The following is a 112,987-nucleotide window of genomic DNA, read 5'->3' as shown; positions in this document are numbered from 1 at the left end:
CAACCTTAATGATCTATTTACATTGCCGAGTAATCACGATTGAGCCACAATCTTCGCAGTGACCGTTGTGTTGGAGTAAAATCATGCGTTTGAAACTTGTCATTTTGGCGCTCATGGCCTTTTTTGCGTCGATAGGCCTCGCCTATGCGACCGTCCGCATTCACGTCGATCTTTCCACCCAGACCATGCATGTCGACTCCTCGACGGGCAGCTATACATGGCCGGTGTCGACGGCGCGCGCCGGCTACTCCACGCCGCGCGGCTATTTCGCGCCGACGGGCCTGCAGCGCATGCATTATTCGCGCAAATACCACATGTCGCCGATGCCCTATTCGATCTTTTTCCGCGGCGGCTATGCGATCCACGGCTCCTATGCGACGGGCTCGCTCGGCCGCCCCGCCTCGCATGGCTGCGTGCGTCTTGCGCCCGGCAATGCGGCGACTCTTTATAACATGGTGCAGAACGAAGGCGGCAGCATCTCGATCACCGGAACGCCTCCCGGAGGCGGCGCGCGCTACGCCGCCAGATCGTCGAGCCATCGTCACTACGCGGGCCTGCGCCGCGCGCATCAGAATCGCGCGCTCGCCTACGCCCCGCTGCGCCGCCATCACCACGACAGCACGGTGCGCGGCTGGCAGGCGCATCCCTTCTCGCCGGGCTTCTTTTGAGAGCCGCGACGCAGTGAACCGGTCTGTCGCCCAAACGTAAACGTGACTGTAAGCGCGTTGTTAACCGCTCTTCGCCATAGTCCGAAGCGAGAGCGGAGCCATTGTGGGGCCGCTGGAGAGGAGGGTCCGCGCAACCGCTGCGCGGGTCCGATTTCAGGGCCGACATGGGCGACATTATCGAAACCATCATCATCGGCGCCGGCCCGGCAGGGCTGACTGCGGGTTACACGCTGGCCAAGCATGGCCGGGACGTCCTGGTGCTGGAGCAGGATCCCGTTTACGTCGGCGGCATTTCGCGCACGGCGAGCTACAAGGGGTTCCTCTTCGACATCGGCGGCCACCGCTTCTTCTCCAAGTCGAAGGAGATCGTCGATCTCTGGAACGAGATCCTGCCCGATGATTTTCTCGAGCGGCCGCGCCTGTCGCGCATCTATTACCGCGGCAAGTTCTACGCCTATCCGCTGAAGGCCTTCGAGGCGCTGAGGAATCTCGGTCTTGTCGAAAGCGCGCTGTGCATGGCCTCCTTCGCCTACGCCAAGGCCTTTCCGGTGAAGGAGCCGCGGACCTTCCATCAATGGGTTCGCAACCAGTTCGGCGAACGGCTCTTCGGAATATTCTTCAAGACCTACACCGAGAAAGTGTGGGGCATGGGCTGCGACGAGATTTCCGCCGACTGGGCGGCGCAGCGCATCAAGGGCCTGTCGCTCGGCGCCGCGATCATCGACGGGCTGCGCCGTTCGCTCGGCCTGCGCAAGGGGGAAGCCGGCGCGAAATCGCTGATCGAATCCTTCCGCTATCCGCGCCGCGGTCCGGGCATGATGTGGGAGGCCGCCGCCTTCAGCATGCAGAAAATGGGCGGGCGCCTGCTGATGGGCCGCAGCGTCGACGCGCTGCATTACGACGAAGCGTCGAAGCTCTGGACCGTGCGGGCCACGCGCGAAGACGGCGAAAAGGAAAGCTTCCGCGCCCGCCATGTGATGTCCTCGGCGCCGATGCGCGACCTCATGAACGCCATTGAACCGAAGCCCCTGAGCCTCTTCAACGCGCGCGACCTGAAATATCGCGACTTCCTCACCGTCGTGCTGATCGGCCGGCCGCAGAAGGAGTTGCCGGACAATTGGGTCTATATCCACGATCCCAGCGTGAAGGTCGGCCGCGTGCAGAATTTCCGCAGCTGGTCGCCGGAGATGATCGCCGACGGCGTCTCGACATGCCTCGGACTCGAATATTTCTGCTTCGAGGGCGACGGCCTCTGGTCGTCGTCCGATGAAGACCTCGTCGCGCTCGCGAAGGAAGAGATCGGCAGGATCGGCCTGATGAATCCGGACGATGTGAACGACGCCTGTGTGGTGCGCCAGCCCAAGGCCTATCCGGTCTATGACGACGCCTATGCGGCGAATGTCGAGACGATCCGCCGCGAGATCGCGACGCGTTTTCCGACGCTGCATCCGATCGGCCGCAACGGCATGCACAAATACAACAACCAGGACCACGCGATGATGACGGGCATGCTGACCGCGCTCAACATCATTCGCGGCGAGGAAACCTTCGACGTCTGGCGGGTGAACGAGGACGCGGAATATTCGGAGGCCGGCGTCGAGGGCGCGCATGAGGCGCTGTCGAGCGAACGCCTCACGCCGCGCAAGGTCGCCGCCGCATGAGCATCGCCGACGCCCTGCTCACGCGCGCGCCTGCGCGCCGACTCGTCGTCGACCTGGTGAAATATGGCTTCGCGAGCGCCGCGGCGCTGACGCTCGATTTCGCCACGTTGATGTTTTTATACAAGGCGCTCGGGATCAATCATCTCGTCGCGGCGGCGATCGGCTTTCTCGCCGGCCTCGCGCTCGTCTATGCGTTGAGCGTGCGCTATGTCTTCGTCGACCGGCGCCGCCTCGACGCGAGAGCGGAAATCGCGGGCTTTCTCGTCACCGGCCTTGCCGGGCTCGCGATTACGGAAGGGCTCATGCATCTTCTCGTCGATTACGCCTGCGTCTCCGTGGCGCTCGCCAAGGCTCCCACGGCGGGCTTCGTCTTCCTGTTCAATTTCACGGCGCGCCGCGCGCTGCTGTTCTCGGCGCCGGACAAGGCCGTCCGATGAGCGCATATGCGGCCCGGGGCGGCCTCGCGCATGCGAAGCCACTGAGCGAGCGCGGCGCGTTCATTGCGACGCTGGTCTTCTCGCTTTTCGTCGCGGTCGCGCTCTCCTTCCCGCGCGCGGAAATCGTCTGGCGCACGGGCGCCTTTTTCGATTCCGACGACGCGATGCGCGCGGTTCAGGTGCGCGACTTTCTCGCCGGCCAGAGATGGTTCGATCTTTTCGCGCATCGTCTCGATCCGCCATACGGATTGCCGATGCATTGGTCGCGCGTCGTCGATGTTCCGCTCGCCGGATTGAACCTCTTCTTCATGCATTTCCTTTCGCCGGAATATGCGGAGCGCGCGACGCGTCTCGTCTTTCCCTTCGCGCTTCTCGGCCTCCTGCTCGCGTTGATCGGCTGGCTCGCCTCGATCCTGTCGAACGCCGCCGCGCGCCTGACGGCCGTTTGGCTCGCGCTGCTTTCCGGCGCGATGTTCCTGCAATTTGCGCCGGGACGCATCGACCATCATGCGCCGCAGATCGTGACGCTCGCCGCGACGCTGGGGTTATTCCTGCAGGGACTGGATCCGCGCCGCGCCGCGCGCCTCGCCGTCGCCGCCGCGCTGATGGCGCTTTCGATCTCGATCAGCCTCGAGAATCTGCCCTTCTTCGTCGTGATGATCGCAGCGCTGCCGCTGCTTTTCGTCAGCGACGGCGAGGCGGCGCACGCGCAGCTTCTGTGGTTCTCCGCCGGCGCGCTCGTCGCTTTTCCCTTGCTCTACGCCGCCACCGTGCCGCCCGCCGGCTATTTCACTTCCGCCTGCGACGCTTTTTCCTTCGTGCATCTCGCCGCGACGCTCGTCGGCGTCATTGCGCTGACGGCGCTCGCGCTTTTCGCTTCCCGGCTCGCGACGCGCGCGCGCTTCATCGCTGCCGCCTTCGCCGGCGCCGTGACGCTTGCGAGCGTCAATCTTATCGCGCCGCATTGTCTCGGTGATCCGCTCGGCGGGCTCGATCCCTTGCTGCGCGATCTTTGGCTCTCGCATGTCGTGGAGGCGAAGCCGCTGCTCTCGCTTTACGCGACCGCGCCGGGCGCCGTCTTCGCGACGGCGGTCCCCGTCGGGCTCGGTCTCTTCGCCGCGCTTTTCTTCGCCTTTCGCGCGCAGGGCGTGGCGCGACGCCGCTGGCTGCTCCTCGCGGCCTGCGTCGCGGCGGGCTTCGCGGCGGGTCTGTGGCAGATGCGCATCTTCACTTCGGTGACGCCGCTCGCCATGGCGCCGCTCGCCGCCGCCATCGTCGCCGCGGCGAACCGGCTCTCGGCCGACGTCAGCCCCTCATTGCGCGCGGCGCTCATCGCGTCAGTGACCGCCTTCGTCTCCCCCATCGGCCTCGCGCTCGCGCTGCCGTCGCCGGAAGATCCGGACGCCGGCGCAGAGCGCACCTGTCTTGCGCCGGACGTTCTCGCGCCGCTGGCCGAGCTGCCGGCGTCGCGCGTCGTCGCCTCCTTCGATCTCGGCGCTCATATATTGGCGCATACGCCGCACAGCGTTTTCGCCGCGCCCTATCATCGCGACAATCACGGCAATCGCATCGCGGCCGACGCCTTCCTCGCGCCGCCCGATAAAGCGGAAACGCTGCTGCGCGCTGCGGACGCGCAACTCGTGGTGTGGTGTCCGCGCGCGAAAGCGCCGTCAGCGCTGGCGACGGCGGCGCCCGACGGGCTCGCCGCCATGCTCGCGCGCGGTGAAGCTCCTGCGTGGCTGGAGCCCGTGAAGCTTGGCCATACATCTCTCCTTGTTTTCGCCCTGAGGCCCGTGGAAAAGATGTCGGTCAACTGACGGGCGCCTGCGCGCCGCCACGCGAGGACGGGAATTTTGACAACCACATTCGACCGCCGCCGGTTTCTTCTGGGAGCCGGGGGACTGGCGCTCGCGGCGCCTGCCTTCGCACAGCCGGGCGCGCAGGAATCGAGCGACGAATTGCAAGTGCGCGTCGAGAACAATTCCGTTCCCGAGCTCTGCGCCGAGAAGGACAATATCGAGCTCGACTTCATTTCGCCGCGCGTGCGCCACATGCAGATACAGGCGGTGCATCCTTCCTACATCAACACCATCCAGTCGGACCGATGGGCGCCGGACTGGTCGAGCTGCGATCTCTCTCCCGACCCCAAGTTCTTCTCCCAGTCCAGGCGGCGCACCTTCTGGGAGACGCCAGAATTCTGGCTCACCGGCTACACATTCCCCTCGTTCTGGCGTCCCAACGACGTGCCGGTGCGCGTCGGCGACAAGGTCGAAAAAGGCCTGCACATGATTCAGGTCTGGATGTGGTATCGCGAGCGCGCCGAGGAGATCATGGCGATCTACCCGCCGGACGGCTATTGGCGCGGCCGTCCTCTTCCCTTCGAGGACATGCGCTGGACCGCCTATGGCTCGTCCTTCCTCGTCGGGCCTGTGGAGATGCAGGAGCGCCCGATCGTCGATCTCGACGAACTCGTCTTCGAGCCGGCGACGCGCACATTCGTGCTGAAGTTCCAGCGAGGCGGAGAAGCGCGCATCACGGTGAAGGGCGCGGATCAGGATCGCCTCACGCTCGACGTCTCCTTCAGCGACGCCATGCCGGGCGGGCGGCCCTTCGCGGCGCTTCGCTCGATGTATACGATGGAGACGATGAGCGACGCGGCGATCGTCGGCTGGCGCAACAAGCGCGGCAAGGGGTGGGAGGAGTCGCCGGTGATCGACTTCAAGGGCGCCAGCGCCACCGAATTCTGGGTCGGCCGCCACTTGCCGTCGCGACATAATCTCTCGGCGCCCGACATGGTGTTCAGCAGATTCCGCGGCGAGGCGGCGGCGGAGAAATGAGCGCGCGTCCCCGCTGGGGCGCGCTCGACGCGGCGCGCGGCCTCGCCGTCGTGGCCATGGTCGTCTTTCACCTGATCTGGGATCTGGGGCATTTCGGCCATATCGCCGCGAGCATCCCCTGGTCGGCGCCCGTGAAGGCCTTTGGCCACGCCATCGCCTTCTCGTTTCTGTTCATCGCCGGCGTGTCGCTGGTTCTGGCGAATGAAGGTCACATGCGCTGGCCCGCCTTCTGGCGCCGTTTCGCGATCATCGCCGGCGCTGCGGCGCTGGTGAGCGCGGGGACCTATGCGATCTTTCCCGCCGCCTTCGTGTTTTTCGGCATATTGCATTGCATCGCGGCGGCGAGCCTCGTGGCGCTGCCCTTCTTGCGCGGGCCGTGGTTGCTCGCGGCCGCGGCGGGCGCCTTCTTCTTCGCCGCGCCGCATGTGCTGGCGTCGCCGGTCTTCAATTCAAACTGGCTGCAATGGCTCGGCCTCTCGACCACCGAGCCGCTGACACAGGACTGGCGCCCGCTCTTTCCCTGGGCCGGCGCGCTGCTCCTGGGCGTCGCGGCGGCGAAGGCGCTCCCGCTTCCGGTCCCGGCCGGGGGGCGTGAGGACAGGCTCCCGCGGGCGTCAGCCGCGCTGAAACTCCTCGGCCGCCACAGCCTGCTCATCTATCTCGCGCATCAGCCAATCCTGTTCGCGGTCTTTTCGATGCTCGCCTTCTTCTCGCCGGCGCCGGACGAGACGGCTGATTTCGTCGCCGCCTGCGAAACCTCCTGCCGCGCCGACGGCGCCGGTCAGCAATATTGCCACGACGCCTGCCTCTGCACGGCGCAGGAGGCCTTGCGGACCAAGGCGCTCGCGGGCGCGGCGGATGACGCCGAGCGCGGGCGAAGGCTCAACGCCATCGCCCGACGCTGCATGGGGAATGGAAAAAAGTAGGCCCGGTTTCTATCGCCATCGCGAGCGAAGCTCGCGCGCCGAAATGGCGAAGACGCCCCCGCCCCGGCGCGAGGGGGCTCCGTGCTCACATGCCGCCGAGATGCTCCGCGACGGTAAAAATATCCTTGTCGCCGCGGCCGCACATGTTCATCACCATGATGTGATCCTGCGGCTTCTGCGGCGCGAGCTCGAAGACCTTGGCGAGCGCATGCGAAGGCTCCAGCGCCGGGATAATGCCCTCGAGCTTGGAGCAGAGCTGGAAGGCGTCGAGCGCCTCCCTGTCGGTCGCGCTGATATATTTGACGCGGCCCGACTCGTGCAGCCATGAATGTTCCGGCCCGATGCCCGGATAGTCGAGGCCCGCCGAAATCGAATGGCCTTCGAGAATCTGGCCGTCATCGTCCATCAGCAGATAGGTGCGGTTGCCGTGCAGCACGCCGGGGCGCCCGCCGGTGAGCGAGGCCGCATGGCCGTTGGGCACATTGATGCCGTGACCCGCCGCCTCGACGCCATAAATCTCGACCGAGGGATCGTCGAGGAAGGGGTGGAAGAGGCCGATGGCGTTGGAGCCGCCGCCGATGCAGGCGACGAGCGAATCGGGAAGCCGCCCCTCCATCTCCTGCATCTGCGCCTTCGTCTCATTGCCGATGATGGACTGGAAGTCGCGCACCATGGCCGGATAGGGATGCGGGCCCGCCGCCGTGCCGATGCAGTAGAAGGTGTTCGAGACGTTGGTCACCCAGTCGCGCAGCGCCTCGTTCATCGCGTCCTTCAGCGTGCGGGCGCCGCTTTGCACCGGCACCACCTCGGCGCCGAGCATCTTCATGCGGAAGACATTGGGCTTCTGCCGCTCCACGTCCACAGCGCCCATGTAGACGACGCATTGCAGGCCGAAGCGCGCGCAGGCGGTGGCGGTGGCGACGCCATGCTGGCCGGCGCCCGTCTCGGCGATGATGCGCTTCTTGCCCATGCGGCGGGCGAGCAGGATCTGGCCAAGCACATTGTTGATCTTGTGCGCGCCGGTGTGATTGAGTTCGTCGCGCTTGAAATAGACCTTGGCGCCTTTGCCGGGGTCGGCCTTTTCGCGCACATGCTCGGTGATGCGCTCGGCGAAATAGAGCGGGCTCGGACGGCCGACATAATGCTTGTGAAGACCCGCGAGCTCCTCGTGGAAGGCGGGATCGTTCTTCGCTTCCTGATAGGCCTGTTCGAGATCGAGCACGAGCGGCATGAGCGTCTCGGCGACGAAACGGCCGCCGAAAATGCCGAAACGGCCGTTTTCGTCCGGGCCGGAGCGGAAGGAGTTGGGAAGCGGCTTGGTCAAGGGGGCGTTCCTCTTTGCGAGCCTGCGCCCCCCTCCCAAACCCTCCCCAGCTCACGCGGGAGAGGGAGTCGGGCCGCAGCCTTCATCGACGCTGCTGGTTGCGAGCGTCCCCTCTCCCGCAAGGCGGGGGAGGGACAGGAAGGGGGCGAAAGCGGCTATGCGTCTCTGCGGAAACCTTTAGAACCTTCCGGCCCCAAATCAAAGCGCCCGGACGGCCTGCGTGAAGGCGTGAATCTTTTCGACGTCCTTGACGCCCCTCTCGCGCTCAACGCCCGACGACACGTCGACGGCCGGAGCATTGGTTCGCCGCAGGGCTTCGGCGACGTTTTCCGGGTCGAGCCCGCCCGAGAGCATCCAGTGTTTCCCGCTTATGTTGCGCAGCAAATCCCAGTCGAAAGTCACGCCGGCGCCGCCGGGAACCGCGGCGTCCGGGGCGGGTTTGGCGTCGAAGAGAAGAATGTCGGCTGCGCCCTCATAGGCGCGAGCGGCCTCGACGTCGGCGCCGGTTGCGACGCCAATCGCCTTGATCACGGGCAGGCCGAAGCGCTCCTTCACCGCGCGCACGCGCTGCGGCGACTCGCGCCCGTGCAATTGCAGCATGTCGGGCGCGAGCGCCTCGACGATTTCCGCGAGCGACGCGTCGTCCGCGTCGACGGTCAGCGCCACCTTGCGGATGCGCTCTTGCGCTATCAGCCCGAGTGTGCGGGCCGTTTCCAGATCGATGTTCCGGGGGCTTTTCTCGAAGAAGACGAAGCCCGCCATGTCGGCGCCGGCGGCGATCGCCGCCAGAAGCGTCTCGGGGCTGGAGAGGCCGCAGATTTTGACGAGGATCGGCAATATCAACTCCAGGCTCGCGGGGCCGTCCCGTTTATCCCCGGTTATACACGTCCTCGAAGCGGACGATGTCGTCTTCGCCGAGATAGGAGCCGGTCTGCACCTCGATCAGTTCGAGGTCGATCTTGCCGGGATTGGTGAGACGGTGCTTGCAGCCGATCGGCAGATAGATTGATTCGTTCTCGTGGACGAGATGGATTTCGTCGTCCCGGCCGACCTCCGCCGTGCCGCGCACCACGATCCAGTGCTCGGCGCGGTGGAAATGCTTCTGCAGCGACAGCCGCTCGCCCGGCTTCACGACGATGCGTTTCACCTGATAGCGCTGGCCCTCGTCGATGCCCTGATAATAGCCCCAGGGACGGAAGATGCGCTTGTGCTGTCCGGCCTCGCGGCGGTTCTCGGTCTTGAGCTGGTCGACAAGCTGCTTCACCTGATCGCCGTGCTCGTGACTGAGCACCAACACCGCGTCCTGCGTCGTCACCACGATCACGTCGCTGACGCCGACAACGGTCGTGAGCGTGTCCTCCGAGCGGACATGGACATTGTTGGCGTCCATGACGACGGCGTTGCCGCGCACGGAATTGCCTGCGGCGTCGCGCTCGGAAAGCTCCCAGACCGCGCGCCAGGTGCCGACGTCCGACCAGCCGATGTCGGCCGGGATGAGCGCGGCCTTGTCGGTCTTCTCCATCACCGCATAGTCGATGGATTTTTTCGGCGCGCGGGCGAAGGCCTCGGCGTTGAGCACGAGGAAGCCCAGATCGTTCTTCGCGCCGTCGATCGCCGCCTCCGCCGCTTCGGCGATATAGGGCTCGAAATGCGCGATCTCCGCCTGCATGACGTCGGCGCGGAAGATGAAATTGCCGCTGTTCCAGAAATAGCCGGCGTCTATGTAGCACTGCGCCGTCTCGCGGTCGGGCTTCTCGACGAAGGCGTCGAGCTTGAGCACTTCCCCGTCGGGATGGATCGGCGCGCCGGGGCGCAGATAGCCATAGCCGGTGGCCGGATGGTCCGGCTTCACGCCGAGCGTGACGATATAGCCCTCGGCGGCGGCCTCTCCGGCCTTCTTGCAGAGTTGCACCAGCCCCGCGCGGTCGCGCACGACATGGTCGGCGGCGAGCACCACCACCACCGTGTCCGGCGCGCGGCGCGCGGCGATGCCGGCGGCGACGGCGACGGCGGGACCGGAGTCGCGGCGCGACGGCTCCAGCACGATTTCCGCCTGCGCGCCGATTTCACGCAGCTGATCGGCGATGAGGAAGCGATAGTCGATGTTGGAGATGACGATGGGCTTCTCGAAGGCCGGATCGGCGAGCATCATCATCGTGGTCTGGAAGGTCGAGCGCTCGCCGACAAGCGGGATGAACTGCTTGGGCAAGGTTTCCCGCGATTCGGGCCAGACTCGCGTTCCCGAGCCGCCGCACATGATCACGGGCTGAATTTTTCTCATCAGACACCCTCTCGCGGCCTTCCGCGCGCCGGTCACGCGCACGGCGACGGCCAAAATAGGTCAATCCGCCCGCTTCTTGGCAAGATTTTGGCGAGCGCGGGGCGACCCGCCCCGTCTCAGCTCTTGCCTTTCTTCTCCAGCTCCGCCTTCAGGGCCGCGAGTTTCGCGAAAGGCGAATCCGGATCCGGCTGGCGCTCGCGACGCTCGGGGGCCGCGAAGCCGCCGCCGGGACGGCGGTTGCGATCGTCGCGCGGCGGGCGTTGCTGATCCGGGCGGGGCTTGTCGAATCGCGGCCTGCCGGCGGGCCGGGCGCCCGCCTCCTTGCCGCCTTCGGGACGCGGCCGGTCGCGGCGCGGCTGGCGCTTCTCGCCCTCGGCGCCCTCGCTTGTCCGCGGGCCGCGCTGCGGCGCGCCCTGATGGCGACGCGGGCCGGCGTGGGCGTGCCTCTGCGGCGCCCAGACCTCGATCATGGCCGGCGACTCGGCGGCGGTTTCTTCGGCGGCGACAGGCTCCCCGGCCGCTTCCGCGGCGGACGCCTCTTCGACGGCCGGTTCGGGCGCAGGGGCTTCGGCCGCGGGGGCCGTTTCGGCTTCGGGCGTTTCCGGCGGCGTTTCCGCGGCGGCTTCCTCGCCCGCCGCGGACTCCTCCGCCGGTTTGGCGGCCAGCGGCTCGGTCGAGGCGGCCGGCACCAGCGGGACGGTGATGGCCGGACCCGGGCGCTGCGACGCGGCGTAGCCGAGCGATTTCAGGATGGAGGAAAAAGCGTCGCCCGAACATCCGGTGAGCGAGGTCATCGCCACCGTGACCACGAAACCGTCGCCATCCGCCGCGCCGGCCGGGGGCTCGCCGGCGCTGACGCCGGGGCGATAGGCGATCGCCGGACGGATGAGATCGGCGAGGCGCTCCAGAATGTCCACGCGCACGACCCTGTCACCGCAGACGCGGAAGCCCGCGGCGCGATAGAAGCCCTTGGGGATCGAATGGTCGGCGGGGAAGGAGGTGCGGCCGGAGGCGGCGAGATGCGGGACTTCCTCGAGCCCCTTCACATTGTCGAGTCCGCCGTGATGAAGCGCCCAGAGAAGCGAGGCAAGCGTGCGCGGCGCGGGCTTCAGCAGCAGCGGCAGATAGATGTGATAGGCGCCGAAGCGGACGCCCAGTTTGCGCAGCGCGCCGCGGTCCTCCTGCGAGAAGCCCTTGACCTCCTTGGCGACGCGGGCGCGATCGAGAACGCCGAGCTCTTCGGCGAGCTGGAAGGCGACGCCGCGCGTCACGCCCTCGAGCCCCTCGCCCTTCTCCAGCTGCTCCAGCGGCCCGAGCAGTTTCTTCACATGCTGGGCGAGCCAGAGATTGAGGCGCTGCTGAACCTTCTCCAGCGCCGCGCCCGAAAGCTGCTCGTCGGCGAGGATTCGGGTGGTGGGCGCCAGGATTCCGGCGCCGGCGGCGATTTTCGCGACCGGCTCGCCGAGCCAGCGGATGGTTCCGTCATTGGCCAGCGCGAAGGCGTCGTCCACGGCGTCGAAGACCCGAGTGGCGCGCGCCTCGAACTCTCCCGCCAGAGCCTTCTGCGCCGCGGCGTTCAGGGCCTTGGCGGCTTCGCCCGCCGCGCCCGGGTCGGGCGTGAAGCGAAAACCCTGGAGGCTTCCGACATGCTGGCCCTCGACCAGAACGTCGCCGGCGGCGTTAATTTCGGCTTCTAGCATCGCATTCTCTCTCAGGCGGCGCATCAGCACGCTGGTGCGGCGATCGACGAAACGCTGGGTCAGTCGGTGATGCAGCGCGTCGGACAGGCTGTCCTCTACCCGACGCGCGACGCTCTGCCAATGCTCACTGTCATCGAGCCAACCGGAACGGTTGGCGATGAAGCTCCAGGTGCGAACCTGCGCAAGCCGGTTGGAGAGCGTGTCGATGTCGCCGTCGACGCGGTCCACGGCCGCGATCTGCTTCGCCATCCAGTCGGCGGGAATCCTGCCGCGCCGGGCCGTGAAGCCAAAAATGGTCAGCGCCAGCTCGTAATGCGCTGCGGGAGAAGTCTTGCGGTAATCGGGGATCTGGCAGGCTTCCCACAGCCGGGCGACGTCAGCGGGCGTCTTGGCGTTGCGCCGCGCCGTTTCGTCGCGACTCGCCGCCTCGAGGGCCAGCTGGTCCACGGCGATGGGGGCGCGGGTGAAGCGGGGATGTCCCGGCGCCTGATCGAGCGAGTTGGCGAGGGATTCGATCGAGGAGAAGTCGAGTTCGCTGTTGCGCCACTGAAGAAGCGCCACCGGATCGAAGCGATGATCCTCGAGAGCCTCGATCAGCTCCTCGTCGAAAGGCGGGCAGCGGCCGGTCGCGCCGAACTGGCCGTCGCTCATATGGCGGCCCGCGCGTCCGGCGATCTGGCCGAATTCGGCCGGCGTCAGACGGCGATAACGCCAGCCGTCGAACTTCCGGTCCGACGCGAAGGCCACATAATCCACATCGAGATTGAGCCCCATGCCGATGGCGTCGGTGGCGATGATGTAATCGACGTCGCCGGACTGGAACAGCTCGACCTGAGCGTTGCGCGTGCGGGGCGAGAGCGCGCCGAGCACCACCGCCGCGCCGCCCCTCTGGCGCTTGATCCATTCAGCGATGGCGTAAACCTCCTCCGCAGAAAAGGCGACGATCGCCGTGCGCGGCGGCAGCCGCGAAATCTTCCGGTCGCCCGCGAAAGTGAGCCGCGACAGGCGCGGGCGCGAAAAGATCGGCGCGCCGGGAAAAAGCTCGCCGATCAGCGGCGCCATGGTGTCCGCGCCGATGAGCAGCGTCTCCTGCCGTCCGCGCCAGCGCAGCAGCCGATCGGTGAAGACATGGCCGCGGTCGAGGTCGGCGGCGAGCTGGATCTCGTCGATGGCCAGAAAATCCACCTCTATGTCGCGCGGCATCGCCTCGACGGTGGAAATCCAGTAGGCCGGGGCGCGCGGCTTGATCTTCTCCTCGCCGGTGATGAGCGCGACGGCGTCGCTCCCGACCTTCGCCACGACGCGATTGTAAACTTCGCGCGCGAGCAGCCGCAGCGGCAGACCGATGAGGCCCGTGGGAAAGGAGAGCATTCGCTCGATGGCGTGATGCGTCTTGCCGGTGTTGGTGGGGCCGAGCACCGCCGTCACGCCCGAGGCGCGGGCGGAACGGCTTCCCGGCGGGAGCGGCGCCATGATTCTTATCGTCACTTCACTCTACCGCCCGGACTTCAAAAGCTGCGCCGTCTCATATCGGAACTTCGCCCGGCGCGCGACTTTACCCTTTGAACAGCCGGCGAACGAATCGCGCCCGAATCGCTGACTTGGCGCGAGTCACGCTCTGTTCCGACATCATATGGTGTTTCGCGACGCGAGACACACGATCCATTGCGTTTTGCGGGCTCGATTCGGACATTTGTTCAGCACGAGCGCGCGGACTCCGCCGGCCGCTTCTGTCAATGAGGAAGAATCGCCTCGCCCGAGCGACGCCGTTAACGGTCGGGATCAAGCGCGAACGCAGGGGGCACGAATCAGCGATCGCGCAAGGTTGTCGCCCCGTTCGCGCAGATATTGCGGCTGATCCGAGAAGCGGCCGCAGCATCTGGCGCCCGCTCCGCCCGCGAAATGGAGAAGGGCGCGGCGGCAGTCCGGCGGTCATTAACGAGACGTCCCGATAAGGGACGAAGCCCCCGGGGCGATTGCGCGGCGCGCGAATCGCTTCCCGCGCCTCGAGCCGGCGAAAAACGATCCGAAATGGTTAACGCGCCGGGCGGCCGGCGACGCTCTACCGCCCGCGAAACCGGAAACTTGGCCGCTGATAGCCAACCGTTAACTAGACAATTCGATAATGCGTACATCGGATGACGCGCGATCCGCCGCGCGCTTCTCCCACCCCACAGGCTTTCGCCCGCGCGAACGCCGTCGCGCAAAGAAAAGTCGGAAGATCGACGCCATGAAGGTTGTGGTCCTGACCGGAGGCCTGGGCACGCGTCTCGCGGAAGAAACGTCCGTGCGGCCCAAGCCAATGGTCGAAATCGGCGGCCGGCCGATCCTCTGGCACATCATGAAGATCTATTCGGCGCACGGCTTCAACGAATTCGTGCTGTGCCTCGGATACAAGGGCTATCACATCAAGGAATTCTTCTCGAATTACTTCCTGCACATGTCGGACGTCACCTTCGACATGCGCAAGCGCGAGATGGAGGTGCATCGGGAAACCGCCGAACCATGGCGCGTGACGCTCGTCGACACGGGCGACATGACGCAGACCGGCGGGCGCGTGAAGCGTGTGATCGACTATGTGAAGGACGACGAGGTTTTCGCTCTGACATATGGCGACGGCGTCGCCGACATCGATCTCACGGCCGAACTCGCCTTCCATCGCTCGCACGGCAAGATGGCGACCGTCGCCGCCGTGCGTCCCGAAATGCGCTTCGGCGCGATGACGCTGGAAGGCGACCGCGTCACCACCTTTGCAGAAAAGCCGGTGGCGGAGAGCGCCTTCGTGAACGGCGGCTTCTTCTTCCTTTCCCCGAAGGTCGGCGATCTCATCGAAGGCGACTCGACCATCTGGGAGCATGGCCCGGTGAACTGGCTCGCCGACCACGACGAATTGCGCGCCTATCAGCACAACGGCTTCTGGCGGCCGATGGATACGCTGCGCGACAAGATCTACCTCGAAGATCAATGGAACTCCGGCCAGGCGAAGTGGAAAATCTGGTGATCTCATCCGCATTCTGGCTCGGAAAGCGCGTCTTCGTCACCGGCCACACCGGGTTCAAGGGATCGTGGCTCGCGCTGATGCTCTCGCGCCTCAATGCCCGCGCGACCGGCTACGCGCTTGAGCCGCCCACCAGGCCCAGCCTTTTTACGCTGGCGAATGTCGCCGAACATATCGACGACCTGCGCGGCGACGTGCGCGACCTCGCCTCGCTTCGCGCGGCGATGGAGCTGGCCGCGCCTGAAATCGTTATTCACATGGCGGCGCAGCCTCTGGTGCGCGAATCCTACGCCGATCCCGTCGGCACCTACGCCACCAATGTCATGGGAACGGTGAATGTTCTGGAGGCCGCGCGCAATGTTTCGAGCGTGCGCCTCGTTCTCGTCGTCACCACCGACAAATGCTACGAGAACCGCGACTGGGTGTGGGGCTATCGGGAGACCGACGCGCTCGGCGGCCATGACCCCTATTCGAACAGCAAGGCCTGCGCGGAACTCGTCACCAGCGCCTTTCGTGACAGTTTCTTCGGCGCGAAACAGAGCGTGCGCATCCTTTCAGCGCGGGCGGGCAATGTCATCGGCGGCGGAGATTTCGCGGCCGACCGCATATTGCCGGACGCGCTGCGCGCCTTCGTCGCCGGCCGCGCCTTGAAAGTTCGCAATCCGGACGCCGTGCGTCCCTGGCAGCATGTGCTGGAGCCGCTCACCGGTTATCTGCTCCTCATCGAAAAGGCGATGAGCGCGCCCGAGGCTCGCGCCGCTGAATTCGACGGCGGCTTCAACTTCGGTCCGGGTCCGAACTCGGAGCAGAGCGTCGAGCGGCTTCTCACCCGTTTCATCTCCGCCTGGGGACATGACGCGCATTGGGAACGCGACGGCGCCGATCATCCACATGAAGCGCGCCTGCTGCGTCTCGACACGGCGAAAGCGCGCGAGACGCTTCAATGGACGCCGCTTCTCGATTTCGAACAGACAGCCCAATGGACGGCGCAATGGTATCGCGCCTTTGTCGAGCGCGCCGACATGCCGGAGACGACGCTGAGACAGATCGACCGCTACCTCGGTCAGCGGGTGCGGCTCACTTCGCCCTTTACGCCTGATTCCACGAAGGACATCGAACATGACGAAAGACGCAACGTCGCAGGCTGACGAATTGCGCGCGCAGATCCTCGATCTCGTGGGTCAATATCATCGCGTCGCCAACCCGCCGAAGAGCTTCGCGCCCGGCCAGTCGCCCGTGCCCGTCTCGGGTCGCGTGTTCGATGCGCGCGACATGCAGGCGCTCGTCGATTCGGCGCTCGATTTCTGGCTGACGACGGGCCGCTTCAACGCGCAGTTCGAAGAGCGCCTCGCCGCTTACGTCGGCGCGAAAAAGGCGCTTACCGTAAACTCCGGCTCGTCGGCCAATCTCGTCGCCTTTTCGGCGCTGACCTCGCACACGCTGCGCGACCGCGCGCTTAAGCCGGGCGATGAAGTCATCACCTGCGCCACGGGCTTTCCGACGACGGTCAATCCGATCCTGCTGTGGGGCATGGTTCCCGTTTTCGTCGACGTCGACATCCCGACCTACAATATCGACGTCGCGGCGGTGGAGGCCGCCATCACGCCGAAGACGAAAGCGATCATGGTCGCGCATACGCTCGGCAATCCCTTCGACGTCCGCGCGATCCGCGATCTCTGCGACCGCCACAAGCTCTGGCTGATCGAGGACTGCTGCGACGCGCTCGGCGCGACGGTCGACGGCAAGCATGTCGGCTCCTTCGGCGACATCGGCACGCTGAGCTTCTATCCAGCCCATCACATCACCATGGGCGAGGGCGGCGCCGTCTTCACCAACAATAATCACATTGCAAAGGCGATGGAGTCCTTCCGCGACTGGGGACGCGACTGCTATTGTGAACCCGGCAAGGACAACAGCTGCAACAAGCGTTTTGGCTGGCGCCTCGGCGATCTGCCGAAAGGCTATGACCATAAATACGTCTATTCGCATCTCGGCTTCAATCTGAAGATCACCGACATGCAGGCCGCCGTCGGTCTTGCGCAGATGGATCATCTCGAAAGCTTCATCAGCGCCCGCAATCGCAACTTCGACGCGCTGAAGGCGGGTCTGAAAAGCCTCGAGAATTATTTCATCCTGCCCGAAGCGACCGCGGGAACGCAGCCGTCGTGGTTCGGCTTTCCCGTCACGCTGCGCGACGACGCGCCCTTCACGCGCGACGAACTCGTCATTCATCTCAACGCGCGGAAGATCGGCACGCGCCTCCTCTTCGGCGGCAATCTCGTGCGCCAGCCCTACATGAAGGGACGCAATTTCCGCGTCAGCGGCGAATTGAAAAACGCCGACATCGTCGTAGATCGCACATTCTGGATCGGCGTCTATCCGGAACTCACGCAAGATCATATCGGCTATGTGCTCGACGTGATCGACGACTTCTGCCGACCGGCGCTGAAAGCAGCGGTGTGAGGAAGGGCATGCGAGTCTTCGTCACCGGCGCGACGGGTTTTCTGGGAGGGGAGCTGACTCGCGCGCTCATTGCGCGCGGTCACGAGGTGCTGGCGCTCGCCCGCACGACGGAGGGAATGGCCCGCCACGCCGCCCTTGCGCCGGGCGCCACATTCATCCAGGGCGATCTTTTTTCTCCGCAGGACTGGCGGAGCGGGCTCGCGCGCTTCCGGCCCGACGCGCTCATTCATTGCGGCTGGCGCGGCGTCGTCGGCGCAGAGCGAAACGATCTCGCGCAACTCGAAAACATCGCCGCCTCCGCGAGGCTCGCCGAGGCGGCGATCGAATGTGGCGCGCAAGTCGTCATCGGCGTTGGCTCGCAGGCCGAATATGGCGCGCGCTCGGGCGCCTTCGGCGAGACCGACCCGACCACGCCCGAGACGCTTTACGGCGCCTCGAAACTTGCGACATCGGGGGCGTTCCTGACGCTCGGCGCCATTCACGGCGTTCGCGCCGTATGGGGGCGCGTCTTCTCGCTGTACGGACCGGGGAATGATGGGCCGTGGCTCGTGCCCTCGCTCATCCGCGCTTTGTCGAATGGACAACAGCTCGATCTGACCAGATGCGAGCAGATATGGGAATTCACCCATGTGCGCGACGCCGCACAGGGCTTCGTCGCGCTGCTGGAAACGCCGCAGGCCCACGGGGTGTTCAATGTCGCTTCCGGCGCGCCCGCGCCGCTGCGCGACGCAGTGCTGCTTCTGCGCGACATGATCGACAGGAACGCCCGGCCGAATTTCGGCGCGATTCCCTATCGGCCGGATCAGGTCATGCATCTCGAAGCGAAGATCGACCGCATCCGCGCCGTCACCGGCTGGTCGCCGCGTATCGGACTGATGGAAGGTTTCGAGGAAACGGTGGCGGCCTTCAGGCGTGAGCGGATGGCGGCATGAGCGCCTTTGCCGCAAGACCCGCGCCGGGCCGCGTCCGGCAGTCGATCGCGCGCCTGGCGCGACATCGCTTCGCGCGTTTTCTTGTCGTCGGCGTTATCAACACGATCTTCGGTTACGGCGTTTTCTTCATTCTGCTGCGCATGGGATTGGCGCCGACGGCCGCTCTGGCGGTTTCGACCAGCCTCGGCGTGCTGTTCAATTTTCTCACAACCGGCCGCATCGTCTTCGCAAATTCCGACGCGACGCGCCTTTGGCGTTTCGTCGCCGTCTATGGGCTTGTCTTCATTTTCAACGCCGCCTGTCTCGAAGGCGCTCTCGCCATCGGCGCCGGCGCCGCGCTGGCGCAAGCCCTGCTGCTAGCGCCTTGCGTCGCGCTTTCCTATTTCCTCAATCGGACCCTCGTCTTCAACATCGGACAGAAAGCCCGAAACCCATGAAGACCATCTCCATCGTCACGCCCTGCTACAATGAGGAGATGAACGTCCGCGAATGTTACGCGGCGATCAGGACGCTGTTCGACAATGAGCTGAAAGGCTACGTCCGGGAGCATGTCTTCTGCGACAACGCCTCGACCGATCGCACGGTGGAGATCCTGCGGGAGATCGCGGCGGAAGACAAGAATGTCAGGGTGATCCTCAACGCGCGCAATTTCGGCCCGATGCGCTCGAACTACAATGGCGTGATGGCCGCGACCGGCGACGCCGTGCTGCTGTTCTTCCCCGCCGACATGCAGGACCCGCCGGAGCTCATTCCGCAATTCGTCGAACTCTGGGCGCAGGGCTACGAGGTGGTCTATGGCATTCGCAAAATTCGCGAAGAAAACGCCACGATGCGCGCGCTGCGCCAGCTCTATTACCGGATGCTGACCTCGCTCTCCGAACTGTCGCTGCCGCGCGGCGTCGGCGATTTCCAGCTCGTCGACCGCAAGGTCATCGAAGCCATGCGCATGATCGAGGATTCCTATCCCTTCATGCGCATGATGACTTTCGAATGCGGCTTCAGGTCCGTGGGCGTTTCTTACAAATGGGTCGAGCGCCGGCGCGGCGTGTCGCGCAACTCTCTGCTCAATCTGATCGACCAGGGCATGAACGGGCTCGTCACCAATACGCTCGCGCCGTTACGGCTGCTATTGTTCGGCGGCTTCGTCATCGCGGCGCTGGCGCTCGCCTACGCCTTCTTCAATCTGGTGCTCGGCGTGATCTACTACCGCACGATTGCGCAGCCCGGCATCATGACGATCATCACCGCCGTCTTCTTCTTCGGCGGCGTGCAGCTCTTTTCCATCGGCGTGCTCGCCGAATATGTGCTCGCGATCTATGCGCAGGTGAGGCGCAAGCCTGTGGTGTTCGAACGCGAGCGGATCAATTTCTGAATTCTCTTAATGCAATCGGTGAAAGGGCTTGAATCGATGAAAGCGACGCTTGGGCCGCAAGGGGCCATCGACGCGAGCGGCCGTGAAGAGATGACGGCTTACGCCAATGCGCGGGCTGCGCAGAGGGTCGCAACGAATTTCCATCTCCTTCTTGCGGCGACGCTCGTCTTTCTTCTGCCCAACGCGATCTTCGCGACCGCCCTGCGGCCGGCGCCGGCGGCGCTCGTCCTGATCGGCTGCGGCGCCATCGCGGCCTTTCTCTGGCGACTGCCGCGGGCGGGCGCGTTTCTGTCCGCGCCTCTCGATCCTTCGAGCTTCGGCGCCTGTCTCGCGGCGGGCATCGCGCTTTGTCTCCTCGGCGGCGAAGGACATTTCTTCTACTCGACGCATGACTGGCTAATCCGCGACGCGGTTCTCTCCGATCTCGTCAAAAACGGCTTCACGGTTCTCTATAATTACGAGAGCCAGGACTATCTGCTGCGCGCGCCGCTGGGCATGTATATGATCCCGGCGACGGTCGGCCGCGCCTTCGGGCTTCACGCGGCGCATATCGCGCTGTTGACGCAGAACGCCTTCCTCGTCGGCGCGGTCGCCTATTTCGTGGCCTCTCTCGCCAATGTGCGAAAGACGCCGATGCTGCTGCTGTTCTTTGCTTTCAGCGGCATGGACGTCGTGCCGATACTCGTCGCCGAGGCGATCGAGATCTTTGTGCATAACGGCTTCCTGCCCTTCACCCACATAGAATGGTGGGGCGACTATTACACGACGATCCGCCTCCAGTATTCGAGCCATCTCACGCAGCTCTTCTGGGTGCCGAACCATATGGCGCCCGGCTGGTGGTTTGCCGTCCTCGCGCTGCTCCATGCGCGCGGCGAGGTTGATCTCGGCGCGCTGCTCGTTTCATTCGCGGCGATGCTGCTGTGGTCGCCGTTGGCGATGATGGGCGCGGCGCCGTTCATCGCGCTGTTCGCGCTTCAAGCCGGCGCGCGCGGCCTGTTTTCATCCCGCACGATCATGGCCTGCGCCGCGGGCCTCTGCCTTCTCCCCATCGCGCTTTATCTGACGATGGACGCCGCCGAGGTTCCGCATGAGTGGCTCATCACGCGCGACGGTTTTGCGCTCTACTGGCCGGCGTTCATCGCGATAGAACTTCCGCAGATCGCGATCATCGCCTATGCCTGGAGCAAGGTCGAGGCTGCGGACCGGCGCATCCTGCTTCTCGCAATAGGTATGCTGATCTTCATCCCTATTTGCAGCATGGGGCCGTCCAACGATTTCGTTATGCGGTCGTCTATCGCGCCGCTGTTCTTCATCGCTTTCGCCTTCTCGCGCATCGCGGTGCTGACGCCGCGCGACAATGGACGCTTTGCGACGGCGATTTCCGTCATCGTCATTCTCTCCTTCGCGACGCCGATGCTGGAAATCAAGCAGGCGTTCCGCGGCTCCTATGCGATCAGCGATTGCAACATGCTGACGAGCTGGCACAAGGGCGATATTTCCATTAAGCCGACGAATTACTGGGCGCGCGTGGAAAAAGTCCCGGCCTGGCTGATGTCGGCGGAAGGACCCGCGCCCCTCACGGTCGAGGACCGCAAATGCTGGCCGGATCATTCATATCTCAATGAGGCGATGAAATAGCGCGGGCTTTTCTATCCACGGAATTTTGCGGGCGGGGCTTTTGACTTCGCCCGCCCGCGATGGCTACAAACCTCGTTCCTGAAAATGAATCGAGGCGGCCTATATGAAATCCATCGTCGAGCGGCTGAGCGAGGAACTTGCGGCAAAACCGTGGCAGGTCGAGGCCGCGGTTGGGCTTCTCGACGGCGGCTCCACCGTTCCCTTCATCGCGCGCTACCGCAAGGAGGCGACGGGCCAGCTGGACGATACGCAATTGCGCAAGCTCGAAGAGCGGCTGCGCTATCTGCGCGAGCTCGAGGAGCGCCGCAAGGCGATTCTTGAATCGATCGAGAGCCAGGGCAAGCTCGACGACGCGCTGAAGCGCGTCATCATGGAGGCTGACAACAAGGCGCGCCTCGAAGACATTTACCTGCCCTTCAAGCCCAAGCGCCGCACCAAGGCGCAGATCGCGATCGAAGCCGGACTTGCGCCGCTCGCCGACGCGCTGTTGGCGTCGCCCGACATGGACCCGAGGGTTCGGGCCGAGGCGTTTGTCGACACCGAAAAAAATGTCGCAACCGTCGAAGCGGCGCTCGAGGGCGCGCGCGCGATTCTCGTCGAGCGATTCGCCGAAGACGCCGATCTCATCGGCGCGCTGCGCGAGGTCTATTGGACTCAGGGCGTCATCAAGTCGAAGCCGCGCGAAGGCAAGGAGGCGGCGGGCGCGAAATATTCCGACTATTTCGAATTCTCGCAGCCGATTTCGAAACTGCCTTCGCATCGCATTCTCGCGCTGTTTCGCGGCGAGAAGGAAGAGATGCTCGATCTCGAAATGGCGGCCGAGGCCGAAGCCGGCCTCGGCGGTTACGAAACCCGTATCGCGCGGCGCTACAATATCGAGGATCGTGGCCGCCCGGGCGACAAATGGCTGCTGGAGACGGCGCGATGGGCGTGGCGCACCAAGATCGAACTGCATCTCGCAGTCGACGCGCGCTCGCGCCTGTGGCGATTCGCCGAGGAAGAGGCGATTCGCGTCTTCGCCGAAAATCTGCGCGACCTTCTGCTCGCCGCGCCCGCCGGCGCGCGCGCGACGCTGGGTCTCGATCCCGGTTTCCGCACGGGCGTGAAGGTGGCCGTCATCGACGCGACTGGCAAGATCGTCGCGACGACCGCCATCTATCCGCATGAGCCGCAGCGGCGCTGGGATGAATCGATCGCGACGCTGGCGAGCCTCGCGCGTCAGCACACGATCGAACTGATCGCCATCGGCAACGGCACCGCCTCGCGCGAGACCGACAAGCTCGCCGGCGAGCTGATGTCCAAACATCCCGAACTGAAGCTCACCAAGATCGTCGTGTCGGAAGCCGGCGCCTCGGTCTATTCGGCCTCTGAATACGCCTCGAAGGAATTGCCCGATCTCGACGTGTCGCTGCGCGGCGCCGCTTCAATTGCGCGCCGCCTTCAGGACCCCCTTGCGGAGCTGGTGAAGATCGAACCGAAGTCGATCGGCGTCGGACAATATCAGCACGACGTGTCGGAGCTGAAACTTTCGCGCGCGCTGGACGCCGTGGTCGAGGACTGCGTGAACAAGGTGGGCGTCGACGTCAATACGGCCTCCGCGCCGCTCCTTGCGCGCGTCTCGGGCCTCGGCGACACGCTCGCGGCCAATATCGTCGCGCATCGCGACGCAAACGGCCCCTTCCGCACGCGCGCGGCGCTGAAGAACGTGCCACGCCTCGGACCCAAGGCATTCGAGCAGAGCGCGGGCTTCCTTCGCATCATCGACGGCGACGATCCGCTCGACCGTTCCGGCGTGCACCCCGAAGCCTATCCGCTCGTGCGCCGAATCCTCGACGCGGCGAGGACGGACATCAAGTCGCTCATCGGCAACACCAACGAATTGCGCAAGCTGAAGCCCCAGCAATTCGCCGACGAGACCTTCGGCGTGCCCACTGTCACCGACGTTCTCGCGGAACTCGAAAAGCCCGGCCGCGATCCGCGTCCGGCCTTCAAGACCGCGACCTTCCAGGAAGGCGTCGAGACGCTGAACGATCTCAAGCCGGGCATGACGCTGGAAGGCGTCGTCACCAATGTCGCCGCCTTCGGCGCCTTCGTGGACATCGGCGTGCATCAGGACGGTCTGGTGCATATTTCCGCGCTGTCGAAGGAATTCGTCAAGGACCCGCGCAGCGTGGTGAAGCCCGGCGACATCGTGAAAGTGAAGGTGATGGAGGTCGATGTTCCGCGCAAGCGCATCTCACTCTCCATGCGGCTCGACGATGCGCCGGGGCAGGCCAAGGCCGGGCCGGGACGCGAGCAGAACCGCCCGCGCTTCTCGCAGCCCGCGCCGCGCGGCGCGAAGCCCGCGAATGGCGGCGGAACGGGCGGTCTCGGCGAAGCGCTGCTCGCGGCGATGAAGCAGAAGGGCGGGCGCTGAACGCGCCTCCTTCCCCGACGATCAGCGCGCGCCGTAGATTGCGCGATAGCTTTCGCGCAAGACGTTCTTCTGCACCTTGCCCATCGTGTTGCGCGGCAGGCTTTCGACGAAGATCACGCGCTTGGGCAGTTTGAACTTCGCGAGCCGGCTTTCGAGCGCGCGCAGCACGTCGCTTTCCGTCAGCGTCGCGTCGTCGCGCCGCACGACCACCGCCGTAACGCCCTCGCCGAAATCGGCGTGGGGAACGCCGATGACCGCCGACTCCAGAACGCCCGCAATCGCGTCGATCTCCGTCTCGACTTCCTTGGGATAGACATTGAAGCCGCCGGTGATGACGAGATCCCTGGCGCGGCCGACGATATGGACATAGCCGTCGGAATCGATCTTCCCGAGATCGCCGGTGATGAAGAAACCGTCCGGACGAAACTCTTTCGCGGTCTTTTCCGGCATGCGCCAGTAGCCCCGGAAGACATTTGGACCGCGCACCTCGATCATGCCGACTTCGTTCGGCCCGAGAAGCGCGCCGGTCTCGGGGTCGGCGATGCGCAATTCGACGCCCGGCAGCGGCGGCCCGACCGTTCCGGCGACGCGTTCCCCGTCATAGGGATTCGACGTGTTCATATTGGTCTCGGTCATGCCGTAGCGTTCGAGGATGGCGTGGCCGGTCCGCTCCCGCCATTCGCGATGCGTCTCGGCGAGGAGCGGCGCGGAGCCCGAGATGAAGAGGCGCATCCCCGCGGCGGCGGCGCGATCGAGGCCGGGCTCCCGCAAGAGCCGCGTGTAGAAGGTCGGCACGCCCATCATTGCCGTCGCGCGCGGCATGACCGCGAGAATCTGCTTCGGATCGAAACGGGGCAGAAAGATCACGGAGGCGCCGGAAAGCAGCGCGACATTCGTCGCGACGAAAAGTCCGTGCGTGTGGAAGATCGGCAGCGCGTGAATCAGCACGTCGTCGCTCGTGAAGCGCCAGGCGTCGACGAGCGTCAGGGAATTGGCGGCAAGGTTTTCATGGCTGAGCATCGCGCCCTTGGACCGTCCCGTCGTGCCCGATGTGTAGAGAATTGCGGCAAGGTCGTCCGGCCCCCGCGAGGCGTTGGAGAAGGTCGTGGGCTGCGCCCGCGCGAGATCGACGAGCGAGCCTGCCCCCGCGGCGTCCAGAGTCATGACCACGGGCCCGCCTTCGGTCCGGACCGGGTCGCTGCGGGAAGGGTCGCGGACAAAGAGCTTCGGCCCGGCGTCGTCGAGAAAATAATCGACCTCGGCGGCCGTATAGGCCGTGTTGAGCGGCAGGAAGACGGCCCCGGCGCGCAGGCAGCCGAGATAAAGCATGATGACGTCGATGCTTTTTTCGACCTGAACGGCCACGCGGTCCCCCGGCGCGACCCCAAGGCTCGCCAGCGCATTGGCGTAGCGCGCGGAGCCCGCCTCGATCTCCGCATAGGTGACGCCGCGTCCGTCTCCGAGATCGGCGAATATGCGCCTGCCCTCCGGCGCGCGGGAGCGGATCAGGTCATAAAGGCGGTTCCCCGACAGCGTCATGCGAACTCCGGACGGACGGCGACTGTGTCTGGGAGAAAGTTTCTATTGCAATCGTCACGGCCCAGCGAGCCGCATTGAGCGGCTGGTCCCCGGCGAAATCCGCGAGTCCGAACGAATCAGTCGGACGCGCGGTTCCGAAAGGACGGCTCGAACAATCGCCAAATTGTTGACCGATCTGAATATATCCATCGACGTCGGCGGAAAAGCCGCCGGCAAATCATGGAATTCTGGAGCGGGTGAAGGGAATCGAACCCTCGTATTCAGCTTGGAAGGCTGCTGCTCTACCATTGAGCTACACCCGCGGCCCTTTTTCTATGCCAATCCGCGCGCCGCTTGGCAATGGGCGATTCCGCCTTCCGCACTGCGCGCATTTATCCATTTGACAGCGGGGCGGGAGCCAACTAACCGGAGCGCCCGACAGTAATTCATTCAGGCGGGCGTTCCCCACGCTGCCTCTCCACGAGGATCGACGAACCGTGGCCAAACCCGAACTCGGCGCCAAACGCCAATGCCAGTCCTGCGCGACAAAATTCTACGATCTCAACAAGGACCCGATCCTTTGCCCGAAGTGCGGCGCGGTCTTCCACGTCGCCGCCATTTCCCGCGCCCCGGCGCGGGATGAGGAGGAAGATAGCGAGATCGAGAAGGAGAGCGCCGACACGGTTTCGCTCGACGAGGTCGAGGAGGCCGAGAACGCGGCCGAGGCGATCGACGTCGACGAGGACGTCGAACTCGACGACGACGCCGATGACGACACCTTCCTCGAGGAAGAAGAGGGCGAGGACGATGACGTCGCCGGCCTCATCGACGGCGACATCGAGACCGACGAGGAAAGCTGACGCCGCGCGCGGCGTTGCGCTGCAGGCGAAACGGCCATACATTCGCCGCCGGTTTCCGCATATGTAACGCGGGAGCCTCCGGCGGCGGTGGAGTTATGAATGGCGCAGTCGCTTAACGCCTTTTTCCGGCCTGTAATCTGCGGCGCGCTCGTCATCGGCGCGACAGTCATGGGCGCGCCGGTCGCCAGGGCGCAGATCAATGTGCGTCCCGAAGCGTTGACCAATTATTCCTATTGCATCAGCCACGCCAAGGATCGCGGCGGCGTCTTTCTGCTCGACCGCGGGACGCTCTACCGCTGTGGCGACGACATTGCGGTGTCCTATTTCAATTATCTGGGTCGGCAGCGCGTTCCTGAAAAGCGCGTGACCGAAGCCGAGGGCGTGTTCATCTATCGGCTGATCAATGGCGTCGGCAAATGCTGGAACATGATCCAGGACCCGGCTGGAAACCCGGTTTCGATCTACGGCTGCGACATCTACGTCGAGCTTTAAGCCTCCGCGCCTCGTGTTGCGGCGAAAATCGCCGTCACGTAATATCCACACCTGTCTGGCTTTTGAGCCGGAACCTCGGCTTTGGAGAGGAAATTCAGATGCAGTTTCGTATTGCGCAGACGTCAACCGGCGATGTTTCGAGCGATTCTCCCAAATCGCTCCGGCCGCGCGCGCGATCCCTCACCCGCGCGCAGCGCCGCCGCGCCGGCTTCACCCTGGTCGAGATGCTGGTGGTGCTGGCGATCATCGGCTCGATCGTCGGTCTCGTCGGCCCGCGGGTCCTGAATTATCTCTCCGAATCGAAGGTCAAGACCGCGCAGATCCAGATGGAGAATCTGGCGAGCGCCCTCGACCTCTTCTACCTGGACGCCGGCCGCTATCCGACGAACGAAGAAGGGCTGAGCGCCCTGGTGCAGCGCCCTGCGGGCGTGTCCTCCTGGAGCGGCCCCTATCTCAAGACGGCGGGCGTTCCGAAGGACCCGTGGGGCCACGCCTATCTCTACCGCTCGCCCGGACAGAACGGCCCCTATGACGTCGGTTCGCTCGGACCCGAAGGTCGCGAGGGCGGCTCGGCGGCGATTTCACGCGGCTCGAATACGGCGAAGTGACGCGGTCGAGGCGCCTCCCGCCCGCGCGGGGATTACGCAGGAAAGCTGGCTTCGCGCTACTCGCCGTCATCTGGGGCACGGGCGTCATATCGCTCCTCGTCGTCTCCTTCATGTCGACGGGGCGCCTGCGGCTCCAGACCGCTTCAAATATCGCCGGCGCCACGCAGGCCAGCTACATCGCCGAGGGCGTCATTAACCAGGCGGCCATGACGCTTCTCGGCGAGCGCGATCTGGTGGCGCAGCAGGCCGAGACGACGGTCAGGGATGGCAGGCCCGAGTATTGCGTCCTCGCCGGCGCCGCGGTCGCCTTCTCAATCGAGGATGAGAGCGGCAAGATCGACCTCAACGCCGCGCCGCAACCGCTTCTGCAGGCCATGCTGATGGGTCTCGGCCTCGACAAGAAGACGGCGGACAATGTCGCCAATTCGATCATCGCCTTCCGCACGACTCCCGGCGACGACGTGGCTCAGATGTGGGCGAAGCAGGAGGTCTCGGAAAAGCCGTTCGGCCCCAAGAAGGCCCCGTTCGAGACGATCATGGAGCTCGACCAGGTCAGCGGGATCGACGCGGCGCTGTTTCGGAGCATGCTCCCCTTCGTCACGGTTCAATCGCGCACGCCCGGCGTCGACCCGCTCGCGGCGCCGCCGGGGCTTTTCGCGGCGCTGGCCGGCTTCAAGTTCGATGAAGTGCAAGCGCTGACTGCCGCGCCTTATCCCAACAACCTCGATCGCAAGGATCCGCGTTTTCCTGTGAATTTCCGCCAGCCCAGTGAACGCGCCGCCTACCTCATCCATGCGGAGGCATTGCTTGCGACCGGCCAGACGGCGGCGAAGGACGCGATCGTCGATCTGCGCGGCGGCATCGGGGGCCAGTTGGCGATCAGGGAGTTGCGGCGCGGACAGTCGCGATATCTCGGCAATCTGCGCGACATGATCGCATCCAACGGCGCCGGCGTTCCGGACTGCTGAAATGACCCGCGTATGGGGCCATGAGGCCCACCGGGGCCGGAACTGTCTTTCGCCGCTTTTCGAATGAACCCGGAAAAACTTCCGGCTCTCTCCGCCTTTTTGCCGCGCTTTCTCCGCGCGAAAACGCTTTACCGCGTTTCCTTGTCCTGACGCCAGGGGCTGTGGGACCAGGGATCGAACAGCGTGCGGCGCGCCGACTGCTCGATGTCGTGCGGCCGGCCGATGGCGCGCGTCGAAATGTCGAGCAGCTTGCGCTTGTATTCTTCCGTGATCTCGCGACCCTCGTCCAGCGAGCGCACCACATGCGGCGTGATCATGATGACAAGTTCGGTCTTGTCGACTGCGTCGCCCTTGTCCTTGAACAGATTGCCGAAGACCGGCACGTCGCCGGCCACCGGTATCTGGGTGGCGGCGCGGCCGCGCTGATCCTTGACCAACCCGCCGAGCATCAGGGACTCGGAGTCATTGACGACGACCTGCGTCTTCACCCTTCGCTGCTGGATGGTCGGCGTAATGCTGCCGGGCGGCGTGTTGGGGTCGACGTTCGACACCTCCTGCTCGAGTTCGAGCATGATGCGGCCGCTTTCGCTGATATGCGGGGTGATGGCCAGGATCACGCCGGTGTTGGTGTAGTTCACCGAATTGAATTGGTTGCCGATCGCCGACACGCTGCTCAGCGTCTGGACCGGAATCTGGTCGCCGACCTGCAGCATCGCCTGGCGGTTGTCGAGCACGGTCAGCGAGGGCGTCTGAATGACATTCACCTCGGTGATCGCGTTGAGCGCGTTGAGCGTCACCTGCTGGTTGAACGCCCTGAAGGCGTAGGCGAAGCCGGGGAAATTCGCGCCGACGTTCGCGCCCAGAAGATTCGTGCCGAGCGGCGTATTGGGCAGCGGCCCCGCCGGGTTGGCGGAGGAGCTGAAGCCAAAGAGATTTTGGTGGGTCTGCATGAACCAGCGCACGCCGAAGCGCAGCGTGTCATTGAGCTTCACTTCGGCGATGGTCGCCTCGAGGAACACCTGGTTCGGCATAACGTCCAGCGTCTCGATGACCTGGCGGATGCGGCGATAGTCCTCCGGCGTCGCCATGACGACGAGGGCGTTCTTGGCGTCGTCGACGCCGACCTTGTAGCGGTCGCCTTCGAGACTGACCGCCGGCGTGGGTCCGGCGCCGCCGCCCGGCTGCTGTCCGCCCGGCACGCTCAGGCCGCTCACGCCACTGGGGCCGCCGGAGCCGCCAAATCCTCCGCCGCCGCTGCTGCTGCTCCCGAGACCGCCGCCGCCGAGACCGCCCCCGCCGCCAAGTCCGCCGCCGCCGAGACTGCCCCCACCAAGGCCGCCCCCACCGCCAAGTCCGCCGCTTCCCCCGAGGCCGCCCTGACCGCCCGTCGGGCCCGTCGCCGACAGCGCCCCGAGCGGGTTGGTCTGCCCCGCGCCAGAGCCCGAGGACATCGCGGACTGGCCGAAGCGCGGCGAGACGCCGGCGCCGCCCTTGGAGGCGTCCGCGCCGAAGATGGAGGTCAGCACCACCATCAGCTCCTTGGCCGGGCGATTCTGGACGCGATAGGTGAAGAACTGCTTTTCCGCGTGCTCGGCGCGGGCGTCGAGCCGCTGGATCCAGGCGCGGGCGCGGGTGAGATATTGCGGCTGCGACGAAATCACCAGGATGGAGGCGAGCTTCTTGTTGCCGATGAAGCGGATCATGCCGCTCATCGGCCCTTCCTTCTCGGAGCCGAAGACATTGCGCAGATCCTCAGCGAGCATGTCGGCGTCGCCGCTCTTCACCGGCACGAGCGCGAAAGACATTCCACGCATCGTGTCGATATCGAACATGCCGATCGCATCCACCAGCGTCGCGATGTCCTGCGGCGAGCCGCTCAGCGTCAGCGTGTTGCGCGCGTCGTCGGCGCGCACGATGCTGCCGCGGGCGGCGATCGGCTCGAGGACACGCTTCATTTCCGAGGCGGAGACATAGCGCAGCTGCACGACATGGGCGCCGTCGCCGAGCGGACTGGAATCGGGGGCGACGCCGCCGACCGAGATGTTTTCTCCGGACGTCGCGGCCTGATCGGCCGGAACGATCTTGTAGACGCCGCCGGCCTTCACCACCGCCGCGCCGGAAATACGCAAGGCCGACTGGAACAGTTCGAGCGCCGCCGACTTTCGCACCGGCTGGGCCGTATGCACCGTCACCTTGCCGTCGAGCTTGGGATCCACGACATAATCGGCGCTCATGATGTCGCCGAGGACGATCTTGGCCGCCTGGGGGATCGGTAGATTGACCAGATTGAGGGTGACGCCGTCCTCGCCGGCGGGCTCGGTCGACGTCGCGCGAGAACGGCCCGAGCCGATGAATTTCCCGGTGCCTGTGGCCACCAGCGCGCGCCCCGAAGTGCGCGAGAGCGAGACGCCGTCTGACCGCCGCCCTCCGCTAACCGGTGGGCCCGGCGAGCGATAGACAGGCTCGACGTTCCATTCCGCCACCGGCGGCCCCGCCGCCGGGGATTCACAAGAGGCGAGCCCCCCTGCCGCCACCGTCACTGCAAATGCTGTAAGGACACAACGCACGTCAGGGATAACCTAAGGTTAAAACTCAACGCTCTGGCGGATTTCCGGCAGGCTTAACATGTTTCGGCGGCTTTCGCCATGTGAGACGCCATCGACGAAGCGAGGCTCCACTGTTGATTGCTCGCCTTTCTTTGAGGCAAGATTTAGCCGTTGCGGTTACTTACTAATTGGCGGGCTCTTCCTGTCCGGCGTCCCCCGCCCCTTGCGGCGACGCCCCCGGCGTCTGCGCAGGCGGGGCGTCCGGCTTGTTTGCGGGCGGGGCCTCGGGCTTCATTTCCTGTGGATTGTCCGGCGGTCCCTCGGTCTCATCGGAGTATAGCTTCAGCTTCACCTCTTGCTCCCCGTTCTTCAGCGTCAGCTCCAAAGATGTAATTTCGTCGACAGTCCACGTGTCAATCATGTCGCCGACCTTTTTCCACTCGCCCTCCGGCGCGCCGCTGGAAATGACGAAGGCTTGCGCGGTCCCGCCGCTCTTGACGATGGCGCCGACCGAAAGTCCGGCGGGGACGACGGTCTCCGCATCCTGCGTGACAGGGCGGGCGCCGGCGGTCTTGGGGGCCGGGCGACGGTTTTTCGAGAAGATCGGGCGCGACAACGCCTGCACGTCGGCGCTGGCGGGCTTCGGCGGATCGAGTTCGCCCACGGCCAGGGTCGGCGGTTTCCACTCCGGCGCGGCGGATTGCGAGCCGTCGGTTTGTGGCCACAGGATCGCTAAAGCGGCGTAAAGTCCGGCCGCCGCGGTCGAGGCGAGCAGAGCGACGAGGATTCCCGCCATCAGCGGCGACAGCCGCGCAGAGGCGATGAAGGGAAGGACGTACGGTCTGATCCTGTTGATCATCGCGGGGCGCTCACGGATGGGCTTTCAATGACGGCGCGCCGCCATAGACGTCGAATTGCGCCTCGAGTTCGTCGGGGGCCTCTCCCGGGGAGCCCCACATCATCGATTGTCCGCGCAGCGTCGCCGTGGTCACGATCAGCAGCGGCGGCTCGCCCTCGACCGCTCGCGCCAAAGCGTGAACGGAGTCATGCGTGCCGGCGACGTCGATGCGCGCGCCGACCAGCGTGACGCCCTGGAAGGATCGCGCCGGAAGGACCTGGATCGACCTGACGCTGACTTTGGCTTCCTCGGCGAGCGCCTTCAGCCGCGCCTGCAGATTGGCGTTGACGATGCCCTCGCTGTCTCCGGCGATCAGTTCGCCGCGCGCGTTGATCTCGTCGACCTGCCGGGCGTATTCGTGGATCGCCTCTTCCTGCGCCGCGACAGCCTCGTAACGCGCGAGCGTCAGACGGCGCTGCGCGATCGTGTCGGCGCTCTCGGCGACCATCCGCCGGGCGGGCTCGACGGCGATGAGATAAATGGCGGCGAGAATCAGAATATTGACGGCCGCAAAGGCGGCGCGTCTGCCGATCGGCGTCCGCCGGATGTCGTCCCACTTCATTTCGCCGCCGTCACATTGGGCTGCCGGATCCTGGCCGCCAGCGAGAAGCCTTCTTTTTTCTCATGCGCGTCCGGGGTGATCGCCGCCGTCAAACCGGCGTCCGAGAAAAACGGCGACTTTTCGAACAGCGCCGGAAGTCCGACCGCGGAATCCGCGAAGCCGACGAGTTCGAGCGCGCGCTCATTGGCGCGGGGCTCGGTGATGCGCAGATCGGTGACATAGGCCCCGTCCGGCAGAAGACGCGCGGTTTCCTCCCAGAGATCGGCGAATAGCGGCCCGGTGCGGCGCGCGTTGCGCAGCACGGAGAGCAGCCGGCTTTCCGCCGAGGCGCGATCGGCGATCTGCCGCACCTTCGCGGCGCGCGCCGACATTTCCTGGATTTTCGCGTCGAGCTCCTCGTTCGTCGCGGACTGCCGCCAAAGTGTTGCGCCGACCCCCAGCGCCGCGAGCAAGGCGGTCGCCGCGCAAAGCCCGATCGCCACATTACGGAAAAGGTGCGAGCTCTCGCTTGTCGCCTCCAGAACAATGACGGGCGCCGGGCCCGCCATAGGGCTCAGCCCGCTCGGCCGCACGAACGCCAGATCGGTCATCGCCAGACCCGAATTCTCGATCGCCCGCACAACCATGTCACGACGCAGGATCCAGAGGCTGACGCTCAACTTGTCCGGCGAAACGGGATGTTTGGCCGTCGCATGGCCATAGATCACGTCCGACAGCCGGAAAGGCGTCTTTCTCTCGATATCGGCGATCAGCAGCCGGGGGAGATTCGACGCGGCGACGGCCGGAATGTCGAAGCGTCGGACGAAGAACGCCGACCCGTCGATTTCGAGGCCGATCTTGGCGGTTTTTCGCGTCACGCCGCGCCGCGACAACGCCTCCTCGAGCGAGGACGCCGCGATTTCGTCGACCGAAAGGCTCCAGGCCGGCGCGCCGCGCGCGTCCACGAGCCAGAGTTCGCGCTCCCCCGCGCGAAGAATCAGTTCGCGATCGCCGCGATCGGAGAGCCATGCCGCCGTCTTGGGCGGAAAAAGCGCAAAAAACTCCGAGCGATACCACTCGAAAAAGCGCGCGGCCGCGGCTTTGAGCGACCCTTCGAGAACGTCGCGCGTCCAAAACTCGCTTGCCACGAACCATCACCTTCGACGCGTGAGCCCGCCGCCGAGCCGCGCGGCTTGCGCGATTACATCGACGACATGGCGGATGAAACTCATAGCCTTCGGGCTACTGACTGGCAATGTCGTATGCGAACCCGATTATTCCAGCCCGGCTATTCGATGAACGGCGCGTTTTTGAGCCGGGCGCGCCGCTCCTCCGGCGACTCCTGCGAAGCGAAACTCTGCGCAGCCTCGATGTGCGGCGTATCGCCGAGCGCGCCCAGCGCATAGGCGCTGAAGGTCGCCGCGCCGTCGAAGGGCCGGCGTTTCCTGAACGGCTCGAAATGATCGGCGGGCAGGATCGTGCTGTTGGCGGCTTCTTTTTTCGGCGGCTCCATATCGCGGGCCTCGTAGGCGCGGGCTACAGCGACCTTGGGGAAGAGGCTCGCGGGAGTCTCGACCGCGAGCACCGGCGCGGCCATGACGCCCTTGCCGGTCGCGACCATTTCGACGCCGAGCGCCATCGGAACGAAGCGTCCGGGCTCCTCCTCGGCTGCCGCCGTCTCGCGGTCTTCCTCGGGAGCGACGCGTCGCATTTCGCATAAATGAAAGCGCAACCGGCAGTCCGCGCCCGTCGCGAAACGCGGCGACCGATCCACAAGCTCTGCGCTGGCGTTGGCGAATGCGGCGTCGCATTCACGCTTGAGGAAAACGCCGGAGGCGACGCAGGCGTCGCGCGTGGCGAAAAAATAGGATTTGCCCGGCGTCGCGGCGTCAGCGCCGGCCGCCGGTAGAAAGCCAGAGGCCACGAGGCAAATCACGCGCAATCGGGACCTGAGCGCAGGACGCGCGCTAAACCTCTCTGCAACAAGGGCTTGTGCGTTCGACATCGACAAAAATGCTCGACAGGCGATCGGGTGGATGATCCAATTGACGCGCAATTGTGTCATTCCGGCGTCCGACACACTACATTGAGAATGGCGCAGCGTGTCGATGCGCGAGCTTAACTATTGATTCGGCTTCAGCAAAGGGTGAAGATGCAGGCTCAATCGACTTTCCGGGAAGACGTCGCCGGACATTCAGGCCTGGCCCGGCGGGTGGACCCCCAGAGTCCGGAATTCGCCGAAGCCTTCGGCGACTTTCTCCTTCGCGAGAGAGCGCTCGACGAACTCGCGCTGCAACGCTCGCAGCGCGCCGCGCGTCAAAGCGGCGAACGCTTCGACCATGTGCTGACCAAGCTCGGCCTCATCTCCGAGACGGACCTGTGGGCGCTCCTTGGAAAGTTTCTTCACATCCCCCAGCTGGAGCCGCGCGAAATCCCGGTGGAGGCGCCGCTCGCCGACGCCATTCCGGAGAAATTCATCCGCGCGAACGGCCTGCTTCCGCTCTTTGTCGAGGACGGGCGTCTCACCCTCGCCGTGACGGATCCGCTCGATCTCGAACCCGTGGACGCGCTCGCCTATTCGACCGGCTATGAGATCGCCCTCAAGCTCGCGACGCCGGCGCAGTTCGAGAAGGCCTGGTCGACGCTCTACGGCGCGAAACAGGACGGCGTCGCGTTCGTCGATTCCGACCTTCGCGCCAATGACGCGAGCGAATTCGACCTGCAGCGCCTGCGCGACATCGCAAACGAGGCGCCGGTCGTCCGCCGCGTGAACCAGATCGTCGCCGACGCCATCGAACAGCGCGCCTCCGACATTCATATCGAGCCCTCGCTGGAAGCCGTGCAGGTCCGCTATCGCGTCGACGGCGCCCTGCGCACGGCCGAAACCCTGCCGCCGGGTCTGAAGGCCGCCATCGCCTCGCGCATCAAGATCATGGCGCGGCTCGACATCGCCGAGCGGCGCCTGCCGCAGGACGGACGCATCAAGCTCGCCATCCGCGGCGTCGACATCGACTTCCGCGTCTCGACCCTGCCGACGGCCCATGGCGAGAGCATCGTGCTGCGTATTCTCGACCGCAGCCAGGTCTCGCTCGACTTCCAGACGCTGGGATTCGAGCCCAAAACGACGGGGATACTGCGCAAGACCATGCGCAATCCCAATGGCATCGTGCTCGTCACCGGCCCCACCGGCAGCGGCAAGACCACGACGCTCTACACCGCGCTGAGGGAGTTGACGCAGCCCGACGTGAAAGTCTTCACGGTCGAGGACCCGATCGAATATCAGCTCGCGGGCGTCAATCAGGTGCAGGTGCAGCCGGCGATCGGCCTCGACTTCCCGAGCACGCTGCGCGCCATCCTGCGCCAGGACCCCGACATCATCATGATCGGCGAGATTCGCGACGCGGCGACGGCGAGCATCGCCATTCAGGCGTCGCTCACGGGCCATCTCGTGTTCTCGACGCTGCACACCAACAGCGCGGCGGCGTCGATCACCCGACTGATCGACATGGGCGTGGAAAGCTATCTCATCGCCTCCACGGTGAAGGCGGTCCTTGCGCAGCGCCTCGTGCGCCGCCTCTGCCAGCATTGCGCGACGCCTCTGGAGACGCGCGAGCAATGGCGCAAGCAGCTTGCGACGGAGGAGTTCGCATCGGAGCCCGACCGCCTCTCGGCGCCCAAGGGCTGCCCGCACTGCCGCAACCTCGGCTATTCGGGGCGCTCGACCATCGCCGAGCTGCTGGTTATGAACGAGCGACTCCAGCGCCTCGTCTGCGAGAACGCGCCCGACGCCACGCTGGAGGCGGCGGCGCGCGAAAACGGCATGACGACGATGTATCAGTGCGGCATGGGCAAGGCCTGGCGCGGCGAGACCAGCGTCGACGAAGTCATGCGCGTCACGCGGATGGATTGATAGCAGATGCCGACCTTCAAATACCGCGCCTTCAGCGCCGTCGGCGATCTCCAGGAAGGCGAGATCGAGGCCCGTTCCGCCGCCGAGGCGGAAGACACGCTTTTTCGTCGAGGGCTGACGCCTTTCGAGACGAAGGAGGCCGGCGCGGCCAAGACGAGCATCCTGAACAAGTCCTTCGGCAAGCGCGGTCCGAATGCGGCGCAGATCGCCTCCTTCACGCGCGAATTCGCCACGCTCGAACAGGCGAATGTGCCGCTCGACCAGAGCCTCAGGATTCTCTCCGCGCAGAGCGCCAGCCCCGTGCTGCGCGACCTCGCTCAGGACATATTGACGCAGATCGTCGACGGCGCGTCTCTCTCCGACGCCATGTCGAAACGGCCCGACGTCTTCGGCCGGGAATACATCAACGTCGTGCGCGAGGGCGAAACCGTCGGCAAGGTCGGGGCGGCGATGACCGATCTCGCCGACATGCTGGAGCGCCAGCTCGAATTGCGCGGGCGCATCCAGAGCGCGCTCGTCTATCCGGCGCTGCTCATCACGCTTGCGCTCATCTCGACGGGCGTCGTTCTCGGAACGCTCGTGCCGAGCATCGCCCCGATCTTCGCCGACAATGGCAAGCCCATGCCCTCGGGCCTCCAGTTCATCATCGACACGGAGGCGAACGCCGGCACGATCGGCATCGTTCTCGGCGTCATTGTCGCGACGCTTTTCCTGCTGCGCCGGATGGCGCAGACCCGGCCGGCCTGGCTCATCGCCAAGGACCGTTTCTACCTGCGCCTGCCGGTGGTCGGCCCTCTGCTGGCGCAATTCGCGACGGCGCGATTCGCCCGCACGCTCGGCTCCATGCTGAAGGCCGGCGTGCCGCTGCTTCAGGGCCTCGAGAGCGCGCGCGCCGCGGTGGTGAATCATTATCTCAACGCGGAGCTCGCCGGCGTGATCGAGGCGGTGCGCGGCGGCGCGCATCTCTCCGGTTCGCTCGGGGGCGTCGCCTTCATCCCGCCCGTCGCGCCGCAGATGATTTCGATCGGCGAGGAGACCGGCCAGCTCGACGACATGCTGTTGCGCGTCGCAACCATGTTCGAGCGGCAGACGCAGCGTTCCATCGAACGGGCGATGGGGCTCTTGACGCCCGTGCTCACAATCGCCATCGCCGGCGTCGTCGGCGGGCTGATCATGACCGTGATGGACGCGGTGCTCGGCATCAACGAACTTGCGGGCAAATAATGCCGCAGCTCCATCGCAAGAGAGGCCGCCGGGCGGGCTTCACGCTCATGGAGACGCTCGTCGTGATGGGATTGATCGCGCTTCTCGCCGGCATGGGCTCGCAACTCGTGCGCTCTCCCTCGAGCCGGCTGCGGCTCGAAAGCGCGACGCGCGGGCTCTGCGGGACGCTGCGCGCGACGCGCGCGCGCGCCATCGGGACGAACAGCGAGACCGCCGTCGTCATCGACCTCGAACGCAAGAGCTACACATCCCCCGTCGGCGGCGAAGGGCTGCTGCCGGAGGAGACGACGATCAAGCTTGAGATCGCCAATTCGCAACAGCTAAGCGGGAACAGGGGAGGGTTCACCTTCTTTCCCGATGGAAGCTCCACGGGCGGCGACATCACCATAGAGGCGCCGAATGGGCGAGCGACGATCGGCGTGAACTGGCTGACAGGCGAAATAAGATGCGCCCTCGGTTGAAGCGCCGGCGGGGCTTCTCGCTCATCGAATCGCTGGCCGCCTTCGCGATTCTCGCGCTCGTGCTGTCGCAGCTTCTCAATGGCGTGAGCGGCGGCGTGCGAAACGAATCGCGCGCGGATTTTCTCGTGCGCGCCGCGAGACAGGGAGCCTCGCAACTCGACGCTCTGGGGGCAGACGGGCAAATTCCGACGGGCGAAACGACCGGAACATATAGCGACGGCCTGCTGTGGCGGCTCGTCGTCAGGCCGGGCAAGACCGTGAAAGGAGTGACAGGGGCGCCGATCGGCATGACCTTCCACGCCACGCTCCTCATCGAGCGCGCGTCCGGATATGGGGACAATTTCGTCCTTTCGACCGTCAAACTGGTCACCATGGAGGAGCGCGGCCAATGAAGCTGCGCGCGCGCAATGGCTTCACTCTGCTCGAACTTCTGCTCGCCATCAGCTTGCTGTCCCTGATCACCGCCTCGATCCTCGGGGGCATCCATCTCGGACGCCGGAGCTGGGAGACGACGCGCGCCAGCGAGGCGCTGGACGAAGTCGAGATGGCCTTGCGCAGCGTGACGGGGCTGCTCGCGCGCGGCTACGCCATCACTATCACGACCCAGAGCGCCGAAACGCCACAATCCCAGTTCCAGGGCACGCCCGACTCCTGTCGCTTCATCTCGCTCAGCGAGGGCGGCGGACAATGGGGCGGGCTGCTTCTCACCGAGATTGGCGGCGACGTCGCGAAGGAGGGGCCGCAGCTTGCGGTGTGGACGCAGGTCTTTCGCACGCCGCCGGGTTTCGGGGTCGATCGCAACTCGATGACGAAAACAGTGATTCTGAAAGACGTCGCCTCCTTCGAACTTTCCTATTTCGGCTCGCCGGAGGTGGGAAAGCCCAGCGTATGGACGCCGACCTGGACCAATCGCGCCGGCATGCCGAAGCTGATCAGCGTGAAGATCGGGGCCAATCGCCTCGGCCGCGTGATCGAGGCCTCCGCCACGGTCGCGATTCGCCAGCAATGAACGCCTGACGCTCAACCGAATTCGAGCGGGCCGAGCACCCAGACGAGCCAGAGCCCGAGCGCGAGATGAGGCCCGAAGGGGATGGGCTCGCGCGCGCTTTGAAGCGAGCCCTCACGGATGGAAAGGACGGCGGCGACGAGCGCCGATAGCACCGCAAAGACGAGGCAACTGGGCAGACCGCGAAACCCGAGCCACAGGCCGGCCGCGGCGAAGAGCCGGGCGTCGGCTTCCCCCACTCCGGGAAAACCGCGCAGCCGCTCATAGGCGCGATCGACGATCCACAGGGCCGCATAACCGGTCGCGGCGGCCGCGAGCCGGTCGGGCGTTTCCTCCGGCGCGCCCAGGAGCGTCGTCGCCGCGCCGATCGCAAAAAGAAACCAGAGCGGCCCGTCGGGAATGATGAAATAGCGAATGTCGAACAAGGCGGCGAGGCAAAGCGCGAGAAACAGGGCGACGCCGGGCGCGAGATAGAGGCCGAATTCCGGAGCCCGCGTGAAAAGATAGGCGAGACCGAAAAAAGCCGCCCAGGCGGCTGGCGCGAGCGCTCGTCCCGATCCGCGGGCGAGCGCGATATCGCGCGCGAGAGGCGCTAGCACGCGCCGCCGACGGCCGCAGCTGGGCGACGCCTTGAAGCAAGTGAGCATGGTTCTGGCGCGCATGACGCCCGCTGGATCGAGAGGCTGATCTGCGCATCGCGTCGAAGATGGCGCAGGGGATTAATCAATATCGCATAAAAAATCCCGCCGCTCCCGGGAACGGCGGGCGTTTTTCGACCCGGCGCGACGTTCTTATTTGCCGCGGCGACGGCGCTGCTGGCCGAGCCCCATCTGTTTGGCGAGATTGGAGCGGGCCTTCGCGTAATTGGGGGCGACCATCGGATAGTCCGGGGGCAGGCCCCATTTCTCCCGATATTCTTCCGGCGAGAGACCGTATTGCGTGCGCAGATGGCGCTTGAGCGATTTGAACTTCTTACCGTCCTCGAGGCAGATGATGTAATCGGTGGTCACCGATTTCTTGACGGCGATCGCGGGCTTCGGCGGCTCCGCCGGCGCCGCGGCGACGCTGGAGCCCACGCGCAGCAGCGCGTTGTAGACTTCGCTGATCAGCGCCGGCAAATCCGCGGCGGGAACGGAATTATTGCTCACATACGCCGATACGATGTCCGCCGCGAGTTCGATGTTGTTCGAGACATTCATTGGGTCGCTCATTGCCTTCTCTTGATCTGGAAAGACCGAGCCGTCTTTCGCGAAAGCCGCCGCCGCCCCGTAAAGGCTCACACTAAACCTGTTGCGGGAGTTGGTTCCGTCGAACTGGCGAAGATATGTAATACTTTACCGGATGGTTTTCTTATCGGCAAGAATTATCGGACAATTTTTTCTTTGATCAGAATTCGAATATTGTGAGAGTGTTTCCACCGCCTTCGCGCGCCGAGTTTCCGATTGTATCCTGCGGATTAATCTTTTCGGGGCGGCCATGATCGGCATATTTTGCCGTCTGCCTCGCTTTTGCTTGCAGGATGCAACTCTTCCGCGAATCCTGCGTCGGCAAGAAATTCCTCCCGGGAGCAAGAATTGTCCTCTTTCAGAGCGATCCGGATCGACAAGGACGCAACTTCCAGCACAGCCGCTTATGTCGAGATGAGCGAGAAGGATCTGATGCCGGGCGACGTGGAGCTCGACGTCACCCATTCCGCCATCAACTACAAGGACGGCCTCGCCGTGACCGGCAAGGGACCCGTCGTCAGGCGCTTCCCCATGATTCCCGGAGTCGATCTCGCAGGACGCGTGACCCATTCCGCGCACGGCGACTTCAGGCCGGGCGACATTGTCGTCGCCACCGGCTGCGGCCTCGGCGAATCACATTACGGCGGCTTTGCGCAGAAGGCGCGCGTCAACGGCGACTGGCTGGTCAGGCTGCCTGATTCGCTGACGCCCGCGCGCGCCATGACCATCGGCACCGCGGGACTGACCGCCATGCTCTGCGTGCTGGCGCTGGAGCGTCATGGACTTTCGCCGGCGGACGGACTTTCGGTCGTCACGGGCGCGACGGGCGGCGTCGGCTCCTTCGCGGTCGCGCTCCTCGCCAGCGCCGGCTGGCGCGTCGCCGCCGTCACCGGACATGCGGCGGAAGCGGAGTATCTCCACTCGCTCGGCGCCGGGGAAATCATCCTGCGCGAATCGCTCGCCTCGCCTGGCAAGCCGCTGCAGACGCAACGATTCGCGGCGGGAATCGACACGGTCGGCGGCGTGACGCTCGTCAATCTTCTCGCACAGACGCAATTCGACGGCGCAATCGCCGCCTGCGGAAATGTCGGCGGCATGGATCTGCCGACGACGGTCGCGCCCTTCATCCTGCGCGGCGTGTCGCTGCTCGGCGTCGAAAGCATAAGGCCGCGAATCGCCCTGCGCCGCGCGGCCTGGGCGCGCATCGCCGCCGACATCGATCCGGCGATGATCGATTCGATGATGGAGATCATTCCCTTCGAGCAAGCGCTGGAGCGCGCCAGCACGATCGTGACCGGCAAGATTCGCGGACGCGTCGTGATCGAGATTTCTCATGCTTGATGCGTCGCCGACGATCGGCGACCCTCAACCTGGTTTTGCCTCGCAATATTCAGGAGCGACTCATGTCCCGACCGCCCTTGCCGCCCTTCACGCTGGAGACGGCGACACAGAAAGTGCGTATGGCCGAGGACGCCTGGAACGGCCGCGATCCCGCGCGGGTGGCTCTGGCCTACAGCGAGGACAGCCGATGGCGAAATCGCGCCGAATTTCTGAGCGGGCGCGCCGAGATCGAGGCTTTTCTCACCCGCAAATGGACGCGCGAACTGGACTACCGGCTGATCAAGGAGCTCTGGACATGGCGCGACAACCGCATCGCCGTGCGCTTCGCCTATGAATGGCGCGACGACGCGGGCAACTGGTTTCGGGCCTATGGCAATGAGAATTGGGAGTTCGACGGGCATGGGCTGATGCGGCTGCGCATCGCCAGCATCAACGACCTGCCGATCAGGGAAGACGAGCGCAAATTCCACTGGCCGCAGGGGCCCCGCCCGGCCGATCATCCGGGCCTCTCCGACCTTGGCCTTTGACACCGACGTCGATCAGCGCGAGCGTGAGCGAATTGTCGCATTGGGGGGCGTCATTCTCGACATCGGGGCGCGTCTCGGGTCTAATACCTGCGTCACGGCCCGATCTGGGCCGATCGTTTTTTCCGTCCGCGACGCGACGATTGAAGGTTAACCGCATGAGTTCGGCTTTCACCAAGGAACAGGAAGACGACAATCCCCGGGAGGATCTGCCGGATCGCCCGGTCAGCCCGCATCGCAACCTCGTGACGCCGGAAGGACTGGAGCAGATCGAGCGCGAGCTTCACCGGCTTCACGGCGAAATCGAGAAAGCGACGGCGAACGACGACAATCACGCGCTGGCGCTGGCGCAGCGCGATCTGCGCTACTGGACGGCGCGGCGGGCGAGCGCGGAGGTGATCCGTCCGATCGCCGATCATTCGCATGTGCGCTTCGGCCATCGCGTCGTGGTGGAGCTCGAAGGCGGCGAGCGCCGCGCCTTCCGCCTCGTCGGCGAAGACGAGGCCGATCCGGCGAAAGGGCTCATCCCCTATGTCGCGCCGCTGGCGACCGCGCTGATGGGCAAGACCGTCGGCGACAAGGCGGAGGTGATCCACCACAGCGCCAGGATCGTCGAGATCGGCTGAGGACGGGCGCTGCAAAAAAGCCGCGCGCAACGCCCGCGCGGCTTTTTTTGTTTTTGATTCTCAGGCGGCCTTTTTCGTCGGCTTGCGACTCGCCTTCGCGGTCTCGACGGCTTTTTGCGCTGGCTTCGCCGCGCCGCGTTTCAGGCGGCGCTTGATCGAATTCCAGAGCTCGCGCATCTCCGCCGCGGCGACGCCATGCGGGTTGAATTCGCTGACGCCCTGACCGAGGCGCGCGGCCTCCTGATAATCGACGCGCGCCGAAACGAGCGGCGCGAGCAGCCCGCCCATCGCCTGCAAGGCCTTCGCGCCGAGTTCGACGCGCGCGCTCTGCTGCGACGGCGGACACTGGTTCAGCAGGAAGGCGTAATCGCGGCCCTTGTCCTTCACCTGCGCGCGGGTCGCCTCGCTCGCCCAGAGATCGAAGGCGTTCGGCCGCGCGGGAATGACGCAGAGATCGGCGACGCGCATGGCGGCGGCGGAATATTCGCCGTCCTGGCCCGGCGCATCGATGACGACGAGGCTCACGCCTTTCTTCTCGAGAGCGGCGAGCGCTTTCGTCAGTTTCGATGGCGGCACGTGCTCGACCGCAATGTCGGTCGCCCCGCGCGCGCCCGACCATTTCACGAGCGTCTGCAACGGGTCGAGATCGATGATGAAGACGCGTTCTCCAGCCTCTCGCGCCGCGACCGCGACGCTGCTGGCGAGCGTGCTTTTACCGGCGCCGCCCTTCTGCGTAACGAAAGAGATAATGCGCATGTCGCGTTCCGTCTTGTTGGTTGGTTTCGACGCTTTAAAACTTACGCTCCAAGAAAACCCGGGCCGTGAAAACATGGATCGCGCGATTTACCCGAATCGCAATTCTTGCGGCAGGTTAATCATTGGTTAACGCGGCGTCGAGGTGGTAATCAGCTTTTAATCACAGCGCTCATCACCGCCGTTCCCGGCGTGCATTAGTCGTCCAGGCTTGCCGATGTCTGATCTGTTCCAGGCCGCGAAACTCGAGGAAGGCGCGCCCCGGCCGCTCGCGGACCGGTTGCGCCCGGCGCGGCTCGACGAAGTTGCGGGGCAGGATCATCTCCTCGGCCCCGAGGGCGCGCTGACGCGGCTCATTCGCGCCGGGTCGCTGGGCTCGCTGATCTTCTGGGGGCCGCCCGGCACCGGCAAGACGACGGTCGCGCGGCTTCTCGCACATGAAACGAAGCTCGCCTTCGTTCAGATCTCGGCGATCTTCTCGGGCGTCGCCGACCTCAAGAAAACATTCGACGCCGCGCGCGCGCGCCGCGCCGCGGGACAGGGCACGCTGCTCTTCGTCGACGAGATCCATCGCTTCAATCGCGCCCAACAGGATTCCTTCCTGCCGGTGATGGAGGACGGCACCATCACGCTGATCGGCGCGACGACGGAGAACCCTTCCTTCGAACTCAATGCGGCGTTGCTCTCCCGCGCGCGCGTGATGACATTCAGGTCGCTCGACGAGGCGGCGATCGAGAAGCTTCTCACGCGCGCCGAGGCGGCCGAGGGCAAGACGCTGCCGCTCGACGCCGACGCCCGCGAGGCGCTCGTTGCGATGGCCGACGGCGACGGCCGAGCGGCGCTCACGCTTTGCGAGGAAATCTGGCGCGCCGCGCATGAAGGCGAAATCTTCGACCGCGCCGGCCTGTCGGAGGTCGTGCAGCGGCGCGCGCCCATCTATGACAAGGCGCAGGAGGGCCACTACAATCTCATCAGCGCCCTGCACAAATGCGTGCGCGGCTCGGACCCGGACGCGGCGCTCTATTATTTCGCGCGCATGCTGGACGCGGGCGAAGACCCTCTGTTTCTGGCGCGGCGAATCGTGCGCATGGCCGTCGAGGACATCGGGCTCGCCGACCCGCACGCGCTCGTCGTCGCCAATGCGGCGAAGGACGCCTATGATTTTCTGGGCAGCCCCGAGGGCGAACTCGCGCTCGCGCAGGCGGTGATCTATGTCGCCACCGCGCCCAAATCCAACGCGGGCTATGTCGCCTACAAGAAGGCGCGGCGGCTGGCGGAGGAGAAGGGGTCGCTCATGCCGCCCCGGATCATCCTGAATGCGCCGACGAAGTTGATGCGCGAGGAGGGCTATGGCGAGGGCTACGAATATGACCATGACGCGCCCGACGCCTTCTCGGGACAGAACTACTGGCCTGATTCGCTGAAACGGCAGAAGCTCTATCGGCCGGTCGAGCGCGGATTTGAGCGCGAGCTCGCGAAGCGGCTCGATTATTGGGAGCGCCTGCGCCGCGAGCGGGGCGAGAAATAGCCGCCGGGGGCGCCAATTCTGTTGCCGAATTGTCACGCGCGTCGGCAAACGCAATGCACGCGCCTTGTTCAGTCCGCCTTTTCGTTGACCGTGTCCGAGCTTCGGCCGTAAGTCTTTTCGGGACGGTGGGGATGTCGCTGAAGCGGTGGTCAGCAGGACCGGGCGACGACAACCGCATTAGAAAATTTACACACGAGGGCGTCACAAATGACCAAATTGCCTGTCGCCGCCGGCCTCGCGCTGGCGCTCGTCGCCGGATCGGCTCTCGCCGCCGACCTTCCTTCCCGCAAGGCCCCCCCGGCCTATATCCCGCCGCCGCCCACCTTCACCTGGACCGGCCTCTACGGCGGTGTGAACATCGGCTACAGCTTCAACGCGGGCGGCGCCGGCTGGGGCTATTTCGCGGATCCGCTGCTCCTCAGCGGCGCGACCTGGACGGCCAATCCGAGCGCCCAGGGCGTCATCGGCGGCGGCCAGATCGGCTACAACTATCAGTATTCGCCCTGGCTGGTCATCGGCGCCGAGGCGGACATCCAGGCGGCTGACATCAATTCCCAGCAGAACAACTGGATGCCGAGCAACTGGTTCGGCGGCCTTGCGGCGCTCAACACCAATAAATACGTCGACTGGTTCGGCACGGTTCGCGGCCGCCTCGGCCTCGTGATGCCGTCCTACCCGAACCTCATGGTTTACGGCACGGCCGGCTTCGCCTACGGCTACGTCAGCAACACGGTCAGCGTCGCCAACTATCCCTTCGCGGCCTTCCCCGTGCCCTTCGCGCAGACGGGCCAGACGACGTCCGGCAACACCAACACCGGCTGGACGGCCGGCGGCGGCGTGGAATGGACGCCGATGGCCTTCCCGGCCTGGTCGCTCAAGGTCGAGTATCTCTACACGGATCTCGGCGTGACCAACCAGAGCTTCTTCAGCGTCTTCACCAACACGGGCACGAACTTCACCGCCGCCAACCAGTCCCCCACGCGCTTCCACACGGTTCGCGCCGGCCTGAACTGGCACTTCAACCCGTTCGCCTCGGCCCCGGTTCTGGCGAAATACTGATTTCGCTTCCTCGCAGAAGCGGGAAAAGCCCGGTCCTCGCGGCCGGGCTTTTTCTTTGGCGCCGATGGACCGGACGCGGCGCAGGCGCTAAGAGAATCAAGCAGCTATTCGCGCCGCGCGCGACTGTCCCGGCGGTTATCCCCATCTTCGCGCCGGCTGCGAATGGCTTGAGCGCCGCGTGAGTGATAGCAGTCAGAAAGCGTTCCGGCCGCTGCGTCTTGGAGCCCGACAGCCGACGATGTCCCGCAACGTAACCCTCCTTGTCGCCATTATCGCGAGCCTCGCGGTCGGGGCCGCCTTGCCGGGCGTGTTCGGCCGTCTTCGCGGGACGCCCACGGAGACGGCGAGCGGCGACAAGGCCGCCGGGCCGGAGTCGCCGGAGGGACTCCTGAAGCTCACGCCCGAGCAGATCGAAGCGTCGAAGATCGAAACCGTAAAGGTCGGACCTGGCGTCCTGACCCGCGATCTCATCGTCCCCGCTGCCGTCAAGCCCGACCCCGACCATCTCGCGCGCGTCGCGGCGAAGGTCTCGGGCGTCGTCGCCGAGCTGCGCAAGAAACTCGGCGACATGGTCGCGGCCAATGAGGCGATCGCCGTCATCGATTCGCGCGAAGTCGCCGACGCCAAGAGCGAATATCTCGCGGCCTCGGTGAATTACGAGCTGCAGTCGCATCTGTTTCAGCGCGAAAAGGGGCTGTTCGAGAAGAAGATCACGGCCGAGCAACTCTTCCTGAAGGCGAAGACGACCTTCATGGAAGCGAAACTTCGTCTCGATCTCGCCCGCCAGAAGCTCGCCGCGCTCGATCTCTCCGAATCGGAGATCTCCGCTCTCGCCACGCAACCGATCACACGCCTGCGCCAGAAGGAGATTCGCGCGCCGATCGCCGGCCGGGTGATCCAGCGACTCGTCAATATCGGCCAGCCGGTGACAGCGGAGAGCGAGCTCTACATGCTCGCCGATCTTTCGGTCGTCGAGGTCGATCTTTCCGTCCCGGTCGCCAGTCTTGCGAGCATTCGGGACGGCCAGCCGGTGACGCTGAAGGCGGCGGACGGCCGCAGCTTCCAGGGCAAGGTCACGATCATCAATGCGATGGTCACGCCGGAGACCCGCACCGGCCATGTCGTCGCCAGCTTCAAGAACGCCGACTTTGCCTTGCATCCCGGCATGGTGCTCAACGCTGAAATCGCGCTGGCGCAGACGCCGGTGAAACTGCTCGTCCCGCGCGTCGCGGTGCAGCTCATCCATAATGAGCCGACCGTCTTCGTGCGCGTGGCGGAAGGTTTCGAGAAGCGCCGGATCGAAACCGGCGAGGGCGACGACAACGCCGTCGAAGTGACTAAGGGACTCGCGCCCGGCGAGACGATCGCCGCCGCGAACAGTTTCCTGCTCAAGGCCGAATCCGGCAAGAGCGAAATCCCCGAGGAGTGACGGCGGCCGGCCATGATGCAGCGGATCATCGCCTTTTCGGTCCATAGCCGCTGGCTGGTCGTCTTGCTTGTGGCGCTCGTCGGCGGGTTCGGCGTGTGGGCGCTCGCGCATCTGCCGATCGACGCGGTTCCGGACATCACCAATAATCAGGTGCAGATCAACGCCAGGGCGCCCGCGCTTTCCGCTTTCGAGATAGAAAAGCAGGTCACCTATCCAATCGAGAACGCGCTCGCGGGCATTCCGGGCCTCGAATACACGCGCTCGCTGTCACGCAACGGTTTCGCGCAGGTGACGGCCGTTTTCGCCGACAATATCGACATCTATTTTGCACGCCAGCAGGTCAATGAGCGCATCGGCCAGGCGCGGGAGGATTTTCCGCCGCAGGTCGAATTGCGCATGGGGCCGATTTCGACCGGCCTCTCCGAAATCTATATGTGGACGGTGCGCTTCAGGGAGCCGCGCAAGCTCGCCGCCCATGACGGCGAAGCGGGCTGGCAGAGCGACGGCGCCTATCTCACGCCCGAAGGCATGCTGCTGCGCACGAGCGTCGAGAAGGAGTCATATCTTCGCACGGTGCAGGACTGGATCATCCGGCCGCAGCTGCGCACCGTGCCGGGCGTCGCCGGCGTCGACTCGCTCGGCGGCCATGTGAAACAGTACCATGTGCAGCCGGACCCGGCGAAACTCATGGCGCTGGGCCTCTCCTTCAGCGACCTCGCCGCGACGATCGAGAAGAACAACGTCAGCCGCGGCGCCGGCTATGTCGAGCGCAATGGCGAGGGTCTCGTCGTGCGCAGCGGCGGACGCCTCGAGACCGTGGACGACATCCGCAACGTCGTGGCGACCACCCGCAACGGCGTGCCGGTGCGCACGGGAGAAATCGCCAATATCGCCATCGGGCGCGAATTGCGCATGGGCAGCGCCAGCATGAACGGCGAGGAGGTCGTCATCGGCACGGCGCTGATGCTGATCGGCGCCAACAGCCGCACCGTCTCCGCCGCGGTCGACGCGAAGATGAAAGAGATCGTGAAGTCGCTGCCGCCGGGGATCGAGGTGCGCACGATCCTCAACCGCACGGTGCTCGTCGACGCGACGATCAGGACGGTTGCGAAGAATCTCGCGGAAGGGGCGGCGCTCGTCATCCTCGTTCTGTTCGTGATGCTGAGCGATTTCCGCGCCGCGCTGGTGACGGCGACGGTCATTCCCGTGACCATGCTCTTTCTCGCGATCGGCATGTATCTCGGCAAGATAAGCGCCAATCTGATGAGCCTCGGCGCGCTCGACTTCGGACTCATCGCCGACGGCGCGATCATCGTCGCCGAAAACAGCCTGCGCCATCTCTCCGAGCGCCAGCATGCGCTGGGGCGGCGGCTGACCATGGAGGAGCGGCACGAAACGGTCATCAGCTCCGCCGTCGAGATGCGGCGGCCGACGGTCTACGGGCAATCGATCATCATCCTCGTCTATCTGCCGATCCTCAGCTTCTCGGGCGTCGAGGGCAAGATGTTCCATCCGATGGCGATGACCGTCATCATCGCCCTGCTGTCGGAATTCGTGCTCTCGCTGACCTTCTTTCCCGCAATGATCGCCCTCTTCGTCTCCGGTCATGGCGAGGAGACGGAAAACGCTATCATCCTGGCGCTGAAGCGTATTTACGAGCCGTTGCTGAAATGGGCGATGAACGCGCCTTTGAAAGTGATGGCGATCGGCGTCGGCTCCTTCCTTTTCGCCGCGATTCTCTATGCGAATCTCGGTCAGGAGTTCATTCCGACTCTCGACGAGAAGAATATCGCCTTGCAGGCGAACCGGATTCCGAGCGCCTCGCTCACGCAGTCGCAGGCGATGCAGCTTGATATCGAGAACACGATCCGCGCCTTGCCGCAGGTCGATTACGTGTTCTCCAAAACCGGCACCGCGGAAGTCGCCACGGACCCGATGCCGCCAAATCTGACCGATACATTCGTCATGCTGAAGCCGCAGGAGGAATGGCCCGATCCGCATCTGCCCAAGAACGCATTGATCGACATGATCAGCGAAAGGATCGAGAAGCTTCCCGGCAACGCCTATGAATTTTCGCAACCGATCCAGCTGCGGTTCAACGAGCTGCTCGCTGGCGTGCGCGGCGATATTGCAGTGAAGGTGTTCGGCGAGGATTTCGACGCGATGCTGAAGGCGGCCAATCACATCGCTGCGATCCTGCGCGCAACGCCCGGCGCGACCGATGTAAAGGTCGAACAGGTGACGGGACTGCCGCTTCTCGACATCAAGGTCGACAAGGCGGCGATCGCGCGCTACGGCCTCAGCCTCGCGGCGGTTCAGGATACGATCGGCGCGGCCGTTGGCGGGCAGCAGGCGGGTATAATCTTCGAGGGCGACCGTCGCTTCCCGATCATCGTGCGGCTGCGCGACAATCTGCGCGAAAACGCCGAGGCGCTGGAGACCATTCCAGTGTCGCTGCCGCCCGACGCGCAAGGTCATGTGGCGACGGTGCAACTCAAACAGGTGGCGAGCTTCTCGACTATCGACGGACAGAATCAGGTGTCGCGCGAGAACGGCAAGCGGCGCGTCGTCGTGAGCGCCAATGTGCGCGGGCGCGACATCGCCTCCGTCGTCAACGAGGCGCGCGCCAAGGTGGACGCCAAGGTCGCCGTTCCGCCCGGCTACTGGATCGTGTGGGGCGGGCAGTTCGAAAATCTCGCGGAAGCGCGCAAGCGGTTGATGATCGTGGTGCCGATCTGCTTCTTCATGATCTTTCTGCTGCTCTACTCGGCGCTGGGCTCGGCGCGCGACGCGTTGCTTGTTTTCACCGCCGTGCCGCTCGCTCTTTCGGGCGGCGTTGCGGCGCTCTGGCTGCGCGGCATGCCCATGTCGGTCTCGGCGGCGGTGGGCTTCATCGCGCTTTCCGGCGTCGCCGTGCTCAACGGCCTGGTCATGCGCACCTACATCCACCAGCTGATGACGAGCGGCGTTCCCGAGCGCGAGGCGATTTTCAAGGGCGCCATGACGCGTCTGCGCCCCGTCATCATGACGGCGCTCGTCGCCTCGCTCGGCTTCGTGCCGATGGCGCTCGCGACGTCGACAGGCGCCGAGGTGCAGCGGCCGATCGCCACCGTCGTCATCGGCGGCCTGATCAGCGCGACGCTGCTGACGCTGCTGGTTCTGCCGGCGCTCTACGCCTTCTTCGGCGACAAGACGCCGACGCAACGCGAGGAGGCGGCGTGAACGCCCGGAGCGCCCTCGTTCTCATCGCTTGTTGCGCGATTGTCGCGCCCGCAGGCGCGGAGACGCTGAACGGCGCCTTGCTGCTCGCCTATGACAATAGTCCGGTCCTCAATTCCGGTCGCGCCGGACTGCGCGCGCTCGACGAGAAGGTGCCGCAGGCGCGTGCGGGCATGCGTCCGCGCGCTTCGGCGAACACATTTCTCGGCGTGCAGCAAAATCGCAACGTCCAGATTCAGAACGAGACCGACATCGTCGATCCGACCGTTCCGCCGGGGCTCGTCAAGAGCACGCAAAGCGGAGGCAGCGTACCCCGCTCCGCGGGCCTGAGCGTCGAACAACCCGTCTTCGACGGCTTCAAGACGCAGAACGCCACGCGGGCCGCCGAAACCGGCGTTTTCGCGGGACGGGAGCGGCTGAGGCTCACCGAGCAGCGCGTGCTGTTTTCCGCCGTCTCCGCTTACATGAATGTGCTGCGCGACACCGCCGCGCTCAAATTGCAGGAAAACAACGTCGCCGTGCTCGCCGAGCAGTTGCGGCAGACGCGCGAGCGTTATCTGGCGGGCCAGATCACCCTGACGGACATCGCGCAGGCCGAGGCGCGCCTTGCGGCGGGTCGGTCGCTCGTCGGACAGGCGCGCGCGGCGCTCGAGACGAGCGTCGGCGCCTATCGCCAGACGATCGGCGTCGAGCCGAAGAAGCTTTCGCCGGGCGCCGCCGTCGACGCCCTGCTGCCGAAGTCGCGCGGTGAGGTCGAGCGCGTCGCTCAGGCCGAGCACCCCGTCATTCTCGCCGCCTTGCACGACGTCGACGTCGCCGATCTCGACGTCAAGGTGATCGAATCGGATTTCATGCCGAAACTGTCCGTCGTCGGCAATATTTTCACCCAGACCAACATCGGCGGCATTTACAACCGCAACATCGGGGCCATGGTCGGCGGACGCCTCAACGTGCCGCTCTATGACGGCGGCCTTACATCCGCGCAGACGCGGGAGGCGAAAGAGGTCGCCGGACAGCGCAGGCTCGACGTGGACGTGGCGCGGGCCGACGTGATTGCGCTGGTGCGCGCGAATTGGGGCGCGCTGCAGGCGGCGAAGACGCAGATCGCCGCCGCGCAGACGCAGATCGCCGCCGCCGAGCGCGCGCTTTACGGCGTGCGCGAGGAAGCCAAGGCCGGACAACGCACGACGCTCGACATTCTCAACGCGCAGCAGGAGCTGCTCAACGCCCGCATCGGCCTGATCTACGCCCAGCGCGAGCGCGTCGTCGCCTCTTACGCCGTGCTCGCCGCCATGGGCCGATTGTCGACCGAGACGCTGCGTCTGGGCGAGGAGCGTTACGATCCGTCGGTCCATTTCGGCCAGGTGAAGGACTCCTGGGGCGGAACGACGACGCCGGACGGGCGCTGAAGACTTTTGCGCAAAAGCGCATTAGTCTCTCGCGCAAGCGCCGCAAAGGCGTCGAAATCAACACATGAGGAAGCGAAATGCGAGGCGCGTTCTTGAAACTCATCGCCCTGACGCTCGCCGCGGCGCCCCTGGCCGCGGGATCGGCGCAGGCCTATTGCATGTTCGGTTGCGACCCGACCGAGGATCACGCCAAGCAGATTTTTGAAAATCTCCTGAAGCAGCGCTTCGACAAGCCCGGCAAGGTTCTCGAGTTCAAGCAGACGATGAGCGAGCGCCTGGAAATGCACGCGACCGGCGAGAAGGGTTATGAAATCTTCTTCAACGCCAGAGTGCAGTTTCCCGATGGCGCCAATCTCGACTGCAAGCCGGACGACGCAGGCAAATTCAAGGACGGCTGCTCGCCGAGCAAGCATTACGTGACCGCGCCGCGCAGCGCCGATCCGAAGGGCAAGCAATATGTCGCGCCCGGCGAGACGGTGACCTTCGACGAGGAATATCGCTTCTACGAAGACCCGAAGGGCTGGAAGGGTCCGGACGGCAACGTCTATTCGCAGTGAACCAAAAATTATGGGCGCGCATGATCTGCGCGCCCTTGTGTTTCGGAACGGCCTCTCCTCGAGGGAAGAGGCGCCCGTATGCTCTTAGTCGAGCAGCTTGTCGTTCTGCGAGCAGCCGGCCTTCTCGTTGCAGGCCTTGAAGTTGGCGCGCAGCTCGTCCTTGTTGGCGCCGTAGTTCATCTTACGGGCGAGATACTCGTCGTAGCACTTCGACGCCGCCGCGGCCTGCTTGTCCTCATCGGCCTTGCGGGTGTCGCAATCGGCGAAAGCCGGGGTCATGCCGGCGACGAGGGCGAGCGCCGTGACAAAGGCGAATTTCTTCATTCTGTGGTTTCCTCTACTTCTTCTAAGCTTGATTGGCTTGCGATTGCGTTCGAACCAATCCCGCAACAACAGTACCGGCCCCAAAGATCGCGGCAAGCGCGCTGGACGATGGGGGAAGAAATGGCGTGTGTCAATCGCGCGCCGCTCATAACACTCACCTCCCACCCCCAAAAAATTCGGCGGATTTCATCGTCCAAGGCCTCGAAAAGGCGCCGGACGGCCCGGCTCACGCCACGGTCGACGCTTGAATCCATGGGCGAATGTCGCGCCGAACAAAAAGGGCGTGCAGATGTTGCACGCCCCGATTTGTCGTCTCGCCTCGCGAGAAGCGAAAATTCGACTTAGAGATTCTTCGAGTTCTGCGGGCAGCCGCACTTCTCGTCGCAGGCCTTCTTGTTGGCCTTGACTTTGTCCATGTCGGCGGTCCAGCCCTGCTGGTCCTTCAGATAGGCGTCTTCGCACTTGCTGGCGCAGACCGCCTGTTCATCTTCGGCATGCGTGTCGCAGCTCGCGAAGGACGGAGCGGTCATCGCGGCGAACATGGCGACCGCCGTGGCAATCTTGAAGGTCTTCATCCTGTCGTTTCCCCTATCCGCTGATTTTTTTTGCTTCTTGCGCCGCGCCTCAATGACTGTCGTCGCAATGCGCGACGACCTCAACGGTCCCACGCCTCAGCGCGTCATTGATGTCGCAGGATGCTTGTTTCGTCAATCAAGTCATCCCACTTTTCCAGCCGATTCACGAGGCAAGTTGTCGCAGCACGTAAGGCAGAATGCCTCCATTTTTGAAGTATTCTAACTCGTCGAGCGTATCGATGCGAAGTAACAGTGGCGATGAAACCACTGAGCCGTCAGAAAATGTGATTTCGGCGTACAGCGTCTGACGCGGCGTGAGGCCGGCCGCGAGGCCGCGAATCGCAACCGTCTCCTGCCCCGTCAGCCCCAGCGACGCCCAGCTCGTTCCCGGCTCGAAGGTCAGAGGCAGCACGCCCATGCCGACAAGATTGGAGCGGTGAATGCGCTCGAAGCTCTGGGCGATCACCGCGCGCACGCCGAGAAGCGCCGTGCCCTTCGCCGCCCAGTCGCGCGAGGAGCCATTGCCATATTCGGCGCCGGCGAAGACGACCAGCGGCACGCCGTCCTTCTGGTAGCGCATCGCCGCGTCGTAGATCGAAAGCGTCTCGCCACCCGGGTAATATTTCGTGAGGCCGCCTTCGGGAATGATCCCTTCGGCGTCCTTCATCATGTGGTTCTTGATGCGGATATTGGCGAAGGTGCCGCGCATCATCACTTCATGATTGCCGCGCCGTGTGCCGTACTGGTTGAAGTCGGCCTGGACGACGCCATTGTCCATCAGCCATTTGCCCGCGGGCGAGGCGGCCTTGATCGAGCCGGCCGGCGAGATGTGATCGGTGGTGATCTTGTCGCCGAAAAGCGCGAGGACGCGCGCGCCGACAATGTCGGAGACGGGGCGGGGTTGCCGGGTCAAACCTGTGAAATAGGGCGGGTTTCGGACGTAGGTCGAATGATCGTCCCACAGATATGTCTCGCCCGCCGGCGCCTCGACCGCGCGCCAGTGCGCGTCGCCGTCGAACACATTGGCGTATGTGTCGCGGAAAAGTTCGCGCGTGACATTTTCGCGGATGAAGCCGTCGATCTCTTCGCTGGTCGGCCAGATGTCGCGCAGATAGACGGGCTTGCCGTCGGCGCCGGTCCCGAGCGGATCCTTCGTCAGATCGGTCGCGACCGTTCCGGCGATCGCGAAAGCGACGACGAGAGGGGGCGAGGCGAGGTAATTCGCCTGCACGTCCGGATTCACGCGGCCCTCGAAATTGCGGTTGCCGGAGAGCACCGAGGCCGCGACGAGATCATGGGCGTTGATGGTCTTCGACACCGGCGCCGGCAGCGGGCCGGAATTGCCGATGCAGGTCGTGCAGCCGAAGCCGACCAGATTGAAGCCGAGTTCGTCGAGCGACTTCTGCAGGCCGGATCTGGCGAGATACTGCCCGACCACCTGACTTCCCGGCGCAAGCGACGTCTTCACCCAGGGCTTGACCTTCAGCCCCCTGGCGACGGCGTTGCGCGCGAGCAGGCCCGCGCCGATCAGCACGCTCGGATTCGAGGTGTTGGTGCAGGAGGTTATCGCGGCGATGACGACGTCGCCATGGCCGAGGTCATAATTCGTCCCCTCGACCTTGTGGCGCGGGCCCAGCCCGCCTTCCTTCTTGTATTCCGACGCCAGAGCCGCCTCGAAAGCCGCGCCGATATCCTCCAGCGCCACGCGCCCCTCGGGCCGTTTTGGGCCGGCGAGTGAAGGCTTCACCTCGGCGAGATCGAGCGAAAGCGTATCCGTGAATTCCGGGTCGGGCGTCTCGCTCGTGCGCAGCATGCCCTGCGCCTGCGTATAGGCCTCGATCAGCGCGATGCGCTCGGCCGTGCGGCCCGAGGTGTTGAGATAGGCGAGCGTCTCGACGTCCACGGGGAAGAAGCCGCAGGTCGCGCCATATTCGGGCGCCATATTGGCGATGGTCGCGCGATCGGCGAGCGACAGATGATTCAGCCCCTCGCCATAGAACTCGACGAACTTTCCGACGACGCCCTTTTTGCGCAGCATCTGCGTGACGGTCAGCACCACATCGGTCGCGGTCACGCCCTCCTTCGGCGCGCCTGTGACCTTGAAGCCGATCACCTCCGGGGCCAGCATCGACAGCGGCTGGCCGAGCATGGCCGCTTCCGCCTCGATGCCGCCGACGCCCCAGCCCAGCACGGCGAGGCCATTGACCATGGTGGTGTGCGAATCGGTGCCGACCAGCGTGTCGGGATAGGCGACCTCGACGCTTTCGCCGTTCGCCTGCTCGGCGCGGGTCCAGACCGTCTGCGCCAGATATTCCAGATTGACCTGATGGCAGATGCCGGTTCCGGGGGGCACGACGCGGAAATTGTCGAAGGCCGACTGGCCCCATTTCAGGAAGCGGTAGCGCTCGCCATTGCGTTCATATTCGCGCTCGACATTCTGCGCGAAGGCGCGGGGCGTCCCGAATTCATCGACGATGACGGAGTGGTCGATGACGAGATCGACCGGCACCAGCGGATTGATCTTCTGCGGATTTCCACCCAGGGCGACCATGGCGTCGCGCATAGCGGCGAGATCCACGACCGCCGGCACGCCCGTGAAATCCTGCATCAGCACGCGCGCCGGGCTGAAGGCGATTTCGCGCTCGGTCTTGCCCTTTTCGGTCAGCCATTTTGCGAAGGACTGGATCGTCTCCTTCGTCACCCAGCGGCCGTCCTCGTTGCGCAGCAAATTCTCGAGAACGACTTTCAGCGAGTAGGGCAGCCGCGAGACGCCCGGAAGGCCATTCGCCTCGGCCGCCTTCAGCGAGAAATAGTCATAGGTCCGATCCCCGACGACGAGCTTTTGACGGGCGTTGAAACTGTCGAGAGAGGTCATGGACGTGTCCTTGCAGGCGGGGCGGGACATTCCTTCTAGAAAATTCCATGCCATGGGCAAGGAAAAAAGGACCGCTCAGTGTCGCCGCTCGCCCGTCAGCGGCCGCTCCTCCATTCGCGCCATGAAGACGAAAGAGAGGGCCATGCAGAGCGCAAGCGCCGAAAACACCAGCCTGAAGCTCATAATTAGCGCGCGTATCGAATCGGGCGAGACGGCCGTCTCCTCGATAAGCGCGGCCCTCCCGCCGCCGAGCGCGAGCGCCCCGAAAAGCGCGACGACCGCCGCCGATCCGAGCTGGCGGAAGAACTGGGTCGTCGCCGTCGCCGTGCCGAGATCGCGGGCGAGGACGGCGTTCTGCACGGAGACGGTCGCGACCGGCAGCATGGCGCCGACGCCGAAAGTGACGAGCGTCAGCAGCGTGTTCAGCGCGAGAAAGGAAAGGCTGTCCACCCGCCAGGCGGCGACGGCGGCGGCGAGCGTCCCGACGCCGAGGCCGAGGAGCGGCACGATCTTGTAATGACGAATCACCGCCATCAGCCGGCCGGAGAGCGTGGCGCCGATGACCGTCGCGCACATCAGCGGGATCAGCACGAGGCCGGAATCGCGGGCGCTCAGCCCTGCGACGACCTCGAAATAGATCGGCATGACGACGGAAAGCCCGACGAAGGCGCCGAGCCCCGAGGCGCTCGAAAAAATGGCGTCGCGCACGATTCGCAGGCCGAGGATGCGCAGGGGAATGAGCGGCTCCTCGGCGACCCGGACGCGCCAGGCGAAAAGCGACCAGAACAGCGCCGAGCCGCAAAGCAGCGCGAGGATCGGCGCGGACGCCCAGGCGTAGCGCGAGCCGCCCCAGCCGAGCGCGAGGACCATCGCGCCCGAAGCCAGCACCAGCAGCAAGGCGCCCGGATAATCGACCTTGTGCGGATGGCGGCGTTCCGGGAGCCGCTTCAGCCGCGCATTGGTGATGAGAAGCGCGGCGAGGCCGAGCGGCAGGTTGATCCAGAAGATCAGCGACCAGTGCAGATATTGCGCAAAAAGACCGCCCAGCGCCGGCCCGGCGACGCTCGAGGTGATGAAGACGGCGGCGAAATAGGTCTGGTATCGGCCGCGTTCGCGGGGGCTGACGAGATCGGCGACGATGGTCTGGGCGAGCGAAATGAGGCCGCCGCCGCCGAGTCCCTGCACGAGCCGCGCGACGGCGAGCGCCGCCATGGTCGGCGCCAGCGCGCAGGCGATCGAGCCGACAATGAAGGTCGTCACGCCGACGAGCAGCACGATCCGGCGCCCGTAGACGTCGGCGAATTTTCCGTAAAGCGGCGTCACCACCGTCGCGGCGACGAGATAGGCGGTCACGATCCAGGGCAGGTTCTGCGGGTCGCCGAGATCGGCGCCGATCGTCGGCATGGCGGTGACGACGATGGTCTGGTCCAGCGCCGACAGCAGCATCGCGAGGCCGAGCCCGACCATGACCTGCCTGAATTCGGCAGGGGCTTTCGGGACGGCGGCGGTCATGATCTTTCTACCTCAGGCGGCATGGGAGCGCCTCAATACCGCATTGCAGCGCAGGGTGAAACGTCACTCCTCGCCAACAAACCGGCCAATGGCGGAAAGAAAGGCGCCCGGTTCTTCCAGATCCCTGAAAACGGGATCGTCGATCCGCAGCGGCCGCCGGGTCGCAAGCGAACGGAGCGCCGCATCGCTCGCCACCTGTCGTGGCGGCAGGCCGCGCCGACGCGCGATCGCGAGCCGCTCGGCCTGCAACGCGCGCAGCAGCCGTTCATCGGCCACCGTCAGCGGCGCCTCCCGATCCGGGATCGGCCCCGCGACCGGGGGCTGCGCAGCAGGCGGGTCCGCTTCCGCAGGCTCTGCGGCGTCGACTGAAAAATGCGCCAGTCGGCTCTCCGCCGCCACGCGCCAGCCGAGCGCCAGCGCGCCGGCCCGGCGCGGCCAGGCGAGCGGGCCGCCGCGGCAATGGTCGCATTTGCCGCAGGGGGCGCTCTCCTCGCTGAATTCCGCGAGCAGGGTCTGGAAGCGGCAGCCATGGGCGACGGCGAGCCGCGCCATGGCCTTGCGGCGGGCGTAATCGCCGGCGGCCGCCTCATCGGCCTGCGCCGCCGTCGGGACGCCCCAACTCAGGACGAGTTCGCGCGGCGTGAACAGGCCCAGCGCCCGCGCTGGCGCCCCGTCGCGCCCCGCGCGGCCAATCTCCTGATAATAGCCCTCGATCGAGGTCGGCAGATCGGCGTGGACGATGAAGCGCACGTCGGGCTTGTCGACGCCCATGCCGAAGGCGATGGTCGCCACCATCACGACGCCCTTGCGGCCAAAGAAGGCGTCCTGGTGGGCGGAGCGCGTAAAAGCGTCGAGGCCGGCGTGATAGGGCAGCGCGTCGAGGCCGAGGCGCGCGAGATCGACCGCCAGCGCGTCCGCCATGCGGCGGGAGTTGCAATAGACGATCCCGCTCTCGCGCGCGCGCCCCGCGAAATCGACGATCTGCCGCAGGCCGGGGCGCTTGCGCGCAAATCCAAGCGACAGATTGGGCCGCGCGAAGGAGCGGACGAAAACGTCCGGCGAGCGGGAAAACAAAATCCGCGAGATGTCGGCTCGGGTGCGGGGGCCGGCGGTGGCCGTGACCGCCAGCACCGGCGCGCCGAGTTTTCGCGCAATGTCGCCGAGCGCCCGATAGTCGGGGCGGAACTCGTGACCCCAGTGCGAGACGCAATGCGCTTCGTCCACCGCGAAAAGTTTGATCTGTTTTTTGCGCAGCAAATCCTGCATTCCCTCCTGCGCCAGCCGTTCGGGCGCGGCGTAGAGCAGGCGGGCGCGGCCGCTGGAGACGGCATGAATCGCGGCCATCGCCTCTGGATCGTCCTGCGCCGAGTGCAGCGCCACGGCGGGAACGCCCTTGTCGGCAAGCCCCCGGAGCTGGTCGCGCATCAGCGCGATGAGCGGCGAGGCGACGACGACGAGGCCGGGACCCGCCATGGCGGGCAATTGATAGAGGAGCGATTTCCCCGAGCCCGTCGGCATGACGGCGAGGGCGTCGCGGCCCGCCAGCACCGCCTCGATCACCTCCGCCTGCCCCGGCAGAAAGTCGGAAAAGCCGAAATTGCTGCGCAGCAAATCCCGCGCGTCGGACAGGCCCGGCGCGCTCACCCCGCGTCTTTTCCGACCAGCGCCGTTACGATCTCCCGCCACTCTTCATCGAGCGGGCCGCGATGCGGCGGCCGCCCTGCGCGCCGATACCAGTAACCGGCGTTCCATTGGTCGCCTTCCTTGCGATGCAGATAGGCGTGGACCCACATGGCGTCGGGATCGGAAAGTTCGTCGACACATTTGTGCGCGCCGTCCCAGTCGCCCTTCGCGTCGAGCCACAGCGCCCGCAACGGCGCGGTCAGCGGCGGCGGCGCCTCGCCTTCGAGCGAATCGACAAAGGATGCGAGCGTTGGTCTCACTGGGTCGCGGCCTCGGGAAACGAGTCGCATTATTGCGCAAAACGCGCGGGGTCAGGCGCCGAAAAGAACGATTTCCGAATAGGACAGGTCGCCGAGCTTCGGCGGTCTCGGCCCCCGGAAATATTTCGGTCCGCGATTGTGGAAGAAACGGCCGGAAAGCCCCTCGATCCCCCCATTGGCGTCCACGACGCAGAGAAGGCCGCCGCGCGCCAGAAGAAACCGCCCCAGCGTCCCGGCAATGCGCGGGAGATCGGCGATGTCCCGGCAATAGACGATCTGCCGGGCGGGCGCGAGGCCCTTCAGCAAGAGCTTGCGCTGCAGGACGAGAGGGGCGACCTTCCCGCCGCTCACGCAGATCAGCGAGAGGCAGCCCATGGCGGCGTGCTCGTCCAATATGCGCCGCTCCTCCTCGCTCAGGGCCCGCGCCTCGGGCAAATCCGGCGAGTAGGGAAGCGTCCTGTCGCCTCTCGCGGGGCGGTTGAGCGCGGGCAGAAAGACGAACTGCCCCTCGCAGAAGCGCTGGAAGCCGAAGCCCGAGGCGACGGCCCATGTCGGCTCCATCGGCGAGACGTTGGTGAAAGTGACGCCCCGATGGCGCACGGCCGCGAAAACGAGCCGGGCGCCATAGCTGCGATATTCGGGATCGACGCACCAGCTCGACAGATTGCAGCGGATTTCAGCGCTGGCGCCCTCGCCGTAGCAGGAAAAGATCATCAGAATGACGCCGACGGTCTGTCCGGCGCTCTCGAGCAGATAGCCGTATTTCGGGCATCCCTCGACCGGCTCGCGTCGCGAGAGGCGGGCAATTCCGGCCTCCCAATAGGCGCGGGAACGACCCGGAAACCCACGCCGAAGGCAGGCGATGACAGGGCCGAGGTCGGCCTCCCCGATCTGGCGGCACCCGAGATCTCCGCGCAAGCCCCCCAAACCCGCCATCCAGCCCTCCTTGAAGTCGAGGTCAAGTCGTAGCCAGAAGACGGCGTAAATTCAATAATTTTCAATGAATTTAGATATTTACCTTAATTGGCGCTGGCGCGGGACAGCGACGATTCGCGCATTTCGCCCGCCAACGGACCCGGCGGCGAGATCAGGCAATAGACGGAAGGATCGACGCCCCGTCGCCGTCGGCAGAGGACGACGAGCGCGACCGCCACGGGCGCGGCGACGAACGCCCAGCCGCAGGCCGCGCCGGTCGCCCCGAAAGCAATCGCAAGCATGGCGGAGAGCGCGATTCGCGCCGCCGTCGCCGCGGCGACGATGCGGGAGTAAAGCGCCTCGAGGCCGGTCAGGAGCAGAACGCCCGGCGCGAGCCCGCACATGGCGACGACGAAGGCGGCGGAGGCCAGGACGACGAGCGTGGGGTAGATCGCCGCGAATCTTTCGCCGAAGAGCGACAATATGGCGTCGCCGAACAGAAGGATCATGAGATAAGCCGGCGCCGCCAGCGCGACGGCCGCCGCCACGACGGCGCGGAACATATTCTGGAGCTCCGCGACGCGGCCGGAGAAATAGAGATTGGCCCCATGCGCGGCGACATAGGCGCCGAGCCCGCTCACGAGCATCAGGAAGATATTCGCAATGCGCGCGGCGACGAAATAATCGCCCGCGACAACGGGCGAGGCGACGAAGCCGATCAACATGACGTCGGCGTGCTGCCCCGCCGCCTCGATCACCGCCGAGGCCCACATGGCGCCCGCGCGGGCGCGCCAGAGACCCCGTTCTTCCGCCACGGCGCGATTGGACGACGCAGCCGGCAGGGCGCGCCGCACGGCGATCAGCTGCAAGAGAATCGCCGGCGCCATGCCCGCGGCCGCAAGCCAGAAGAAGCCCGCCGCTGTCACGCCGCCGGCGAGGGCGCAGGCCCCCAGGGCGAGGATGAGGATCACGCGCCAAGTCGCCTCGCGGTTGCTTTCCGAGACGAGGAAACCGGCGATCACGCGGCTCGAACCGGAGGAATAATGCAGGGCTGTCTGCATGAAGAGGAAGGCGGCGGCGGCGCGCAGCGTCCCGTCCGGCAGGCCGGTCAGGGAGCCGCCGAGACCGAGAAGCGCCGCGGCCGCGACAGCCGCGCCGACGAGCGTCATCCGCCATCCGGATCGCCAGGCCGCGATGGCCGTCGCCGGATCGCCGCGCCCGCAATATTCGCCCCATGAGCGGGCGATGAACGTGTCCTGTCCATTGACCGCCGCGACGGCGAGGAAGGACAGCGCGGAAAACCACATGGCGAGGCGGCCGAACTCGTCGGGGGCCATGACCCGGGCCGCGAGCGTGAAGGTCGCGATATTGAGGAGCGCCCCGGAGCCGCGAAGGCCGAGCGCGACCGCCGGGCCGGCGAGAGCGCGGCGGGCGATTGCCACAGTTGAAAGCGACGCTGCCAAAGGCGGGACTCCAGCGCGGACGGGCGAGACGTTCGACGCATAGGCCGGAATTTGCGGCTACGCTACAGCAAGGCGAAAACGCGGTTACCATGTCGCGCAATTGACTTGGGACCGTCGCGCGCATAAAAACTCTGTCAAATCTCGAAAGAGAGACCTGCTCACCAGCCGAGCCGCCCGAGAGGCGGCAGGCCAACGCCCGGCAGCGCGATGCGCCCCCGGGCGCGTTTTGCTTTGGAGCGGGCCGTTGCGAGAGCGACGCGCGCCGCGGGAGAAACCTGATGTTCGAGAGCCTTTCCGACAAGCTCTCCAGCGTATTCGACAGGCTGACGCGACGCGGCTCTCTGACCGAGGCCGACGTCAACGAGGCCCTGCGCGAAATCCGCCGGGCGCTTCTTGAGGCCGACGTCGCGCTCGACGTGGTGCGCTCCTTCGCCGACAAGGTGCGCGACCGCGCCGTCGGCGCGGGCGTCATCAAGTCGGTCTCGCCGGGCCAGATGGTCGTCAAGATCGTCAATGACGCTCTGATCGAGACGCTGGGCGAAACCGCCGAGCCGATCGACCTCGCGGCCAAGCCCCCCATCGCCATCATGATGGTCGGCCTTCAGGGCGCCGGCAAAACCACGACGACGGCGAAGATCGCCAAGCGGCTGAAGGAGCGCCACGGCAAGCGCTCGCTCATGGTCTCTCTCGACGTGAAGCGCCCCGCCGCCCAGGAGCAGCTCGCCGTCCTCGGCCGGCAGGTGGAGGTGGACACGCTCCCCATCGTTCCCGGCCAGACGCCGCTGCAGATCGCCCGTCGCGCCATGGAGGCCGCGCGCCTCGAAGGCTACGACGTGGTGCTGCTCGACACGGCGGGACGCACGCATATCGACGAGCCCCTCATGCAGGAAATGGCGGACATCAAGTCCTACGCCAATCCGCATGAAATCCTGCTCGTCGCCGACGCCCTGACTGGCCAGGACGCCGTCAATCTCGCCAAGAACTTCGACGAGCGCGTCGGCCTCACAGGTATTGTGCTTACGCGTATGGACGGCGACGGCCGCGGCGGCGCTGCGCTCTCCATGCGTTACGTCACCGGCAAGCCGATCAAGCTCATCGGCGTCGGCGAGAAGATGGACGCGCTGGACGAATTCGCGCCGACGCGCATCGCCAACCGCATTCTCGGCATGGGCGACATCGTCGCGCTCGTCGAGAAGGCGGCGGCGGCCATCGACGCGGAGCAGGCCCGCAAGGCCGCCGAGCGCATGGCCAAGGGCAAGTTCGACCTTCAGGACCTCTGCGACCAGCTCGCGCAGGTCGAGAAGATCGGCGGCCTCGGCGGAATCATGGGCCTCCTTCCGGGCGTCGCCAAGATGAAGGACCAGCTCGCCAAGGCCAATCTCGACGACGGCCTCATCAAGCGCCAGCGCGCCATCATCCTGTCGATGACGCCGCAGGAGCGGCGCAACCCCGACATCCTCAAGGCCTCGCGCAAGAAGCGCATCGCGGCGGGTTCCGGCGCGAAGGTCGAGGAGGTCAACCGCCTCCTCAAGCAGCACCGCCAGATGGCCGACCTCATGAAGTCCTTCGGCGCCGGCAAGCGCGGCGGAATGATGAGCAAGGCCGCGCAGATGATGGGGCTCGGTCCGAAGGGCATGGAAATGCCCTCGCAGGAGGAGCTGCAGAAATTGCAGGAGAAGCTGGGCGCCGGCGCCCCCGGCGCGGGGAAGGGAATTCCCTCCGCCCCGCCCGCCGATCTCCTGTCGCAGAAGCCGGGCCTTCCGGGACTCGGCTCAGGAATGCTGAGCGGACTCAATCCGTTCGGGAAAAAGAAGTAAGCCATTAAACTACAAAAGGAAAACCCATGTCTCTCAAGATTCGTCTCGCCCGCGGCGGCGCCAAGAAGCGCCCCTTCTATCGCGTCGTCGTCGCCGATTCGCGCTCGCCCCGCGACGGCCGCTACATCGAGAAGCTCGGCACCTTCGACCCGCTGAAGGCCAAGGACGCCGCCGACCGCGTCGTGCTTGACGTCGAGAAGGCCAAGGCGTGGCTCGTTAAGGGCGCCCAGCCGACCGACCGCGTCGCCCGCATCCTCGACGCCGCCGGCGTCATGAAGCGCGAGGCCCGAAATAATCCCGAAAAGGCGCAGCCTAAGAAGAAGGCCCAGGAGCGCGCGGCCGCCGCCGCCGGTGCTGCGGAAGCCGCCGAGTAAGGCCGCCAATGGCGCACCCTGTTCGCCCTCATGCCGAGGAGCGTCCGAAGGACGCGTCTCGAAGCGCGAGGGCGAATGCGCGCGTCGATTTCCTTCTCCTTCGAGACGCGCGCTTCGCTCGCTCCTCGGGATGAGGAAATCGGATGGCCGCTGAAAAGAACCTCGTCCTGCTCGGCCGTTTCGGCGCGCCGCATGGCGTGCGCGGCGAAATTCGCCTGCAAAGCTACACAGCCGACCCGCTGGCGATCGCCTCCTACGGTCCCTTGACCGACAAGAGCGGAACGAAATCGTTCAAGCTCGCTTCAGTCCGCCCGCAGGGCAAGGACATGCTCGTCGCCCGCGTCGAGGGGGTGAGCGACCGCACGGGAGCCGAGGCGCTGACCGGCGTCGAGCTTTATCTGCCGCGCGAAAAACTTCCGCCGCCCGACGAAGACGAATTCTATCTCGCCGATCTGGTGGGCCTGCGCGCGCAAACGCGCGAGGGCGTGGAAATCGGCCGCGTCGTCGCCGTGCGCAATTTCGGGGCGGGGGACATTCTGGAGGTGACTCCGCCGGACGGCGGCGAGACGCTGATGTTTCCCTTCACCAGGGCTGTCGCGCCGGTGGTGAGCATCGCCGAGGGGCGGGTGATTATCGAGCCGCCGATGGAAATCGGAGACGAGGACGCGCCGGACTAGCAGCCTCCAACAACCGCATGCCATAACGCCCCCATGTGGCGCGCGACAATTCTGACCCTCTTTCCCGAAATGTTTCCCGGCCCGCTCGGCCTCTCGCTTGCCGGCGATGCGCTGACGCGCGGCGTCTGGGAACTGGAGACGAGACAGATTCGCGAGCATGGGCTCGGACGCCATCGCGCCGTGGACGACACGCCTGCGGGCGGCGGCCCCGGCATGGTGATGCGCGCCGACGTTCTCGCGGCGGCGATCGACGCTGCGGCGCCCGCCGGCGATCCGCGTCCGCGTCTTCTCACGAGCCCGCGCGGAAAACCGCTCACGCAGTCGCGCGTGCGCGAACTTGCGCAAGGGCCGGGCGCGATCATTCTCTGCGCGCGTTTCGAGGGCGTGGACGAGCGCATCATCGCCGCGAGAAATCTCGAAGAGGTTTCGATCGGCGACTACATCTTATCGGGTGGAGAAATCGCCGCCTTGACGATCATCGACGCCTGCGTGCGGCTTCTGCCCGGCGTGATGGGCGAGGAATCTTCCGGCGACGAGGAGAGTTTCGAAACCGGGCTTCTCGAATATCCGCAATACACGCGCCCGCGCGAAGTGGAGGGGCGCGCGATACCGGATATTCTGCTCTCCGGCGATCATGCGAAAATCGCGAAATGGCGCCATGAAGAGGCGCTGAAACTGACGCGGGCGAGAAGGCCCGACCTTCTCGCCCGCAAATCCCCGAAAGGCTGATCGCCAATCAGTCGTTGGGCTCCAGCATTTTCTCCGGCCGCACGATTTCGTCGAACTCCGCTTCCGTCACCTTGCCGGAGAGAAGCGCCTCTTCCTTCAGGCTCGTGCCATTGTGATGCGCGGCGCGCGCGATTTTGGAGGCTGCGTCATAGCCGATCTTCGGCGCGAGCGCGGTGACGAGCATCAGCGAACGTTCGAGGAAACGCTTGATGTTCGCTTCATCCGCCTCGATGCCGTCGATGCAGCGCGTGATGAAGCTGTCGATTCCGTCCGCGAGAAGAATCGTCGATTCGAGCAGCGCGAAAGCGACGACAGGCTTCAGCACATTGAGTTCGAGATGGCCTTGCGACGCGGCGAAGGTGATCGTCGCATTGTTGCCGAAGACGCGCGTGCAGACCATCGTCAGGGACTCCACCTGCGTCGGATTGACCTTGCCCGGCATGATGGAGGAGCCCGGCTCGTTCTCCGGCAATTTCAGCTCCGCAAAGCCCGCGCGCGGACCGGAGCCGAGCAGGCGAATGTCGCAGGCGATCTTGTAGAGGCCGGAAGCCAGCGAATTGATCGCGCCATGCGCGAAGACGATGGCGTCGTGAGCGGCGAGCGCCTCGAATTTGTTCGGCGCGGTCTGGAAGGGAAGCCCCGTCTGCTGCGCGACATGAGCGGCGACTTCTTCGCCGAATCCCTTGAAGGTGTTGACGCCCGTCCCGACCGCCGTGCCGCCCTGCGCGAGGAAGAGAAGATCGCCAAGGCTGTAGCGGATGCGCTTGAGCGCGAATTCGGCCTGTGCGGCGTAGCCGGAAAATTCCTGGCCGAGCGTGACGGGCGTCGCGTCCTGCAGATGGGTTCGGCCGATCTTGATGATATGCGCGAATTTCTGCGCCTTGGCGTTCAGCGCGATATGCAGGCGCTCGACCGCCGGCAGGAGGCGGCCCGAAATCGTCAGCGCGCCGGCGATGTGAATCGCGGTCGGGAAACTGTCGTTCGAAGACTGGCCGAGATTGACGTGATCGTTGGGATGCACGGGCGATTTGGCGCCGCGTCCCGCGCCCAGCATTTCATTGGCGCGATTGGCGATGACTTCATTGACGTTCATATTGGTCTGGGTGCCGGAGCCGGTCTGCCAGACGACGAGTGGAAAATGTTCGTCGAGCTTGCCCTCGATCACTTCGCGCGCGGCGGCGGAGATGGCGTCCGCGATTTCCGGCTTCAGCAGGCCCTTCTTCGCATTGACCTGCGCGGCGGCGAGCTTGATGCGGGCGAGGGCGTGTATGATTTCGATCGGCATGGTGTCGCCGCCGATGGGAAAATTCTCGCGCGAGCGCTGCGTCTGCGCGCCCCAGTAAGCCCAGGACGGCACGGCGATGTCGCCAAAGGAGTCGCGTTCAATACGGTGGTCTTCAGTCATCGGTTTCGCTCGCATGAAGGGCATGAATGATGCGCCCCCTATGCGGCATTTCCGATTCCGCTTCAATCTTGGGTGAGCGCTTCCTGTCGTCGCGTCTCGCGCGCCTCGCCCGCGGGACCGGCGGGAGGCGACATGAGTTCGGCGAGACGATTGCGCGCGCGATTGACCCTGCTCTTCATCGTGCCGGGCGCGCAACCGCAAATCTCTGCCGCTTCCTCATAGGACATGCCGGAGGCCGCGACGAGAATGAGCGCCTCGCGCTGGTCGAGCGGCAGCTTCTGCAGCGCGTCGCGGAAATCGAGGAAATCCATATGCGCATGCTGCGACTCGGGCGCGACGAGCCGCGCCGCGATCGCGCCGTCCGGGTCGGGCGCCTCGCGTCGCCGCTTGCGATATTCGCTGTAGTAGATGTTGCGAAGGATGGTGAAGAGCCACGCCGTGAGATTGGTGCCCTCGGAGAAGGAAGAAAGACTTCCCCAAGCCTTCACCAGCGTCTCCTGGACGAGATCATCGGCCCGGTCGGAGTTGCCGCAGATCGACACTGCGAAGGCGCGCAGGCTGGGGATAGCCGCAATGAGGTCGGCCTTCGGGCTTTCTCCTCCGTTGAGACGACGACCCTCGGCGTTCACTCTCTCTCCCCGGGCGCGCTTTTCGACAGCCCGGAGGATACCACATTCTTTTCCAGCTGGTTCAAGAGACTTAAAAAGCGATCCGGCACCGGCTGGGCGATAACGTCGTCATAGAGGTTCTGGAGCTCCTTGCCGATGACGTCGCCGAAATCCACGCCATGCTTGGCCTTGGCCGCGACGCCGTTCGAACAGAGAGCCGGGCCTTTCGCCTCGAGCGCCTTTTCTCGCGGCGCGGCGAGACGATCTGCGCCATAGCCCCCGTTGAATCCTCTCGGGAAGGCTTCCATCGTCCGGGACCCGGGTCCGGGGAAATAGCGCGTGTCGCCAGGGAATTGGTCTTCGTCAGCCTTTACGCGCGTAACCATATTCTCCGGATTGTTTTTCCCCATGGAGCCCTCGAATTTGAGTTTCATGATTCCTGTGGCGCACTCATTTCGCCGCGCGATATAGTGCAGTGCACGGACGATAGGCAAAACGTCCCGCCAAAGGATTGGTTCCTTAAAAAATGCGTGATGTTTTGCCGCAGTGGTTCGGTCAGCGCTTCTGTTCCCGCACGCGGTCGCCGCCGGAGTCGTATAAGATGTCGCTTTCGTTCGATGTTTCAGCGCATATTCCTTATCTTCGCCGTTTCGCTCGCGCGCTGGTCGGCAACCGCGAGGGCGGCGACGCCTATGCGCTGGCGACCCTCGAGGCGCTTGTCGCTGAACCCCAGAAATTACAATCTCATGACGATACGCGGGTCGCGCTTTATCGTCTGTTTCTCGATGTCTGGGCCGACGCTCCGATCAACGCCCATATCGACCGCTCCTGCGCCGGGCCCGAAGACATCGGCGGCGCAAGACGCAATCTCGACGCGATTTCGCTGCGCCCGCGCATCGCCTTTCTGTTGAACGCGCTCGAAGGCTTCGATCTGGAGCAGGTTGGCGAGACGCTCGGGGTTTCGGAACGCGAGGCCGCGGCGCTGGTCGAGGCCGCAAACTCGGAGATCGCCGATCAGATCGCGACCGACGTGCTGATCATCGAGGACGAACCGCTGATCGCTCATGACCTCCGCAGCATTGTGGAGGAATTGGGGCATCGCGTCGTGGGCATGGCGCGCACGCATCGCGAGGCGGTTGGCGCTATTCAGGAGGGCAAGCCTGGGCTTATCCTCGCCGACATACAGCTTGCCGACGGAAGCTCGGGACTCGACGCGGTCAATGAAATTCTCAACGATCTCTCGACGCCGGTGATCTTCGTCACGGCCTATCCGGAGCGCTTTCTCACCGGCGCGCCGCCGGAGCCCGCCTTTCTCGTCACCAAACCCTTCAGCGTCGAAAGCCTCAAGGCCGTGATCAGCCAGGCGCTCTTTTTCGACAAGCGCTCGCGGCCGCGGGATTCCTGAGGTTTTTTCAGCGGGGCCGCCCGCGCGCCGGCGCGGCGCAACGGGTCTTTTCCTCCGTCTTTCAATGATGTTTGCCGATACACGCGGAAGTACGTACTGCCAAGGTACGTACTATCCGCAATTGAAAGAAACTTGGCCTTTGGAGAATGTTGCAGCATCGGAGCTGGGGATTCTTCGAGAGGCGAAAATGACTGAAGTGACGCAACCTGTAGTAAAGAAATCCAATCGCGGCTTTGCTTCGATGGACCCGGAAAAGCAACGCGCCATCGCGCGCAAGGGCGGAAAGAGCGTTCCCGACGAAAAGCGCAGCTTTTCGCAGAACCCCGATCTCGCTGCGCGCGCCGGACGCAAGGGCGGCCAGAGCGTGAATCCCGCCAAACGCAGCTTCTCGCGCGACCACATGCTGGCGTCGGAAGCGGGCCGCAAGGGCGGGCACGCCTCGCATGGCGGCGGACAGAAGCGCGCGCCGACGCCCGCCGAGTAAGCCGGACGTCGATAGTTACGCGGCGTGAGGCTTCGCCGAGCGCTGCGCAATCAGAGAGTAGAGCGCGTCATGATCCCGCGTGGCGCGGATGGTGGCGACCAGTCCAGGGTCGCGAAGCATCCGCGCCGCGCAGGCCAGCGCCTTGAGATGATCGGCGCCCGACGCTTCCGGCGCGACCAGCAGAAACACCAGATCGACCGGCGCGCCATCGAGCGACGCGAAATCAACCGGACGATCGAGGCGCGCGAAAATCCCGAAAATCGATTTCACCCTGGCGAGCTTGCCATGCGGAATGGCGATGCCTTCGCCGATTCCGGTCGAACCGAGCCGCTCGCGATGCAGCAGCGCGTCGAAGATTTCACGCGCGGGCAGACCGGAAAGCTTCGCCGCCCGATCGCTCAACTCCTGAAGCAGCTGCTTTTTCGTCGTCGCCTTCAAATTGGCGATGACCGCTTCCGGCGTGAGAATATCCGTAAGCCGCATGCGACGCCCTATCCGTTGAAGCGTTTGTGAAGCCAGTCCTTCTGCCGACCCGCGCGCCGGCAGAAGCAAATCGCAAGTTACATGCCGAGGAAGCCGCCATTATGACCAACCGGCGGCGATTTTCGAAAGCGCCAGCCGCGCCTATTCTCCGCCGGGCGTGTCGATCCACCCGATATTGTCGTCGCTGCGCCGATATACAATATTGACGCGGCCTGTATTTGCGTGACGAAACACGAGCACGGGCGCGCCGGTGAGGTCGAGGTCGAGCACCGCCGCGGAAACCGACATGCGGGGCAGCCGCCTGGTCGATTCCGCGATCACCGCCGGGCTGAATTCGGCCGGCGCGTCGCTCTCCTGATCCGGCGCCTCGATCACCTGATAGGGCACGACCTCGGGCGCGGCCTCCTGGCCATGCCCGTCGTGATGGCTCTTGAGCCTGCTCTTATAGCGGCGCAGCCGCTTTTCGATGCGGTCCGCCGCCTGATCGAAGGTGGCGTAGGGCTCCTGCGCCCTGCCGTCGGCCTGAAGGACGATGCCGGAGGTCAGATGAAGGCTGCAATCGGCGCGGTAGCCCGATCCTTCCGGCGTGATGGTGACGTGGCCGCTGATGGCGCCGTCGAAATATTTCGACGCGGCGGTTTCGAGCCGCTGGGTGATATGGGTGCGCAGCGCTTCGCCGATATTGATGTTCTTGCCTGAAACTCTCAGGGACATGCTTGTTCCGCCCTTTTCCGGCGAACGGCCGAGACGAGAGAGAGAGACTTTCGTCTTTCTGGCTCCTGTGCGCCGCCGCTACGGTTTTTGTTCTTCAAGCCTGTGAGACCGCCTGTCTCGAAATCATGGTCGCCGGCGTGACGCCGACGCGGCCCCGAATCGCTCATGGCGCCGCGCCGCGCCACGAAATTTTTTGAAGCGTTAGAAGCCTCCGGCGCCGAAGTCAATGGGCGCTGCAGCATAATCAGGCGCCGCGTCATTTCCCCGCAAGGCCGCGAGGTCAGTGCGCCTGCAGCGCCGCCTGCTCGCGCGCCAGCGCCATTTTCGCCCGCCGCCGGTCGACCGACGACGGAATCCGCAGGCTGTCGCGATATTTGGCGACGGTGCGCCGCGCGATGTCGATGTCGATCGCCTTGAGCCGCGCCACGATGGCGTCGTCGGAGAGAACGTCGTCGGCGCTTTCCCGATCGATCATCTGCTTGATGCGGAACCGGACGGATTCAGCCGAATGCGCCTCGCCGCCGCTCGTCGTCGCGATGGAGGCCGAGAAGAAATATTTGAGCTCGAAGATGCCGCGGGGCGTCATCATGTATTTGTTGGAGGTGACGCGCGAGACGGTTGATTCGTGCATGCCGATGGCGTCGGCGATGGTGCGCAGATTGAGCGGCCGCAGATGCTCGACGCCCTTGTCGAGAAAGGCGTCCTGGAGCCGCACGATTTCGGAGGCGACCTTCAGAATGGTGCGGCTGCGCTGCTCGAGGCTCTTCGTCAGCCAGTTGGCGTTCTGAAGGCAATTGGAGATGAAGGTCTTGTCGCCGTCGCGGGCGCCGGCGCTGACCTTGGCCGCATAGCTGTGATTGACCAGCACGCGCGGCAGGGCGTCGGAGTTCAGCTCAACGAGCCAGGAGCCGTCGGACGCGGCGCGCACGATGACGTCGGCGACGAGCGGCTGGATCGGCGCGTCGCCGAAGGCGCGGCCGGGCTTGGGATCGAGCCGGCGCAGCTCCGCCGCCATGTCGGCTATGTCTTCGGCGTCGACGCCGCAGAGCTTCGCGAGCTGGGCGAAGTCGCGTCTCGCGACGAGCGGCAGATTGGCGACGAAGATCTGCATGGCGGGGTCATAGCGGTCCCGCTCCTTCAGCTGGATTGCGAGACATTCCGAAAGATCGCGGGCGCCGACGCCGGAGGGCTCGAAACTCTGGATCGTTGCGAGGATCGCTTCCGCCTCGGCCGGATCGGCATCGAGCCGCTCCGTGATGTCGGCGAGGCTTTCGCGCAGATAGCCGGTCTCGTCGATTCCGTCGATGATCGCCTGGCCGATGATGCGCTGGCGCGGATCGGGGAGCGCCAGCGCGAGCTGTTCGGCGAGGTGTTCGTGCAGGCTCGGACGCGCGGCGACATAGGCTTCGAGATTCGGCGCCTCGCCGTCTTCGCCGCCGCCGCCGGCGGAACCGTTCCAGGAGGTGGCGGACAGACCGGCGCCTTCCATCGCCTCGCGGGGGGCTTCGCGCGAGACGGCCGGCCCTTCCGGCTCGAAGGCGTTGCTGACGTCGGCGCCGAGATCGGCGGAAAGCGTGGCCGAATCGATCGCAAGCGAGTCCTGCGCCCAATCGCCTTCGTGAGGTTCGCCATCAGCTGCTTCGGCGACGAAGTCCGCGTCCTGCGACTCGCGGGGTTCGGGTCCGCCATCGCCTTCCTGCGCCTCGAGCAGCGGGTTGCGCTCGAGTTCGTCGTGGAGGAAGGCGGAAAGCTCCAGATTGGAGAATTGCAGCAGCTTGATCGCCTGAAGAAGCTGGGGGGTCATCACCAGGGACTGGCCCTGGCGCATCATCAGCTTGGTCGAAATCGCCATTGCGCCCACTCGCACGCTCAACGCCGCGCTGCACGGCCCATTTCTTGCTTATAGCATGACGGGCGCAGCTTCGCAGGGCCAAACATTCGGCGCCGGAGGCGGCGAAACGCCTAAGGGTTAATCAACCGTCCCCCAATTCGCGCAATTACATCTTGAAATCTTCGCCGAGATAGATGCGTCGGACGTCCGGATTGGCGACGATCTCCTCCGGCGGGCCTTCTGTCAGCACATGGCCGTTGTAGATGATATAGGCGCGGTCCGTCAGACCCAGCGTCTCGCGGACGCTGTGGTCCGTGATGAGCACGCCGATGCCGCGAGCCTTGAGATGGCGCACGAGGTCCTGAATGCCGCCGACCGCGATCGGATCGATGCCGGCGAAGGGTTCGTCGAGCAGCATGAAGGACGGATGGCCCGCCAGCGCGCGCGCGATTTCACAACGGCGCCGCTCGCCGCCCGATAGCGCGACCGCGGGGGTATGCCGCATGCGGGTAAGGCGAAACTCGTCGAGCAGCGCCTCCAGCTCTTCCTCGCGCTTTTTCTCGTCGGGCTGGGTGATCTCCAGGACGGCGCGGATATTGTCCTCGACCGAGAGGCCGCGGAAGACAGAGGCCTCCTGCGGCAGATAGCCGATGCCGAGCCGTGCGCGGCGATACATGGGGAGCGGCGTCACGTCATAGCCATCGAGCGAGATGACGCCCCTGTCGGGTTTCACGAGACCCGTGATCATATAGAAAACAGTGGTCTTTCCCGCGCCATTGGGGCCCAGCAGACCGACCGCCTCGCCCCGCTTGACATGCAGGCTGACATCCTCGACCACCCGGCGGGCCTTGTAGGACTTTGCGAGATTATGGACCGAGAGCAGCCCCTGCCCGTCATGGCCGGGCCCTTCGAGATAGGAGCCGGGGGAGAAGGCGGCGTCAGAGCCGCCGGGCTCGGGCGCGGTTTTCGCTCTGGCCCAGGCCGGCGCATCTTCCGGCGGCGCATCGGCGCCTAAATTTTCGGCGCCGAGATCCTCCGCCTCCGCCAAATTGTCCAGCTTGTGCGACCGCCGATTCGTCAAACGCGCCTGCGCCACGCCGAAAGCCCGGCTCAGGGGCTCGAGGGCGGCGCGCAGGCGCGTCGAAAGGGCGGTCAGATAATTCAAACGAAGCGTCCGTCACGAAGGAAGAAGCACAGGAAAGATTTTTGCGGCCCGCCCCTTACCCTCCGCAAGTGCGCCCCGCGGCCAAGCTTGGCCATTGCAAGACGCTCTAAATCATTCACGCGATTTCAGCCATAAGAGTCAGGCCCAGGGACGCGACTGCGCCGCCGCTTTTTCATAGGCGTCGATCTTGTCGGCCCGCTGGAGCGTCAGGCCGATGTCGTCGAGGCCGTTCAGCAGGCAATGCCTGCGGAAGGGATCGATGTCGAACTTCACCACGCCGCCGTCCGGTCCGCGAATCTCCTGGGCTTCGAGGTCGATCGTCATCGTGGCGTTGGCGCCGCGTTTGGCGTCGTCCATCAGCTTGTCGAGTTCGGCCTGCGTCACCTTGATCGGCAGAATGCCGTTCTTGAAGCAGTTATTATAGAAAATGTCGGCGAAGCTCGTGGAGATGATGCAGCGCAGGCCGAAGTCGAGCAGCGCCCAGGGGGCGTGTTCGCGCGACGAGCCGCAGCCGAAATTGTCGCCGGCGACGAGGATGCTCGCGTTGCGATAGGCTGGCTGATTGAGCACGAAATCCGGATTCTCGGAGCCGTCCTCGCGGTAGCGCATTTCAGAGAAAAGGCCCTTGCCCAGCCCCGTGCGGGCGATCGTCTTCAGATATTGCTTGGGGATGATCATGTCCGTGTCGACGTTCATGATCGGCATCGGCGCCGCGACGCCGGTAAGCGTGGTGAATTTCTGCATCGTTCGGCCTTGTTACGGCGGCGTCATCCCCTCTCCCCGCGCGCGGGAAAAGAGGGTGCGGCTCCCCGGATAATCCAGCGCCGTTTATCAAATCGGGCGCCCGCGCGCAAAGGGCGCCCTATTCCGGGCGGCCGATTTTGCTTTAGTATCGCCGCCGTGGTCACTCTGGCGCCTCTCAAGACAAGCGCATGAATCCCATTTTCATCGAGGCGGTCGGCTATCTCGCCGCGGCGGCCAACGTGTTCGTCTTCGTGTCGAACACGATGATCCCGCTGCGCATCGCGGCCATCCTCGCCAACGCGCTCTTCGCCGCCTATTTTTTCCTGAAGGGCTATCTGCCGCTTTTCGCGCTCAATGCGCTGATGGTCCCGATCAACGTCTTCCGGCTGCGGCAGATGCGGCGGCTCGTCTCCGACATCCGCTCGGCGACGCAGAGCGCGACGAGGGGCGATTTCGACTATGAGTGGCTGCGGCCCTACATGAAGCAGCTGAAGCTGCCGCAGGGTTTCACGCTGCATTACAAGGGCGACCTCGCCGAAGAAGCCTATGTGCTGGTGCGCGGCGAAGTCTCCCTGCTCGAACCCTGCGTCACGCTCAAGCCCGGCGCCTTCTTCGGCGAAATGGGCCTTTTCACCGAGGAGAACCGCCGCACCGCGACCGCCGTGGCGGCGACGGACATCGAGCTGCTTTGCGTGCGCTACGACGACCTGTTGCAGCTCGCGGCGCAAAATCCGCAATTCGGCTTTTACCTGATGCGGCTGATGATGCGGCGCATGCAGCACAATGTCGACATTGCGCGGCTCTCGGGCGCGAAGAATGCGCAGAAGTGACAGGGCGGCGGCGTCGAAGACGGGCGTGACGCGCCCGGCGGCGCGAATGAAAAATCCGATGCGAGGCGAGGAATAAATGTCCGAGAAAATCTACCCCGTCCCCGACGACTGGAGGACCTCCGCCCGCGTCAATGAGGCGGAATATCGCGCGCTCTATGAACTGTCGCGGAACGACCCGGACGCCTTCTGGGCGCGGGAGGCGGAGCGCATCGACTGGATCAGGCCCTTCACGAATGTGAAGCACACGAGTTTCGACACTCATAATGTTTCGATCAGATGGTTCGAGGACGGCACGACCAATGTGTCGATGAATTGCGTCGACCGTCACCTGCCCCACCGCGCCAGCCAGACCGCGATCATCTGGGAAGGCGACGAGCCCTCCGTCTCTCGCCACATCACCTATGGCGAATTGCACGAGCATGTCTGCCGCTTCGCCAATGTGCTGAAGAAGCACGGTGTCAGGAAGGGCGACCGCGTGACGATCTATCTGCCGATGATTCCCGAGGCGGCCTACGCCATGCTGGCCTGCGCCCGGATCGGCGCGATTCATTCGGTGGTCTTCGGCGGCTTCTCGCCGGAGGCGCTTGCGGGGCGCATCGAGGATGCGGCCTCCGACGTGATCGTCACCGCCGACGAGGGGCTGCGCGGCGGGCGCAAGGTGCCGCTGAAGAACAATGTGGACGCTGCGCTCGAAAAGACGCCGGCGAAAACCGTGATCATGGTGACGCGCACCGGCGCGGAGGTGGACATGATCCCCGGCCGCGACTTCCGTTATGAGGAAGAAGCCGCGAGCGTCCCCGCCGATTGCCCCTATGCGGAGATGGGCGCGGAGGACCCGCTGTTCATTCTCTATACGTCGGGCTCGACGGGGAAACCCAAGGGCGTGTTGCACACGACCGGCGGCTATCTCGTCTACGCCGCGTTGACGCATGAGATGGTCTTCGACTACCGCGACGGGGACGTCTACTGGTGCACGGCCGATGTCGGCTGGGTGACGGGCCACAGCTATATTCTCTATGGGCCGCTCGCCAACGGCGCGACGACGCTGATGTTCGAGGGCGTGCCGAATTATCCGACTGTCTCGCGCTTCTGGGAGATCGTCGACAAGCATGGCGTCAACATCTTCTACACGGCGCCGACCGCGATTCGCGCGCTGATGGCGGCGGGCGAGGAGCCCGTGAAGAAAACGGGCCGGAAGTCGCTGCGGCTGCTCGGCTCCGTGGGAGAGCCGATCAATCCGGAAGCCTGGGAGTGGTATCACCGCGTCGTGGGCGAGGGCCGCTGCCCCATCGTCGACACCTGGTGGCAGACGGAGACCGGCGGCATACTCATCGCGCCCCTGCCGGGCGCGACGGCGCTCAAGCCCGGCTCCGCGACGCGGCCGCTGTTCGGCGTCGCGCCGGAGATCGTGGACGCGACGGGCGCGGTGCTGGAAGGGGCCTGCGAGGGCAATCTCGTCATCGCCGATTCATGGCCGGGGCAGATGCGCACGGTCTTCGGCGATCACGAGCGCTTCGCGCAAACCTACTTCTCCGCCTATCCCGGCAAATATTTCACCGGCGACGGCGCGCGGCGGGACGCCGACGGCTATTACTGGATCACGGGCCGCGTCGACGACGTCATCAACGTCTCCGGCCACCGCCTCGGCACGGCGGAGATCGAGAGCGCCCTCGTCGCCCATGAGAAGGTCTCGGAGGCCGCCGTCGTGGGCTATCCGCACGATCTCAAGGGTCAGGGCGTCTACGCCTATGTGACGCTGATCGACGGGGTTCAGCCGACCGGGCATCTGCGCAAGGAGCTCGTGAAATGGGTGCGCGAGGAAATCGGCCCCATCGCGACCCCCGACGTGATCCAGTTCGCGCCGGGCCTGCCCAAGACCCGCTCCGGCAAGATCATGCGGCGGATTCTGCGCAAGATCGCCGAAGGAGAGTTCGGGGCGCTCGGGGATACGTCGACGCTTGCGGACCCGGGGGTGGTGGAGGAGCTGGTGAGAGGCCGCGACGCCGGCTGAACGCTGGCGAAAAATCGCGATCCATTGGCGCCCCGCGGCCTATCTCGAAAGCGACGCAAGGTTTTTCCTTGTCGCCAAGGAGGAGAAGATGCGGCGTTCCATAGTCATCCTGCTCGGACTATTCGCGACAGCCCCCTCCCTCGCGGATTCCGACGTGGAACATGCGCGATATTCGGTCGTCACGTCCCTGGACGATATCGAGATCCGCGACTATGCGCCGCAGATCGTCGCTGAGACGACGGTCGCCGGCGAGCGCGACGCGGCCATTTCACAAGGCTTCCGCCGCCTCGCCGGCTATATTTTCGGCGACAACCAGCCGGGCGGAAAGATCGCCATGACCGCCCCCGTCGTGCAGGAAAAAGGCGCGAAAATCTCAATGACCGCGCCGGTCGCACAGGAGCGCTCGGAGGACGGCTGGCGCATCCGCTTCACCATGCCGGCGCAATATGACATGGCGGCCCTGCCCCGCCCCAACAATCCCGAGGTGCGGCTCGTCGAGGTCCCGGGCAAACGCATGGCGGCGATTCGCTTCTCCGGCCTCGTCAGTGACAACGATCTTGCCCTCAACGCGGCGAAACTGGCGGATTTCCTGAAGAAGAATCGCCTCGTGGCGCAAAGCGGACCGCTCTACGCCTTCTACGATCCGCCCTGGACGCTGCCCTTCAACAGACGCAACGAGGTCATGGTCGAGATCCTCCGCTAATGATCCTTCGACCTTGACACGCCCGCCCCCGCAGTCCAATCGCGGCGCAAAGCCATCAAAAGCGAGGAGCGGGGGCGGGTAATGTCCAAGGCGTTCATTTTTCCCGGACAGGGGTCTCAGGCGGTCGGCATGGGCAAGGCGCTCGCCGACCAATTCGCTGCGGCGCGCGGCGTGTTCGAGGAAGTCGATTCCGCGCTGTCGCAGCCGCTCTCCAGACTGATGTTCGAAGGCCCCGAGGCGGAGCTGACGCTCACCGCCAACGCCCAGCCGGCGCTGATGGCCGTCTCTCTCGCCGCCATTCGCGTGCTCGAGGCGGAATGCGGCCTCGATCTTCGGCGCGACGCCGCCTTCGTCGCCGGCCATTCGCTCGGCGAATATTCGGCGCTCGCCGCCGCCGGCGCGCTGACGATCGCCGACACGGCGAAGCTCCTGCGCATCCGCGGCGACGCCATGCAGAAGGCTGTTCCGGTGGGCGAGGGCGCCATGGCGGCGCTGCTCGGCGCCGAACTCGATCAGGCGCGGGAAATCGCTGGGGCCGCGGCGGCGGCGCTCTCCGCCTGCTGTCAGGTCGCCAACGACAATGGCGGCGGGCAGGTCGTGATCTCCGGCGCGAAGGCCGCCGTGGAGAAGGCGATGGACATCGCGAAGGAAAAGGGAATCAAGCGCGCCGTGCTTCTGCCGGTTTCCGCTCCCTTCCATTGCGCGCTGATGCAGCCCGCCGCCGACGCCATGGCAGAGGCGCTCGCGGGCGCGAAGATTGCCGCGCCCTGCGTTCCCGTCGTCGCCAATGTCACGGCGGCGCCGGTCAGTGATCCGGAATTGATCCGCAAGCTTCTCGTCGAGCAGGTGACGGGCGCGGTGCGCTGGCGCGAATGCGTCGCCTTCATCGCCGGGCAGGGCGTGACCAAATTCGTCGAATGCGGCTCGGGAAAGGTGCTCGCGGGCCTGCTGAAGCGAATCGCGCCGCAGGCGGCGGGAATTTCCGTCGGCGCGCCGGCCGATCTGGACGCCTATCGCGCCTTCGTCTGATCGGCGACGGACGGCCAAACAAAAAAGCCCGGCCTTGCGGCCGGGCTTTCTGCTTCTCGACTGGAAAGCCGATCAGTAGCTCGCCAACACCGGAGCCGGAGCGCCGAAGTTAAAGTGATAGTTGATGCCCGCGCGAACCGTGTGGAAGCGGGTGTTCGTGCGGAAATTGTTGCCGCCGTTCCAGCCCCAGCCGGCCCAGTTGGCGTTGTTGCCGTTGTTGCCGGAAAGCTGGGTGTAGAGGTACTCGACCTTGGCCGACCAGTTCGGCCAGAACATCCACTCGGCGCCGCCGCCGGCGGTCCAGCCGGTGCCGGTCGTGTTCCAGCTCGAGAAGCCGCCGTTGCTGGCGATCTCGCCGTAAGCGAAGCCGCCCGTGCCGTACAGCAGCAGGGTGGGCATGCTCGGGAAGGTCAGGCCGAGACGGCCGCGGACCGTGCCGAACCAGTTGAGGCGGGCCGAAGCGCCGCCGTTGCCCCAGCCGAGGCCCAACAGCCAGGCGGTGTTGTTGGCGTTGCCGCCGCTGCCGATGCTGGTGCCCTGGAAGTCGGCCTCGGCGCCCACGACGAACATCGGGGTCAGCTGATAGTTGTAGCCGATCTGGCCGCCGCCGACGACGCCGCCGGAGTTGCTGTTATTGCCGGTCCAGCCCCAGCCAGCGTTGTTGCTGCCGTTGGTCAGCCAGCCGCCGCCGAGGTTGAGACCCGCGTAGAAGCCGGTCCAGGTCATGACCGGCGGCGGCGGGATGTAGGCCGGCGGGGCCTTGCGCGAGGGGAGGTCGGCCGCCTGAGCGGCGCCGGCCGAAAGGGCGATCGCCAGGGCGAGCGCCGAGATGGCAGTCTTCATGTCGCAATCCTTATGTTCAAGCCACATTCCGTTTTAGACCCGCATCCATCCCGTGACTGAAAGGACAAAATCGGACGCGAACCTCCAAGCCGGAACAGTGTCGTCAAAATCGCCGCCGAAAACAACAAACAGAGGGTTAATTCGGGCCCGAATCGGGCGAAAGATTCCCGGTGTTGCAATCCTGTCACTACCTTGAACTTGCTCGTTAAACTCGAACTTGACCGGAAAGCTGCGTGTAAAATCGATGGAATTTCGACGCTGGCGCCATCGAACCGGCTCAATCCGTCATGAACAGGAGACAGTTCTCGCGAGGGACTCGCTTTTGTCCGTTTTCCTATTAAACCGAGTTCGACAGCCTGACGCGACGGCTTTCCCGACGCGTTAAGGAAATGGGAGGAAGGGGAAAGATGTTCGACCTGACTGGCAAGACGGCGCTGGTGACCGGCGCAAGCGGCGGCATCGGCAAGGATATCGCCCGCGCGCTGCACGCGGCCGGCGCGACGGTGGCGCTGTCGGGGACCCGCCGCGAGGCGCTCGAAACGCTGGCGGGCGAAATCGGCGCGCGCGCGCATGTGCTGCCGTGCAATCTCGCCGACAAGGACGAAACCGAGAAACTCGTTCCCGCGGCCGAGGCCGCCATGGGCGGGCTGGACATTCTCGTCAACAACGCCGGTGTGACACGCGACATGTTATTCATGCGTCTCAAGGACGAGGATTGGGACACCGTTCTCAACATCAATCTCACCTCCGCCTTCCGCCTGTCGCGGGCGGCGCTGCGCGGCATGATGAAAAAGCGCTTCGGCCGAATCATCGGGATCACCTCGGTCGTCGGCGTCACCGGCAATCCGGGCCAGGGCAATTACGCGGCCGCGAAGGCCGGCATGATCGGCATGTCGAAGTCGCTCGCCGGCGAAGTCGCGTCGCGCGGCGTGACGGTCAATTGCGTCGCGCCGGGCTTCATCGAGAGCCCGATGACCGACGCGCTCACGGACGCCCAGAAAGAGAGAATTCTCGGCGCGGTTCCGGCCGGCCGGCTGGGAACCGGCGCCGACATCGGCGCGGCCGTCGTCTATCTCGCCAGCGTCGAGGCCGGCTACGTCACCGGACAGACGCTGCACGTCAACGGCGGCATGGCCATGATCTAGCGGCGGTCGTCCCCCGGGAGCGGCGCGGCGAAGACGGGACGGGGGCGGCGCGACGAGTTCGCGCCCTCTCGCCAACCCAATCGAAGTATGTTACCTGAACGTCGCCGCGTGAGGGGCGGCGTCGCCGTATATCCCGATTGAAGGCCAGGCCGCTGCTTGACAGTCGGCGCCGCTTTTGGAATCCGGTTGGCGCTCGATAATTTGGAGGAAACGGCGGTCGCAAGCTGCTTGATGAGCTTGCCGGCGCCGATATTGGTGCGAGCACCACAGCAACAGGGACTTAATGAGATGAGCGATGTCGCCGAGCGCGTGAAGAAGATCGTTGTCGAACACCTCGGCGTCGAGCCCGAAAAGGTCGTCGACAAGGCGAATTTCATCGACGATCTGGGAGCTGATTCGCTCGACACCGTCGAGCTGGTCATGGCTTTCGAGGAAGAGTTCGGCGTCGAGATTCCGGACGACGCGGCGGAGACCATTCTCACCGTCGGCGACGCCGTGAAGTTCCTCGAAAAGGCGAAGGCCGCCTGACGATCGAAAGTCCAGGAAGCGCGGAGCGTCCATCGCTGCGCGCTTTTCTTTACCGCTGCCGGCCTTTGGCGTCGTTCGAAGGTCGGAAGCCGTCCGATAGTTTTTGAGGAAGTCGAGTGCAAGCCATGCGCAGGGTGGTCGTCACCGGTCTTGGCGTCGTGTCGCCTTTGGGATGCGGCGTTGAAACAAACTGGCGGCGTCTGGTCGCCGGCGAACACGGCTTCCGCCGCATAGACACATTCGAGGTCGACGATCTCGCATGCCAGGTGGCGGCGGTCATTCCGCGCGGCGACGGATCCAACGGGTCCTTCAACCCCGACGAATGGTTCGACCCCAAGGAACAGCGCAAGGTCGATGATTTCATCGTCTATGGCGTCAGCGCCGCCACGCAGGCGCTGAAAGACGCCGGCTGGAAGCCGCAGACGCCCGAGGAGCAGGAAACCACCGGCGTCCTCATCGGCTCCGGCATCGGCGGCCTGGGCGGCATTTACGAAACCTCGATCACCCTGAAGGAAAAGGGCCCGCGCCGCGTGTCGCCCTTCTTCGTCTCGGGCCGCATCATCAATCTCGTCGCCGGCTACGTGTCGATCATGCACGGCCTCAAGGGTCCGAATCACGCGGTCGTGACGGCCTGCGCGACGGGCACCCACGCCATCGGCGACGCCGCCCGGATCATCGCCATGGGCGACGCCGACGTGATGGTCGCCGGCGGCGCGGAATCCCCCGTCAACCGCATTGGCGTCGCGGGATTCGCCGCCTGCCGCGCGCTCACCACCGGCTTCAACGATCGGCCCGAAGCGGCCTCCCGGCCCTATGACAGGGATCGCGACGGCTTCGTGCTCGGAGAAGGCGCCGGCTGTGTGGTGCTGGAGGAATATGAGCACGCCAGGGCTCGCGGCGCGAAAATTTACGCCGAGCTGATCGGCTATGGCATGTCGGGAGACGCCCATCACATTACGGCCCCGGCTCCCGACGGCGACGGCGCCTATCGCTGCATGAAGGCGGCGCTGAAACGGGCCGACATCTCGGTGACCGACATCGATTACGTCAACGCGCATGGCACCTCGACGCCGCTCGGCGACGAGATCGAGCTGCGGGCGATCGAGCGGCTCATCGGCAATGTCGAGCCGAAACTCTCCATGTCGTCGACGAAATCGGCGATCGGCCATCTTCTCGGCGCCGCCGGCGCGGTGGAGGCGGTTTATACGATCCTGGCGATGACCCATCAGATCGCGCCGCCGACCCGCAATCTCGACAATCCGTCGGTGGAAACGGCGATCGACCTCGTTCCGCACAAGGCGCGGCCGCGCGAGATAAATCTGGCGCTGTCGAACTCCTTCGGATTCGGCGGCACCAACGCCTCGCTTGTTTTCCGGCGCCCGCAATAAGGCGCGACCTTTCGAGCAAAATGGGGATAGCGCGAGCGAAATTGTATCGCTTAGCGCTTTCGCCTGTTAACCATGTTCCCGCTTTCCTGAATTCGCCACAATGACCGATAGTGTAAGTCATTCGGCGACAAGCGCTTGCGTGAGATTTCTCCGCCCGGCGCGGTGAGTTGGATTGGCGTGACATGATGATCGACACCGACGATACGGGCGACAAGGCGAAGGCTGAACCGCAGGCCGAGGCGAAAGACGCCGCCGCCGCGCCAAAGCCGGCGAGCGAATCTGCCGCGCAGCCGGCCGCAAAGGCCCCGGAGCCCAAGGCCCCCGACGCGACGCCCGCAGCCGCGGCGAAGGCCGAAGCGCCCAAAGCTGACGCCTCCGGGAACGAGCCGGCCAAAGCCGAAGCGCCGAAAGCAGATCCCGCGAAGGCGGAGCCGGCCGTGGCCGCAGCGCCCCGGACCGAGCCGAAAACGCCAGAGCCGGTCAAGGCGGCGGAGCCAAAGCCCGCAGCGCCGCCGATCGTTGTGGACGCCAGGCCCGAACCGAAGCCCGACGAGGGCTCTTCCTTTTTCCGCCGCCGCGCCACGCTGCAGAGCGGCGCCCAGACCCTGCAGCCGCAGGCTCCGCCGCCGCCCCCGCCGCCAAAGAAAAAGAAGCGCCGCGACGGCATGCTGTCGGCGACGAGCGGCTTCCTGAGTTTCCTTCTCGTCGCGCTGGTCGCCGGCGCCTTCGGCTTCATCGCCGTGATGCACAAGCTGAAGGAGCCCGGCCCGCTCGCCGCGGACAAGATCGTCTATATTCCGCCGCGCAGCGACGTGATCGAGATGATCGCCCAGCTCGAACGCGAAGGCGTCATCGACAGCCCGAGCCTGATGAATTTCGCGACCATGGTGGAGGGCGCGCGCGGGAAGCTGAAACAGGGCGAATATCTCTTCAAGAAAAAGGTCAGCCTTCGCGAGGTCATCGACGAACTCGTCGCCGGTCGCGTGCTGATGCACAGCCTGACCATCCCCGAGGGCCTGACGAGCGAGCAGATCGCCCAGCGCCTGCGGGAGTCGGACCTGCTGGCGGGCGACATCATCGAGACGCCGAAGGAAGGCGCGCTGCTTCCGGAGACCTACAAGTTCCCGCGCGGCTTTCCGCGCGCGCGTCTGATCTCCAAGATGCAGGAGGACCAGCGCAAGCTTCTCGAACACATTTGGGCGAAACGGGCGAAGGACCTGCCGCTGCGCACGCCTTTCGAACTCGTTACCCTCGCCTCCATCGTCGAGAAGGAGACCGGCAAGACCGAGGAGCGACCGCGCGTCGCCGCCGTCTTCATGAACCGGCTGCGCAAGGGCATGCGTCTGCAGTCCGACCCGACGATCGTCTATGGCCTCGTCGGCGGCAAGGCGAGCCTGGGGCGCGGCATCCTGCGCTCCGAAATCGAGAAATGGACGCCCTACAACACCTACGCCATTGACGGCCTGCCGCCCGGCCCGATCGCCAATCCGGGCAAGGCCGCGCTGGAGGCGACCGCCAATCCGGCAAACACCCGCGACCTTTATTTCGTCGCCGACGGCACGGGCGGCCACGTCTTCGCCGAATCGCTCGACCAGCATTCGCGCAACGTCCAGAGCTGGCGAAAGATCGAGAAGGATCAAAAGGAGAAGAACGGCCTCGACGCCGACAAGGCGGCTCCCGCCGCCGTTCCTCCCGCAACGCCGAAAAGCGACAAGCGGACGGAGGCGCCGATCGGGCGTCTGGTCGATGTCGCGGGCGCCCACGACGACTACACGCCCGGCAGGGCGATGGCCCCGGACGACGGAGCCACGCACCGCCTCGGAAAATACGGCCCCGCAGGAGCCTTCTTCTTCCTCGGTGGCCTCGAGGATCCCACGGAAACGGCGAGCGCCCAGTTCGCGGCCCTGAGGCCGGCGCGCCCCTTCTTCACGGAAGATGCGGCGCAACTGAAGACGCCGCAGGCGGGCGGCTTCAATCCCGATCTGCTCGCCTCCGGCGCCGCTCCCGGAGCCGACGGCGAAGACGGCGGGCCGCTCGGTCCCGACATGATGGCGCGCGAAAGCGCCGATGGCCGCGCGCTGCCCGATGACGACATCGCCGCCTATCCGGTCTCGCCCGCGCGCCGCGCCGAGCAGAAGGCCCGCGCCGCGAGACTCGGCCTCTCGGCCGGCTCGGACGAACTGCCCCGCGAGGCGCTGGGCGAGAAGGTTTCGCCGGAAGACGCCGCCCCCGCGACTCAGACCGCCGAGGCGCCCATCGCTCTCGCCCCTGCCCCGCAGCGGGCGCGGCCGCGCGCCTTCGACGCTTCAGAAGGCACCGCGCTCGATCCGCTGCGCGACAAGAGCTGGGATCTGACCTCCGCCAAGACCGTTCCCGCGAGCGCCAGTTTCCGATAAGCGAAAGAGCGTCGCCCGCCGCCCCGGAGTCCCGATGACAGTCGCCAGCATGACCGGATTCGCCCGCGCGCAGGGAAGCCTCGGGCCCTGGTCCTATGCGTGGGAGCTGAAAAGCGTCAATTCCAAGGGGCTCGACCTGCGGCTGCGGGTTCCGCCGACTTTCGACGCCGTTGAAATCAAGGCCCGCGCCGCCATCTCCGCCCGCCTCGCGCGCGGCTCCATCTTCGCCAGTCTCACCGCCAAACGCGCAGATGAGGAAGCCGCTGTGCGCGTCAATCGCGCCGCGCTCGACCGTCTGCTCGCCGCGCTCGACGACGTGCCCCTCCACCCCAATCTCGGCCCCGCCTCGCTCGACGGACTGCTCAACGTCCGCGGCGTCATCGAGGTCGTGGAGCCGCAGGACGACGAGGCCCAGCGCGCGGCGCTCGACGCCGCCATTCTCGCCTCCCTCGAAGGCGCGCTGGACGCGCTGGTCGCCTCGCGACACATGGAGGGCGCAGCGCTCGCGAAGACGCTCGGCGACCGTCTGGCGCGGATCGGGACGCTCTCCGCGGAAGCCGACGCCCTGCCCGCCCGCCAGCCCGAGGCGATCCGCGAAAGGCTCGCCCAGCAGGTCGCGCGGCTGATGGAGAGCGCCGAGGGGCTCGATCCCGCCCGGCTGCATCAGGAGGCGGTGCTCATCGCCGTGAAGGCCGATATTCGCGAGGAGCTCGACCGGCTCAAGGCCCATGTCGAAAGCGCCCGCCGCCTCATCGCCGAGGGCGGCCCCATCGGCCGGCGGCTCGACTTCCTGTCGCAGGAGCTCGGCCGCGAATCGAATACGCTGTGCGCCAAGTCCAATGATTCGTCACTGACGACGATCGGCCTCGAAATGAAGATCGAGGTCGAGCAATTGCGCGAGCAGGTGCAAAACATCGAGTAACGGCGCGCAGCGGTTGTCAGGCGGCCGCCGATTGCCTATTGCCGGGAACCTTCCCTCGTGACAATCGTCGATATGGACACCAATCTCCCGCTGCGTCGCGGCGTCGTTCTCATCCTTTCCTCTCCTTCGGGCGCCGGCAAGACCACGCTAACGCGGATGCTGCTGCAGGACCGCGACCTCGACCTCACGCTGTCGATCTCGGTGACGACGCGCTCGCGCCGCACGAGCGAGGTCGACGGCATCCATTATCGCTTCATCGGCGAGCGCCAGTTCGTCGCCATGCGCGACGCCGGCGAATTGCTGGAATGGGCCGAGGTGCATGGCAATTTCTACGGGACGCCGCGCGCGCCGGTGGAGGCGATCCTCGCGCAGGGGCGCGACTGCCTTTTCGACATCGACTATCAGGGCACGCGCCAGGTGCGCGAGAAGATGGGCGCGGATACGGTCACCGTCTTCATCCTGCCGCCTTCGATGAAGGAGCTGCGCGCGCGGCTGGAGCGGCGGGCGGAAGACTCCCGCGAGGTGATCGAACGCAGGCTCGAAAACGCCCGCAAGGAGATCGCGCGCTGGAAGGATTACGACTATGTCATCGTCAACGACGACCTCCAGCGCTCCTTCGACGATCTGATCGCGATCCTGCGCGCCGAGCGCCAGAGGCGGCCGCGGCGCGAGCGCGGCATTGAGGAATTCGTCGAAAAATTGCTGAGCGAATAGAGAGGCTTCCCGCTCCGCGCGGCCGCGCTATCTCGGTTTCATGCCGGGTTTTTTCATCAAGCGCGTCTATGAGCCTCCCGAGCCGGAGGACGGCGCCCGCGTGCTCGTCGATCGCCTGTGGCCGCGCGGGCTGAAGAAGGAAGACGCCGCGATCGATCTTTGGGCGCGACATCTCGCGCCAAGTCACGAGCTGCGGCGATGGTTCGGCCATCGCCCCGAGCGCTGGGCGGAATTCCGATCCCGCTTTCGCGAGGAGCTGATGTCGCCGGAAGCTCGGGAGCAGCTCGAGGCGCTGGAGGCGCTCGTCGGCAAGATACGCATCACCCTCCTCTACGCCGCCCGCGACGAGGCGATGAACAATGCGCAGGCGCTGCGGGAGTTTCTGCGCGAGCGTCAGTGAGACGCGAGCGCATTGGCCAGCGCCACGAAACCGGGGACGTCGATCTCTTCCGCCCGCTTGGTCTCCTCGATCCCCGCCGCCGCCAGCAGGGCGCTCGCGTCGACGCCGAGCGTTCTGAGGCTTTGGCGCAGCATCTTGCGGCGCTGCCCAAAAGCCGCCTGCGTGACGCGAAACAGGGCGCGCGGGTCACAGGCGAGCGGCGACGGATTGGGGACGAGCTCCACGACGGACGACGTGACCTTCGGCGGCGGCGTGAAGGCGGCGGGCGACACGTCGAAAAGTATGCGCGCCTTCGTGCGCCAGCCGCAGAGCACGGCGAGGCGCCCGTAATCGGCGCGCTGAGCCGGCGTCGCGACGATGCGCAGCGCGACCTCCTTCTGGAACATCAGCACATAACGGTCGAAGACCGAGGGCCATGGCTCGGCCTCGATCCAGCGGGTGAGCAGGGCGGTCGCGACATTGTAGGGAAGATTGGCGCATATTCGCGCCGGCCCGCCCGCGCCATGCGCGCGCACGAGTTCGGCTGCGTCGATTTCGAGCGCGTCGCCCTCGACGACCGTGAGCCGGCCGGGATAATGGGCCGCGATTTCCGCGAGCGCCGGCAGGCAGCGCGCATCGCGCTCGACAGCGATGACGCGCGCGCCCTGCGCCAGCAATGCGCGCGTCAGACCGCCGGGGCCGGGGCCGATTTCGACGACTGTCGTAGTCGTTTCGTCATGCATGCTCTTGTCCGAAAAGTCTGACGACTTTTCGGCAGCATGCGCGAAAGGCCCGGCGGCGCGGGCGATGCGCGCGGTGAGATTGAGATCGAAGAGGAAATTCTGGCCGAGCGTCTTTTTCGCGTCGAGTCCGTGGCGAGCGACGACGTCGCGCAGCGGAGGAAGCGCGTCGCTCACGGCGCCATCCGCCCGGCAAGCCTGATCGCCTCGATGAGACTCGTCGCGTCCGCCACGCCCTTTCCGGCAATATCGAAGGCCGTTCCGTGATCGGGCGACGTGCGCACGAAGGGAAGGCCCAGTGTGACGTTTACGCCGCGATCGAAGGCGAGCGTCTTGATCGGGATCAGCGCCTGATCATGCGTCGGGCAAAGCGCGACGTCGTATTTTTTCCGCGCGCTCGCGTGAAACATCGTGTCGGCGGGATAGGGGCCCGTCGCGTCAATTCCCTTCGCGCGCAGTTCCGCGATCGCGGGCGCGATCGTATCGATCTCCTCGCGGCCGAGCGCGCCATCTTCACCCGCATGCGGATTGATCCCCGCGAAGGCGAGACGCGGATTTGCAATGTCGAATCGCGCGCGCATGTCGCGCGCGACGATCTCGCCCGTTTCGACGATGAGCGCGCGCGTCAGCCGCTTCGGCGCCTCTGCAAGCGGAATGTGAATCGTGATCGGCACGACGGCGAGTTCTTCCGCCCAGAGCATCATGACCGCGCGGTAATCGCCGCCGTAATGACGCCGCGCGAGTTCGCCCAGAAATTCCGTATGACCGGGATGCGAAAAACCTGCGGCGTAGAGCACCGACTTTGCAATCGGATTGGTGACGACGGCGCGCGCTTCGCCTTCGACGACATATTCCACCGCGCGTTCGATGGAGAGAATCGTCGCGCGCGCGTCCTGTGGATCGGGCGCGCCGGCGACGCCGCGCACATTGCAGCCGATCGGCGCGACGGGAAGCGCGCGAGAAAATATCTTGCATGCCTCTGACGGCCCCGTCTCCTCGATCGCGACGTCGAGCGACAGTTCATGCGCGACGCGCGCAATATGAGCCGGATCGGCGATCAGGAAGAAGGGCGGCAGATTGCGCGCGTGACGCGACGCGTAAGCCTTGAGCGCCAGCTCCGGCCCGACGCCGGAAGGATCGCCCTGCGTGAGCGCGAGCGGAAGCTTCGTCATCGTCATTCGTCGGTCGAGCCCGGCGGGCGATAGTTGAGAATGTCGTCGGCGCGCAGCCAGCCCTGCGAGGCTTCCCTGAATTTGGCCTTCGCGCGCGTGGCTTGGGTGCGCGCCTCGACATATTTGCCGGCGACGAAGAGGCCTTCGGCGGCCGCGAGTTGCGCTTTCGCCTCGTCGCCCTTGCGATAATAGGCCATGGACAGATATTCCCACGCTTCCGGCGAATCCTCGTCGCGCTGCGTCGCGTTGTAGAGGACGCGGATCGCTTCGTCCGTATAGGCGGGATTCTCCGTCGCGACGAGCGCATGTCCGAGCAGCGCCTTGATCGGCGCGGCGGCGGGCGCGAGCGCCGCAGCCTTTCGCAGTGGCGCGATGGCCTCTTCGGCGCGCGCGGCCTCGAGCAGAAACTGTCCCTTCAGCTCCCAGAAATAAGGATTTTTCGGCTGCACCTTGATGAGCGCGTCCGCCCCGGCGAGCGCCTGCTCCAGCCGCCCGGCCTTGTTGTCGGCGATGGCGCGCGCGTAATGGCCGGCGATGGAATTGTCCGACATGTAGCGCCGCGCGGCGTCGCCGGCGTCGCCCATGAAGCCGACGAGCTTGGCGCGCATGAGATCGTGGCGGGCCTGCAGCGCGGGAGAATCCACCGCGTCGAAATAGGGCGAGTCCTTCGCCGCCGCCTCGAGATTCGAGATGCGCTCGGTCGGCAAGGGATGCGACAGGAGATAGGGATCGATCGTTTGCGACTTGAACATCGCCTCATTGGCGAAGCGTTCGAAGACGGTGAGCATGCCTTTCGCCGATTGATGCGTGGCGGTGAGGAATTTCACGGCCGCGCGGTCGGCGGCCTGTTCCTCGCTGCGCTGGTAGGAGAGAAGCGAGCGCTTCACCGCCTCCTGCGGCCCGAGCATGATGCCGGCCATGCCGGCGGAATCGACGCCGAGATTGCCCTGCCGCCGGCCCGCGGCGCCGCTCGTCGTGGCGGCGTAAAGGGCGCCGGCGGAGGCGAGCATGCCGGCGATGGAAAGAATGGTGGCGCGCGCGAGCTCCTGCCGTCCGCGCACGAGATGGCCGCCGGCGATATGGCCGGCCTCATGCGCAAGAACGCCGATGATCTCGTTCGGCGTCTTCGCTTCCACGAGGGCGCCGGTGTTGATGAAGATCTTCTGCCCGTCGGCGACGAAGGCGTTGAAGCTCTTGTCGCCGACGATGATGATCTTGGCCGCGCCGGAATGAATGCCCGCCGCCTTGAAGATCGGCGCGGTGTAGTCGCGCAGCAATTGCTCGATCTCGGCGTCGCGGATGATGGAGACTTTCGGCGCGTCCTGCGCATGGGCCCGCGCGACGAGCAAAAGGCACAGCGCCCCGAGAAACCCCCTGCGCAAGCCATGGCGAAAAATCGTCGTCATGGCGCGACACTGGCTCATGGCGGCGATGAAATCAAACATTGCGCCGGGCGCGGCCCTACATCGCGCCCTCGCGCACGACGCCGCGGATCGGGGAATTCGGGAAAAGGAGATTTTCGATGGTGAAGGCCCGCTCTTCCGGCGGCTCCTCCCGGATTATCGGGTGGCGTGCGCTGTAATGCGGCCGGCGAACCGGCGCTCGGCGCGCCGCGACGCTCCCCTGAAGAGCGCTGCGGTCGGGGCCCCAATCCGCGCCCCTCGCCTCGGCCGACATGCCCAGAGCGAGCACGGCGAGGACGGCGAATCGGATTTGTCGGCTCATTCTCATTTCTAGGACGATCCATCATCTGCGACAGGCAGGGGATAGCTCGGCGGCGCAAATCCCGATTTTCTATTGCGCTGCACAAGAAAAATTTTTTCGCCTGTTTGCCAACTGGTTGTAACGAGCGACCCTTTCCATGCACGAGTGGATACAAAAAGGCCCCGACTCCGGCGTCGGGGCCTCTGACCCGAAACGCTTACTGGAGCGCGCTCGGGAAATCACGCGCGGTTTCTTCGAGCGCGCGACAGGAGATGACACGGGAGCGGCGTTATTGCGCGCCCTCGAGCACGATGATGCCCCTCGGATCGTGCGGGGACATCGCCGGGCGGTAAACATGTCGCGGACGCTGGCGCATCACGTCGCTCGGCGAGGCGCTGATCGCGTCATTGTAATGGTGCTCCTGCACGGCGTCGCCCCAAACCTGCCTGGAGTCATAGTAACGATCATAGGCGAAGGCCGATCCCGCCGACAGAACGAGGCCCAGGGTTGCGGCGGTGAATACGAGTTTCAATGACATCGCTTTCTCCATCTGCGCGGCGTCCGCTCTGCGGGGCTCCCCGGCCTCGGCAAGGCCGTTCGTCCCGGCGCCCGTGAAACAGATTGTGGTTCATATGACTGTCATAAAAAAGTGTATTGTCCTTCCCCCTCTCTACGGATGTGTGCAGGCGCAGCATAGGCGCGCAAGGGCGGCGATGCGCGTCTCGAGGGGCCCTCCAGAAAGCAAATGCGCGCCGCCCGGGGGCGACGCGCATGACGTCTCTTTTCGATGTCGCGCGAAGCGGAACCGCCGTTCGCGCCTTTTCAGTTCTTACGCCTTGGCGGCCTGCGCGTGCGGCACGCCTTCCTTGTCGAGGAGCGCGACGAGTTCGCCGGACTGGAACATCTCGCGGGTGATGTCGCAGCCGCCGATGAATTCGTTTTTCACATAGAGCTGCGGAATGGTCGGCCAGTTGGAATAGGCCTTGATCCCTTCGCGGATCGCGCCGTCGGCCAGCACATTGATGGCCTTGTAGGGCACGCCGAGGTGATTGAGGATCTGGACCACCTGCATGGAGAAGCCGCATTGCGGCGCCTGTGGCGTGCCTTTCATGAACAGCACCACGTCGGAGGATTCGATCTCGCTCTTGATGCGGCTGTTTACGTCGTCGGACATTTGGCTACCCTTTTCATGCGGCGTTCAAGGCGCCGCCGTTGCAAGATTTTCAAGGCGTGCGCGTCGTCAGCGCGAGCGCATGCAATTCCGTGCCGAGCCGCGCGCCGAAGGCGGCGTTGACGAGCTGGTGCTGTTTCACGCGGGAGAGGCCGCGAAAGGATTCCGAGACGACGGTCGCCGCCCAATGGTCGTTGTCGTCGGCGAGCGCGGTCAGTTCGACGGTGGCGTCAGGCAGGGCCTGCTTGATCAGCCGTTCGATCTCGGCGGCGGGCATGGGCATCGTTACACAGTCCTCTCAGTCGACATCAATTGTCGGAAAACGCACCGTCGTCTCCCGACATATAGGCGGGAAGCGGCGCTTCATGCGCCTCGCGCAGCTCGGACAGCAATATCGGCGCCTCTCCCGGCAGTTTCAATGCGTCGCCCCCGGTCACGCCAATGGCGAGGACGGGAACCCCCTTCCCCGCAGCCGCCGTTGCGACAGCCGCCGCGTCCGACGCCGGGACGGCGACCAGATAGCGCGCCTGGTCCTCGCCGAAGAGCGCGGCATGGGCAAGCCCTTCGGGCAAGCGTTCGACCGTCGCGCCGAGACCGCCCGCGAGCGCCATCTCGGCGAGCGCGACCGCGAGACCCCCGTCGGAAAGATCATGCGCGGCGCCGGCGCGGCCCGCGAGAACGAGCTCGCGCACGAATTCGCCGTTGCGGCGCTCGGCGGCGAGATCGACCGGCGGCGGCGCGCCGTCCTTGCGGGCGCAGAGATCGTGCAGATAGGCGGACTGGCCGAGCCAGCCCTTGGTCTCCCCGATGAGGAGGATCGCGTCCCCTTCGCGGAGGAAACCGGTCGGGGCCGATTTCGCGACATCCGCGATCACGCCGACGCCGCCGATCGCGGGGGTCGGAAGGATGCCCGCCCCCTGCGTCTCGTTGTAGAGCGAGACATTGCCGGAAACGATCGGGAAATCGAGCGCGGCCGCCGCTTCGCCGACGCCCTGCAGGCAGCCGACGAACTGACCCATATATTCGGGCCGCTCGGGATTGCCGAAATTCAGATTGTCGGTGAGCGCCAGCGGCGTCGCGCCGCGCACGGTGATGTTGCGCCAGGCTTCCGCCACCGCCTGCCTGCCGCCCTCGACCGGATCGGCGGCGCAATAGCGCGCTGTGACGTCGGTCGTCAGCGCGAGGCCCTTCGGCCCGTCCTTCACGCGGATGACGGCTGCGTCGCCGCCCGGCTGGCGCACGCTGTTGCCGAGGATGAGGTGGTCGTATTGCTCCCACACCCAGCGCTTGGAGCAGAGATTTGGCGTCGCCATCAGTTTGAGCAGCGCGTCGCGGTTAGACGCGGGCGGCGCGACCGACGCCGGGTCGATGACGGGCGCCTTCGGCGTCGGGACCCAGGGCCGGTCGTAGACCGGCGCCTCGTCGCCCAGCTCCTTGATCGGCAGATCGGCCTTCACCTCGCCCCTGTGTTTCACGACGAAACGCAGCGTGTCGGTCGTCTTGCCGACGATGGCGAAATCCAGCCCCCATTTGCGGAAGATCCCTTCCGCCTGTTCCTCGAGCTCCGGCTTGAGCACCATGAGCATGCGCTCCTGGCTCTCGGAGAGCATCATTTCATAGGCCGTCATGCCCTCCTCGCGGCAGGGCACCGCGTCCAGATCGAGTTCGACGCCGAGATTGCCCTTGGCGCCCATTTCGACGGCGGACGAGGTCAATCCGGCGGCGCCCATATCCTGAATGGCGATGACGGCGCCCGACGCCATAAGTTCGAGGCAAGCCTCGAGCAGAAGCTTCTCCGAGAAGGGATCGCCGACCTGCACGGTGGGGCGCTTCTCCTCGGCGTCCGCCTCGAAGGAGGCGGAAGCCATGGTCGCGCCATGGATGCCGTCGCGGCCCGTCTTCGAGCCAAGGTACACGATCGGGTTTCCGACGCCCGCGGCGGCCGAATAGAAGATCGAATCCGCGCGCGCGAGCCCTACGGCCATGGCGTTGACGAGAATATTGCCGTCATAGGAGGCGTCGAATTCCGTCGAGCCGCCAACCGTCGGCACGCCGAAACTGTTGCCATAGCCGCCCACGCCGGCGACCACGCCGGAAACGAGATGCCGCGTCTTCGGATGCGCGGGGCGCCCGAAACGCAACAGATTGAGGCAGGCGATCGGCCGCGCGCCCATGGTGAAGACGTCGCGCAGAATGCCGCCGACGCCCGTCGCCGCGCCCTGATAGGGCTCGATGAAGGACGGGTGATTATGGCTTTCCATCTTGAAGACGCAGGCGTCTCCGTCGCCGATGTCAATCACGCCGGCGTTCTCGCCGGGGCCGCGAATCACCCATGGCGCCTTGGTCGGCAGCTTGCGAAGATGGATGCGCGAGGACTTGTAGGAGCAGTGCTCGTTCCACATCGCCGAGAAGATTCCGAGCTCGGTGAAACTCGGCGTGCGCCCGATGAGCGCGAGTATGCGCTCATATTCGTCCGGCTTGAGCCCATGGGCGGCGGCGAGTTCGGCGTTGACCGGCGGTTCGGCGGGGGGAGCGCTGACTGTCAAATTGTCGCACCTTGAGAGTGAGGCGAGGGTTTTCCGTCGTCGCGGCGCTGGCGGTTGGCGCCGTGTTCGCAGGAACATCTCTGCGGAAGAACCGTTTCTCGCTTAGCGCCGGGCGTCCCGCAAGGCAACAGCGGGAAATGTTGCCTAAGTGACACAATCACAGAGAATGATAAGACCAGGCGCGTTTTCTTGATTTATATCAAGTTGTGGCGCCGAAAATCGTAGCAACCTCCCAACGACTCGGCGCGACGCGTCGACCGTCGTCCGAAGAAAAGAATTCACACGGGGGTTCCTATGAGGAATTTTGTCAGCGGCGCCGTCGCCGCTATCGCGATGGGGACCGCAGTGGTCTCCGCTCAGGCTGCTGATCTTGGCGCGCTGAAAGCGCCCCCGCCGCCGCCGCCGCCGGTCGTCGACACCTATCAGCCTTTCCAGGTCCGCCTGAAAGTCGGCGGCGTTATCCCGACCGAAGGCACCGCGACCATCTATGACCGCGGCACCGGCACCTATCTCGGCAACCAGACGGTTCTACAGGCCGTCGGCTACAGCTGGGGGGCGGGCAGCGTGTTCAACGGCGCCAGCACGTCGATCTCCTCCTCGATCATTCCGATGATCGATCTAGCCTATTACCTGAACAAGAACTGGGCGATCGAGGCCATCTGCTGCGTTTCTCCGCACCACGTCCAGGGCATTGGTTCGATCGCCGGCTCCAGCGTCATCAAGACCTGGGTGTTCCCGCCGTCCCTGATGCTGCAGTATCACTTCACGAATTTCGGCGCCTTCCAGCCCTACCTCGGCGTCGGCGTGAACTTCACGGCCTATTGGGGCACGCGCGCTGGCAACCAGCCATTCCCCTTCTTCCTGCCTAACTTCCCCACGATCGGCAGCTTCAACAACGCCTACGCCGCCACCATCACCCCGTCCTGGGGCGTGGTCGGCCAGATCGGCTTCGATTACATGTTCAACGAGCATTGGGGCGTGAACATCGACGCGAAATACATCATGATGGAGCCGAACGCTCACGTCTGGGCCACGAACACCGGCACGCCGTTCGGCCCGCTGAGCGTTCCGCTGAACCTCGCGGTCAAGATCAATCCGGTCGTGATTTCGGGCGGCCTGACCTATCGCTTCGGCGGCGGCGTCGTTCCCCCGGTTCTCGCGAGCTTCTGATAATCGCGAAACGGCAAAAAGAAACCGGCCTCTGCGGAGGCCGGTTTTTTTATGCCTGATTCTTTTACGCCTGGCTCATCGCCGATGCGCCGCCCGCCTATTCGCTCAGCATCCGGCAGATCGAGTCCAACTGATCCAGCGACTTGTAATAGATGCGGACCTCGCCGCGCTCGCCGTCGTGACGAATATCGACGGCCATGCCGAGCGCATCGCTGAGCGTCTTCTCGATCGCTTTCGTGTCGGCGTCCTTTTCCGCTTTCGGCTTGCGGGACTCCCTTGCCGCAGCTCGCGGCGTCGCGGCCTGTTCCTGCGCCAGCGCCTCGACGTCGCGCACGGTCATCCCCTGCTCGACAATGCGCCGCGCCACCGCGTCCGCATCCGGGAGACCGAGCAAGGCGCGGGCGTGGCCGGCCGAAATCGCGCCGTCGCTCACGAGCTTCCGCGTAGCCTCCGGCAGATTGAGGAGCCGGACCGTATTGGCGACATGCGACCGGCTCTTGCCGATGATCTTGGCGATCTCGCTTTGCGAATAGCCGAATTCGGCCCCGAGCCGCTCATAGCCCTTCGCCTCTTCGATGGCGTTGAGATCGGCGCGCTGCACGTTTTCGATGATCGCGAGCTCCAGCGCCTCCTTGTCGTCGGCCTCATGGATGACGACCGGAACCTCTGTCAGCCCCGCGGTCTGGGCGGCCCGCCAGCGCCTTTCGCCCGCGATGATCTCATAGGCGTCGGCCACGCCGGCGATGGCGCGCACCACAATCGGCTGGATAATGCCCTTTTCGCGGATCGAGGCGGCAAGATCGGCGAGGTCTTCCTCGCGGAACATCGTGCGCGGATTTCGCGGATTGGGCCTCAGGAATTCAATCGGAATCTTGCGCTGACCACGCGGACGCTCGGCCGGCGCTTCCTCGCCCGCGTCGCCCAAAAGCGCCGCCAGTCCCCGGCCCAATCGCCGCCGCGGTTCTTCAGCCATGTCGAAAATGCTCCTTTTTCGCCGCGCAGCGACGGCTTCAAGCGGCGCGCAGCCGTTTCTCGCGCTGGATTACTTCCGAAGCGAGCTTGAGATAGGCCTGGCTGCCGGAACATTTAAGATCGTAGAGCAGCACCGGCTTGCCATGCGAGGGCGCCTCGGACACGCGCACATTGCGCGGAATCATCGTTTCGTAAACCTTGTCGCCCATGAAGCGGCGCACATCAGCCGCGACTTGTGTCGCCAGATTGTTGCGGGGGTCGTACATCGTCAGCACGACGCCGTGGATCGAGAGCTTCGGGTTCAGCGTGCGCGTGACCTGATCAACCGTCGACAGGAGTTGTGAAAGACCCTCCAGCGCGAAGAACTCGCATTGCAACGGAACGACCACGGCGTCAGCGCTGGCCAGCGCATTGATCGTCAGCAGATTGAGCGACGGCGGGCAGTCGATGAGGATGTAATCATAACGCTTGCCGTCATGGGCCTCGGCCGCCGCCAGCTCGGCCAGCGCCCGCTTCAGACGGAAAGCGCGATCCTTGTCCGCGGCGATTTCGAGTTCGACGCCGAGAAGATCGAGCGTCGAGGGAGCTATGGAAAGGCGCGGAACGGCTGTGGCGACGATGGCGTCGGCGAGGCTGGATTCGCCGAGCAGCACGTCATAGGTCGAAAGCTTGCGACTCTTGCGCTCGACGCCGAGTCCGGTCGAGGCGTTGCCCTGGGGATCGAGATCGATCACCAGAACCTGTTCGCCGACGGCGGCGAGCGCCGTGCCGAGATTGATTGCGGTGGTCGTCTTGCCCACGCCGCCCTTCTGATTGGCGAGGACCAGAACGCGCTGGCCGTTAGTCTGTACGGTCACTTTTTGCCTCGGGCGCTGTGCTCGGCGACGATGAGCCGGGCGCGCGGATGCGTGCGGCTTTGAATGGTATGGAAGCTGAAATTACCGATGCGCTCGGCGGCGGTCAATTCTTCGCGCCAGTCTTCCCCCTTCAAAAACACGCCAATCGCGCCATTATTCAACGGTCCCGCGGCAAGGGCGAGAAGTCTGTCGAGCGGCGCCAGCGCGCGGGCGCTGACGGCGTCGATCCGGCCGGAAAGGCGCGGCAATTCCGCCTCGATTCGCCCTACATGGATTTCGGCCGGCGCGCCTGTTTCACGTGAAACAGCGCGCATGAAGGCGGCCTTGCGCTGGTCGCTCTCGATCAGATGAACTTTCGCCTCTCGCCGGTCCTTCAGCAAAAGCGCGGTAACGAGGCCAGGAAAGCCGGCTCCCGATCCAATATCGAGCCAGACCCTTGCTTCAGGCGCGGCCTCGACCGCCTGCGCCGAATCAGCGAAATGGCGCATCCAGATCTCATTAAGCGTATTCGGCGCGACCAGATTGATCTTTCCCTGCCAGCGCCGTAGCAACTCTTCATAAGTCTCGAGCTCCCGCTCGATCCCGCGCAGGCAAGGGAAGAGTTCGAGCGCCTTCGCCCGATCGGCGGACCAACTCATGCGCTCCGCGCCCGCGCCGCCAGAAGCGTCAAGGCTGAAGGAGTCATGCCGTCGATGCGCTGCGCCTGGCCAATCGTGCGCGGCCGCAGATAGGTCAGCTTGCCGCGCAATTCCGCCGAGAGTCCGGCAATCGACCCATAGTCCAGCGACTCGGGAAGCGCGAGCTGCTCGTCGCGTCGGAAAGAGTCGATATCCGCCTGCTGCCGGTCGAGATAGACGGAATAGCGCGCATCCGTCTCCACCCTCTCGGCGGTCGAAGGATCGATCTCCGCCAGTTCAGGCCAGATTTCCTGCAGCCGCGCCAGCGTGACCGACGGAAAGGCAAGCAGGGCGAAAGCGCTGCGGCGTTGCCCGTCCTGATTGACCGGCAATCCGTGCCGCAGGGCAGCTGACGAGGTCAGCGACAGACTTTCCAGCAAGGCACGAGCGCGGCTGAGCTTTTCGGCCATTTTCGCAAAGGTCGCCGCGCGGAGCGCGCCCACACAGCCGAGCGCGACGCCTTTCGGCGTCAGGCGCTCATCCGCATTGTCGGCGCGCAACGACAAACGATATTCGGCGCGCGAAGTAAACATGCGATAGGGTTCGCTCACCCCCCGCGTGACAAGATCATCGATCATCACGCCGAGATAGGCTTCGGCGCGATCGAAAATGACCACCCCGCGTCCGGCTGCGAGGCGGGCCGCGTTGAGCCCGGCGACGAGTCCCTGCGCGGCCGCTTCCTCATATCCCGTCGTGCCATTGATTTGTCCCGCGAGAAACAGCCCCTGCAGCCGCTTGGTCTCGAGACTTGGCAGCAGTTCGCGCGGATCGACATAGTCATATTCGATGGCATAGCCGGGCCGGATGATGCGGGCGTCCTGCAGCCCGGGTATCGCGTTTATGAAAGCCCGCTGGGTCGCAAGCGGCAGCGAGGTAGAGACGCCATTCGGGTAGACCGTGTCATCGTCGAGTCCTTCGGGCTCGAGAAAAATTTGATGGGCGTCGCGATCCGCGAAACGCACGACCTTGTCCTCGATCGACGGGCAATAGCGCGGCCCCGGTCCCGAGATGGCTCCCGTCCGCATGGGTGAAAGGTGCAGGTCCGAGCGGATGATCTCATGCACCGCCGCCGTCGTGCGGGTGATCGCGCAGGCGATCTGGCGATTGGCGATGTGGGTCGTCAGAGAGGAAAATGGCTCCGGGCTCTCATCGCCCCATTGTGTTTCCAATTCCTCCCAACGAATCGTTCTGCCGTCGAGTCGCGGCGGCGTGCCTGTCTTCAGACGGCCGACGGCAAAGCCCGCTTCGCGGATGCGCCTCGACAGGCCGATGGCGGGCGGATCGCCCATCCGCCCCGCCGGCGTCCGCTCGTCGCCGATATGAATGACGCCGGCAAGGAAAGTGCCCGTGGTGATCACGACCGCCGCGGCGCGGATGTCTTCACCGGACGCTGTCCTGACGCCGCGGACCTGGGACCCCTCGACCAGCAAATCCTCGACGGCGCCTTCCAGCACGGTGAGATTATCGACGCTCTCAATCGCGGCCAACATGGCGTTGCGATAAAGCTTGCGATCCGCCTGGGCGCGAGGGCCGCGCACCGCAGGCCCCTTCGAGCGATTGAGGACGCGAAACTGGATGCCGCCAGCGTCGGCGACCCGTCCCATCAGCCCGTCGAGCGCGTCGATTTCGCGGACGAGCTGCCCCTTGCCGAGGCCGCCAATCGCAGGATTGCAGGACATGGCCCCGATGCTGGCGCGGGAATGGGTGACGAGCGCCGTTCGCGCGCCAAAGCGCGCGGAGGCCGCCGCCGCTTCACAACCGGCGTGTCCGCCGCCTACCACTATGACGTCGAATTCCTTTACCGACATTCCGTGTCTGACGCTTCCTGCGCCGCCTCAACTTTGTTTCACGTGAAACATCTGGCTCATTTGCCGATGCAGAAATGCGAAAACACCGCATCGAGCACATCCTCGACATCGACCGAGCCGACGATCCGGCCGAGCGACCGCCCGGCGGAACGTAAATCGTCGGCGACAAATTCCAAGTCTTTTTCGGGCGCCAGCGCGGCTGCGATCATTTTCCCCGCGTCCTCGGCCGCCCGCCTGTGGCGCTCGCGGATCAGCAGGGCCGAAGCGCCATCTCCGAGCCGCGCCCCCGCCCGATCCGCAATCTCATTCAGAAGCGAATCCAGACCCAGACCGCTCGTCGCGCAAATGCCGAGCCATCCCTGCGCGGATTGATGTAGATCGCATTTGCTCCAGACGCGGAGCAGATCAATATTCCCCAGCGCGTCGAGGGAAGGGTCTTCCCCTTTCTCCGACAGCCACAGGACGAGATCGGCCGTTCCGACGCGCTCGACGACACGGTCGACGCCAATCTTTTCGATCTCGTCCTCGGCTTCGCGAAGACCCGCTGTATCGACGAAGGTGACGGGAAGGCCGCCGAGGTCGAGATGCGCCTCGATCATGTCGCGCGTCGTGCCGGGCGTTGGGGAGACGATCGCAAGATCGCGCCGCGCGAGCGCATTGAGCAGCGTCGACTTGCCGGCATTGGGCGCGCCGAGGATCATGACGAGAAATCCATCGCGCATCCGCTCCGAGGCGGGGGCGTCCTCGAGCGCTGCTCGGATCTCCGACAGAACGGGCTGCAACAGGGCTTCAAGCCGGTCGGCGGAAAAGACGCTGACATCGCCCTCGTCGCTGAAGTCCAGTTCGGCCTCCACCAGCGCGAGCGCTTCGATGAGCGCTGCGCGCCAGGCTTCGACGCGTCGCCGCAGCGCGCCGCCGGCGATTCGCAAGGCTTGCCGTCGCTGCGCTTCGGTCTGGGCGTCGACGAGATCGGCGAGCGCCTCCGCCTGCGACAGATCAAGTTTGCCATTGGCGAAGCCGCGCCGTGCAAATTCACCCGGCTCGGCGCTGCGCAATCCGGGCCGCCGAGAGAGCGCGGCGAGCACGCCATCGACGACCGCGCGGCCGCCATGGACGTGAAATTCGGCATAGTCTTCCCCTGTCGCCGAATGGGGCGCGGGGAAGAAAATCGTCAGGCCCCTGTCGAGCGTTTCGCCGTCCCGAGGATCGCACAGCTCCACCAGCCGCGCCATTCGCGGCTCTGGCGTCGATCCGGCGAATTCCGACAGAACCGCGCGCACGCCCGGCCCCGAGAGCCGGATGACGGCGATCGCCGTGCGGCCGGCTCCTGTCCCGAGCGCAAAAATCGTGTCGGATGACATCATATTTTCCTTCAAGGCGCGGCCGGCGTCTTGCCGGGGGCCACAGCGCGAGGCGGCGGCGTCGCCGCGCTTCCCAGAAGTCTTTGCCGGTAGATGCGGCGAAAGGCCAGCGTGGGCGCGTCCGTTCTCACCGACGCCTCCTCCGCCGGCGGCGGGACTTCATGGGGCAGCGACGATTCGACAATCGCCTGATCCTCATTGGCGATGCGGCGATTCATCCAGCGAAAAACGGGATGGAGGAGCGGCGAACGGGCGAAATCGCGCATCGTCAGCAAGATCAGGCGGGTCGTTTCCCCGTCCTCCGGCACGCAGGCGACCATGAGCCGAAAGAGTTTACCCGGGGGATCGATGAACAGCTCCATGACATTCGGAAAGCGATATTCCAGCGCCCCCGGTCGCGGGACGCCGTCCACAGCGTTGGTGATTCGCGCCCCGTAAGGCCGATCCTCCCAGTAAACATCCATCCTTTTCTCGACGAGTTCCCTCAGCCCCGCGCCGATCGTGCGCCGATGCACGAAGGGCAGATGCGGCATGTCGAGCATGTTCTCCATCACCCGCGTCCAATGCGCGCGCCACAGGACCGACTGCGCGCAAAGCGCCAGCCCGGGCGCGGCGAAAGTGTCGGACAGGGCGGGTTCGTCTTCGGGCGCGAAACCGGTGTAAAGCCATAAAAGGCCCCCGCTTTCGCACGCCGGCAGGCTGATCGCGCCGAGATTTTCGCGCTTCGCGTCCGGGTTGAAGGGCGCGCCGCAATTGGCCCCGGAGCCGTCGAAACGCCAGCCGTGAAACGGGCATTCGATCACGCCCCTGTCGACGCGGCCGAGCGACAGGGCCACGCCGCGATGCGGGCATCGGTCGAGCAGCGCGGCTGCAGCGCCGGAGGCGTCCCGAAAGAAAACGATGCGCTCGCCCGCGACCCGCATTGGCAGGGGTCTGCCGGGTTTCAGATCGCGCGCGAGACCGACGATCGTCCAGACATTGGCGAAACTGGAGAACATTCCGGACTTCCCGAGGTCACTTATTAGCGAGGAAAAATTTGCGTGCTCCGTAAACCTAAAACCTAGCTTATCCTTTGAATATTTCCCGCCTGTGCCAAGCCAGGAATTGCGGATGTGGACGTAAGTCTAATCTTTGAGGTAAGAGTAAACGATTATTCCCACCCAAAAGACGATCTATCGAATCAGGCAATCTGTCTTTTGCGAGCAACAAACCGAAATCGTCGTCTACTGAGACTAGCCCTCGATCGAACATCCAATGAAACGTCCCCGAGAGCGCAATACCATTACGAACACTGTCAGGACCCCACTTCTCTACGGGACGTATGTGGGCTGCTTGAACTTCCGACCGACCGCTGCCGTTTATGATTTTGATCCCAGACATTGCGCAGGTGTCGCCGTAAGCGTCTTTTACGGCAGCTGAAAACGCTCTGTCTCGAAAAGGCCGCGAAATAAGCTGCTCGACAATTCGTCGGTCCTCTTCCAATGGTTCATCATGGTAAAATTTTGCTTGTTCTTCTGAAAAACCCGGAATCAATTGCATTGGCTCTTCGGGAACATCCGGGGCCGGTCGGATTCTTTTTTCGAAGCCGATAATGTGTGCAAAACCGGCCTGCCAAATCAAATCGAATTCTGCATCGGTCAAATTCCTTACGGCACGACCAAATGCTCCTTTGTTCGTCGAACCGTCCGGTTTTTCGAGATTCCCCTCGTAATAGCGGCTGCCCTCGCGGAAAGGCACCGGGCGAACAAATGGAAGATAATTCGAGACCTCGGCGTAGAAGTGATCTGGTCGGGATGTATCGGGAATGATGCGCTCTAATCTTGCCGTCGCAAAATAAACTTGCGAGCCGCCTCGGCTGGACGGGTCGTTCGTTGACCGACGAGGTTCGTAATAAACGATCCAATCACCAACAGCCTGACCAACCTGATTCAAATATGTCTTGGGAAAATGGTATCGAACCTCGGGAAGATCATCATAAGACGACGAATTCTTAGTGGTGAACACGGCTTTCGTCATCGCCCCACTCTATTACGGATTATCAGCTTTCCTTGGAGTCCGTTTTGTTGTGTCACCTTTTCATAATGAACAAAGCGCGGTTTCCAGGTCAATGGAAACCGCGCTTTTGGGAATTCTGAATTGTCGCTATTTCCGCTCTGCCTCAGGTGTTCATCGAATCGAAGAAAGCCTGATTGCCCTTCGGGGTCTCGCGCAGCTTGCCGAGCAGGAACTCGATCGCGTCGGCCGGACCCATCGGATTGAGGATGCGGCGCAGGACATACATTTTCTTGAGAATGTCCGGGGCGACGAGCAGCTCTTCCTTGCGGGTGCCGGAGCGGGTGATGTCGATCGCCGGGAAGACGCGCTTGTCGGCCACCTTGCGGTCGAGAATGATCTCGCTGTTGCCCGTGCCCTTGAATTCCTCGAAGATCACTTCGTCCATGCGCGAGCCGGTGTCGATCAGCGCGGTCGCAATGATGGTCAGCGAGCCGCCTTCCTCGATGTTGCGCGCGGCGCCGAAGAAACGCTTCGGGCGCTGCAGAGCATTGGCGTCCACGCCGCCTGTCAGCACCTTGCCCGACGACGGCACGACGGTGTTGTAGGCGCGTCCAAGACGTGTGATCGAATCGAGCAGAATCACCACGTCGCGTCGATGCTCGACGAGGCGCTTGGCCTTTTCGATCACCATTTCGGCGACCTGGACGTGGCGCACCGCCGGCTCGTCGAAGGTCGAGGACACGACCTCGCCGCGCACGCTGCGCTGCATGTCGGTGACTTCCTCCGGACGCTCGTCGATGAGCAGCACGATCAGATAGCATTCGGGATGATTGGTCGTGATCGACTGCGCGATATTCTGCAGCAGCACGGTCTTGCCGGTGCGCGGCGGCGCGACGACCAGCGCGCGCTGGCCCTTGCCGATCGGCGCCACGAGGTCGATGACGCGCGACGAAAGATCCTTTTTCGTCGGGTCCTCGATTTCGAGCTTCAGCCGCTCGTCCGGGTAAAGCGGCGTCAGATTGTCGAAAGGCACCTTGTGCCGCACCTTCTCCGGGTCTTCGAAATTGATCGAATTGACCTTGAGAAGGGCGAAATAGCGCTCGCCTTCCTTGGGGCTGCGAATCATGCCCTCGACCGTGTCGCCGGTGCGAAGGCCGAATTTGCGGATCTGCGAGGGCGAGACATAGATGTCGTCCGGCCCTGCGAGATAATTGGCGTCGGGCGAACGCAGGAAGCCGAAGCCGTCCTGCAGCACCTCCACGACGCCCTCCCCGACGATCTCGACGTCACGGCTGGCGAATTGTTTCAGGATTGCGAAAAGCAGCTCCTGCTTGCGCAGGAGGGAGGCGTTTTCGACTTCGTGCTCCTCGGCGAAAGCGAGAAGTTCGGCGGCGGACTTGGACTTCAAGTCCGAAAGTTTGATTTCCCGCATGTGGGCCTTCGAAGAGATATGCGTCAGGAGAGCGGGCAGAGAGGCGGGAAGGGGATTCCCGAACGCCGGAGCAATATCGGCGGTCGTCAAAACGACTGTCTGCCTTAGGTAAGGATCAAGTTCTTATATGTTTTTCAAAGACAATGCAAGCGTCGTCAAAAAGGCTTCACGATCACCAGAACGACGATGCCGATCATGAGCAATGTGGGGATCTCGTTGAGGACGCGGTAATAGCGCGAGGAATGGCGGTTCGCGTCCGCCGCGAAACGCCGCTGCAGCACGCCGTCATGGACATGTGCGGCGGTCATCAGGACCACCAGCGTTGCTTTCACGTGAAACCACCCCGACGACAGCGCCCCGCCCTCGACCGCGAGATAAAGCCCGGTCAGCCAGGCGACAGTCATCGCCGGCGTCATGATGTAGCGGTAAAGCCGCCGCTCCATGATCTTGAAGGTCTCGGACTGGGGCCCCGGCGCTGTTTCGGCGTGATAGACGAAGAGCCGCGGCAGATAGAGAAGCCCGGCCATCCATGAAATGATGGCGACGACATGCAGCGCCTTGATCCAGAGATACATCGCTAGTCCCTCGCCCCTCGCACCCGCTCGACGAGCCGTTCCACATGCTCGATCGGCGTCTGCGGCAGAATGCCATGGCCGAGGTTGAAAATATGCGGGCGGCCCGCAAAGGCCCCGAGGATCGAGTCGATCTCCCGGTCCAGCGCCGCGCCGCCAGCGATGAGCGCCAGCGGATCGAGATTGCCCTGAAGGCAAACATTCGCCGCGGTGTTCGCCGCCGCCCATTTCGGATCGAGCGCCGTATCGAGCCCATAGCCATCGGCGTGGAGCGTCTTCGTCAGCCGCGGCAGTTGCGCGTCGGCGCCGCGCACGAAGGCGATGACCGGCACATTCGGCCGTTGCGTCTTCAGCGCCGCAATCATTCGCGCGATCGGCCTCGCCGACCAGGCCTCGAATTCATTGGCCGGCAGCACTCCCGCCCAGCTGTCGAAAATCTGCACGACCTCGACGCCGGCGTCGATTTGCCGAACGAGATATTCCACCGATGCGTCGACGAGCCGGTCGATGAGACTGGAGAAGGCATCCGGATGGCGGAAGGCGAAAAGCCGCGCCGGCGCCTGATCCGGCGTGCCCTGCCCGGCGATCATATAGCTTGCGACCGTCCATGGCGCGCCACAGAAACCGATGAAGGCGACATCCGTCGGCAGCTCCGATTTCACCCGATCGATGGTCTCGAAGACCGGCGAGAGTTTCGTGATATCGAAGGCGCCGAGCCGGGAAATCCCCTCCGGCGTCTCGATCGGATCGAGGCGCGGGCCCGAGCCCGTTTCAAAGGACACCGTCTGGCCCATGGCGTCGGGGATGACGAGAATGTCCGAGAAGAGGATCGCGGCGTCGAAGTGGAAGCGCCGGACCGGCTGCAGCGTCACTTCGGCGGCCATCGCGGGCGTGTAGCAGAAATCGAGGAAGCTCTTCGCCTTGGACCGAAGCGCGCGATATTCCGGCAGATAGCGGCCCGCCTGCCGCATGAGCCACATTGGCGGGACGGCGCTCGCTTTACCGCGCAACGCAGAGATCAGAGCTTTTTCGTCAGACATTCCATTCGACCCATCGGCGAGAAGCGACCGATTGGGGAGTAGCGCGAAACGCCAAAAAACAAAAATTCTTAAAAGACAGATTTATTTACTTTTTATTAACCAGCTCATCGCACTGGTTAATTTCCGTTAACAAATTTCCCACAGGCTCTGAAGAGTCCGCAAGAACGCCGAAGGGGTTGGGGAATTACGGGGAAATCGATAAATATCTATTATTTACAAATATTTAATTATGATGATCACGCGCGCGTCCTGTTGGCCGATTGTGAATCCCCGCTGTCCGGATTATCCCGATCGCCCCTATCGACTCCCGCTGGCCTGTTGATCCTTCCCCGGACTTGTGACCACCTCTCTACAGCCTCGTTAAGAAAGGCTTAACGCTGTCCCCGCTTTTCGACTTTCAAACCCGCCTGTGGATGAATCGCCAGTGACGACCGCGTCCTCTTTCTGGCGCGCTGAAGCGCCGCTGATTCTCGCCTCGAGAAGCGCCGGCCGTCAGGCCGTTCTGGCGCAGTCGGGCCTCCCATTCGAGGCGCGTCCGGCCGACGTCGATGAGCGTGGGATCGAATCACGCCTCGGGCCCGTCGGCGCGGACGCGCTGGCCTTGGCGCTCGCGCGCGCCAAGGCCCGGTCCGTTTCCGCCCGCTCGCTCGGCCGTCTGGTGCTGGGGGCGGATCAGGTCGCGAGCTGCGAGGAGTGGATTTTCGGCAAGCCGGGGACGATGCAGGAAGCGGCCAAATTGCTGCGTTTTCTCTCCGGGCGGAGTCATCGTCTCCATTCCGCCGTCGCCCTCGTTCGCGACGGCGCGATCATTTTCGAGACCGTCGCGCACGCCGATCTGACGATGCGGGAGCTGAGCGACGAATTCATCGCCGCCTATCTCGCCCTCATGGGGGAAACGGCGCTCGCGAGCGCCGGCGCCTATCAGGTCGAAGGGCTGGGGGCGCAGCTTTTCGCGAGCGTCAGCGGCGATCACTGGACCATCATGGGTCTGCCGATCCTCCCCCTTCTCGACGCCCTTCGCCGCGAGGGAGCGCTGATCTCTTGAGCGGACGAAAGATGCTGCGCCTGGGCCTCACCGGTTCGATCGGCATGGGCAAATCGACAACGGCCCAGATGTTTCGCGACGAGGGCGTGGCCGTGCTCGATTCGGACCAGATCGTTCACGACCTGTACAGAGGCGCGGCGGTCGCCCCGATCGAGGCGGAGTTTCCGGGCGTAACGGTCGACGGCGTGGTGGATCGCGGGCTTCTCGCCGCGCGTGTGCTCGACGATCCGGCGTCGATGAAGAAGCTGGAGCAGATCGTCCATCCGCTCGTCTGGGCGGAGCGGGACCGCTTTCTGAAGGAGCAGGACGAAAAGGGCGCGCGTATCGTCGTCTATGATGTGCCGCTGCTGTTCGAGACGGGCGCAGAGAAGACTGTCGACGCCATCGTCGTCGTCTCGGCGCCGGAAGATGTGCAAAAGGCCCGTGTGCTTGCGCGGCCGGGCATGACGGAAGAGAAATTCGCCGCCATTCTGGCGAAGCAGACGCCGGACGCGGAAAAGCGGGCGCGAGCCGATTTCGTCGTGCATACGGACCGAGGACTCGACGAAGCGCGAAAGGAAGTTCGGGCGATTCTGGATGCGCTCGAAGGAAGGGCCTGACGCGCCAGACGCAGATGTGGACGAAACCCCGCCAGCGAAGAACGACTTCATGACGAGGCCCGATTGCGCTCTCCGGATTTCGAGCAAGTTGGCTTTCAAACTCGTCCGGGGGGCGTGGTGAGCTGGTTTTTCTTCACTGACTGAGCGATTAGACAGACATGCGCGAAATCGTCTTCGATACGGAAACCACCGGCCTCGATCCCTCGAAAGGCGACCGCGTCGTCGAGATCGGCGCCGTCGAGATTTTGAATCTCATTCCGACCGGCCGAGTCTTCCACGCCTATATCGATCCCGAGCGCGACATGCCGGAGGAGGCGTTTCGCGTTCACGGCCTCTCTCGCGAGTTTCTGTCCCAGCACAGGAAGTTTCGCGAGATCGCAGAGGAATTCATCGATTTTATCGAGGATTCCCCAATGGTCGCGCATAACGCCGAATTCGACGTGCGTTTCATCAACGCCGAATTCGCAATGCTGAATTTCGCGCCGCTGGCGCCCGCGCGCATCGTCGACACGCTCGCCATCGCGCGGCGGCTTCATCCCGGCAGCCCCGCCTCTCTCGACGCGCTGTGTCAGCGATATGGCATCGATCTCTCGCGCCGCGACAAGCACGGGGCGCTTCTCGACGCGGGACTTCTGGCGGAGGTTTATGCGGAGCTGATGGGCGGGCGCCAGGCCGCGCTCTCCCTGCAGACGGTGAGCGTGTCACGCCGCACGCAGACGTCTGATCTGCTGCGCGCGCGCCCCGCGCTGCTCGAAGACCGGCTCAGCCCCGCAGAGGACGAGGCGCATCGCGCCTTTGTGGCGGGGCTGTCGAAGTCCGTGATTTGGGATCGTTACCTGACGGGGCGGTCCGACGAATCGGCCGCCTCGCCGGGCTGATTTTTACGCCTGCGCGAAGTTCTGACCCGAGGCCTCGGCGGCCTTTTGCTGATAGAGCGCGACGAAATCGATCGGGTCGATGTAGAGCGGGGGGAAACCGCCGTCGCGGGTCGCGTCAGCCACGATCTGGCGCACGAAGGGGAAAAGGAGACGCGGACATTCGATCATCACGATCGGATGGACCTGCTCCTGCGGAATGTTCAGCAGGCGGAAGACGCCGCCATATTCCATATCGAGCTTGAACAACAGGCCCGCGCCCTCGCCGGCCTTGGCGTCGAGGGTCAGCGACACTTCGAAATCGGTCGGCGCCAGCTGCTTGGCGTTGACGTTGACCTGAATGGAAATATTCGGCGCCTTCTCCTGCGGGCCGAGGGAATTCGGGGCGTTCGGATTTTCGAAGGAGAAGTCCTTCAGATACTGAACGAGGGCGTTGAGGGCCGGAGCGCCCCCCGGCGCCGCATTAGCGCCGTTGCCATTGGTGTCGGACATGTCGGAATCTCCCAGCCGGGCCGCAGAAAAAGTCGCGCCCGCGTAACACGTCTCGTCGAGTGGAACAAGGCGAGCCGCGTCGCCTCATTTCGCGCCGGCCTTGCGCGGGGCGCGCCTCTTCTTGGTCACGACCTTCCATTCGCCCGGCTCCAGGTCGATGGTGCGCGGGTCCTTCGCCTTGCCGCGCTCCCGAATGCGCCGTGCGACGCTTTCCCGCACCGATGGGGATTTGAGCGCGAGCCCGACGAAATCGGAGGCGAAACCCGGAAGAATGAGCAGCAGCGCTCCCAGGGCCTGCATCGCGCCATCCAGAGTCGCGCCGCCGCGACTGGCCCCGCTCCGCCGCTCGCGCCAATAGGAAAGCAGGCGCTTAACGTCAGCGAGACCCAATGCGGTGGTCCCGAGACCTAGCGCAACCGTCGCCAGCACGCCCAAAGATTTGATGACGAGCGTGAAGGCCAGAATCTCCACAACGATCCAGGCGCCGATCGCGAAGCCCAGAAATTTCGATCTATTCACCGTCTTGCGGCCTCCGCGGGCTGCGGCGAAGCGCCCGACCCCTTGATTCGTGACATATCGGCCTCGACATGTTAGCCGACACCAAAGAGATTCGGGAGTGACCAATGGCGCCAACTGGCGAACCTTTCGATCCGTCGCTCGTCGTCTTTGCGGCGCTTGCTGTCTTCGTCATCTGGAAGCTGCGTTCCGTCCTAGGAGTGCGCGTCGATCGCGACGCTCCGCCGCCGGCGCAATTCCAGCCGAGGCGACCGTCGCCCGCCGGCGCCACGCCGCTACCCGGCGCCGCGCCGCTCGACGATGGCCCGGCCGCGAGGCGCAACGTCCCTGCGAGCTGGGAGGGCGTCGCCGAAAAGGGCGGCGCAGCCGCCTCCGGCCTCGACGCCATCGCCGCTGCGGACCCGCGTTTCGACGGCCAGGCTTTTCTGGAGGGCGCCCGGCGCGCCTATGACATGATAGTCTCGGCCTTCGCCAGGGGTGACCGCGACCAGTTGCGTCCGCTTCTTTCGAAGGAGGTTTTCGACGGCTTCGCCGACGAGATCGCTCGTCGCGAAGAGAAGGGCGAGACGCTGGAGACGGCCGTCATAGCCATCGATTCCGCGCTGGTGGAGTCGGCCCGCGCCGCGCCGCGGCTCAACGAGATCACCGTGCGCTTCGCAACACGGCTGATGAATCTGCGCCGCAACAAGGAAGGTGAGACGATCGAGGGCGGACATACGGTTCCGGTCGTCGAATTGTGGACCTTTGCGCGCGACCCGCGCGCCTCGGACCCGAACTGGAAACTCGTCGCGACGCGACCCGCAGAATAAGCGGTGCGCCGGCCTGAAGGTCTGTCGCCCGTCGCCTTCGAGGCGCTCGACGGTTTTACTCGCGACAGTCTCGATGAAGCCCTCGCGGCCTTTCGGCGCTCGGCCGTCCGGATTGTGACGGCGGAGACCGAACAGCGTCCCGCCCGCCAGCCGCCTCCCGGCCTCGTCGCGGCCTCACAAGCCGCACTTGAAGAGGCGAACCCCGAAGATTTCTTCCGGCGCTGGTTTCGGCCATTTCGGCTGAACCGCACGGGCTTCGTCACCGCCTATTACGAGCCCGAGGTCGAGGCGCGGCTCATGCCGGAGCCGGGCTTCGAGACGCCGATCCTGTCGCGACCGCCCGATCTCGTCACATTGAACGAAGCCCCCTTGCGGCTCCCGACCGGAGAGATCCTGACGAGCGCGCGCCGCGCGGCTGACGGAACGCTCGCGCCCTATCCCGACCGTCGCGCGATCGAGGAAGAAGGCGCCGCGACCGGCTCCCGGCCCATCGCCTTCGTGCGCGACGCGGTAGAGCTGTTTCTTATGCAGGTGCAGGGCTCGGCTCGGCTGCGGCTTCCGGACGGCGCGAGCCTCCCGCTCACCTATGACGGCCGCAACGGCTGGCCCTACACCTCCATCGGCAGGCTTCTGATCGAACGCGGGATCACGCCGGCTGGCGAAATGTCGCTCGAGACGATGAAAGCGACCCTGCGCCGTCTGGGAGCGGCCAGCGGCGAGCCCGGCCGGAAGCTGATGCAGGAAAACCGATCTTCTGTATTCTTCCGTATCGACGCGTCGAGCGACCGGCAGGTCGGCCCGATCGGCGGAGAGGGCTGCGCCCTCACGCCTCTGCGGTCCATCGCCGTCGATCGGTCGATCTGGTGCTATGGCCTGCCCTTCTGGATCGAAACCCGCGTTCCGTGGCAGGATGAAACGGAAGCGAAGCTGGAGCGGCTGATGATCGCGCAGGACACAGGGTCGGCTATTCTCGGGGCGGCCCGCGCCGATCTGTTCTTCGGCGCGGGAGACGCCGCCGGCCGGCGCGCCGGACTGGTGCGCCATCCGGCCGATTTCACCGTTTTCCTGCCGGTCGACGAGGCTGCGCCGTGAGCGAGGGGCCGCGCCGATACACCCGCCGGCTGTCGCACGCCGAGGCCGAGCTCTGGACGATCGTGACGGCCAATGTGCGGCCCTTTCATGCGCGCCCCGCCCCGCCGGTCGAAGCCGCGCCGACCCCGGCGAAGGAGCCGCCCCACAAGATTTCCGCGGCCGCGCCCAACCGCGACCGCCCGCCGCCGCCCCCGCGGCCCGCCGTCACGCCGCTCGTCGACATCGATCATCGCACGCGCGTCAAGATCAAGCGCGGGAGGCTGGAGGTCGACGCCAAGCTCGATCTGCATGGGATGCGGCAGGACGAGGCGCAGCGCGCCCTCACGTCCTTTCTGCGCCGCGCCCAGGCGGAAGGCGCGAAGGTGGCGATCGTCGTCACCGGAAAGGGTCTGTCGCGCGAGGAGGGCGGCGTGCTGAGGCGCGCCGTCCCCATGTGGCTGCAGTCGCCGCATCTGCGCGACGTCGTCGTCGGCTTCGGCGAGGCGGCGCGGCATCACGGCGGCGAAGGCGCGCTCTATGTGCGCATCCGCCGCGCGGATCGCGCCCGCGGTTACTGAGCGGCGCCGCCCGCGCCCGACGCGGGCGCTTCCAGCGACGCCGGCTGGCGGGCGAGGAAGGCGGCCGGAATGTTCGGCTGGCCCTCTTCGGTGAGGTGCTGGGCCGAATGGGGCGGGATCTTCCACTCGAAGGCGTCGAGCTTGCCGCTGACCGGCGAGATCGGCAGCCAGTGTTTCGAGACGACGCCGTCTGCGATCCAGGCGGGGTCGCGCGGCGCCCGCGATCCGCGCGCGAGCCATTCGCGCACCGGCCCGCTCGGGCCGTTCTGGGCGTCCTCTATTTCCGCCATCAGCAGGCAGGTGTGGGCCGTGGGGTGCTGACCCGCGGCGACGAGCGGCGCCAGCGCCTCGCGCGCTTTCGTGAAGTCGCGGGCCGAGAGCGCGGCCTGCGCGAGAATGTGGCGGCTCTCCGGAGCGTCGGGCGCGAGTCTGGCGAGTTTCTCGATGCGCGTGACGCGCTGGCTGTTCGACTCGTCGGGCAGCGCCTCGAAATAGACT

At 65.0% G+C, this 112,987-nt stretch carries 107 protein-coding genes and 1 tRNA gene (1 of these 108 cut by a window edge); 56 read left to right on the top strand and 52 right to left on the bottom strand.

Annotated elements, in window-relative coordinates:
• The first annotated feature begins 83 nt into the window (after positions 1 to 83).
• From LG047_RS10890 to LG047_RS10865, 6 genes are all read left to right on the top strand, one after another.
• Complete coding sequence (locus LG047_RS10890; RefSeq protein WP_227966659.1) at positions 84 to 668, top strand: L,D-transpeptidase; 585 nt, start codon at positions 84 to 86, stop codon at positions 666 to 668.
• Positions 669 to 832: 164 nt separating this feature from the next.
• Positions 833 to 2,329, top strand: coding sequence for an NAD(P)/FAD-dependent oxidoreductase (locus tag LG047_RS10885; RefSeq protein ID WP_227966657.1), 1,497 nt, complete (start codon positions 833 to 835; stop codon positions 2,327 to 2,329).
• The gene (locus tag LG047_RS10880; protein ID WP_051134277.1) at positions 2,326 to 2,766 is read left to right on the top strand and encodes a GtrA family protein; all 441 of its coding nucleotides are present in this window, start codon (positions 2,326 to 2,328) and stop codon (positions 2,764 to 2,766) included. Before LG047_RS10885 ends, LG047_RS10880 begins: the two co-directional genes overlap by 4 nt.
• Positions 2,763 to 4,583 (top strand): hypothetical protein, encoded by a 1,821-nt coding sequence (locus tag LG047_RS10875; protein ID WP_227966655.1) that lies wholly within the window; start codon positions 2,763 to 2,765, stop codon positions 4,581 to 4,583. The genes LG047_RS10880 and LG047_RS10875 overlap by 4 nt, the downstream gene beginning before the upstream one ends.
• Positions 4,584 to 4,619: 36 nt before the next feature.
• Positions 4,620 to 5,603 carry a hypothetical protein gene (locus LG047_RS10870; protein ID WP_227966653.1) on the top strand — a complete coding sequence of 328 codons (984 nt, stop codon included), beginning with the start codon at positions 4,620 to 4,622 and terminating at the stop codon, positions 5,601 to 5,603.
• Entirely contained in the window at positions 5,600 to 6,529 is a 930-nt protein-coding gene (locus LG047_RS10865) for a heparan-alpha-glucosaminide N-acetyltransferase (protein WP_227966651.1), read from the top strand. Before LG047_RS10870 ends, LG047_RS10865 begins: the two co-directional genes overlap by 4 nt.
• Positions 6,530 to 6,614: 85 nt before the next feature.
• Here the strand turns inward: LG047_RS10865 and trpB are convergent, their stop codons facing one another.
• The 4 genes from trpB to LG047_RS10845 form a co-directional block, all read right to left on the bottom strand.
• Complete coding sequence (gene trpB, locus LG047_RS10860) at positions 6,615 to 7,853, bottom strand: tryptophan synthase subunit beta (RefSeq protein ID WP_036284681.1); 1,239 nt, start codon at positions 7,851 to 7,853, stop codon at positions 6,615 to 6,617.
• 198 nt (positions 7,854 to 8,051) lie between these two features.
• Positions 8,052 to 8,690 (bottom strand): phosphoribosylanthranilate isomerase, encoded by a 639-nt coding sequence (locus tag LG047_RS10855; RefSeq protein WP_227966649.1) that lies wholly within the window; start codon positions 8,688 to 8,690, stop codon positions 8,052 to 8,054.
• Between the two features lie 31 nt (positions 8,691 to 8,721).
• Entirely contained in the window at positions 8,722 to 10,134 is a 1,413-nt protein-coding gene (locus LG047_RS10850) for a mannose-1-phosphate guanylyltransferase/mannose-6-phosphate isomerase (protein ID WP_036288517.1), read from the bottom strand.
• Between the two features lie 116 nt (positions 10,135 to 10,250).
• On the bottom strand, positions 10,251 to 13,307 hold the full coding sequence (locus tag LG047_RS10845; protein WP_227966647.1) for a helicase-related protein: 3,057 nt from the start codon (positions 13,305 to 13,307) through the stop codon (positions 10,251 to 10,253).
• Positions 13,308 to 14,064: 757 nt separating this feature from the next.
• Here LG047_RS10845 and rfbF point away from each other — a divergent pair.
• From rfbF to LG047_RS10805, 8 genes are all read left to right on the top strand, one after another.
• A complete protein-coding gene (gene rfbF / locus LG047_RS10840) occupies positions 14,065 to 14,835 on the top strand; it encodes a glucose-1-phosphate cytidylyltransferase (protein ID WP_036288515.1) in 771 nt (256 codons plus the stop codon).
• On the top strand, positions 14,832 to 15,980 hold the full coding sequence (gene rfbG, locus LG047_RS10835) for a CDP-glucose 4,6-dehydratase (protein ID WP_227966645.1): 1,149 nt from the start codon (positions 14,832 to 14,834) through the stop codon (positions 15,978 to 15,980). The genes rfbF and rfbG overlap by 4 nt, the downstream gene beginning before the upstream one ends.
• A complete protein-coding gene (gene rfbH / locus LG047_RS10830) occupies positions 15,952 to 17,295 on the top strand; it encodes a lipopolysaccharide biosynthesis protein RfbH (RefSeq protein WP_036284673.1) in 1,344 nt (447 codons plus the stop codon). The genes rfbG and rfbH overlap by 29 nt, the downstream gene beginning before the upstream one ends.
• Before the next feature lie 8 nt (positions 17,296 to 17,303).
• The gene (locus tag LG047_RS10825; protein WP_227966643.1) at positions 17,304 to 18,227 is read left to right on the top strand and encodes an NAD(P)-dependent oxidoreductase; all 924 of its coding nucleotides are present in this window, start codon (positions 17,304 to 17,306) and stop codon (positions 18,225 to 18,227) included.
• Positions 18,224 to 18,664 carry a GtrA family protein gene (locus LG047_RS10820; protein ID WP_227966636.1) on the top strand — a complete coding sequence of 147 codons (441 nt, stop codon included), beginning with the start codon at positions 18,224 to 18,226 and terminating at the stop codon, positions 18,662 to 18,664. The genes LG047_RS10825 and LG047_RS10820 overlap by 4 nt, the downstream gene beginning before the upstream one ends.
• The gene (locus LG047_RS10815; protein WP_227966634.1) at positions 18,661 to 19,599 is read left to right on the top strand and encodes a glycosyltransferase family 2 protein; all 939 of its coding nucleotides are present in this window, start codon (positions 18,661 to 18,663) and stop codon (positions 19,597 to 19,599) included. Before LG047_RS10820 ends, LG047_RS10815 begins: the two co-directional genes overlap by 4 nt.
• A 36-nt stretch (positions 19,600 to 19,635) precedes the next feature.
• Complete coding sequence (locus LG047_RS10810; RefSeq protein ID WP_227966632.1) at positions 19,636 to 21,237, top strand: hypothetical protein; 1,602 nt, start codon at positions 19,636 to 19,638, stop codon at positions 21,235 to 21,237.
• 103 nt (positions 21,238 to 21,340) lie between these two features.
• On the top strand, positions 21,341 to 23,653 hold the full coding sequence (locus LG047_RS10805; protein ID WP_227966630.1) for a Tex family protein: 2,313 nt from the start codon (positions 21,341 to 21,343) through the stop codon (positions 23,651 to 23,653).
• Between the two features lie 21 nt (positions 23,654 to 23,674).
• Here the strand turns inward: LG047_RS10805 and LG047_RS10800 are convergent, their stop codons facing one another.
• Both LG047_RS10800 and LG047_RS10795 read right to left on the bottom strand, forming a co-directional pair.
• On the bottom strand, positions 23,675 to 25,192 hold the full coding sequence (locus tag LG047_RS10800) for a malonyl-CoA synthase (RefSeq protein ID WP_227966628.1): 1,518 nt from the start codon (positions 25,190 to 25,192) through the stop codon (positions 23,675 to 23,677).
• A 228-nt stretch (positions 25,193 to 25,420) separates the two neighbouring features.
• Positions 25,421 to 25,494, bottom strand: a tRNA-Gly gene (locus LG047_RS10795).
• Between the two features lie 174 nt (positions 25,495 to 25,668).
• Between LG047_RS10795 and LG047_RS10790 the strand changes: the two genes are divergently transcribed.
• The 4 genes from LG047_RS10790 (at position 25,669) to LG047_RS10775 (ending at position 28,099) form a co-directional block, all read left to right on the top strand.
• Positions 25,669 to 26,031 carry a TIGR02300 family protein gene (locus tag LG047_RS10790; protein WP_036284663.1) on the top strand — a complete coding sequence of 121 codons (363 nt, stop codon included), beginning with the start codon at positions 25,669 to 25,671 and terminating at the stop codon, positions 26,029 to 26,031.
• A 99-nt stretch (positions 26,032 to 26,130) separates the two neighbouring features.
• Positions 26,131 to 26,523 carry a hypothetical protein gene (locus tag LG047_RS10785; RefSeq protein ID WP_227966626.1) on the top strand — a complete coding sequence of 131 codons (393 nt, stop codon included), beginning with the start codon at positions 26,131 to 26,133 and terminating at the stop codon, positions 26,521 to 26,523.
• A gap of 98 nt (positions 26,524 to 26,621) precedes the next feature.
• Entirely contained in the window at positions 26,622 to 27,131 is a 510-nt protein-coding gene (gene gspG / locus LG047_RS10780; protein WP_227966625.1) for a type II secretion system major pseudopilin GspG, read from the top strand.
• Positions 27,128 to 28,099 (top strand): type II secretion system protein GspK, encoded by a 972-nt coding sequence (locus LG047_RS10775; protein WP_227966623.1) that lies wholly within the window; start codon positions 27,128 to 27,130, stop codon positions 28,097 to 28,099. The genes gspG and LG047_RS10775 overlap by 4 nt, the downstream gene beginning before the upstream one ends.
• 128 nt (positions 28,100 to 28,227) lie before the next feature.
• Here LG047_RS10775 and gspD read toward each other — a convergent pair whose 3' ends face one another.
• The 5 genes from gspD to LG047_RS10750 form a co-directional block, all read right to left on the bottom strand.
• Positions 28,228 to 30,474 (bottom strand): type II secretion system secretin GspD, encoded by a 2,247-nt coding sequence (gene gspD / locus LG047_RS10770; protein ID WP_227966621.1) that lies wholly within the window; start codon positions 30,472 to 30,474, stop codon positions 28,228 to 28,230.
• A 355-nt stretch (positions 30,475 to 30,829) separates the two neighbouring features.
• Complete coding sequence (locus LG047_RS10765) at positions 30,830 to 31,504, bottom strand: hypothetical protein (RefSeq protein ID WP_227966620.1); 675 nt, start codon at positions 31,502 to 31,504, stop codon at positions 30,830 to 30,832.
• A 10-nt stretch (positions 31,505 to 31,514) separates the two neighbouring features.
• The gene (gene gspM / locus LG047_RS10760; RefSeq protein WP_227966619.1) at positions 31,515 to 32,105 is read right to left on the bottom strand and encodes a type II secretion system protein GspM; all 591 of its coding nucleotides are present in this window, start codon (positions 32,103 to 32,105) and stop codon (positions 31,515 to 31,517) included.
• A complete protein-coding gene (locus LG047_RS10755) occupies positions 32,102 to 33,232 on the bottom strand; it encodes a PilN domain-containing protein (protein ID WP_227966618.1) in 1,131 nt (376 codons plus the stop codon). Before LG047_RS10755 ends, gspM begins: the two co-directional genes overlap by 4 nt.
• 140 nt (positions 33,233 to 33,372) lie before the next feature.
• Positions 33,373 to 34,008 (bottom strand): DUF1190 domain-containing protein, encoded by a 636-nt coding sequence (locus LG047_RS10750; RefSeq protein WP_227966617.1) that lies wholly within the window; start codon positions 34,006 to 34,008, stop codon positions 33,373 to 33,375.
• A 228-nt stretch (positions 34,009 to 34,236) separates the two neighbouring features.
• Between LG047_RS10750 and LG047_RS10745 the strand changes: the two genes are divergently transcribed.
• Genes LG047_RS10745 through LG047_RS10725 form a run of 5 tightly spaced genes read left to right on the top strand, consistent with a single transcriptional unit; the run spans position 34,237 to position 38,688 of the window.
• On the top strand, positions 34,237 to 35,994 hold the full coding sequence (locus tag LG047_RS10745) for a GspE/PulE family protein (RefSeq protein ID WP_255679562.1): 1,758 nt from the start codon (positions 34,237 to 34,239) through the stop codon (positions 35,992 to 35,994).
• 6 nt (positions 35,995 to 36,000) lie between these two features.
• Entirely contained in the window at positions 36,001 to 37,218 is a 1,218-nt protein-coding gene (locus tag LG047_RS10740) for a type II secretion system F family protein (RefSeq protein WP_036284648.1), read from the top strand.
• The gene (locus LG047_RS10735) at positions 37,218 to 37,679 is read left to right on the top strand and encodes a GspH/FimT family pseudopilin (RefSeq protein WP_036284645.1); all 462 of its coding nucleotides are present in this window, start codon (positions 37,218 to 37,220) and stop codon (positions 37,677 to 37,679) included. Before LG047_RS10740 ends, LG047_RS10735 begins: the two co-directional genes overlap by 1 nt.
• Complete coding sequence (locus LG047_RS10730; RefSeq protein WP_227966614.1) at positions 37,664 to 38,071, top strand: type II secretion system protein; 408 nt, start codon at positions 37,664 to 37,666, stop codon at positions 38,069 to 38,071. The genes LG047_RS10735 and LG047_RS10730 overlap by 16 nt, the downstream gene beginning before the upstream one ends.
• The gene (locus tag LG047_RS10725) at positions 38,068 to 38,688 is read left to right on the top strand and encodes a prepilin-type N-terminal cleavage/methylation domain-containing protein (RefSeq protein ID WP_227966612.1); all 621 of its coding nucleotides are present in this window, start codon (positions 38,068 to 38,070) and stop codon (positions 38,686 to 38,688) included. Before LG047_RS10730 ends, LG047_RS10725 begins: the two co-directional genes overlap by 4 nt.
• An 11-nt stretch (positions 38,689 to 38,699) precedes the next feature.
• Here the strand turns inward: LG047_RS10725 and LG047_RS10720 are convergent, their stop codons facing one another.
• Positions 38,700 to 39,284 (bottom strand): A24 family peptidase, encoded by a 585-nt coding sequence (locus LG047_RS10720; protein WP_227966607.1) that lies wholly within the window; start codon positions 39,282 to 39,284, stop codon positions 38,700 to 38,702.
• A gap of 192 nt (positions 39,285 to 39,476) precedes the next feature.
• The gene (locus LG047_RS10715) at positions 39,477 to 39,884 is read right to left on the bottom strand and encodes a MucR family transcriptional regulator (protein WP_305080361.1); all 408 of its coding nucleotides are present in this window, start codon (positions 39,882 to 39,884) and stop codon (positions 39,477 to 39,479) included.
• 375 nt (positions 39,885 to 40,259) lie between these two features.
• Between LG047_RS10715 and LG047_RS10710 the strand changes: the two genes are divergently transcribed.
• From LG047_RS10710 to LG047_RS10700, 3 genes are all read left to right on the top strand, one after another.
• Positions 40,260 to 41,252: an MDR family oxidoreductase gene (locus LG047_RS10710; protein ID WP_227966605.1), complete on the top strand. Its 993-nt coding sequence runs from the start codon at positions 40,260 to 40,262 to the stop codon at positions 41,250 to 41,252.
• A gap of 62 nt (positions 41,253 to 41,314) precedes the next feature.
• Positions 41,315 to 41,779, top strand: coding sequence for a nuclear transport factor 2 family protein (locus LG047_RS10705; protein WP_036284632.1), 465 nt, complete (start codon positions 41,315 to 41,317; stop codon positions 41,777 to 41,779).
• A 155-nt stretch (positions 41,780 to 41,934) separates the two neighbouring features.
• On the top strand, positions 41,935 to 42,402 hold the full coding sequence (locus LG047_RS10700; RefSeq protein ID WP_036284629.1) for a GreA/GreB family elongation factor: 468 nt from the start codon (positions 41,935 to 41,937) through the stop codon (positions 42,400 to 42,402).
• Positions 42,403 to 42,462: 60 nt separating this feature from the next.
• On the opposite strand, the gene LG047_RS10695 is transcribed toward LG047_RS10700, so the two are convergent.
• Positions 42,463 to 43,158: a ParA family protein gene (locus tag LG047_RS10695; protein WP_036284627.1), complete on the bottom strand. Its 696-nt coding sequence runs from the start codon at positions 43,156 to 43,158 to the stop codon at positions 42,463 to 42,465.
• 214 nt (positions 43,159 to 43,372) lie between these two features.
• Between LG047_RS10695 and LG047_RS10690 the strand changes: the two genes are divergently transcribed.
• The 6 genes from LG047_RS10690 to LG047_RS10665 all read left to right on the top strand — a co-directional run bounded on the left by LG047_RS10690 (position 43,373) and on the right by LG047_RS10665 (position 52,356).
• Positions 43,373 to 44,683 carry a replication-associated recombination protein A gene (locus LG047_RS10690; protein ID WP_227966604.1) on the top strand — a complete coding sequence of 437 codons (1,311 nt, stop codon included), beginning with the start codon at positions 43,373 to 43,375 and terminating at the stop codon, positions 44,681 to 44,683.
• A gap of 207 nt (positions 44,684 to 44,890) precedes the next feature.
• On the top strand, positions 44,891 to 45,742 hold the full coding sequence (locus LG047_RS10685; protein WP_227966603.1) for an outer membrane protein: 852 nt from the start codon (positions 44,891 to 44,893) through the stop codon (positions 45,740 to 45,742).
• Between the two features lie 238 nt (positions 45,743 to 45,980).
• The gene (locus LG047_RS10680) at positions 45,981 to 47,171 is read left to right on the top strand and encodes an efflux RND transporter periplasmic adaptor subunit (protein WP_227966602.1); all 1,191 of its coding nucleotides are present in this window, start codon (positions 45,981 to 45,983) and stop codon (positions 47,169 to 47,171) included.
• A gap of 12 nt (positions 47,172 to 47,183) precedes the next feature.
• The gene (locus LG047_RS10675) at positions 47,184 to 50,393 is read left to right on the top strand and encodes an efflux RND transporter permease subunit (protein WP_227966601.1); all 3,210 of its coding nucleotides are present in this window, start codon (positions 47,184 to 47,186) and stop codon (positions 50,391 to 50,393) included.
• Positions 50,390 to 51,799 (top strand): TolC family outer membrane protein, encoded by a 1,410-nt coding sequence (locus LG047_RS10670; RefSeq protein ID WP_227966600.1) that lies wholly within the window; start codon positions 50,390 to 50,392, stop codon positions 51,797 to 51,799. Before LG047_RS10675 ends, LG047_RS10670 begins: the two co-directional genes overlap by 4 nt.
• A 92-nt stretch (positions 51,800 to 51,891) precedes the next feature.
• On the top strand, positions 51,892 to 52,356 hold the full coding sequence (locus LG047_RS10665; protein ID WP_227966599.1) for a hypothetical protein: 465 nt from the start codon (positions 51,892 to 51,894) through the stop codon (positions 52,354 to 52,356).
• Positions 52,357 to 52,440: 84 nt separating this feature from the next.
• On the opposite strand, the gene LG047_RS10660 is transcribed toward LG047_RS10665, so the two are convergent.
• The 8 genes from LG047_RS10660 to LG047_RS10625 all read right to left on the bottom strand — a co-directional run bounded on the left by LG047_RS10660 (position 52,441) and on the right by LG047_RS10625 (position 61,963).
• Positions 52,441 to 52,680 (bottom strand): hypothetical protein, encoded by a 240-nt coding sequence (locus LG047_RS10660; protein ID WP_036284615.1) that lies wholly within the window; start codon positions 52,678 to 52,680, stop codon positions 52,441 to 52,443.
• A gap of 341 nt (positions 52,681 to 53,021) precedes the next feature.
• Positions 53,022 to 53,255, bottom strand: coding sequence for a hypothetical protein (locus LG047_RS10655; protein ID WP_227966598.1), 234 nt, complete (start codon positions 53,253 to 53,255; stop codon positions 53,022 to 53,024).
• A 163-nt stretch (positions 53,256 to 53,418) separates the two neighbouring features.
• The gene (gene acnA, locus LG047_RS10650) at positions 53,419 to 56,130 is read right to left on the bottom strand and encodes an aconitate hydratase AcnA (protein ID WP_227966597.1); all 2,712 of its coding nucleotides are present in this window, start codon (positions 56,128 to 56,130) and stop codon (positions 53,419 to 53,421) included.
• A gap of 75 nt (positions 56,131 to 56,205) precedes the next feature.
• Positions 56,206 to 57,642, bottom strand: coding sequence for an MDR family MFS transporter (locus tag LG047_RS10645; RefSeq protein ID WP_227966596.1), 1,437 nt, complete (start codon positions 57,640 to 57,642; stop codon positions 56,206 to 56,208).
• Between the two features lie 63 nt (positions 57,643 to 57,705).
• A complete protein-coding gene (locus tag LG047_RS10640; RefSeq protein ID WP_227966595.1) occupies positions 57,706 to 59,286 on the bottom strand; it encodes a RecQ family ATP-dependent DNA helicase in 1,581 nt (526 codons plus the stop codon).
• Positions 59,283 to 59,585, bottom strand: coding sequence for a hypothetical protein (locus LG047_RS10635; RefSeq protein ID WP_227966594.1), 303 nt, complete (start codon positions 59,583 to 59,585; stop codon positions 59,283 to 59,285). The genes LG047_RS10640 and LG047_RS10635 overlap by 4 nt, the downstream gene beginning before the upstream one ends.
• A gap of 51 nt (positions 59,586 to 59,636) precedes the next feature.
• Positions 59,637 to 60,521 (bottom strand): hypothetical protein, encoded by an 885-nt coding sequence (locus LG047_RS10630; protein WP_227966593.1) that lies wholly within the window; start codon positions 60,519 to 60,521, stop codon positions 59,637 to 59,639.
• Positions 60,522 to 60,604: 83 nt separating this feature from the next.
• Positions 60,605 to 61,963: a lipopolysaccharide biosynthesis protein gene (locus LG047_RS10625; protein WP_227966592.1), complete on the bottom strand. Its 1,359-nt coding sequence runs from the start codon at positions 61,961 to 61,963 to the stop codon at positions 60,605 to 60,607.
• Between the two features lie 278 nt (positions 61,964 to 62,241).
• Between LG047_RS10625 and ffh the strand changes: the two genes are divergently transcribed.
• The 4 genes from ffh to trmD all read left to right on the top strand — a co-directional run bounded on the left by ffh (position 62,242) and on the right by trmD (position 65,560).
• A complete protein-coding gene (ffh, locus tag LG047_RS10620) occupies positions 62,242 to 63,780 on the top strand; it encodes a signal recognition particle protein (RefSeq protein WP_227966591.1) in 1,539 nt (512 codons plus the stop codon).
• 26 nt (positions 63,781 to 63,806) lie between these two features.
• Complete coding sequence (rpsP, locus tag LG047_RS10615; protein WP_036284600.1) at positions 63,807 to 64,154, top strand: 30S ribosomal protein S16; 348 nt, start codon at positions 63,807 to 63,809, stop codon at positions 64,152 to 64,154.
• A 143-nt stretch (positions 64,155 to 64,297) separates the two neighbouring features.
• Positions 64,298 to 64,831, top strand: a complete 534-nt coding sequence (rimM, locus tag LG047_RS10610) for a ribosome maturation factor RimM (protein ID WP_036284597.1) — start codon at positions 64,298 to 64,300, stop codon at positions 64,829 to 64,831.
• A 33-nt stretch (positions 64,832 to 64,864) separates the two neighbouring features.
• Entirely contained in the window at positions 64,865 to 65,560 is a 696-nt protein-coding gene (gene trmD / locus LG047_RS10605) for a tRNA (guanosine(37)-N1)-methyltransferase TrmD (RefSeq protein WP_227966590.1), read from the top strand.
• Positions 65,561 to 65,567: 7 nt separating this feature from the next.
• Here trmD and fumC read toward each other — a convergent pair whose 3' ends face one another.
• The 3 genes from fumC to LG047_RS10590 form a co-directional block, all read right to left on the bottom strand.
• On the bottom strand, positions 65,568 to 66,965 hold the full coding sequence (fumC, locus tag LG047_RS10600; RefSeq protein WP_227966589.1) for a class II fumarate hydratase: 1,398 nt from the start codon (positions 66,963 to 66,965) through the stop codon (positions 65,568 to 65,570).
• 62 nt (positions 66,966 to 67,027) lie between these two features.
• Positions 67,028 to 67,594: a sigma-70 family RNA polymerase sigma factor gene (locus LG047_RS10595; protein ID WP_227966588.1), complete on the bottom strand. Its 567-nt coding sequence runs from the start codon at positions 67,592 to 67,594 to the stop codon at positions 67,028 to 67,030.
• Positions 67,591 to 68,007: a NepR family anti-sigma factor gene (locus LG047_RS10590; RefSeq protein WP_036284591.1), complete on the bottom strand. Its 417-nt coding sequence runs from the start codon at positions 68,005 to 68,007 to the stop codon at positions 67,591 to 67,593. Before LG047_RS10590 ends, LG047_RS10595 begins: the two co-directional genes overlap by 4 nt.
• Positions 68,008 to 68,174: 167 nt before the next feature.
• On the opposite strand from LG047_RS10590, the gene LG047_RS10585 reads away from it, so the two are divergent.
• Positions 68,175 to 68,978, top strand: coding sequence for a response regulator (locus LG047_RS10585; protein WP_036284588.1), 804 nt, complete (start codon positions 68,175 to 68,177; stop codon positions 68,976 to 68,978).
• Positions 68,979 to 69,165: 187 nt separating this feature from the next.
• Positions 69,166 to 69,462, top strand: a complete 297-nt coding sequence (locus LG047_RS10580; protein WP_227966587.1) for a general stress protein — start codon at positions 69,166 to 69,168, stop codon at positions 69,460 to 69,462.
• 15 nt (positions 69,463 to 69,477) lie between these two features.
• Here the strand turns inward: LG047_RS10580 and ptsN are convergent, their stop codons facing one another.
• From ptsN to leuD, 5 genes are all read right to left on the bottom strand, one after another.
• Positions 69,478 to 69,945 carry a PTS IIA-like nitrogen regulatory protein PtsN gene (ptsN, locus tag LG047_RS10575; RefSeq protein WP_036284582.1) on the bottom strand — a complete coding sequence of 156 codons (468 nt, stop codon included), beginning with the start codon at positions 69,943 to 69,945 and terminating at the stop codon, positions 69,478 to 69,480.
• Between the two features lie 141 nt (positions 69,946 to 70,086).
• Positions 70,087 to 70,659: a ribosome hibernation-promoting factor, HPF/YfiA family gene (hpf, locus tag LG047_RS10570; RefSeq protein ID WP_227966586.1), complete on the bottom strand. Its 573-nt coding sequence runs from the start codon at positions 70,657 to 70,659 to the stop codon at positions 70,087 to 70,089.
• Between the two features lie 280 nt (positions 70,660 to 70,939).
• Positions 70,940 to 72,511 (bottom strand): RNA polymerase factor sigma-54, encoded by a 1,572-nt coding sequence (gene rpoN / locus LG047_RS10565; RefSeq protein ID WP_227966585.1) that lies wholly within the window; start codon positions 72,509 to 72,511, stop codon positions 70,940 to 70,942.
• A 145-nt stretch (positions 72,512 to 72,656) separates the two neighbouring features.
• Complete coding sequence (gene lptB, locus LG047_RS10560) at positions 72,657 to 73,586, bottom strand: LPS export ABC transporter ATP-binding protein (RefSeq protein ID WP_370635070.1); 930 nt, start codon at positions 73,584 to 73,586, stop codon at positions 72,657 to 72,659.
• A 207-nt stretch (positions 73,587 to 73,793) separates the two neighbouring features.
• The gene (gene leuD / locus LG047_RS10555) at positions 73,794 to 74,399 is read right to left on the bottom strand and encodes a 3-isopropylmalate dehydratase small subunit (RefSeq protein WP_036284565.1); all 606 of its coding nucleotides are present in this window, start codon (positions 74,397 to 74,399) and stop codon (positions 73,794 to 73,796) included.
• 188 nt (positions 74,400 to 74,587) lie between these two features.
• On the opposite strand from leuD, the gene LG047_RS10550 reads away from it, so the two are divergent.
• The 4 genes from LG047_RS10550 (at position 74,588) to fabD (ending at position 78,972) form a co-directional block, all read left to right on the top strand.
• Positions 74,588 to 75,229, top strand: a complete 642-nt coding sequence (locus LG047_RS10550; RefSeq protein WP_036284562.1) for a Crp/Fnr family transcriptional regulator — start codon at positions 74,588 to 74,590, stop codon at positions 75,227 to 75,229.
• 76 nt (positions 75,230 to 75,305) lie between these two features.
• Positions 75,306 to 77,240, top strand: a complete 1,935-nt coding sequence (acs, locus tag LG047_RS10545) for an acetate--CoA ligase (RefSeq protein WP_227966583.1) — start codon at positions 75,306 to 75,308, stop codon at positions 77,238 to 77,240.
• An 88-nt stretch (positions 77,241 to 77,328) separates the two neighbouring features.
• Positions 77,329 to 77,943: a heme-binding protein gene (locus LG047_RS10540; protein WP_227966582.1), complete on the top strand. Its 615-nt coding sequence runs from the start codon at positions 77,329 to 77,331 to the stop codon at positions 77,941 to 77,943.
• Positions 77,944 to 78,024: 81 nt separating this feature from the next.
• Positions 78,025 to 78,972, top strand: a complete 948-nt coding sequence (gene fabD, locus LG047_RS10535) for an ACP S-malonyltransferase (RefSeq protein WP_227966581.1) — start codon at positions 78,025 to 78,027, stop codon at positions 78,970 to 78,972.
• A gap of 72 nt (positions 78,973 to 79,044) precedes the next feature.
• Here the strand turns inward: fabD and LG047_RS10530 are convergent, their stop codons facing one another.
• Positions 79,045 to 79,815, bottom strand: a complete 771-nt coding sequence (locus LG047_RS10530) for an outer membrane protein (RefSeq protein WP_036288473.1) — start codon at positions 79,813 to 79,815, stop codon at positions 79,045 to 79,047.
• 407 nt (positions 79,816 to 80,222) lie between these two features.
• On the opposite strand from LG047_RS10530, the gene fabG reads away from it, so the two are divergent.
• The 7 genes from fabG (at position 80,223) to LG047_RS10495 (ending at position 87,308) form a co-directional block, all read left to right on the top strand.
• The gene (gene fabG / locus LG047_RS10525) at positions 80,223 to 80,960 is read left to right on the top strand and encodes a 3-oxoacyl-[acyl-carrier-protein] reductase (RefSeq protein WP_227966580.1); all 738 of its coding nucleotides are present in this window, start codon (positions 80,223 to 80,225) and stop codon (positions 80,958 to 80,960) included.
• A 288-nt stretch (positions 80,961 to 81,248) separates the two neighbouring features.
• Positions 81,249 to 81,488, top strand: coding sequence for an acyl carrier protein (locus tag LG047_RS10520; protein WP_016918578.1), 240 nt, complete (start codon positions 81,249 to 81,251; stop codon positions 81,486 to 81,488).
• 125 nt (positions 81,489 to 81,613) lie between these two features.
• Positions 81,614 to 82,876 carry a beta-ketoacyl-ACP synthase II gene (fabF, locus tag LG047_RS10515; protein WP_227966579.1) on the top strand — a complete coding sequence of 421 codons (1,263 nt, stop codon included), beginning with the start codon at positions 81,614 to 81,616 and terminating at the stop codon, positions 82,874 to 82,876.
• A gap of 182 nt (positions 82,877 to 83,058) precedes the next feature.
• Positions 83,059 to 85,272, top strand: coding sequence for an endolytic transglycosylase MltG (mltG, locus tag LG047_RS10510; protein ID WP_227966578.1), 2,214 nt, complete (start codon positions 83,059 to 83,061; stop codon positions 85,270 to 85,272).
• 34 nt (positions 85,273 to 85,306) lie between these two features.
• Positions 85,307 to 86,194 carry a YicC/YloC family endoribonuclease gene (locus LG047_RS10505; protein ID WP_036284544.1) on the top strand — a complete coding sequence of 296 codons (888 nt, stop codon included), beginning with the start codon at positions 85,307 to 85,309 and terminating at the stop codon, positions 86,192 to 86,194.
• A gap of 72 nt (positions 86,195 to 86,266) precedes the next feature.
• A complete protein-coding gene (gene gmk, locus LG047_RS10500) occupies positions 86,267 to 86,908 on the top strand; it encodes a guanylate kinase (RefSeq protein ID WP_036284541.1) in 642 nt (213 codons plus the stop codon).
• Between the two features lie 40 nt (positions 86,909 to 86,948).
• Entirely contained in the window at positions 86,949 to 87,308 is a 360-nt protein-coding gene (locus LG047_RS10495; RefSeq protein WP_227966577.1) for a DUF488 domain-containing protein, read from the top strand.
• Here LG047_RS10495 and rsmA read toward each other — a convergent pair.
• The 8 genes from rsmA to purL form a co-directional block, all read right to left on the bottom strand.
• Positions 87,302 to 88,204, bottom strand: a complete 903-nt coding sequence (gene rsmA / locus LG047_RS10490; RefSeq protein ID WP_227966576.1) for a 16S rRNA (adenine(1518)-N(6)/adenine(1519)-N(6))-dimethyltransferase RsmA — start codon at positions 88,202 to 88,204, stop codon at positions 87,302 to 87,304. The genes LG047_RS10495 and rsmA overlap by 7 nt on opposite strands.
• A complete protein-coding gene (gene pdxA / locus LG047_RS10485) occupies positions 88,201 to 89,199 on the bottom strand; it encodes a 4-hydroxythreonine-4-phosphate dehydrogenase PdxA (RefSeq protein ID WP_227966575.1) in 999 nt (332 codons plus the stop codon). The genes rsmA and pdxA overlap by 4 nt, the downstream gene beginning before the upstream one ends.
• A gap of 2 nt (positions 89,200 to 89,201) precedes the next feature.
• A complete protein-coding gene (locus LG047_RS10480) occupies positions 89,202 to 90,644 on the bottom strand; it encodes a M48 family metalloprotease (RefSeq protein WP_227966574.1) in 1,443 nt (480 codons plus the stop codon).
• 16 nt (positions 90,645 to 90,660) lie between these two features.
• Complete coding sequence (locus tag LG047_RS10475) at positions 90,661 to 90,924, bottom strand: hypothetical protein (RefSeq protein ID WP_227966573.1); 264 nt, start codon at positions 90,922 to 90,924, stop codon at positions 90,661 to 90,663.
• A 268-nt stretch (positions 90,925 to 91,192) separates the two neighbouring features.
• The gene (locus LG047_RS10470; protein ID WP_227966572.1) at positions 91,193 to 91,441 is read right to left on the bottom strand and encodes a hypothetical protein; all 249 of its coding nucleotides are present in this window, start codon (positions 91,439 to 91,441) and stop codon (positions 91,193 to 91,195) included.
• A gap of 291 nt (positions 91,442 to 91,732) precedes the next feature.
• A complete protein-coding gene (gene grxD, locus LG047_RS10465; RefSeq protein ID WP_036284526.1) occupies positions 91,733 to 92,077 on the bottom strand; it encodes a Grx4 family monothiol glutaredoxin in 345 nt (114 codons plus the stop codon).
• 49 nt (positions 92,078 to 92,126) lie between these two features.
• Positions 92,127 to 92,357, bottom strand: coding sequence for a BolA family protein (locus LG047_RS10460; protein ID WP_036284524.1), 231 nt, complete (start codon positions 92,355 to 92,357; stop codon positions 92,127 to 92,129).
• 25 nt (positions 92,358 to 92,382) lie between these two features.
• A complete protein-coding gene (purL, locus tag LG047_RS10455; protein ID WP_227966571.1) occupies positions 92,383 to 94,620 on the bottom strand; it encodes a phosphoribosylformylglycinamidine synthase subunit PurL in 2,238 nt (745 codons plus the stop codon).
• A gap of 294 nt (positions 94,621 to 94,914) precedes the next feature.
• On the opposite strand from purL, the gene LG047_RS10450 reads away from it, so the two are divergent.
• Positions 94,915 to 95,790 carry an OmpW family protein gene (locus LG047_RS10450; protein WP_227966570.1) on the top strand — a complete coding sequence of 292 codons (876 nt, stop codon included), beginning with the start codon at positions 94,915 to 94,917 and terminating at the stop codon, positions 95,788 to 95,790.
• Positions 95,791 to 95,887: 97 nt separating this feature from the next.
• On the opposite strand, the gene LG047_RS10445 is transcribed toward LG047_RS10450, so the two are convergent.
• The 10 genes from LG047_RS10445 to hemE form a co-directional block, all read right to left on the bottom strand.
• The gene (locus LG047_RS10445; RefSeq protein WP_227966569.1) at positions 95,888 to 96,763 is read right to left on the bottom strand and encodes a ParB/RepB/Spo0J family partition protein; all 876 of its coding nucleotides are present in this window, start codon (positions 96,761 to 96,763) and stop codon (positions 95,888 to 95,890) included.
• A 37-nt stretch (positions 96,764 to 96,800) separates the two neighbouring features.
• Positions 96,801 to 97,619, bottom strand: coding sequence for a ParA family protein (locus LG047_RS10440; RefSeq protein ID WP_036284517.1), 819 nt, complete (start codon positions 97,617 to 97,619; stop codon positions 96,801 to 96,803).
• Positions 97,616 to 98,257, bottom strand: a complete 642-nt coding sequence (gene rsmG, locus LG047_RS10435) for a 16S rRNA (guanine(527)-N(7))-methyltransferase RsmG (RefSeq protein WP_227966568.1) — start codon at positions 98,255 to 98,257, stop codon at positions 97,616 to 97,618. The genes LG047_RS10440 and rsmG overlap by 4 nt, the downstream gene beginning before the upstream one ends.
• The gene (gene mnmG, locus LG047_RS10430) at positions 98,254 to 100,104 is read right to left on the bottom strand and encodes a tRNA uridine-5-carboxymethylaminomethyl(34) synthesis enzyme MnmG (protein ID WP_227966567.1); all 1,851 of its coding nucleotides are present in this window, start codon (positions 100,102 to 100,104) and stop codon (positions 98,254 to 98,256) included. The genes rsmG and mnmG overlap by 4 nt, the downstream gene beginning before the upstream one ends.
• 56 nt (positions 100,105 to 100,160) lie before the next feature.
• Positions 100,161 to 101,465: a tRNA uridine-5-carboxymethylaminomethyl(34) synthesis GTPase MnmE gene (gene mnmE, locus LG047_RS10425; protein WP_227968475.1), complete on the bottom strand. Its 1,305-nt coding sequence runs from the start codon at positions 101,463 to 101,465 to the stop codon at positions 100,161 to 100,163.
• An 11-nt stretch (positions 101,466 to 101,476) separates the two neighbouring features.
• The gene (locus tag LG047_RS10420; RefSeq protein WP_227966566.1) at positions 101,477 to 102,463 is read right to left on the bottom strand and encodes an aromatic ring-hydroxylating dioxygenase subunit alpha; all 987 of its coding nucleotides are present in this window, start codon (positions 102,461 to 102,463) and stop codon (positions 101,477 to 101,479) included.
• A gap of 67 nt (positions 102,464 to 102,530) precedes the next feature.
• On the bottom strand, positions 102,531 to 103,481 hold the full coding sequence (locus LG047_RS10415; protein ID WP_227966565.1) for an HNH endonuclease: 951 nt from the start codon (positions 103,479 to 103,481) through the stop codon (positions 102,531 to 102,533).
• 142 nt (positions 103,482 to 103,623) lie between these two features.
• Entirely contained in the window at positions 103,624 to 104,892 is a 1,269-nt protein-coding gene (gene rho, locus LG047_RS10410) for a transcription termination factor Rho (protein ID WP_036288456.1), read from the bottom strand.
• Positions 104,893 to 105,047: 155 nt separating this feature from the next.
• Complete coding sequence (gene hemJ, locus LG047_RS10405) at positions 105,048 to 105,467, bottom strand: protoporphyrinogen oxidase HemJ (RefSeq protein WP_227966564.1); 420 nt, start codon at positions 105,465 to 105,467, stop codon at positions 105,048 to 105,050.
• A 2-nt stretch (positions 105,468 to 105,469) separates the two neighbouring features.
• Positions 105,470 to 106,504, bottom strand: a complete 1,035-nt coding sequence (gene hemE / locus LG047_RS10400; protein ID WP_227966563.1) for a uroporphyrinogen decarboxylase — start codon at positions 106,502 to 106,504, stop codon at positions 105,470 to 105,472.
• Positions 106,505 to 106,928: 424 nt separating this feature from the next.
• Between hemE and LG047_RS10395 the strand changes: the two genes are divergently transcribed.
• From LG047_RS10395 to dnaQ, 3 genes are all read left to right on the top strand, one after another.
• On the top strand, positions 106,929 to 107,549 hold the full coding sequence (locus LG047_RS10395) for a Maf family protein (RefSeq protein WP_227966562.1): 621 nt from the start codon (positions 106,929 to 106,931) through the stop codon (positions 107,547 to 107,549).
• A gap of 11 nt (positions 107,550 to 107,560) precedes the next feature.
• Positions 107,561 to 108,148 (top strand): dephospho-CoA kinase, encoded by a 588-nt coding sequence (coaE, locus tag LG047_RS10390; RefSeq protein ID WP_036284504.1) that lies wholly within the window; start codon positions 107,561 to 107,563, stop codon positions 108,146 to 108,148.
• Between the two features lie 158 nt (positions 108,149 to 108,306).
• Positions 108,307 to 109,026 (top strand): DNA polymerase III subunit epsilon, encoded by a 720-nt coding sequence (gene dnaQ / locus LG047_RS10385; RefSeq protein WP_227966561.1) that lies wholly within the window; start codon positions 108,307 to 108,309, stop codon positions 109,024 to 109,026.
• Between the two features lie 3 nt (positions 109,027 to 109,029).
• On the opposite strand, the gene secB is transcribed toward dnaQ, so the two are convergent.
• The gene (gene secB, locus LG047_RS10380) at positions 109,030 to 109,515 is read right to left on the bottom strand and encodes a protein-export chaperone SecB (protein ID WP_036284498.1); all 486 of its coding nucleotides are present in this window, start codon (positions 109,513 to 109,515) and stop codon (positions 109,030 to 109,032) included.
• 84 nt (positions 109,516 to 109,599) lie between these two features.
• Positions 109,600 to 110,034 (bottom strand): FxsA family protein, encoded by a 435-nt coding sequence (locus LG047_RS10375; RefSeq protein ID WP_227966560.1) that lies wholly within the window; start codon positions 110,032 to 110,034, stop codon positions 109,600 to 109,602.
• A 104-nt stretch (positions 110,035 to 110,138) separates the two neighbouring features.
• Between LG047_RS10375 and LG047_RS10370 the strand changes: the two genes are divergently transcribed.
• Genes LG047_RS10370 through LG047_RS10360 form a run of 3 tightly spaced genes read left to right on the top strand, consistent with a single transcriptional unit; the run spans position 110,139 to position 112,489 of the window.
• On the top strand, positions 110,139 to 110,840 hold the full coding sequence (locus LG047_RS10370) for a Tim44/TimA family putative adaptor protein (RefSeq protein WP_227966559.1): 702 nt from the start codon (positions 110,139 to 110,141) through the stop codon (positions 110,838 to 110,840).
• Between the two features lie 3 nt (positions 110,841 to 110,843).
• Complete coding sequence (locus LG047_RS10365) at positions 110,844 to 111,932, top strand: MltA domain-containing protein (protein WP_227966558.1); 1,089 nt, start codon at positions 110,844 to 110,846, stop codon at positions 111,930 to 111,932.
• A complete protein-coding gene (locus LG047_RS10360; protein WP_227966557.1) occupies positions 111,929 to 112,489 on the top strand; it encodes a Smr/MutS family protein in 561 nt (186 codons plus the stop codon). Before LG047_RS10365 ends, LG047_RS10360 begins: the two co-directional genes overlap by 4 nt.
• On the opposite strand, the gene LG047_RS10355 is transcribed toward LG047_RS10360, so the two are convergent.
• Positions 112,483 to 112,987: the end of a heme biosynthesis protein HemY gene (locus LG047_RS10355; protein ID WP_227966556.1), read on the bottom strand. Its footprint extends 890 nt past the window's final position; 505 of the gene's 1,395 nt are visible here — the last part of the coding sequence; its start codon lies beyond the right edge, outside the window; its stop codon occupies positions 112,483 to 112,485. The genes LG047_RS10360 and LG047_RS10355 overlap by 7 nt on opposite strands.

Source organism: Methylocystis sp. WRRC1, from assembly GCF_020733155.1.
GTDB lineage: Bacteria > Pseudomonadota > Alphaproteobacteria > Rhizobiales > Beijerinckiaceae > Methylocystis.
Note: the sequence above shows the minus strand (reverse complement) of the source record. Positions and strands in the feature narration are given on the sequence as shown.

What these genes read in the sequence shown, in the direction of transcription:
- LG047_RS10475 (WP_227966573.1), bottom strand. Translation starts at nt 90,924, where the DNA reads ATGAGCCGACAAATCCGATTCGCCGTCCTCGCCGTGCTCGCTCTGGGC.
- gmk (WP_036284541.1), top strand. Translation starts at nt 86,267, where the DNA reads ATGGACACCAATCTCCCGCTGCGTCGCGGCGTCGTTCTCATCCTTTCC.
- mltG (WP_227966578.1), top strand. Translation starts at nt 83,059, where the DNA reads ATGATGATCGACACCGACGATACGGGCGACAAGGCGAAGGCTGAACCG.
- LG047_RS10765 (WP_227966620.1), bottom strand. Translation starts at nt 31,504, where the DNA reads ATGATCAACAGGATCAGACCGTACGTCCTTCCCTTCATCGCCTCTGCG.
- LG047_RS10470 (WP_227966572.1), bottom strand. Translation starts at nt 91,441, where the DNA reads ATGTCATTGAAACTCGTATTCACCGCCGCAACCCTGGGCCTCGTTCTG.
- ptsN (WP_036284582.1), bottom strand. Translation starts at nt 69,945, where the DNA reads ATGCGGCTTACGGATATTCTCACGCCGGAAGCGGTCATCGCCAATTTG.
- LG047_RS10745 (WP_255679562.1), top strand. Translation starts at nt 34,237, where the DNA reads ATGCAGGCTCAATCGACTTTCCGGGAAGACGTCGCCGGACATTCAGGC.
- LG047_RS10845 (WP_227966647.1), bottom strand. Translation starts at nt 13,307, where the DNA reads ATGGCGCCGCTCCCGCCGGGAAGCCGTTCCGCCCGCGCCTCGGGCGTG.
- rho (WP_036288456.1), bottom strand. Translation starts at nt 104,892, where the DNA reads ATGCGGGAAATCAAACTTTCGGACTTGAAGTCCAAGTCCGCCGCCGAA.
- LG047_RS10890 (WP_227966659.1), top strand. Translation starts at nt 84, where the DNA reads ATGCGTTTGAAACTTGTCATTTTGGCGCTCATGGCCTTTTTTGCGTCG.
- LG047_RS10690 (WP_227966604.1), top strand. Translation starts at nt 43,373, where the DNA reads ATGTCTGATCTGTTCCAGGCCGCGAAACTCGAGGAAGGCGCGCCCCGG.
- LG047_RS10495 (WP_227966577.1), top strand. Translation starts at nt 86,949, where the DNA reads ATGCCGGGTTTTTTCATCAAGCGCGTCTATGAGCCTCCCGAGCCGGAG.
- dnaQ (WP_227966561.1), top strand. Translation starts at nt 108,307, where the DNA reads ATGCGCGAAATCGTCTTCGATACGGAAACCACCGGCCTCGATCCCTCG.
- hemJ (WP_227966564.1), bottom strand. Translation starts at nt 105,467, where the DNA reads ATGTATCTCTGGATCAAGGCGCTGCATGTCGTCGCCATCATTTCATGG.
- LG047_RS10450 (WP_227966570.1), top strand. Translation starts at nt 94,915, where the DNA reads ATGAGGAATTTTGTCAGCGGCGCCGTCGCCGCTATCGCGATGGGGACC.
- LG047_RS10885 (WP_227966657.1), top strand. Translation starts at nt 833, where the DNA reads ATGGGCGACATTATCGAAACCATCATCATCGGCGCCGGCCCGGCAGGG.
- LG047_RS10505 (WP_036284544.1), top strand. Translation starts at nt 85,307, where the DNA reads ATGACAGTCGCCAGCATGACCGGATTCGCCCGCGCGCAGGGAAGCCTC.
- LG047_RS10460 (WP_036284524.1), bottom strand. Translation starts at nt 92,357, where the DNA reads ATGCCCATGCCCGCCGCCGAGATCGAACGGCTGATCAAGCAGGCCCTG.
- coaE (WP_036284504.1), top strand. Translation starts at nt 107,561, where the DNA reads ATGCTGCGCCTGGGCCTCACCGGTTCGATCGGCATGGGCAAATCGACA.
- LG047_RS10735 (WP_036284645.1), top strand. Translation starts at nt 37,218, where the DNA reads ATGCCGCAGCTCCATCGCAAGAGAGGCCGCCGGGCGGGCTTCACGCTC.
- LG047_RS10590 (WP_036284591.1), bottom strand. Translation starts at nt 68,007, where the DNA reads ATGAAACTCAAATTCGAGGGCTCCATGGGGAAAAACAATCCGGAGAAT.
- fabG (WP_227966580.1), top strand. Translation starts at nt 80,223, where the DNA reads ATGTTCGACCTGACTGGCAAGACGGCGCTGGTGACCGGCGCAAGCGGC.
- fabF (WP_227966579.1), top strand. Translation starts at nt 81,614, where the DNA reads ATGCGCAGGGTGGTCGTCACCGGTCTTGGCGTCGTGTCGCCTTTGGGA.
- LG047_RS10875 (WP_227966655.1), top strand. Translation starts at nt 2,763, where the DNA reads ATGAGCGCATATGCGGCCCGGGGCGGCCTCGCGCATGCGAAGCCACTG.
- leuD (WP_036284565.1), bottom strand. Translation starts at nt 74,399, where the DNA reads ATGCAGAAATTCACCACGCTTACCGGCGTCGCGGCGCCGATGCCGATC.
- fumC (WP_227966589.1), bottom strand. Translation starts at nt 66,965, where the DNA reads ATGACTGAAGACCACCGTATTGAACGCGACTCCTTTGGCGACATCGCC.
- LG047_RS10850 (WP_036288517.1), bottom strand. Translation starts at nt 10,134, where the DNA reads ATGAGAAAAATTCAGCCCGTGATCATGTGCGGCGGCTCGGGAACGCGA.
- LG047_RS10370 (WP_227966559.1), top strand. Translation starts at nt 110,139, where the DNA reads ATGGCGCCAACTGGCGAACCTTTCGATCCGTCGCTCGTCGTCTTTGCG.
- LG047_RS10645 (WP_227966596.1), bottom strand. Translation starts at nt 57,642, where the DNA reads ATGACCGCCGCCGTCCCGAAAGCCCCTGCCGAATTCAGGCAGGTCATG.
- rimM (WP_036284597.1), top strand. Translation starts at nt 64,298, where the DNA reads ATGGCCGCTGAAAAGAACCTCGTCCTGCTCGGCCGTTTCGGCGCGCCG.
- ffh (WP_227966591.1), top strand. Translation starts at nt 62,242, where the DNA reads ATGTTCGAGAGCCTTTCCGACAAGCTCTCCAGCGTATTCGACAGGCTG.
- pdxA (WP_227966575.1), bottom strand. Translation starts at nt 89,199, where the DNA reads ATGACGAAGCTTCCGCTCGCGCTCACGCAGGGCGATCCTTCCGGCGTC.
- LG047_RS10825 (WP_227966643.1), top strand. Translation starts at nt 17,304, where the DNA reads ATGCGAGTCTTCGTCACCGGCGCGACGGGTTTTCTGGGAGGGGAGCTG.
- LG047_RS10415 (WP_227966565.1), bottom strand. Translation starts at nt 103,481, where the DNA reads ATGACGAAAGCCGTGTTCACCACTAAGAATTCGTCGTCTTATGATGAT.
- LG047_RS10730 (WP_227966614.1), top strand. Translation starts at nt 37,664, where the DNA reads ATGCGCCCTCGGTTGAAGCGCCGGCGGGGCTTCTCGCTCATCGAATCG.
- LG047_RS10445 (WP_227966569.1), bottom strand. Translation starts at nt 96,763, where the DNA reads ATGGCTGAAGAACCGCGGCGGCGATTGGGCCGGGGACTGGCGGCGCTT.
- LG047_RS10550 (WP_036284562.1), top strand. Translation starts at nt 74,588, where the DNA reads ATGAATCCCATTTTCATCGAGGCGGTCGGCTATCTCGCCGCGGCGGCC.
- LG047_RS10725 (WP_227966612.1), top strand. Translation starts at nt 38,068, where the DNA reads ATGAAGCTGCGCGCGCGCAATGGCTTCACTCTGCTCGAACTTCTGCTC.
- LG047_RS10655 (WP_227966598.1), bottom strand. Translation starts at nt 53,255, where the DNA reads ATGAAGACCTTCAAGATTGCCACGGCGGTCGCCATGTTCGCCGCGATG.
- LG047_RS10880 (WP_051134277.1), top strand. Translation starts at nt 2,326, where the DNA reads ATGAGCATCGCCGACGCCCTGCTCACGCGCGCGCCTGCGCGCCGACTC.
- rpsP (WP_036284600.1), top strand. Translation starts at nt 63,807, where the DNA reads ATGTCTCTCAAGATTCGTCTCGCCCGCGGCGGCGCCAAGAAGCGCCCC.
- LG047_RS10715 (WP_305080361.1), bottom strand. Translation starts at nt 39,884, where the DNA reads ATGAATGTCTCGAACAACATCGAACTCGCGGCGGACATCGTATCGGCG.
- LG047_RS10585 (WP_036284588.1), top strand. Translation starts at nt 68,175, where the DNA reads ATGTCGCTTTCGTTCGATGTTTCAGCGCATATTCCTTATCTTCGCCGT.
- acs (WP_227966583.1), top strand. Translation starts at nt 75,306, where the DNA reads ATGTCCGAGAAAATCTACCCCGTCCCCGACGACTGGAGGACCTCCGCC.
- LG047_RS10480 (WP_227966574.1), bottom strand. Translation starts at nt 90,644, where the DNA reads ATGTTTGATTTCATCGCCGCCATGAGCCAGTGTCGCGCCATGACGACG.
- LG047_RS10520 (WP_016918578.1), top strand. Translation starts at nt 81,249, where the DNA reads ATGAGCGATGTCGCCGAGCGCGTGAAGAAGATCGTTGTCGAACACCTC.
- LG047_RS10805 (WP_227966630.1), top strand. Translation starts at nt 21,341, where the DNA reads ATGAAATCCATCGTCGAGCGGCTGAGCGAGGAACTTGCGGCAAAACCG.
- LG047_RS10695 (WP_036284627.1), bottom strand. Translation starts at nt 43,158, where the DNA reads ATGCGCATTATCTCTTTCGTTACGCAGAAGGGCGGCGCCGGTAAAAGC.
- LG047_RS10785 (WP_227966626.1), top strand. Translation starts at nt 26,131, where the DNA reads ATGGCGCAGTCGCTTAACGCCTTTTTCCGGCCTGTAATCTGCGGCGCG.
- gspG (WP_227966625.1), top strand. Translation starts at nt 26,622, where the DNA reads ATGCAGTTTCGTATTGCGCAGACGTCAACCGGCGATGTTTCGAGCGAT.
- LG047_RS10815 (WP_227966634.1), top strand. Translation starts at nt 18,661, where the DNA reads ATGAAGACCATCTCCATCGTCACGCCCTGCTACAATGAGGAGATGAAC.
- LG047_RS10700 (WP_036284629.1), top strand. Translation starts at nt 41,935, where the DNA reads ATGAGTTCGGCTTTCACCAAGGAACAGGAAGACGACAATCCCCGGGAG.
- LG047_RS10820 (WP_227966636.1), top strand. Translation starts at nt 18,224, where the DNA reads ATGAGCGCCTTTGCCGCAAGACCCGCGCCGGGCCGCGTCCGGCAGTCG.
- LG047_RS10685 (WP_227966603.1), top strand. Translation starts at nt 44,891, where the DNA reads ATGACCAAATTGCCTGTCGCCGCCGGCCTCGCGCTGGCGCTCGTCGCC.
- rpoN (WP_227966585.1), bottom strand. Translation starts at nt 72,511, where the DNA reads ATGGCGATTTCGACCAAGCTGATGATGCGCCAGGGCCAGTCCCTGGTG.
- secB (WP_036284498.1), bottom strand. Translation starts at nt 109,515, where the DNA reads ATGTCCGACACCAATGGCAACGGCGCTAATGCGGCGCCGGGGGGCGCT.
- LG047_RS10540 (WP_227966582.1), top strand. Translation starts at nt 77,329, where the DNA reads ATGCGGCGTTCCATAGTCATCCTGCTCGGACTATTCGCGACAGCCCCC.
- trmD (WP_227966590.1), top strand. Translation starts at nt 64,865, where the DNA reads ATGTGGCGCGCGACAATTCTGACCCTCTTTCCCGAAATGTTTCCCGGC.
- acnA (WP_227966597.1), bottom strand. Translation starts at nt 56,130, where the DNA reads ATGACCTCTCTCGACAGTTTCAACGCCCGTCAAAAGCTCGTCGTCGGG.
- LG047_RS10630 (WP_227966593.1), bottom strand. Translation starts at nt 60,521, where the DNA reads ATGGCGGGTTTGGGGGGCTTGCGCGGAGATCTCGGGTGCCGCCAGATC.
- LG047_RS10800 (WP_227966628.1), bottom strand. Translation starts at nt 25,192, where the DNA reads ATGACGCTGTCGGGGAACCGCCTTTATGACCTGATCCGCTCCCGCGCG.
- LG047_RS10675 (WP_227966601.1), top strand. Translation starts at nt 47,184, where the DNA reads ATGATGCAGCGGATCATCGCCTTTTCGGTCCATAGCCGCTGGCTGGTC.
- fabD (WP_227966581.1), top strand. Translation starts at nt 78,025, where the DNA reads ATGTCCAAGGCGTTCATTTTTCCCGGACAGGGGTCTCAGGCGGTCGGC.
- hpf (WP_227966586.1), bottom strand. Translation starts at nt 70,659, where the DNA reads ATGTCCCTGAGAGTTTCAGGCAAGAACATCAATATCGGCGAAGCGCTG.
- rfbF (WP_036288515.1), top strand. Translation starts at nt 14,065, where the DNA reads ATGAAGGTTGTGGTCCTGACCGGAGGCCTGGGCACGCGTCTCGCGGAA.
- LG047_RS10705 (WP_036284632.1), top strand. Translation starts at nt 41,315, where the DNA reads ATGTCCCGACCGCCCTTGCCGCCCTTCACGCTGGAGACGGCGACACAG.
- gspM (WP_227966619.1), bottom strand. Translation starts at nt 32,105, where the DNA reads ATGAAGTGGGACGACATCCGGCGGACGCCGATCGGCAGACGCGCCGCC.
- LG047_RS10530 (WP_036288473.1), bottom strand. Translation starts at nt 79,815, where the DNA reads ATGAAGACTGCCATCTCGGCGCTCGCCCTGGCGATCGCCCTTTCGGCC.
- LG047_RS10580 (WP_227966587.1), top strand. Translation starts at nt 69,166, where the DNA reads ATGACTGAAGTGACGCAACCTGTAGTAAAGAAATCCAATCGCGGCTTT.
- LG047_RS10810 (WP_227966632.1), top strand. Translation starts at nt 19,636, where the DNA reads ATGAAAGCGACGCTTGGGCCGCAAGGGGCCATCGACGCGAGCGGCCGT.
- mnmG (WP_227966567.1), bottom strand. Translation starts at nt 100,104, where the DNA reads ATGTCGGTAAAGGAATTCGACGTCATAGTGGTAGGCGGCGGACACGCC.
- LG047_RS10420 (WP_227966566.1), bottom strand. Translation starts at nt 102,463, where the DNA reads ATGTTCTCCAGTTTCGCCAATGTCTGGACGATCGTCGGTCTCGCGCGC.
- LG047_RS10680 (WP_227966602.1), top strand. Translation starts at nt 45,981, where the DNA reads ATGTCCCGCAACGTAACCCTCCTTGTCGCCATTATCGCGAGCCTCGCG.
- LG047_RS10865 (WP_227966651.1), top strand. Translation starts at nt 5,600, where the DNA reads ATGAGCGCGCGTCCCCGCTGGGGCGCGCTCGACGCGGCGCGCGGCCTC.
- LG047_RS10660 (WP_036284615.1), bottom strand. Translation starts at nt 52,680, where the DNA reads ATGAAGAAATTCGCCTTTGTCACGGCGCTCGCCCTCGTCGCCGGCATG.
- grxD (WP_036284526.1), bottom strand. Translation starts at nt 92,077, where the DNA reads ATGTCCGACGACGTAAACAGCCGCATCAAGAGCGAGATCGAATCCTCC.
- hemE (WP_227966563.1), bottom strand. Translation starts at nt 106,504, where the DNA reads ATGTCTGACGAAAAAGCTCTGATCTCTGCGTTGCGCGGTAAAGCGAGC.
- rfbH (WP_036284673.1), top strand. Translation starts at nt 15,952, where the DNA reads ATGACGAAAGACGCAACGTCGCAGGCTGACGAATTGCGCGCGCAGATC.
- rsmG (WP_227966568.1), bottom strand. Translation starts at nt 98,257, where the DNA reads ATGAGTTGGTCCGCCGATCGGGCGAAGGCGCTCGAACTCTTCCCTTGC.
- mnmE (WP_227968475.1), bottom strand. Translation starts at nt 101,465, where the DNA reads ATGTCATCCGACACGATTTTTGCGCTCGGGACAGGAGCCGGCCGCACG.
- LG047_RS10740 (WP_036284648.1), top strand. Translation starts at nt 36,001, where the DNA reads ATGCCGACCTTCAAATACCGCGCCTTCAGCGCCGTCGGCGATCTCCAG.